At 70.3% G+C, this 114031-nt stretch carries 99 protein-coding genes and 3 pseudogenes (1 of these 102 only partly in view); 67 read left to right on the top strand and 35 right to left on the bottom strand.

Annotation, left to right across the window (positions count from 1 at the left end):
- Positions 1 to 422: the 5' portion of a TetR family transcriptional regulator gene (locus tag Q9G87_RS14005; protein ID WP_371825767.1), read on the bottom strand. It extends 232 nt beyond the left edge of the window; 422 of the gene's 654 nt are visible here — the first part of the coding sequence; it begins with the start codon at positions 420 to 422; the stop codon falls past the left edge of the window.
- Positions 423 to 609: 187 nt separating this feature from the next.
- On the opposite strand from Q9G87_RS14005, the gene Q9G87_RS14000 reads away from it, so the two are divergent.
- From Q9G87_RS14000 to Q9G87_RS60655, 7 genes and pseudogenes are all read left to right on the top strand, one after another.
- Positions 610 to 2223, top strand: coding sequence for an AMP-binding protein (locus Q9G87_RS14000; RefSeq protein WP_305916740.1), 1614 nt, complete (start codon positions 610 to 612; stop codon positions 2221 to 2223).
- Positions 2223 to 3248, top strand: a complete 1026-nt coding sequence (locus Q9G87_RS13995) for an acyl-CoA dehydrogenase family protein (protein WP_305916739.1) — start codon at positions 2223 to 2225, stop codon at positions 3246 to 3248. The genes Q9G87_RS14000 and Q9G87_RS13995 overlap by 1 nt, the downstream gene beginning before the upstream one ends.
- Positions 3248 to 4402 carry an acyl-CoA dehydrogenase family protein gene (locus Q9G87_RS13990; RefSeq protein WP_305916738.1) on the top strand — a complete coding sequence of 385 codons (1155 nt, stop codon included), beginning with the start codon at positions 3248 to 3250 and terminating at the stop codon, positions 4400 to 4402. The genes Q9G87_RS13995 and Q9G87_RS13990 overlap by 1 nt, the downstream gene beginning before the upstream one ends.
- Entirely contained in the window at positions 4399 to 5316 is a 918-nt protein-coding gene (locus Q9G87_RS13985; protein ID WP_305916737.1) for a bifunctional MaoC family dehydratase N-terminal/OB-fold nucleic acid binding domain-containing protein, read from the top strand. Before Q9G87_RS13990 ends, Q9G87_RS13985 begins: the two co-directional genes overlap by 4 nt.
- Positions 5313 to 5714 (top strand): MaoC family dehydratase, encoded by a 402-nt coding sequence (locus tag Q9G87_RS13980; protein ID WP_305916736.1) that lies wholly within the window; start codon positions 5313 to 5315, stop codon positions 5712 to 5714. Before Q9G87_RS13985 ends, Q9G87_RS13980 begins: the two co-directional genes overlap by 4 nt.
- The gene (locus Q9G87_RS13975) at positions 5711 to 6877 is read left to right on the top strand and encodes a lipid-transfer protein (protein ID WP_305916735.1); all 1167 of its coding nucleotides are present in this window, start codon (positions 5711 to 5713) and stop codon (positions 6875 to 6877) included. Before Q9G87_RS13980 ends, Q9G87_RS13975 begins: the two co-directional genes overlap by 4 nt.
- Positions 6878 to 6913: 36 nt before the next feature.
- Positions 6914 to 7039 (top strand): annotated as a pseudogene (locus Q9G87_RS60655) (hypothetical protein); the annotation flags it as partial.
- Here Q9G87_RS60655 and Q9G87_RS13970 read toward each other — a convergent pair.
- Positions 7015 to 7488, bottom strand: coding sequence for a carboxymuconolactone decarboxylase family protein (locus tag Q9G87_RS13970; RefSeq protein WP_305916734.1), 474 nt, complete (start codon positions 7486 to 7488; stop codon positions 7015 to 7017). The pseudogene Q9G87_RS60655 and the gene Q9G87_RS13970 overlap by 25 nt on opposite strands.
- A gap of 116 nt (positions 7489 to 7604) precedes the next feature.
- Here Q9G87_RS13970 and Q9G87_RS13965 point away from each other — a divergent pair, with 116 nt between their 5' ends.
- Positions 7605 to 8492 carry a sigma-70 family RNA polymerase sigma factor gene (locus tag Q9G87_RS13965; RefSeq protein WP_305916733.1) on the top strand — a complete coding sequence of 296 codons (888 nt, stop codon included), beginning with the start codon at positions 7605 to 7607 and terminating at the stop codon, positions 8490 to 8492.
- Here the strand turns inward: Q9G87_RS13965 and Q9G87_RS13960 are convergent.
- A complete protein-coding gene (locus Q9G87_RS13960) occupies positions 8489 to 10036 on the bottom strand; it encodes an RNA polymerase sigma factor (protein ID WP_305916732.1) in 1548 nt (515 codons plus the stop codon). The two genes, Q9G87_RS13965 and Q9G87_RS13960, sit on opposite strands and share 4 nt — an antisense overlap.
- Positions 10037 to 10299: 263 nt before the next feature.
- Between Q9G87_RS13960 and Q9G87_RS13955 the strand changes: the two genes are divergently transcribed.
- From Q9G87_RS13955 to Q9G87_RS13935, 5 genes are read left to right on the top strand one after another with little or no spacing between them, the layout of a single operon-like run.
- Complete coding sequence (locus Q9G87_RS13955) at positions 10300 to 11364, top strand: ABC transporter ATP-binding protein (protein WP_305916731.1); 1065 nt, start codon at positions 10300 to 10302, stop codon at positions 11362 to 11364.
- Positions 11357 to 12037: an ABC transporter permease gene (locus tag Q9G87_RS13950; RefSeq protein ID WP_305916730.1), complete on the top strand. Its 681-nt coding sequence runs from the start codon at positions 11357 to 11359 to the stop codon at positions 12035 to 12037. Before Q9G87_RS13955 ends, Q9G87_RS13950 begins: the two co-directional genes overlap by 8 nt.
- The gene (locus Q9G87_RS13945) at positions 12034 to 12726 is read left to right on the top strand and encodes an ABC transporter permease (protein WP_305916729.1); all 693 of its coding nucleotides are present in this window, start codon (positions 12034 to 12036) and stop codon (positions 12724 to 12726) included. Before Q9G87_RS13950 ends, Q9G87_RS13945 begins: the two co-directional genes overlap by 4 nt.
- 38 nt (positions 12727 to 12764) lie before the next feature.
- Positions 12765 to 13697 carry an ABC transporter substrate-binding protein gene (locus Q9G87_RS13940; RefSeq protein ID WP_305916728.1) on the top strand — a complete coding sequence of 311 codons (933 nt, stop codon included), beginning with the start codon at positions 12765 to 12767 and terminating at the stop codon, positions 13695 to 13697.
- A gap of 19 nt (positions 13698 to 13716) precedes the next feature.
- Positions 13717 to 14199 carry a flavin reductase family protein gene (locus Q9G87_RS13935; protein ID WP_305916727.1) on the top strand — a complete coding sequence of 161 codons (483 nt, stop codon included), beginning with the start codon at positions 13717 to 13719 and terminating at the stop codon, positions 14197 to 14199.
- On the opposite strand, the gene Q9G87_RS13930 is transcribed toward Q9G87_RS13935, so the two are convergent.
- Positions 14178 to 14684, bottom strand: a complete 507-nt coding sequence (locus tag Q9G87_RS13930) for an SDR family NAD(P)-dependent oxidoreductase (RefSeq protein WP_305916726.1) — start codon at positions 14682 to 14684, stop codon at positions 14178 to 14180. The two genes, Q9G87_RS13935 and Q9G87_RS13930, sit on opposite strands and share 22 nt — an antisense overlap.
- Before the next feature lie 156 nt (positions 14685 to 14840).
- Between Q9G87_RS13930 and Q9G87_RS13925 the strand changes: the two genes are divergently transcribed.
- Both Q9G87_RS13925 and Q9G87_RS13920 read left to right on the top strand, forming a co-directional pair.
- Positions 14841 to 17546: an ATP-binding protein gene (locus tag Q9G87_RS13925; RefSeq protein ID WP_305916725.1), complete on the top strand. Its 2706-nt coding sequence runs from the start codon at positions 14841 to 14843 to the stop codon at positions 17544 to 17546.
- Between the two features lie 86 nt (positions 17547 to 17632).
- Positions 17633 to 19453: a DJ-1/PfpI family protein gene (locus Q9G87_RS13920; RefSeq protein ID WP_305916724.1), complete on the top strand. Its 1821-nt coding sequence runs from the start codon at positions 17633 to 17635 to the stop codon at positions 19451 to 19453.
- Positions 19454 to 19505: 52 nt separating this feature from the next.
- Here the strand turns inward: Q9G87_RS13920 and Q9G87_RS13915 are convergent, their stop codons facing one another.
- The gene (locus Q9G87_RS13915; protein WP_305916723.1) at positions 19506 to 20495 is read right to left on the bottom strand and encodes a helix-turn-helix transcriptional regulator; all 990 of its coding nucleotides are present in this window, start codon (positions 20493 to 20495) and stop codon (positions 19506 to 19508) included.
- 85 nt (positions 20496 to 20580) lie between these two features.
- Here Q9G87_RS13915 and Q9G87_RS13910 point away from each other — a divergent pair, with 85 nt between their 5' ends.
- Complete coding sequence (locus Q9G87_RS13910; RefSeq protein WP_305916722.1) at positions 20581 to 21315, top strand: SDR family oxidoreductase; 735 nt, start codon at positions 20581 to 20583, stop codon at positions 21313 to 21315.
- A gap of 109 nt (positions 21316 to 21424) precedes the next feature.
- Here the strand turns inward: Q9G87_RS13910 and sppA are convergent, their stop codons facing one another.
- The 9 genes from sppA to Q9G87_RS13865 form a co-directional block, all read right to left on the bottom strand.
- Positions 21425 to 23122: a signal peptide peptidase SppA gene (gene sppA, locus Q9G87_RS13905; RefSeq protein WP_305916721.1), complete on the bottom strand. Its 1698-nt coding sequence runs from the start codon at positions 23120 to 23122 to the stop codon at positions 21425 to 21427.
- A gap of 202 nt (positions 23123 to 23324) precedes the next feature.
- Entirely contained in the window at positions 23325 to 24683 is a 1359-nt protein-coding gene (locus tag Q9G87_RS13900) for a S8 family peptidase (RefSeq protein ID WP_305916720.1), read from the bottom strand.
- Positions 24684 to 24848: 165 nt separating this feature from the next.
- Positions 24849 to 26351 (bottom strand): S8 family peptidase, encoded by a 1503-nt coding sequence (locus tag Q9G87_RS13895; RefSeq protein ID WP_305916719.1) that lies wholly within the window; start codon positions 26349 to 26351, stop codon positions 24849 to 24851.
- A gap of 211 nt (positions 26352 to 26562) precedes the next feature.
- Positions 26563 to 28476, bottom strand: a complete 1914-nt coding sequence (locus Q9G87_RS13890) for a S8 family peptidase (RefSeq protein ID WP_305916718.1) — start codon at positions 28474 to 28476, stop codon at positions 26563 to 26565.
- Positions 28477 to 28575: 99 nt separating this feature from the next.
- Positions 28576 to 30729: a 1,4-alpha-glucan branching protein GlgB gene (gene glgB, locus Q9G87_RS13885; protein WP_305916818.1), complete on the bottom strand. Its 2154-nt coding sequence runs from the start codon at positions 30727 to 30729 to the stop codon at positions 28576 to 28578.
- Positions 30730 to 30893: 164 nt separating this feature from the next.
- Positions 30894 to 33980 carry a BTAD domain-containing putative transcriptional regulator gene (locus Q9G87_RS13880; protein WP_371825766.1) on the bottom strand — a complete coding sequence of 1029 codons (3087 nt, stop codon included), beginning with the start codon at positions 33978 to 33980 and terminating at the stop codon, positions 30894 to 30896.
- A 117-nt stretch (positions 33981 to 34097) separates the two neighbouring features.
- Positions 34098 to 35423 carry a maltokinase N-terminal cap-like domain-containing protein gene (locus Q9G87_RS13875; protein WP_305916717.1) on the bottom strand — a complete coding sequence of 442 codons (1326 nt, stop codon included), beginning with the start codon at positions 35421 to 35423 and terminating at the stop codon, positions 34098 to 34100.
- A gap of 3 nt (positions 35424 to 35426) precedes the next feature.
- The gene (treS, locus tag Q9G87_RS13870) at positions 35427 to 37130 is read right to left on the bottom strand and encodes a maltose alpha-D-glucosyltransferase (RefSeq protein ID WP_305916716.1); all 1704 of its coding nucleotides are present in this window, start codon (positions 37128 to 37130) and stop codon (positions 35427 to 35429) included.
- A 70-nt stretch (positions 37131 to 37200) separates the two neighbouring features.
- Positions 37201 to 39306, bottom strand: a complete 2106-nt coding sequence (locus tag Q9G87_RS13865) for an alpha-1,4-glucan--maltose-1-phosphate maltosyltransferase (protein WP_305916715.1) — start codon at positions 39304 to 39306, stop codon at positions 37201 to 37203.
- Between the two features lie 243 nt (positions 39307 to 39549).
- Between Q9G87_RS13865 and glgP the strand changes: the two genes are divergently transcribed.
- Both glgP and Q9G87_RS13855 read left to right on the top strand, forming a co-directional pair.
- Complete coding sequence (glgP, locus tag Q9G87_RS13860) at positions 39550 to 42132, top strand: alpha-glucan family phosphorylase (protein ID WP_305916714.1); 2583 nt, start codon at positions 39550 to 39552, stop codon at positions 42130 to 42132.
- Positions 42133 to 42197: 65 nt separating this feature from the next.
- Positions 42198 to 43094: a MurR/RpiR family transcriptional regulator gene (locus Q9G87_RS13855; protein WP_305916713.1), complete on the top strand. Its 897-nt coding sequence runs from the start codon at positions 42198 to 42200 to the stop codon at positions 43092 to 43094.
- On the opposite strand, the gene Q9G87_RS13850 is transcribed toward Q9G87_RS13855, so the two are convergent.
- From Q9G87_RS13850 to Q9G87_RS13835, 4 genes and pseudogenes are all read right to left on the bottom strand, one after another.
- Complete coding sequence (locus tag Q9G87_RS13850; RefSeq protein WP_305916712.1) at positions 43057 to 44970, bottom strand: N-acetylmuramoyl-L-alanine amidase; 1914 nt, start codon at positions 44968 to 44970, stop codon at positions 43057 to 43059. The genes Q9G87_RS13855 and Q9G87_RS13850 overlap by 38 nt on opposite strands.
- A gap of 88 nt (positions 44971 to 45058) precedes the next feature.
- Positions 45059 to 45385 carry a PaaI family thioesterase gene (locus tag Q9G87_RS13845; RefSeq protein ID WP_305916711.1) on the bottom strand — a complete coding sequence of 109 codons (327 nt, stop codon included), beginning with the start codon at positions 45383 to 45385 and terminating at the stop codon, positions 45059 to 45061.
- Positions 45312 to 45835: pseudogene (locus Q9G87_RS13840) on the bottom strand (NAD(P)-dependent oxidoreductase). The gene Q9G87_RS13845 and the pseudogene Q9G87_RS13840 overlap by 74 nt, the downstream one beginning before the upstream one ends.
- A 235-nt stretch (positions 45836 to 46070) precedes the next feature.
- Positions 46071 to 46712, bottom strand: a complete 642-nt coding sequence (locus tag Q9G87_RS13835; RefSeq protein WP_305916710.1) for a DUF4386 family protein — start codon at positions 46710 to 46712, stop codon at positions 46071 to 46073.
- A 58-nt stretch (positions 46713 to 46770) separates the two neighbouring features.
- Between Q9G87_RS13835 and Q9G87_RS13830 the strand changes: the two genes are divergently transcribed.
- Complete coding sequence (locus Q9G87_RS13830) at positions 46771 to 47397, top strand: TetR/AcrR family transcriptional regulator (RefSeq protein ID WP_305916709.1); 627 nt, start codon at positions 46771 to 46773, stop codon at positions 47395 to 47397.
- Between the two features lie 10 nt (positions 47398 to 47407).
- Here Q9G87_RS13830 and Q9G87_RS13825 read toward each other — a convergent pair whose 3' ends face one another.
- On the bottom strand, positions 47408 to 47815 hold the full coding sequence (locus tag Q9G87_RS13825; RefSeq protein WP_305916708.1) for a hypothetical protein: 408 nt from the start codon (positions 47813 to 47815) through the stop codon (positions 47408 to 47410).
- Between the two features lie 86 nt (positions 47816 to 47901).
- On the opposite strand from Q9G87_RS13825, the gene Q9G87_RS13820 reads away from it, so the two are divergent.
- Positions 47902 to 48621, top strand: a complete 720-nt coding sequence (locus tag Q9G87_RS13820) for a helix-turn-helix transcriptional regulator (protein WP_305916707.1) — start codon at positions 47902 to 47904, stop codon at positions 48619 to 48621.
- Here the strand turns inward: Q9G87_RS13820 and Q9G87_RS13815 are convergent.
- Entirely contained in the window at positions 48618 to 50633 is a 2016-nt protein-coding gene (locus Q9G87_RS13815; protein WP_305916706.1) for a CehA/McbA family metallohydrolase, read from the bottom strand. The two genes, Q9G87_RS13820 and Q9G87_RS13815, sit on opposite strands and share 4 nt — an antisense overlap.
- Positions 50634 to 50718: 85 nt before the next feature.
- On the opposite strand from Q9G87_RS13815, the gene Q9G87_RS13810 reads away from it, so the two are divergent.
- Positions 50719 to 51408 carry a rhodanese-like domain-containing protein gene (locus tag Q9G87_RS13810; RefSeq protein WP_305916705.1) on the top strand — a complete coding sequence of 230 codons (690 nt, stop codon included), beginning with the start codon at positions 50719 to 50721 and terminating at the stop codon, positions 51406 to 51408.
- Here Q9G87_RS13810 and Q9G87_RS13805 read toward each other — a convergent pair.
- Positions 51405 to 51689 (bottom strand): Fe-S cluster assembly protein HesB, encoded by a 285-nt coding sequence (locus Q9G87_RS13805; RefSeq protein WP_305916704.1) that lies wholly within the window; start codon positions 51687 to 51689, stop codon positions 51405 to 51407. The genes Q9G87_RS13810 and Q9G87_RS13805 overlap by 4 nt on opposite strands.
- A gap of 96 nt (positions 51690 to 51785) precedes the next feature.
- On the opposite strand from Q9G87_RS13805, the gene Q9G87_RS13800 reads away from it, so the two are divergent.
- The 14 genes from Q9G87_RS13800 (at position 51786) to Q9G87_RS13735 (ending at position 66018) form a co-directional block, all read left to right on the top strand.
- The gene (locus Q9G87_RS13800; RefSeq protein ID WP_305916703.1) at positions 51786 to 52439 is read left to right on the top strand and encodes an endonuclease; all 654 of its coding nucleotides are present in this window, start codon (positions 51786 to 51788) and stop codon (positions 52437 to 52439) included.
- 9 nt (positions 52440 to 52448) lie between these two features.
- Complete coding sequence (locus Q9G87_RS13795; RefSeq protein ID WP_305916702.1) at positions 52449 to 53222, top strand: enoyl-CoA hydratase/isomerase family protein; 774 nt, start codon at positions 52449 to 52451, stop codon at positions 53220 to 53222.
- A gap of 56 nt (positions 53223 to 53278) precedes the next feature.
- Complete coding sequence (locus tag Q9G87_RS13790) at positions 53279 to 53638, top strand: hypothetical protein (RefSeq protein ID WP_305916701.1); 360 nt, start codon at positions 53279 to 53281, stop codon at positions 53636 to 53638.
- 20 nt (positions 53639 to 53658) lie between these two features.
- Complete coding sequence (locus Q9G87_RS13785) at positions 53659 to 54858, top strand: DUF6395 domain-containing protein (RefSeq protein ID WP_305916700.1); 1200 nt, start codon at positions 53659 to 53661, stop codon at positions 54856 to 54858.
- 119 nt (positions 54859 to 54977) lie between these two features.
- A complete protein-coding gene (locus Q9G87_RS13780) occupies positions 54978 to 55820 on the top strand; it encodes a M55 family metallopeptidase (protein ID WP_305916699.1) in 843 nt (280 codons plus the stop codon).
- A 15-nt stretch (positions 55821 to 55835) separates the two neighbouring features.
- Positions 55836 to 57404, top strand: coding sequence for a flavin monoamine oxidase family protein (locus Q9G87_RS13775; RefSeq protein ID WP_305916698.1), 1569 nt, complete (start codon positions 55836 to 55838; stop codon positions 57402 to 57404).
- Between the two features lie 59 nt (positions 57405 to 57463).
- Positions 57464 to 57976, top strand: a complete 513-nt coding sequence (locus tag Q9G87_RS13770) for a YbaK/EbsC family protein (RefSeq protein ID WP_305916697.1) — start codon at positions 57464 to 57466, stop codon at positions 57974 to 57976.
- 121 nt (positions 57977 to 58097) lie between these two features.
- Positions 58098 to 60062 carry a serine/threonine-protein kinase gene (locus tag Q9G87_RS13765; RefSeq protein ID WP_305916696.1) on the top strand — a complete coding sequence of 655 codons (1965 nt, stop codon included), beginning with the start codon at positions 58098 to 58100 and terminating at the stop codon, positions 60060 to 60062.
- On the top strand, positions 60052 to 61866 hold the full coding sequence (locus tag Q9G87_RS13760; RefSeq protein ID WP_305916695.1) for a serine/threonine-protein kinase: 1815 nt from the start codon (positions 60052 to 60054) through the stop codon (positions 61864 to 61866). Before Q9G87_RS13765 ends, Q9G87_RS13760 begins: the two co-directional genes overlap by 11 nt.
- Before the next feature lie 92 nt (positions 61867 to 61958).
- Positions 61959 to 63164 (top strand): serine/threonine-protein kinase, encoded by a 1206-nt coding sequence (locus Q9G87_RS13755; protein WP_305916694.1) that lies wholly within the window; start codon positions 61959 to 61961, stop codon positions 63162 to 63164.
- A gap of 237 nt (positions 63165 to 63401) precedes the next feature.
- Positions 63402 to 64181: an electron transfer flavoprotein subunit beta/FixA family protein gene (locus Q9G87_RS13750; RefSeq protein WP_305916693.1), complete on the top strand. Its 780-nt coding sequence runs from the start codon at positions 63402 to 63404 to the stop codon at positions 64179 to 64181.
- 18 nt (positions 64182 to 64199) lie between these two features.
- Entirely contained in the window at positions 64200 to 65153 is a 954-nt protein-coding gene (locus Q9G87_RS13745) for an electron transfer flavoprotein subunit alpha/FixB family protein (protein ID WP_305916692.1), read from the top strand.
- A 221-nt stretch (positions 65154 to 65374) separates the two neighbouring features.
- Positions 65375 to 65629: a type II toxin-antitoxin system Phd/YefM family antitoxin gene (locus tag Q9G87_RS13740; protein ID WP_305916691.1), complete on the top strand. Its 255-nt coding sequence runs from the start codon at positions 65375 to 65377 to the stop codon at positions 65627 to 65629.
- Complete coding sequence (locus tag Q9G87_RS13735; protein WP_305916690.1) at positions 65623 to 66018, top strand: type II toxin-antitoxin system VapC family toxin; 396 nt, start codon at positions 65623 to 65625, stop codon at positions 66016 to 66018. Before Q9G87_RS13740 ends, Q9G87_RS13735 begins: the two co-directional genes overlap by 7 nt.
- On the opposite strand, the gene Q9G87_RS60650 is transcribed toward Q9G87_RS13735, so the two are convergent.
- From Q9G87_RS60650 to Q9G87_RS13725, 3 genes are all read right to left on the bottom strand, one after another.
- Positions 66008 to 66214, bottom strand: a complete 207-nt coding sequence (locus Q9G87_RS60650) for a GNAT family N-acetyltransferase (RefSeq protein WP_371825772.1) — start codon at positions 66212 to 66214, stop codon at positions 66008 to 66010. The genes Q9G87_RS13735 and Q9G87_RS60650 overlap by 11 nt on opposite strands.
- 234 nt (positions 66215 to 66448) lie before the next feature.
- Positions 66449 to 67642: an MFS transporter gene (locus Q9G87_RS13730; protein ID WP_305916689.1), complete on the bottom strand. Its 1194-nt coding sequence runs from the start codon at positions 67640 to 67642 to the stop codon at positions 66449 to 66451.
- Positions 67643 to 67929: 287 nt separating this feature from the next.
- Positions 67930 to 68451 (bottom strand): TetR/AcrR family transcriptional regulator, encoded by a 522-nt coding sequence (locus tag Q9G87_RS13725; RefSeq protein WP_305916688.1) that lies wholly within the window; start codon positions 68449 to 68451, stop codon positions 67930 to 67932.
- Positions 68452 to 68504: 53 nt separating this feature from the next.
- On the opposite strand from Q9G87_RS13725, the gene Q9G87_RS13720 reads away from it, so the two are divergent.
- Entirely contained in the window at positions 68505 to 69668 is a 1164-nt protein-coding gene (locus Q9G87_RS13720) for a cysteine desulfurase family protein (protein ID WP_305916687.1), read from the top strand.
- Here the strand turns inward: Q9G87_RS13720 and Q9G87_RS13715 are convergent.
- The gene (locus Q9G87_RS13715) at positions 69661 to 70716 is read right to left on the bottom strand and encodes a DUF695 domain-containing protein (protein ID WP_305916686.1); all 1056 of its coding nucleotides are present in this window, start codon (positions 70714 to 70716) and stop codon (positions 69661 to 69663) included. The two genes, Q9G87_RS13720 and Q9G87_RS13715, sit on opposite strands and share 8 nt — an antisense overlap.
- Before the next feature lie 67 nt (positions 70717 to 70783).
- Between Q9G87_RS13715 and mnmA the strand changes: the two genes are divergently transcribed.
- Positions 70784 to 71845: a tRNA 2-thiouridine(34) synthase MnmA gene (mnmA, locus tag Q9G87_RS13710; RefSeq protein WP_305916685.1), complete on the top strand. Its 1062-nt coding sequence runs from the start codon at positions 70784 to 70786 to the stop codon at positions 71843 to 71845.
- Between the two features lie 98 nt (positions 71846 to 71943).
- Here mnmA and Q9G87_RS13705 read toward each other — a convergent pair whose 3' ends face one another.
- Positions 71944 to 72576 (bottom strand): MBL fold metallo-hydrolase, encoded by a 633-nt coding sequence (locus Q9G87_RS13705; protein ID WP_305916684.1) that lies wholly within the window; start codon positions 72574 to 72576, stop codon positions 71944 to 71946.
- A 24-nt stretch (positions 72577 to 72600) separates the two neighbouring features.
- On the opposite strand from Q9G87_RS13705, the gene Q9G87_RS13700 reads away from it, so the two are divergent.
- The 3 genes from Q9G87_RS13700 (at position 72601) to Q9G87_RS13690 (ending at position 78355) form a co-directional block, all read left to right on the top strand.
- Positions 72601 to 73593 carry a methionine synthase gene (locus Q9G87_RS13700; protein ID WP_305916683.1) on the top strand — a complete coding sequence of 331 codons (993 nt, stop codon included), beginning with the start codon at positions 72601 to 72603 and terminating at the stop codon, positions 73591 to 73593.
- 102 nt (positions 73594 to 73695) lie between these two features.
- Entirely contained in the window at positions 73696 to 75885 is a 2190-nt protein-coding gene (ligA, locus tag Q9G87_RS13695; protein ID WP_305916682.1) for an NAD-dependent DNA ligase LigA, read from the top strand.
- Between the two features lie 394 nt (positions 75886 to 76279).
- Positions 76280 to 78355 (top strand): putative bifunctional diguanylate cyclase/phosphodiesterase, encoded by a 2076-nt coding sequence (locus Q9G87_RS13690; protein WP_305916681.1) that lies wholly within the window; start codon positions 76280 to 76282, stop codon positions 78353 to 78355.
- On the opposite strand, the gene Q9G87_RS13685 is transcribed toward Q9G87_RS13690, so the two are convergent.
- The gene (locus Q9G87_RS13685) at positions 78325 to 78846 is read right to left on the bottom strand and encodes a hypothetical protein (RefSeq protein ID WP_305916680.1); all 522 of its coding nucleotides are present in this window, start codon (positions 78844 to 78846) and stop codon (positions 78325 to 78327) included. The genes Q9G87_RS13690 and Q9G87_RS13685 overlap by 31 nt on opposite strands.
- 144 nt (positions 78847 to 78990) lie before the next feature.
- Between Q9G87_RS13685 and gatC the strand changes: the two genes are divergently transcribed.
- The 4 genes from gatC to Q9G87_RS13665 all read left to right on the top strand — a co-directional run bounded on the left by gatC (position 78991) and on the right by Q9G87_RS13665 (position 83772).
- Positions 78991 to 79290, top strand: a complete 300-nt coding sequence (gene gatC / locus Q9G87_RS13680) for an Asp-tRNA(Asn)/Glu-tRNA(Gln) amidotransferase subunit GatC (protein ID WP_305916679.1) — start codon at positions 78991 to 78993, stop codon at positions 79288 to 79290.
- Entirely contained in the window at positions 79287 to 80777 is a 1491-nt protein-coding gene (gene gatA / locus Q9G87_RS13675) for an Asp-tRNA(Asn)/Glu-tRNA(Gln) amidotransferase subunit GatA (RefSeq protein ID WP_305916678.1), read from the top strand. Before gatC ends, gatA begins: the two co-directional genes overlap by 4 nt.
- Positions 80778 to 80779: 2 nt before the next feature.
- Positions 80780 to 82267, top strand: a complete 1488-nt coding sequence (gatB, locus tag Q9G87_RS13670) for an Asp-tRNA(Asn)/Glu-tRNA(Gln) amidotransferase subunit GatB (protein WP_305916816.1) — start codon at positions 80780 to 80782, stop codon at positions 82265 to 82267.
- A gap of 161 nt (positions 82268 to 82428) precedes the next feature.
- Entirely contained in the window at positions 82429 to 83772 is a 1344-nt protein-coding gene (locus Q9G87_RS13665; protein WP_305916677.1) for an MFS transporter, read from the top strand.
- Here the strand turns inward: Q9G87_RS13665 and Q9G87_RS13660 are convergent.
- Genes Q9G87_RS13660 through Q9G87_RS13650 form a run of 3 tightly spaced genes read right to left on the bottom strand, consistent with a single transcriptional unit; the run spans position 83756 to position 86718 of the window.
- On the bottom strand, positions 83756 to 85264 hold the full coding sequence (locus Q9G87_RS13660) for a tripartite tricarboxylate transporter permease (RefSeq protein WP_305916676.1): 1509 nt from the start codon (positions 85262 to 85264) through the stop codon (positions 83756 to 83758). The genes Q9G87_RS13665 and Q9G87_RS13660 overlap by 17 nt on opposite strands.
- On the bottom strand, positions 85265 to 85750 hold the full coding sequence (locus Q9G87_RS13655) for a tripartite tricarboxylate transporter TctB family protein (RefSeq protein WP_305916675.1): 486 nt from the start codon (positions 85748 to 85750) through the stop codon (positions 85265 to 85267).
- On the bottom strand, positions 85750 to 86718 hold the full coding sequence (locus tag Q9G87_RS13650) for a Bug family tripartite tricarboxylate transporter substrate binding protein (protein WP_305916674.1): 969 nt from the start codon (positions 86716 to 86718) through the stop codon (positions 85750 to 85752). Before Q9G87_RS13650 ends, Q9G87_RS13655 begins: the two co-directional genes overlap by 1 nt.
- Positions 86719 to 86874: 156 nt before the next feature.
- Here Q9G87_RS13650 and Q9G87_RS13645 point away from each other — a divergent pair, with 156 nt between their 5' ends.
- The 3 genes from Q9G87_RS13645 (at position 86875) to Q9G87_RS13635 (ending at position 91205) form a co-directional block, all read left to right on the top strand.
- On the top strand, positions 86875 to 88455 hold the full coding sequence (locus Q9G87_RS13645) for an ATP-binding protein (protein WP_305916673.1): 1581 nt from the start codon (positions 86875 to 86877) through the stop codon (positions 88453 to 88455).
- Positions 88452 to 89120 carry a response regulator gene (locus Q9G87_RS13640; protein WP_305916672.1) on the top strand — a complete coding sequence of 223 codons (669 nt, stop codon included), beginning with the start codon at positions 88452 to 88454 and terminating at the stop codon, positions 89118 to 89120. Before Q9G87_RS13645 ends, Q9G87_RS13640 begins: the two co-directional genes overlap by 4 nt.
- 93 nt (positions 89121 to 89213) lie before the next feature.
- Positions 89214 to 91205, top strand: coding sequence for a VanW family protein (locus Q9G87_RS13635; protein ID WP_305916671.1), 1992 nt, complete (start codon positions 89214 to 89216; stop codon positions 91203 to 91205).
- Between the two features lie 43 nt (positions 91206 to 91248).
- On the opposite strand, the gene Q9G87_RS13630 is transcribed toward Q9G87_RS13635, so the two are convergent.
- On the bottom strand, positions 91249 to 92310 hold the full coding sequence (locus Q9G87_RS13630; RefSeq protein WP_305916670.1) for a PQQ-dependent sugar dehydrogenase: 1062 nt from the start codon (positions 92308 to 92310) through the stop codon (positions 91249 to 91251).
- Positions 92311 to 92348: 38 nt separating this feature from the next.
- On the opposite strand from Q9G87_RS13630, the gene Q9G87_RS13625 reads away from it, so the two are divergent.
- The 5 genes from Q9G87_RS13625 (at position 92349) to ilvC (ending at position 99575) form a co-directional block, all read left to right on the top strand.
- On the top strand, positions 92349 to 93257 hold the full coding sequence (locus tag Q9G87_RS13625) for a 2-hydroxyacid dehydrogenase (protein WP_305916669.1): 909 nt from the start codon (positions 92349 to 92351) through the stop codon (positions 93255 to 93257).
- Positions 93258 to 93493: 236 nt separating this feature from the next.
- On the top strand, positions 93494 to 96106 hold the full coding sequence (locus Q9G87_RS13620; protein ID WP_305916668.1) for a putative bifunctional diguanylate cyclase/phosphodiesterase: 2613 nt from the start codon (positions 93494 to 93496) through the stop codon (positions 96104 to 96106).
- Between the two features lie 205 nt (positions 96107 to 96311).
- Positions 96312 to 98051 carry an acetolactate synthase large subunit gene (locus Q9G87_RS13615; RefSeq protein ID WP_305916667.1) on the top strand — a complete coding sequence of 580 codons (1740 nt, stop codon included), beginning with the start codon at positions 96312 to 96314 and terminating at the stop codon, positions 98049 to 98051.
- A complete protein-coding gene (ilvN, locus tag Q9G87_RS13610) occupies positions 98044 to 98568 on the top strand; it encodes an acetolactate synthase small subunit (protein ID WP_127936086.1) in 525 nt (174 codons plus the stop codon). Before Q9G87_RS13615 ends, ilvN begins: the two co-directional genes overlap by 8 nt.
- Before the next feature lie 23 nt (positions 98569 to 98591).
- Entirely contained in the window at positions 98592 to 99575 is a 984-nt protein-coding gene (gene ilvC / locus Q9G87_RS13605; protein WP_305916815.1) for a ketol-acid reductoisomerase, read from the top strand.
- Here the strand turns inward: ilvC and Q9G87_RS13600 are convergent.
- On the bottom strand, positions 99572 to 101185 hold the full coding sequence (locus tag Q9G87_RS13600) for an AfsR/SARP family transcriptional regulator (RefSeq protein ID WP_305916666.1): 1614 nt from the start codon (positions 101183 to 101185) through the stop codon (positions 99572 to 99574). The genes ilvC and Q9G87_RS13600 overlap by 4 nt on opposite strands.
- A 172-nt stretch (positions 101186 to 101357) precedes the next feature.
- Between Q9G87_RS13600 and Q9G87_RS13595 the strand changes: the two genes are divergently transcribed.
- The 7 genes from Q9G87_RS13595 (at position 101358) to Q9G87_RS13565 (ending at position 104710) form a co-directional block, all read left to right on the top strand.
- Complete coding sequence (locus tag Q9G87_RS13595; protein ID WP_305916665.1) at positions 101358 to 101777, top strand: spore-associated protein A; 420 nt, start codon at positions 101358 to 101360, stop codon at positions 101775 to 101777.
- 27 nt (positions 101778 to 101804) lie between these two features.
- Entirely contained in the window at positions 101805 to 102485 is a 681-nt protein-coding gene (locus Q9G87_RS13590; protein WP_305916664.1) for a hypothetical protein, read from the top strand.
- 11 nt (positions 102486 to 102496) lie between these two features.
- Positions 102497 to 102994: a hypothetical protein gene (locus Q9G87_RS13585; protein ID WP_305916663.1), complete on the top strand. Its 498-nt coding sequence runs from the start codon at positions 102497 to 102499 to the stop codon at positions 102992 to 102994.
- 5 nt (positions 102995 to 102999) lie between these two features.
- Positions 103000 to 103491: a hypothetical protein gene (locus Q9G87_RS13580; protein ID WP_305916662.1), complete on the top strand. Its 492-nt coding sequence runs from the start codon at positions 103000 to 103002 to the stop codon at positions 103489 to 103491.
- Positions 103491 to 103649 (top strand): hypothetical protein, encoded by a 159-nt coding sequence (locus tag Q9G87_RS13575; protein WP_305916661.1) that lies wholly within the window; start codon positions 103491 to 103493, stop codon positions 103647 to 103649. Before Q9G87_RS13580 ends, Q9G87_RS13575 begins: the two co-directional genes overlap by 1 nt.
- A gap of 72 nt (positions 103650 to 103721) precedes the next feature.
- Positions 103722 to 104204, top strand: a complete 483-nt coding sequence (locus Q9G87_RS13570; RefSeq protein ID WP_305916660.1) for a hypothetical protein — start codon at positions 103722 to 103724, stop codon at positions 104202 to 104204.
- On the top strand, positions 104201 to 104710 hold the full coding sequence (locus Q9G87_RS13565; protein WP_305916659.1) for a MauE/DoxX family redox-associated membrane protein: 510 nt from the start codon (positions 104201 to 104203) through the stop codon (positions 104708 to 104710). Before Q9G87_RS13570 ends, Q9G87_RS13565 begins: the two co-directional genes overlap by 4 nt.
- 28 nt (positions 104711 to 104738) lie before the next feature.
- Here the strand turns inward: Q9G87_RS13565 and Q9G87_RS13560 are convergent, their stop codons facing one another.
- Positions 104739 to 105110, bottom strand: a complete 372-nt coding sequence (locus Q9G87_RS13560) for an ArsR/SmtB family transcription factor (protein WP_305916658.1) — start codon at positions 105108 to 105110, stop codon at positions 104739 to 104741.
- Positions 105111 to 105161: 51 nt separating this feature from the next.
- Here Q9G87_RS13560 and Q9G87_RS13555 point away from each other — a divergent pair, with 51 nt between their 5' ends.
- A complete protein-coding gene (locus tag Q9G87_RS13555) occupies positions 105162 to 107234 on the top strand; it encodes a heavy metal translocating P-type ATPase (protein WP_371825771.1) in 2073 nt (690 codons plus the stop codon).
- Here the strand turns inward: Q9G87_RS13555 and Q9G87_RS13550 are convergent.
- Positions 107227 to 107856 (bottom strand): class F sortase, encoded by a 630-nt coding sequence (locus tag Q9G87_RS13550; protein ID WP_305916657.1) that lies wholly within the window; start codon positions 107854 to 107856, stop codon positions 107227 to 107229. The genes Q9G87_RS13555 and Q9G87_RS13550 overlap by 8 nt on opposite strands.
- Before the next feature lie 285 nt (positions 107857 to 108141).
- On the opposite strand from Q9G87_RS13550, the gene Q9G87_RS13545 reads away from it, so the two are divergent.
- The 7 genes and pseudogenes from Q9G87_RS13545 (at position 108142) to Q9G87_RS13515 (ending at position 112952) form a co-directional block, all read left to right on the top strand.
- A complete protein-coding gene (locus Q9G87_RS13545; RefSeq protein ID WP_305916656.1) occupies positions 108142 to 109185 on the top strand; it encodes a glycosyltransferase family 2 protein in 1044 nt (347 codons plus the stop codon).
- Positions 109186 to 109187: 2 nt separating this feature from the next.
- Complete coding sequence (locus Q9G87_RS13540) at positions 109188 to 109349, top strand: hypothetical protein (RefSeq protein ID WP_305916655.1); 162 nt, start codon at positions 109188 to 109190, stop codon at positions 109347 to 109349.
- Between the two features lie 333 nt (positions 109350 to 109682).
- A complete protein-coding gene (locus Q9G87_RS13535) occupies positions 109683 to 110522 on the top strand; it encodes a hypothetical protein (protein ID WP_305916654.1) in 840 nt (279 codons plus the stop codon).
- A 35-nt stretch (positions 110523 to 110557) separates the two neighbouring features.
- The gene (locus tag Q9G87_RS13530; RefSeq protein WP_305916653.1) at positions 110558 to 111442 is read left to right on the top strand and encodes an alpha/beta fold hydrolase; all 885 of its coding nucleotides are present in this window, start codon (positions 110558 to 110560) and stop codon (positions 111440 to 111442) included.
- 51 nt (positions 111443 to 111493) lie between these two features.
- Positions 111494 to 111625: pseudogene (locus Q9G87_RS13525) on the top strand (SIP domain-containing protein); the annotation flags it as partial.
- A gap of 66 nt (positions 111626 to 111691) precedes the next feature.
- A complete protein-coding gene (gene map / locus Q9G87_RS13520) occupies positions 111692 to 112459 on the top strand; it encodes a type I methionyl aminopeptidase (RefSeq protein ID WP_305916652.1) in 768 nt (255 codons plus the stop codon).
- A 217-nt stretch (positions 112460 to 112676) separates the two neighbouring features.
- On the top strand, positions 112677 to 112952 hold the full coding sequence (locus Q9G87_RS13515) for a hypothetical protein (protein ID WP_305916651.1): 276 nt from the start codon (positions 112677 to 112679) through the stop codon (positions 112950 to 112952).
- A 237-nt stretch (positions 112953 to 113189) separates the two neighbouring features.
- On the opposite strand, the gene Q9G87_RS13510 is transcribed toward Q9G87_RS13515, so the two are convergent.
- Positions 113190 to 113978, bottom strand: a complete 789-nt coding sequence (locus tag Q9G87_RS13510) for a CAP domain-containing protein (RefSeq protein ID WP_305916650.1) — start codon at positions 113976 to 113978, stop codon at positions 113190 to 113192.
- Between the last annotated feature and the right edge of the window lie 53 nt (positions 113979 to 114031).

Genomic DNA, 114031 nt, shown 5'->3' with positions numbered 1-114031 from the left:
ATCAGGGAGCGGATGAGGGCGTCGGCCAGCTCGGGCTCGCGCATCAGACCGCGGGTGGCCCGCATCAGCACGTCCACCGCGCGGCTCGACGGCGTGGAGGCTCCCGGCGGCCGGCGCTCGATGCTGCTCTCCAGGAGGTCGATCTCCTCGCCGACCACCGCCACGACCAGGTCCATCTTCGAGGGAAAGTATCGATAGAGCGTGCCAAGGGCGACGCCCGCGCGCTCGGCCACCGTGCGCATCTGCATGGCCTCGACCCCGCCGCGCGAGGCCAGGGCGGCCGCGGCCTGGACGATGCGCTTGCGGCGCTGGTGCTGGCTGCGCGTGCGGACGCTGTGCCCGCCCGGCTGGGGCTCACTTTCCATGGTCTCCTCAGTGCCGCTCGAGGAGGGCGTGGCGATGGTGTCATGCGAGGTACGCATAAGAACACGTTATCTGATTTATTGAAACGGCGGCTTGTTACTCGCCAGTCACAAACGAGCCATGTCGGGCCATGTCTACCGCGTTACAGGGAGGTATCCAGAGTTATCGGTATGGACGGCCTCTGGACAGATATTAGAATCTGTTCTAGTTTGCGATTCGGCTGACCGAGCGCTTGGTGGAGGCGGCATGACCGCGAACACCCTCGCGGCCCTGCTTCTCGCACGGGCCGAGGACGATCGACCTGGGCTGATGTACGAGGACGCGGTGTGGTCGTGGCGCGCGCACGTCGCCGCCTGCCGGGCGGCCGGGGCCTGGTTGTCCGGGCGCGGCAGGGGGCTGCACGTGGGCGTGCTGAGTGAGAACGTTCCCGAGCTGGTCTTCCTGCTGGGCGGGGCGGCGCTGGACGGTCACGTGGTCGTGGCGCTGAACCCCACGCGCTCGCCTGACGAGCTGGTCCGCGACGCCCGCACCACCGACGTCGAGCTGCTCCTGTGGGACAGCCCGCATGAGGAGGCGGCCCGGCTGGTGTCCGAGGCGCTGAGCGGCGTGGACGCCGTGCCCCTGGCCGGCATCGGATCGCCGGCAGAGGCCGTCACCGCTGGATCGGGTGAACCGCCGGCGCCTGGGGACCTCGTGATGCTGATCTTCACCTCCGGCACCTCCGGCCGCCCGCGTGCCGTGCGGATCACCCAGCGGAAGATCGCCGTGCCGGGGACGAGCCTCGGGGCGCTGCTCACGGCCGAGGACGTCGTCTACTGCTCGATGCCGCTGTTCCACTCCGGCGCCCTGATGGCCGCCTACGCCCCCGCCGTCGCGTCGGGCGCGGCGCTGGCGCTGCGGCGGCGCTTCTCGGCCTCAGGGCTGCTGCCCGACGTGCGGCGGTACGGGGCCACGTACCTGCACTACGTCGGCAAGGCGCTCTCCTACGTCCTGGCCACCCCCGAGCGCCCGGACGACGCCGACAATCCGCTCAAGATCGCCTTTGGGAACGAGGGGAGCGCGGTCGCGATCAGGCGGTTCGGGGCACGGTTCGGGTGTCAGGTGATCGACGCCTTCGGCTCCACGGAGACGGCGATCTCGCTCAGCCCCGACCCCTCGGGCCCGCCCGGCTGCCTCGGCAGGCTGCCCGAAGGCGTCGCGATCCTCGACCCCTTCACCGGGCGGCCCTGCCCGCCCGGCCGCGTCGAGGACGGCCGCCTGCTCAACCCGGACGAGGCGGTCGGCGAGCTGGTCAATACGACGGGGCTGGGCCTGTTTGAGGGTTACTACAACGACCCGGACGCCGACGCCGAGCGGGTCAGGGACGGCGCGTTCTGGTCGGGCGACCTGGCGTACATGGACGCGGACGGGTACGTGTTCTTCGCCGGGCGCGGCACCGAGCGGCTGCGCGTGGACGGCGAGAACCTGGCCGTAGCGCCTATTGAGGCCGCGTTACGGGAGTTCGCCGGGGTGGTCGAGGCGGCCGTGTACCCGGTGCCTGATGCGGCGGCCGGCGACCAGGTCATGGCGGCGCTCGTGCTGGAGGGGGACTTCGACCCGGAGGCGTTCACCGCGTTCCTCGCCTCCCGGCGGGATCTGGGCGCCAAGTCCTTACCCTGCTATATCCGCGTTTCTGATCACCTGCCCCAGACGCCCTCCCACAAGGCCATCAAGCGGGTTCTCGCCCGGGAGGGCTGGCGTACCGGCGACCCGGTCTGGTGGCGTACGCCTGCCGGGCTGCGTCCGCTGACCGACGCGGACGCCAAGGGCATCGAGGAGGAGTTCGTACGGCACGGCAGGCAACACCTCTTGGAGACGTAGTGGATTTCAACCTGGACGAAACCCAGCAGGACTTGAAGAAGTTGGCCGCCGAGGTCCTCGCCAGGGAAGGCGATGAGGAGCGGCTGTGGCAGGCCGGGCTGATGAGTGTGTGCGTGCCGGAGGAGGCGGGCGGCGCCGGGCTCGGACCGGTGGAGATGGCCGTGGTGCTGCGGGAAGTGGGGGCGCGGGCGGCGGCGGTCCCGGCCCTCTCGACGCTGGCGAGCACGCTGGCGCTGGCCCGATACGGCACCCTCGACCAGCAACGACGCTTCGGCGGCACGAGCGGCGAGGGTGGCGCGGCGGCTGGAGCCCGGGCCGGGCGTGCGGGCCGGATGGCGCTCGCGTTGCGGGAGCCGGGCCGCGCCCTGGCCGAGCCGCCTTCGACGGTCGCGCGGCCGTCCGGTGACGGCTGGGCGTTGACCGGGCGCAAGGTCTCCGTGCTCCACCCCGCGTCCGCAGTGCTGGTCAGCGCCGATGAGGGCCTGTTCCTGATCGAGGAGCCGGCGACGACGGCGGAGTTCACGTCCACCGGCGAGCCCGCCGCGACGGTCGTGCTCGAGGACACCCCCGCGGAGCGGCTGGCGGGACCGGAGGCAGTCACCGGCGTCCGGCAGCTCTTCACCGCCGGGGTCGCCGCACAGGCCAGTGGCGTGCTGGCCGGGGCGCTGGAGTTGACCACCTCCTACATCAGGAGCAGGAAGCAGTTCGGCCGGGCGCTGGCCGAGTTCCAGGCCGTGACCATGCAGATCGCCGACGTCTACATCGCGGGCCGGGCGCTGGACGTGGCGATGTGGTCGGCGGTATGGCGGCTGGGCGAGGGCCTGCCGGCCGAGCAGGACCTGGCGCTGGCCGCGTACCACGTCAGTGCGGCCGTCAAGGCCCTCTACACCTGCCAGCACCTGCACGGCGGCCTCGGGCTCGACGTGACGTACCCGCTGCACCGCTACTTCGCCCAGGCCAAGCACCTGTCCCACCTGCTCGGCGGCGCCGACGCCCAGCTGGACCTGATCGGAGCGCTCGTCTGATGCTGATCGACCTGACCCCCGAGCAACGCAGGCTCCGGGACGAGCTGCGCGAGTACTTCCAGGGTTGTCTCACCGACGAGGACCGCAGAAAGATCGCCGAGGACCCGTTCGGCGGGGCGTACATGGAGCACTGCCGCCGCCTGGGCCGCGACGGCAAACTCGGCCTCGGCTGGCCCGAGCAGTACGGCGGCGGTGGCTATGGCCCGCTCGAGCAGCAGATCTTCGCCAACGAGATCGCCCGGGCAGGCGTCCCGTATCCGATCATCACGGTCCAGACGGTCGGCCCCACGCTCATGCAGTACGGCACCCAGGAGCAGAAGGACCTCTTCCTGCCGCGCATCCTCGCCGGCGAATGCCACTTCGCCATCGGCTACAGCGAGCCCGAGGCGGGCACCGACCTGGCGTCCCTGCGCACCACGGCGGTGCTCGACGGCGACCATTACGTCGTCAACGGCCAGAAGATCTTCACCAGCGGCGCACACTACGCCCAGTACATCTGGCTGGCCGCCCGGACGAACCCCGAGGCCAAGAAGCACAAGGGCATCACCATGATGATCGCCTCCACGGACGACCCCGGCTTCTCGTGGACCCCGATCGTGACCATGGACGGGCGCCACCACACCAACTCCACCTACTACAGCGACGTCCGCGTGCCGGTGAACATGGTGGTCGGCGAGGTGGACCGGGGCTGGGACCTGATCGTCAACCAGCTCAACCACGAACGGGTCACCCTCGGCCCCGCCGGGAACATCGGCCAGACCTACGACCGCTTCCTCGCCTGGGCCAGGCGCACCGGCCTGGTGGACAACCCGGACGTACGGCGGGCGCTGGCCGCGGTGTGGGTGGCGTTACGGACGAACGAGCTGCTCAACTGGCAGGTGGCCGCGAACATGGACCTCGGCTGGCTGGGCGCGCCCGACGCGTCGGCCACCAAGATCTACGGCTCCGAGCGTATGCAGGAGGTCGGCAGGATCATCGCCGACGTCCTGGCCAGGTACGGCGACCCGAGCGACCCGGAGACGGCCGAGCTGCTCGAACGCAACGACCACGGGGTGAAGGGCGCCGTGGTGCTGACGTTCGGCGGCGGGGTCAACGAGGTGCAGCGGGAGCTGATCGCGATGCTCGGCCTGGGCCTGCCGAGGCCGCCGCGATGAGCGAGGCGAAGCCGATGACGGACGAGGAGCTGCACGACCTCGCGGACAAGCAGGCTGCGCTGGGAGAGGTGCGCGGCACGCCGGCGCCCGACCCGGTGAACATCCCCATGATCAGGCACTGGCTGGCCGCCATGGGCGACGAGAATCCGGCCTACCTGGACAAGGGCGTCGCCCCGCCCGCGATGGCCCAGGTGTGGACCATGCAAGGGCTGCGTACTGGGGCCAAGGACCGCTCGCCGGTGGACGACATGATGACGGCGCTCAACGCCGGTGGCTACACGGGCGTGGTGGCGACCAACTGCGAGCAGACCTACCACCGCTACGCCCGCCTGGGCGAGCGCCTCACCCCCGCGACGAGGTTCGCGGGCCTGGCGGGGCCCAAGAAGACCGCTCTGGGTGTGGGGTACTTCGCCACCTGGAACGTCACCTGGTACGCCGAGGACGACGAGCCGGTGGCGGACATGCTCTTCCGCGTCCTGAAATTTCGCCCACCCGCCGCCAAAGCCTCCAAAGAGCCCTATCCGCTCCAACCCGCGATCAACCAGGACACCGCGTTCTTCTGGGAAGGCGTGAAGAAGGGCGAGCTACGCATCCAGAGCTGCGCCGACTGCGGCCTGCTGCGCCACCCGCCGGGCCCGTTGTGCCCCCACTGCCGCTCGGCCGGCCGCTCCTACACGGTCGCGAGCGGCGCGGGGACCCTCTACAGCTACGTCGTGCACCACCATCCACGGGTGCCGGGCCGCGAGACCCCGTTCGTGGTGGGCGTGGTGGAGCTGCCGGAGGGCGTACGAATCGTCGGGAACGTCGTGGACTGCCCCCTGGGGGAGGTGCGGATCGGCATGCCGTTGCGCGTGACGTATCGCCCGATGGACGACGAACTCGTCCTGCCGATGTGGACACCGGGGGAGCCATGACCGAGACAGGAGCCGTGCTGCCGGAGCTGTCCATCGACCTGACGCCTACCGTGGTCGTCTCCACGGCCCTGGCCACCATGGACTTCACGCCCGTGCACCACGACACCCAGCTCGCCCGCGCCCAGGGCTCGAAGGACATTTTCCTCAACATCCTGACCACCATGGGCCTGGTCGAGCGCTACGTCACCGATTGGGCGGGCCCGGAGGCCGTCATCAAGCGGATCAACGTCAAGCTGGGCGTCCCGGCGTACGCGGGCGACCGCCTCAGCTTCAACGGGACGGTCGTGTCGCGCCAGGACGGCCAGGTCACGGTGGAGGTGCGCGGCAAGGTCAGCCTCGGCGACCACGCCACCGGCACGGTGACCCTCATGTTTCCCGAGGAGAACGCACCTTGTTGAGCGGACGCACCGCCATCGCCGGCATCGGCGCCACGGAGTTCAGCAAGAAGTCCGGGCGATCCGAGCTGCGGCTGGCCGCCGAGGCCGTGTTGTCCGCCCTGGACGACGCCGGGCTGTCGCCGGGCGAGGTGGACGGCATGGTGACCTACAGCCAGGACTCCAACCAGGAGATCGCCGTCGCCAGGGAGGTGGGGATCGGCGACCTGACCTTCTTCTCCCGCGTCGAGTACGGCGGCGGCGCCGCCTGCGGCACGGTGGCGCACGCCGCCATGGCCGTGGCCACGGGGATGGCGCGGACGGTGGTCTGCTACCGGGCGTTCAACGAGCGCTCCGGCCGCCGCTTCGGCCAGCCGAACGCCCGCCTGACCGGCGAGCCGACCTCCCAGGGCCTGGAGATGAGCTGGCACGTGCCGTTCGGGCTGATGACCCCGGCGGCCTGGGTGGCCATGTTCGCGCGCCGCTACATGCATGCCTACAACGCGACCTCGGAAGACTTCGGCCGGGTGGCCGTGGCCATGCGCAGGCACGCGGCCACCAACCCGGCCGCCTGGTTCTACCAGCGGCCCATCACGCTGGAGGAGCACCAGGCGTCCAGGTGGATCGTGGAGCCGCTGCACCTGCTCGACTGCTGTCAGGAGAGCGACGGCGCGGTGGCCCTGGTCGTGACCTCGGCCGAGCGGGCCCGGGACCTGCGCAGGTCACCCGCGATGATCACGGCCGCCGCGCAGGGCTCCGGAGCCGGCCAGATGATGATGACCAGCTACTACCGCGATGACATGAGCGGCCTGCCGGAAATGTCCGTCGTCGGCCGCCGGCTCTGGGAGATGTCCGGGTTGTCACCACGGGACATCCACACCGCCATCCTCTACGACCACTTCACCCCGTTCGTCCTGGCTCAGCTGGAGGAGCTGGGGTTCTGCGGCCGGGGCGAGGCGCCGGACTTCCTCCGGGACGGCACCATCGAACTGGACGGCCGCCTGCCCGTCAACCCGCACGGCGGGCAGCTGGGGGAGGCGTACATCCACGGCATGAACGGCATCGCCGAAGCCGTCCGCCAGATCCGCGGCACAGCGGCCAACCAACTCCCAGGCGTGTGGAACGTCCTGGTCACGGCCGGAACCGGTGTACCGACCAGCGGCTTGATCCTCTCCTCCGACTCGTAGACCCGCCGGGCGCCAACAACGGCTCCGCCGAGAGGGACAAATCACTGCTTCGCGAACGCGGGCACGGTGGACGTGGCCATCTTCGGCGTCTATGTCATTGGGGCCCGGGACGGGGCAGGCGCTTCACTTCGCCGCGGTTACCCCCACTGGCCGACTTGGTAGTCCCCGGCGGGCTGCTGGGTGATGACGTTCATGCGGTTGTAGGCGTTGATGACGGCGATGAGGGCCACCAGGGCGGCGAGCTGGTCCTCGTCGTAGTGCTTGGCGGCGTTCGCCCAGGCCTCGTCGGTGACGCCACCGGCGGCGTCGGCGATGCGGGTGCCCTGCTCGGTCAGCTCCAGGGCGGCGCGTTCGGCCTCGGTGAACACCGTGGCCTCCCGCCAGGCCGCGATCAGGTTCAGGCGCACCGAGGTTTCGCCGGCGTGCGCGGCTTCCTTGGTGTGCCCGTCGATGCAGACGGCGCAGCCGTTGATCTGGCTGGCGCGGATCTTCACCAATTCCTGGGTCGCGGCCGGCAGCGTCGAGTCCTGCACGACCTTGCCTGCCGAGCCGAGGTACTTCATGACCTTGGGCGTGACGGAGTTGCCGAAGTAGTTCAAGCGGGCTTCCATGGTCATCTCCTTGCCGTGTTTCGCTGTTACACCGCATTGACGGAACAGCTCGGCAAGAGGTGACAGGAGGCGACTGTGATGTGCGTCTCTCTGCCCGTGCGGGGAGAATGTGACCGATGAACGACAACGATGAGGTGACCGGCGTCTTCGAAGAGCACCGTGATCATTTGCGGGCGGTGGCGTACCGGATGCTCGGCTCGCTGAGCGAGGCCGATGACGCGGTGCAGGAGACGTGGCTCCGGCTCAGCCGCACCGACACCAGCGACGTGGAGAACATGGGCGGCTGGCTCACTACGGTCGTGGGCCGCGTCTGCCTCAACATGCTGCGCTCCCGCCGCACGCGTGGTGAGGAGCCCTTGGAGAGGCGCATGCCGGATCTGGTGGTGAGCACCGTCGACGGCGTCGACCCCGAGCACGAGGCGCTCCTGTCCGACTCGGTGGGCCTGGCGCTGCTCGTGGTGCTCCAGACGCTCGATCCGGCGGAGCGGCTGGCGTTCGTGCTGCACGACATGTTCGCCGTGCCCTTCGACGAGATCGCCCCCATCGTGGACCGCACCCCGGCCGCGACCCGTCAGCTTGCCAGCCGCGCCCGGCGCCGGGTGCGCGGCGCGGCCGCGGAGCCGGACCCGGACCTGTCGCGGCAGCGCAAGGTGGTGGACGCCTTCATGACGGCCGCGCGGGCCGGCGACTTCGACGCCCTGGTCGCGGTGCTGGACCCGGACATCGTCCTGCGCGTGGACCAGGGCGCTCTGCCGAGCGGCCGCTGGCTGGAGCTCCATGGGGCCCTGGCGGTGGCCAAGCAGGCGCTCATGTTCCAGCGGATGGCCCAGATTGCTCAGCCGGTCCTGGTCAACGGCGTACCCGGTCTGATCAACACGGCCGGCGGCAAGGTGATGTCGGTCGGGGCCTTCACCATCGCAGGCGGCAAGGTGGTGGCCTTTGACATCCTCGCCGACGTGGACCGCCTGAGCACGCTCGACCTGACGGCGGTCGAGCGGCCTTAGGGATCGACGAACATCGGCACGGAGAAGAACACGATCATCGCGATCGCCACGCAGATCAGGAAGCCGATCAGCTCCCAGGCCCAGTCGTAGTGGCGTTCCCCGCGGCGGCGTGCCTTCTCCGGCCGGGGTTTGTCCGGACGGCGCTTGGGGACGGGCCTGGCCCGGACCGGACGAGGGGCGAGCAAGGACTCCTTCGGCTCCCCGGCCGGCTCGTCTTCCCAGGGCAGCGGCATCCGGTACACCGGCTCCATGGGCTTGGGACGCGGCTTGAACAGCGGCGCCGTGTCGTCGCTCACCGGGTCCTCGGTCTCCGGCTGGAGCGGGCGTGGAGGGCCCTTGTGGACCAGCACGTCCTCGGCCGGGGACGGCTGCGACCGCCGCGCCGGCCTGGGCCTGCGTAATTCCCTGCGTCCCTCGCCCCTGGACGGCAACGGGTCGCGGCCGGGCGCCGGCAGGTCGGGGCGCGCCTCGCCGCCCGGCGCGAGCAGGTCGCCCGCCTCGAACGGCGGCCGGAGCGGCGTCTCGCTGGGCAGGAGCACGTCGCCCGTCGCGAACGGCTCGGGCGAGTTCTTCGGCAGGAGCACGTCCCCCGTGGCGAACGGCTCCGACTCGTCCGCCGGCGCCGCCATGAAGAACGGCCGCTCCTCGACCGGACGGGAGGAGTCCAGGGCGCCCAGCGGATCCCTGAGCGGGCGGCCGAGGCCGGGCGGCGGGCGCAACGGATCCCTGAGCGGGCGGCCGAGGCTGGGCGGCGGGCGCAACGGGTCGCGGACCTTGGGCATCGGGGCCGTGGTCGCCTCGTGGTGGGAGACCCGGGACGGGGACCGCGGCGTCAGCAGCTCCTTGGGGAAGATCAATGTGCTGGTCGCCGGGTCGGCGTCGGACAGCGGCTGCGGCCACATCGGCGGGCTGGGCCAGCGCGGCTTCACGAACAACGGCGCGGGCGTGGCCGTACGCGAGCCGGCGACGTGGATGCGCAGCGCCCCGGGCGGCTGCGGCCACGGCAGGCGGCCGAGCACGTCACGCAGCGGCGCGACCCCCAGCGCTCCGTAGATGTCGGCGATCGGCTTGGGCACGCGTACCCCGGTGGAGGCCAGCGCCGCCCCGAGAGCCTGCCGGAACCGATGCCCCGCCCCCACGGCCAGCTCCTCTGCCGTGTCGGGCGCGACGTCGAGCACCCAGGCCAGCTCGGCCTTGCTCAGCCCGCAGACCGCGCAGAGCACCAGCACCTCCCGCTGGTGCGGCCGCAACTCCCGCAGGCTGCGCTCGACGAGCGACGTGGCCGGATCGATGAGCGGGTCCACCAGGGGCGGCGCGTAGACGACGTCCCGCCGGTGGATCTGGCGGCGAGCGAAGGCGTAGAGAGCGGCACGGGGCGGCTCCGCGGCGGGCACGCCGGAGAGCACCGACATCAGGACGTCGGACGCGGAGCCGAGGTCGCCGAGCTGGTCAGCGCAGTATGCGAACAGCCCGGCGGCATGACGGTCGTAGAGCTCTGCGATCAGTTCTGCGCGTGGGCGCTGATCGGTGAGCGGCTGGGACACGGGGCCGGATCCTCTTGCTCGGTGCGGACGCTGAGGGTGTGGTGAGGGGTGCGCGTCAGGTGATTGTGGAGGTAATCATGCCAACACAGACCGGTCCGGCGCACTACCACATCCAGATTTAAGTAAATATGCCTGGTCAGTGAAACGCTTAAGCCAGGCCCAAGGGGACAGAGCGGGCCGGATCGCCGTAGTCTGTGGGTCCAATAGATCATGCGGCGGTCGTGGCAGGGGGCCGCGGCCCTGCCCAGAGCGAGAGGTCACGCGTGATCACATTCGACGCTGTCACCAAACGCTACCCGGACGGCACGGTCGCCGTGGATCGCCTCAGCCTGGAGGCGCCCACCGGCGAGATCACGGTGCTCGTCGGCCCCTCCGGCTGTGGGAAGACGACGTCGCTCCGGATGATCAACCGCATGATCGACGCCTCCGAAGGCCGGATCCTCCTCGACGGCGAGCCCGTGCAGGGCATCGACCCGCCGACGCTGCGGCGCGGCATCGGGTACGTCATCCAGCAGGCAGGGCTGTTCCCGCACCGGAAGATCGTCGACAACATCGCCACCGTCCCCTACCTGCTCGGCTGGGACAAGAAGAAGGCCCGCGCGCGGGCCATGGAGCTGCTGGAGCGCGTCGGCCTGGACCCGGCGCTGGCCGGCCGCTACCCGTTCCAGCTGTCCGGCGGGCAGCAGCAGCGCGTGGGCGTGGCCAGGGCGCTGGCCGCCGATCCGCCGGTGCTGCTCATGGACGAGCCGTTCAGCGCCGTGGACCCCATCGTGCGCACGAGCCTGCAGGACGAGTTGCTCAGGCTCCAGGCGGAGCTCAACAAGACCATCGTCTTCGTCACGCACGACATCGACGAGGCGGTCAAGCTCGGCGACCGCGTGGCCGTGTTGCGGGTGGGCGGCACGCTGGCGCAGCTCGCCGATCCCAAGACGCTGTTGTCGGAGCCGGCCGACGATTTCGTGCGCGAGTTCCTCGGGCACGACAGGGGGATCAGGCGGCTGCAGTTCATCTCCACCGAAGGGCTGCGGCAGCGGCTGCGTACCGACCTGACCGTCGAGGAGGGCGCCGAGCGCGGCACCTCCGAGCCCTGGCTGCTGGTGGTGGACGCCGAGGGCCGGCCGGCCGGCTGGGTCTCCGGGGCGCGGCCCGGCGAGCTGGAGCCGTACGGGACGTTCGTGCCGGGCCGTGACTCCATGCGCTCGGCGCTCGACGCGGCGCTGCTGTCGCCGTCCGGCTACGCCGTGGCCGTGGACGAGCAGGGCAAGGTCGTCGGCGTCGCCACCAGGGAGACGCTCGACCAGGCGCTGGCGGAGGCGGCAGATGGGTGACGGTCCTCCCTCGATCTGGGAGTGGATCGCCCGCAACTGGGACACCGGGCGGGTCGACAGCATCAGGAACCTGCTCACCGACCACCTGACCATGTCGCTCGTGCCGATCCTGGTCGCGCTGGTCGTGGCACTGCCGCTCGGCCTGGCCTGCGTGCGCTGGCGCTGGCTCTACCAGCCCACCGCGGGGCTCTTCAACGTCGTGTACGCCCTGCCGTCGCTGCCGGTCTTCATGTTGCTGATCTCGGTGACCGGGCTGTCGCAGACCACAGTGATCATCCCGCTGACCTTCTACGGCATGGCCGTGCTCATCCCGGCTGTGGTGGACGGGCTGGGCTCGGTGCCCGTCCACGTCGGCCAGTCGGCGGTCGCGATGGGGTTCACGCCGCTGCGCCGCCTGCTGCAGGTCGAGCTGCCGATCGCGGTGCCGGTGGTGCTGGCCGGGCTGCGGGTGGTCGCGGTCTCCAGCATCAGCCTGGTCAGCGTGGGCGCGCTGATCGGGCAGGGCGGGCTCGGCGGATTGTTCACGCGGGCGTACCAGAACCCGTTCATGCCGCCGGTCATCGTCGGCATCGTGCTGATCGTGGCGCTGGCGCTGATCGCCGACGGGCTGATCGTGCTGGCGCAGCGACTGCTCACCCCCTGGGTGCGGGTACGGAAGGGGCAGGCGTCGTGAGCTGGTTGACCGCCTTCTTCTCCTGGCTGGGGGAGTTCTTCGGGAACCCGGAGAGCTGGTCCGGGTCCGGCGGCATCCCCATGCGGCTGCTGGAGCACCTGGAGTTCTCGGCTCTAGCCCTCGCCCTGGCGGCGCTGATCGCGGTGCCGATCGGCCTGCTGATCGGCCACACCGGCCGGGGCGAGGTGGTGGTCGTCGTCTCGGCGAACCTGGCCAGGGCGCTGCCCACGCTGGGCCTGCTGGTGATGTTCGTGCTGCTGCTCGGCGCGGCCTCGATCTGGCCGGTGATCATTCCGCTGGTGTTGCTGTCAGTGCCGCCGATCCTGGTGAACACCTTCGAGGGCATCAAGGGGGTCGACCCCGAGCTGCGGGATGCGGCGTATGGGATGGGGCTGCGGGGCGGGCAGGTGCTCCTGCGGGTACTGGTGCCGGTCGCGCTGCCGCTGATCCTGCTGGGCTGCCGGCTCTCGGCGATCCAGGTCGTCGCCACCACCACCGTTGCCGCGTACACGGGGCTGGGCGGCCTCGGGCGGTACGTGATCGACGGGTTCGCGACGAAGGATTACGCGAGCGTCGTCGGCGGTTCAGTACTGATTGTGCTGTTTGCGCTCGTGGTGCAGATCTTGTTCACGCTCGCCCAGAGGGTGACGGTCTCGCCGGGAGTGAGCCAGCGACTTAAGGTCCGATAGTCTCCTATATAACCTCCCGCTTAGAAGGGAAAAGCAAGATGAGACGCAAGTACGGCATCGCGGGGGTGCTGATCTCGGCGATGCTCGCGCTGGCCGCCTGCGGTGGCGGCGGCAGCACCGGCACCGGGGGCAACCCGCTCGACACCACGAGCGCTGCTCCCAGCGGCTCGGCCTCAGGCGGGGGTGGTAAGGTCATCATCGGATCCGCCGACTTCGACGAGAACGTGCTGCTCGCGTCGATCTACGCCCAGGCGCTGCAGGCCAAGGGCGTGCAGGTCGAGGAGAAGCCGCGCATCGGGAGCAGGGAGGTGCTCTACGACCAGGTCAAGAGCGGCGGCCTGACCATCGTGCCCGAGTACAACGGCAACCTGCTGGCCTTCGTCGACCAGCAGACTACGGCGGCCACCACCGAGGAGGTCAACGCCGGGCTGAAGGAGAAGCTGCCTGCCGAGCTGGAGGTGCTGGACTCCTCGCCCGCCGAGGACAAGGACAGCCTGTCCATCACCAAGGACACCCAGACCAAGCAGTCGCTCAACACCATGGAAGACCTCGCCAAGGTCTCCAAGACCATGACCGTCGGCGGCCCGCCCGAGTTCAAGAAGCGGTGGGAGGCGCGGTTCAAGGAGGTCTACGGGATCGAGTTCAAGGCGTGGGAGCCCACGGGACCGACCACCCCTGACGCGATCAAGGACGGCACGATCCAGGTCGGCAACGTCTTCACCACTGACCCCAAGATGACGGCCAACAACCTGGTGCCCCTGCAGGACCCCAAGAACATCTTCCCCGCCCAGAACGTGACGCCGCTGCTCAACAAGGCCGCTGCGACCGACACGATCAGGACCACGCTGAACTCCATCTCGGCCAAGCTGACCACGCAGTCTCTGCTCGACATGATGCAGAAGATCTCCGTGAACAAGGACGAGCCCGCCACGGTGGCCAAGGAATGGCTGACCTCCAACGGCCTCGCCTGAGCCTTTCGGAGCCCTGGCGGTGAGCGAGTTCACGGAGGCAATGGCCCAGCTCGCCGCCGGGGTCTCGGTCGTGACCGTCCGCGACGGACGGGACGACCTCGGGACGACGGTGTCCGCCCTGATGTCCGTCTCCCTCGAACCCCCGCTGGTGCTGGTCAGCCTGGCCAGCCGCAGTTACCTCAACGAGGTCCTGCTCCGCCAGGACCGCTGGGCCGCCTCCCTGCTGTCCTCCCGCCAGGCCGCCATCGCCAGCCGCTTCGCCACTCCCGGTCGGCCCAGCGCCCGGCTCCTGGTGGCCGGCATCCCCCACCACCGCGGGGCGCACACGGAGGCGCTGGTGGTGGAGGGCGGGGTGGCCGCCCTGGAGGCCGAGACCACCAAGGTGGTCGCGGCCGGCGACCACACGCTGTTCATCGCCTCCGTCCTGGCCGTCCCCTACGTCAACCCCGCATTCCAGCCGTTGGTACGGCTCCGCGGCCGCTACCGCCCGATGGGCACCTGACGAGCGACACACCACACGACGGCGGTGGCGACGTCCTCCTCACTGCCCGCGGCCACGGCGTCGATCCGCACGCCGGAGCCGGCGGCGTCCAGCGCCACCCTGCGGGTCAGCTCGGCCACCGCGGCGTGCGTGCCGGCGGTCGCCGCCAGGTTGACGACGCGGCCGCCGTGCCGCATCGCGGGGATCTCGTACTTCATCGCCAGCGCCACCTCACCCACCTCGGCGTGGTTGAAAGCGGCGTCGAGCCGGCCGAACGCGCCGAGCGTCTGCTCGACCAGCCGCCGCACCGACACCGGGTTGGCGAGATCCGCCGGGACGGCGACGGCCTGGCCCCCCGCTGAGCCGATGTCCGCGGCCAGCGCCTCGAGAGGCTGACCGTCGCGGGCGGTGAGAACCACGCTGGCGCCGGCCCTGCTCAGGGCGCGGGACACCGCGGCGCCGATGCCGCTGCCCGCGCCGGTGACCAGGGCGGTGCGACCGCTCAACGCTCCGAGCGTCATGATGGCCTCGCACTCTGTGAATGTTCCTGTGAACGCGATCGACGCTAGGGGCCAGGTCGCGCGGGCCGCATCAGTGAAGTCGCCGGTCTTCCGGGGATCGCGCGCGTTGTCACCGGTGCGGCCGCTTTCTATGCTCGGCGTGTGCTGGGGAGAGACGCCGAGGCGAAGCTGCTCGAGTCGTTACTGCGGCACGCCGCCGAGGGACACGGCGGCGGGGTCGTCCTGCACGGTGAGCCGGGCATCGGCAAGACCGCACTGTTGTCGTACGCCACTGAGCAGGCCGCCGGCTTCCAGGTGCTGCGCGCGGTCGGCGTCGAGCCGGAGGCCGATCTTGCCTACGCGATACTGCACCAGCTCCTGTTCCCCGTGCTCGGGTCGGTCGACGAGCTGCCCGGCCCGCAGGCGCAGGCCCTGCGGATCCTGTTCGGGCGCGCGCACGGCGCACCGCCCGACGCGTTCCTGGTGGCGCTGTCGACCCTGTCGCTGCTGTCCCTGCTGGCCGGCGAGAAGCCGGTGCTGTGCGTGGTCGACGACGCGCACTGGGCCGATCAGCCGACGCTGAAGACCCTGGCGTTCGTCGCCCGCCGGCTGGACAACGAGCCCGTCGTGCTGGCGCTGGCCGCGCGTGCCGACGAGGGCCACGCCACCGACCTGCCCCACCTGCGCCGCGTCCCGCTCATGGGGCTCAACCCGGACGCGGCCAGGGCGCTGCTCGCCGAGCACGCCGGCGGGCGGCGGCTGACCGACGGCGAGCAGACCCACCTGCTGGCCGCCACCGGCGGCAACCCCCTTGCCCTGCTGGAGCTGGCAGGAAAGGAGATGCCACCGGAAGGCACACAGGAGCCGCCCGCCCTGACCGATGAGCTGCGGCGTTCGTTCCTGACCAAGATCCGGGCTGGGCACGCCGCCTCGTTGCCGCTGCTCCAGTTGATCGCCGCCGACGGCTCCGGCAGCGTCGAAACCATCGAGAAGGCGGCCGCGTCGCTGCGGATCGACGCCGACCCGCTGCACCGCGCCGACCTCGACGAGCTGCTGACGTACGACGGAGCCCGGCTGGTGTTCCGGCACCCGCTGATCCGGTCGGCGGTCTACCACAGCGCCTCGGCCGACCGGCGGGCCGCGCTCCATCGTGCCCTCGCCTCGGCCTTCGACACCCCAGCCGACCAGCACCGCCGTGCCTGGCACCTCGGACAGGCCGCCGTCGGCCACGACGAGCAGGCCGCCGAGCACCTCGAGCGCTCCGCCGCGCAGGCGGCCCTGCGCGGCGGCCCCGCCGCGGCCATGGCCGCGTTGTCCCGGGCGGCCGAGCTCACCGCCGACGGTTCGCGCCGGGGGCGGCGGCTGTGGAACGCCGCGCTCGCCGCCATCGGAGGGGGATTCACCGCCGCGGCCGTGGAGCTGCTCGACCGTGCCGAGCGCGAGCCCCACCTGGAGGAGGGGGACCGGATCGCCCTGGCCGCGATCCGCGCCACCGTGGCGGAGTTCGCCGGCTCGCCTGAGGAGGCGATGGACCTCATCAAGCCGTGGATCCCGCGGGCGCTGCGGATCGACCGGCGCCTGTTCACCCCGACCGTCGTGATGTACGCCGACCTCGGTCTGCGCGTCAACCGGCCGCAGGCATGGGCAGACCTCGCCGGCTGGCTCGACGGGATCACGCTCGCGCCGGACGATCCGCGGGACGCCGTGCTGGGGCTGCTGCGCAGCGCCTGCCTGGCCCGCGCCGGCCGCGATCCTGGACCGCGAGACTGGGCCGCGGTCGAGTCGCTCACAGATCCGGTCACGATGACCCTGGCCGGAGGGATCGCTCGCCAGCTCGGCGACTACGAGCTGAGCAGGCGCCTGCATCGCACGGCCGGGCAGCTGGCGCGCGCCAACGGATCACTCGGTGCGCTCGCCTGGAATCTGGAGTATCAGTCCGCCGACGAGATCGCGCGTGGCCGGTTCGGGCTCGCCGAGGCCTACGCGGAGGAGGGTCGCCAGTTCGCCGCCGAGGTCGGCCAGCCGAACACGGCCTGCCGCCACCAAGGGCTGCTGGCCTTGTGCGCGGCCATCCGGGGCCGGCCGGAAGCCGCGCAGCTGGCCACCGATGTGCTGGCCGAGGCGAGCGGCCGCAACCTGGCCGACGCCATGTCCTACGCCAGGCGGGCGCTCGGGCTCATCGACCTGGTCGCGGGCCGGCACCGCGAAGCCGCGCGGCACTTCGAGGCGGTCGGCGTCTGGGACGCCGACGTGCCCTCGGACCTGGCCATGGCCGTCGTTCCCGACCTCGTCGAGGCCCTGGTCAGAGCAGGCGAGCGCGACCGGGCCGCCGCGGCCACGGCCCGCTACGCCCGGTGGGCCCAGCACGCCGCCGCACCGGAGCCGGCCGCCCTCACGGCCCGCTGCCGGGCGCTGGTCGGCGCCGATGGCAGCGCCCACTATGCGGAAAGCCTGCGCCTGCACGCCAGGTCCGACGCTCCGCTGGAGCACGCCCGTACCGAGCTGCTGCTCGGCGAGCAGCTGCGGCGAGACCGGCGGCGCTCCGAGGCGCAGCGGCACCTGCGCGGCGCCGCGGACGACTTCCGCCGCATCGGCGCCCTCGCCTGGGCCGAACGCGCGCTGGGCGAGCTGCGCGCCACAGGGGAGTCGGCGCGCGCACCCGAGGCGGGCGTGCTGAGCACGCTCACCCCGCAGGAGCTACGCATCACGCTGGCCGTCGGCGAAGGGCTGACCAACCGGGAGATCGCCGCGCAGTTGTTCCTCAGCCCGCGGACCGTGGACTACCACCTGCGCAAAGTCTTCCAGAAGGCCGACATCACCTCGCGAGCCGAGCTCATGCGGCTGGTCCTGGCCGAACGCCCCGCCTGAAGGACCGGCGACTTCACTGATTCGGCGGCCACCCCTCGCTTCCTAGCGTTGGCGACGTCACATTCCGCACGTTAGGAGTCCCCGTCATGACGATCCAGCCCAGTAAGAGGCGCATGGCCGGCCGCTTCGTCTGGCACTACATCGAGATGGTCATCGCGATGAGCCTCGGGATGGTGCTGCTCGATCCGGTGTGGGGCGCGGTCCTGCCGGACGCCATCACCCGGGTCGACGTCGGCACCTTGACCATGGCCGCCGACATGTCCATCGGCATGGCCGTCTGGATGCGGGTCCGCCGCCACACCTGGGCCGCCATCGCCGAGATGAGCATGGCGATGGTCGTGCCGTTCCTCGTCCTGCTCGTCCCGTACTGGTTCGGCGTGCTGCCGGGCGACATGGTGATGTCGATCGGGCACGTGCTCATGTTCGTCTTCATGGCCCTGGCCATGCTGCGGCGGCGCCACGAGTACACGCACCATCAGCACCGGTTTCGCATCCCGCGCAAGTGGCTCGGGCGAGGGGCCGTCGTGCTGGTCGCGCTCCTGGTGCCCGGTGCGGTCTCCGCGGTGAACACCGTCGGGAAGTTCGGCGACCAGTACAAGGCACGCTCGGACACGGTGGCGGTCCAGCCTGTGCCGAAGGCCGCCGCCCACGACCCGGCCAAGCCCACGGTGGCCTTCCTGGTCAACGGCAGTGGCACCAACGTGGCCGACCTGCTCGGGCCGTACGAGGTGCTGGCGGGCACCGGGCGGGTGAACACGTACGTCGTCTCGTCCGGCCCTCGGCTGGTGCCCCTGACCGGTGGGCTGGACCTCGTACCGGACCTGACCTTCGACGAGCTGGCACGGCTGCTGGGCGAGCGGCGCGACACGCTCGACGCCGTGGTGATCCCGGCCCTGAACAAGACGGCTCCCGCGGAGGCCGGCTCCATCACCGCGTGGCTGCGTGAGCAGTCGGCGGCCGGCGCGATCACCGTCAGCGTCTGCAACGGGGCCCGTACGCTCGCGGCGACCGGGCTGCTGGACGGCAGGCCGGCGACCTCCCACTGGTGGCGGCTGCCCGGGCTGCGCGCCGACTTCGGCCAGGTCCAGTGGGTGAGCGGCCGGCGGTACGTGGACGACGGAAACGTGATCACCACCGCCGGTGTGCTGTCCGGTATCGAGGGCGCCCTGCGGATCATCGAACGGCTGCTCGACGTGGACACCGCGCGCGAGGCGGCGCGGAAGGTCCACTGGCGCCACTACTCTCCCGGCGTCGCCGCGCGGATCCCCGAGTCCAGCTTCGAGGCCAAGGACGTGGCCGTCGTCTCCCTCACCTCCTCCTACCAGCCCGGGCCGTCGACCATCGGCGTGCGGCTCATCGAGGGAACCGGTGAGCTGGAGCTCGCCTCCGCGTTCATCACCTACACGGAGCAGTCCATGATCGGGCGCACCGTCGCGGTCGGCGACGGCGTGGTCCGCTCCAGGCACGGCCTGACGTTCGTCCCCCGCACGGCGGTCGCGGACGACCTCGACCGCCTGCTCGTTCCCGGCGTGGACGCCGCACGGCGCCAGGCGGCGGGCACCGGGCCGTCGGCGGCCACCGGAGGGCTCCAGCCCGAGTACCTCCACGTCGGCGAGGAGTTCGCGTTCGATCCCGTGCTGCGGGACATCGCCCGCACCTACGACGTGCCGACGGCGCGGTGGGCGGCGAAGACGCTGGAGTACCCGGTGCTCGACGTCAAGCTGACCGGTAGCGCCTGGCCGTGGGCGCCCACCATCGTTCTCGTGGTGCTCGCGCTGCTGGGCGCCGCTGTCGCCATCGCCGCCGGCATGGTGTTCCGCCGGATTCGCGCCAGGTCCCGTGCGGCCCGCCCGGGTCCGGAGCCGCACGACGCGCCGGGTGCCGAGCTCGCGCACTGCGGGTCGTGAGCCTGATGTGGCCGGGAGGTGCGATGCCTCCCGGTCCTTTTCCTGTTGTCCGTCAGCGCTCGGCCGCGGCGGCGTCGCCCGGATACGTGGCGGCGGCGGTGCAGTGCCGCGCTACCTGCCGCAGCGCTTCAAGGAGCTCCGGGGGGCCGTCCACGGTGAAGGGCAGGCCGAGTGCTGCGAGGTAGACGGCCAGCGTCAGTGGGGTGGCGGCGCCGATGTGCAGGAGGCACCGGTCGTCGTCGACGTGCTCCACCCGGGCCACCGGCGGCACCCGCTCGCTGACGGCCGCGGATGGTGCGTGCACGGTCGCCACGGTACGGCAGGGCCCCAGCGTCGAGGCCACGCCCTTGGTGACGAAGTCGATCGCGTCCCCGGGCGGCATCCAGCGGCCGGGGAAGGACGGTCCCATCGGCGTCCGGGGCGTGAGCCGGTCGATCCGGAAGGTGCGCCAGTCGTCGCGGCCGACGTCCCACGCCACCAGGTACCAGCGGCGCCCGGTCGACACCAGCCGGTGCGGCTCGGTGTCGCGCACGGTGGCGTTGCCGTCGTGGTCGCGGTAGTCGAACCGCAGCCGCCTCCGGTCCCGGCAGGCCGAAGCCAGCGTGGCCAGCACATCGGAGTCCACGGCCGGGCCGCTGCCCGCCGGCACGGGCACCGTGTACGCGGTCAGCGCGGCCAGGCGCGGGCGCAGCCGGGCGGGCAGCACCTGTTCGAGCTTGGCCAGAGCGCGCAGCGACGTCTCCTCGATCCCGCCCACCGTCTGGGCCGCCGCCGTACGCAGGCCGACCGCCACCGCCACGGCCTCCTCGTCGTCCAGCAGCAGGGGCGGCAGCCGGGCCCCGGGGCCCAGCCGGTAGCCGCCTGCCGTCCCGGAGGTGGCCGACACCGGGTAGCCGAGGTCGCGGAGGCGTTCGACGTCGGAGCGGATGGTCCTGGTGCTGACGCCGAGCCGGTCCGCCAGCTCGGGGCCCGGCCAGTCGGTGCGTGATTGGAGCAACGACAGCAGGCGCAACAGCCGCGCGGCGGGGTCTCTCGTGGTCACGGAATCCACCCTTTCTCACCTCGCGGAAGTTCTGCTTCCGCGACGGCTGCCATGGTGAGGGCTCCTGGAACAGAAAGGGACTTCCATGCATGCGGCAGCAGTGGTGACTGGTGGATCGCGCGGCATCGGCCGTGCCGTGGTGGAGCGGCTGGCCGGTGACGGCGCCACCGTCGTCTTCAGCTATGTCGCCGACGAGCGGGCGGCTCGGCAGGTGGAGGAGGTGTGCGGAGGGCGGGCGACGGCCGTACGCGCCGACGCGGCCGACCCTGATCAGGTGGAGCGGCTGTTCGCCACGGCGGACCAGGTGTTCGCCGGCCAGGCGGCGGGGCCGCTGTCGGTGCTGGTCAACAACGCGGGCGTGATCGACCACACGCCGATCGAGGAGCTGACCCAGGAGGTGTTCGAGCGGGTGATGGCGGTCAACGTACGCGGCGCGTTCTTCGCGGTGCAGGCGGCCGCCCGCAGGATGGCCGACGGTGGCCGGATCGTGACCGTCTCCTCCACTGGCACCGCCTGGCCCAGCGCGGGGGAGTCGGTCTACGCCGCGAGCAAGGCGGCGATCGAGCAGCTCACCCGGGTCGCCTCCCGCGAGCTGGGGCAGCGCGGGATCACGGTCAACGCGGTCTCGCCCGGACCGACCGACACCGATCTGCTCCGCGCCAACGTCCCGCCGGAGACGGCGGCCACGGTCGCGCACATGACGGCCCTGGGCCGGATGGGCACGCCGGCGGACATCGCGGCTGTCGTGGCGCTGCTGGTGAGCCCAGACGCCGCCTGGCTGACCGGGCAGAACCTCACAGCAGACGGCGGCCTAGTATGACGACGTCAGGTGCCGCGGCCGGCTGAATCCGCTTCCGCCTGCTTCAGCGCCCGGTGGCGGATGTTGTGCCACCCGCCACCGTCAAGCCATGCTCCATCTGGTCACCTGGTCAGCGGATGATGTACCACTCGGGCAGGATCAGCGGGCCCGCGGCCGGGAGTCCCAGTTCGGCGGACAGACGGGCGAGGGGCCCCCAGGCATCCAAACGCACCCTCGCCAGCGCGGCCGACTTGTCCTCGCTGGACTCCGGCCCGCGCAGCCGCTCCAGCGGGTTGAGTCGCGGATACATGCGGACGGGCGCGTCCTCCGCGAGCCCGGCCCGCTTCCTGGCCAGCGCCAGCGCGTCCTCCAGCCCGCCCAGCTCGTCCACCAGCCCGCCAGACTGCGCGTCGGCGCCGGTCCACACCCGGCCACGGGCCAGTTCGTGGGTTCGCTCGCGGGTCAGTTTGCGGCTTTCGGCGACCTTGGCCACGAAGTCGTCGTAGATCCGGTCGAGCCAGGCGTTGATCCGCTCCCACTGCTCGGGGGAGAAGCTGCGGGACGTGGAGAACATCCCCGCGTTGGCCCCCTCAGCCACCATTTCCGAATTTATCCCCATTTTGCCGAGCAATTCGGAAAAAACGGGCTTGCCGCCGTACACGCCGATGGAGCCAGTCAGTGTGCCGGGCTGGGCCACGATCACGTCGGCGGCCATCGACACGAAATAGCCGCCGGAAGCCGCCAGGTCGCCCATGGAGACGATCACCGGCTTCACCTTGCGCGTCAGCGACACCTCACGCCACACCGTGTCGGAGGCCACGTACGAGCCGCCGGGGCTGTCGACCCGGAAGACGACCGCCTTGATGTGCTCGTCGCGCCTGGCCGCCCGGAACGCGGCGCTGATCGTGTCGGAGCCCATCGCGCCGCCCCCGCCGAGCGGGCTCCGGCCGCTGCGCCCAGTCTTGATCATGCCGGTGCCGTGGACGAGCGCGATCCCGTCGGCCAGCGGGTGCGGCAACTTCCGCACGGCCGCGGCCCTGGCGTACCTGGACACGTACTGCAAGTGCGCCTCGCCGCCCGCGGCCTTCTTGACCTCGTCGTACACCTCGTCCCGGTACGCCAGCTCGTCGACCAGCCCGGCGTCCTTCGCCTCCGCGGCCGTGAACGGGCCCCGGTCGATCAGCTCCCGCACCTTGCCCGCGTCCAGCCTGCGGCCGTCGGCGATGCCGGCGATCATCGTCTCGGTGACCGACTCCACGATGCGGCCCATGGACTCGCGGTGCGCCTCGGTCATGTGGTCCTGGGTGAAGGTGTTGGGGGCGGTCTTGTACTCATGCCGCTGCCCGGCCTCGAACCCCACTCCCAGCTTCGTCAGCGCCCCCTTGAGGAAACGCTGCTCCAGCGCCACCCCGGTCAGCCCGACGTCGCCGCTCGGCTGCAGGCAGACGCGCTCGAACGCGCTGGCGAGGTAGTAGGGCACGGTGCCGCCGCCGAACTCGCCGAACGTCTCGGAGAACGCCACCGTCAACTTGCCGGAGGCCCGGAACTGGATCACGGCCTGGCGCAGCTCCTGCACCATGGCCAGGCCCAAAGGGGCGGTCCCGATCTTCACGATCAGCGCCTTGACCCTGGAGTCCTGTCTAGCCTTGCGCAGCCCGGACAGGACGTCGGACAGGCGCGTCTTCCGCATGGACAGCACCGCGGCGAGCGGGTCCGTCGGCGGGCCTTCCGTAATGCCCTCGGTGAGATCGAGCTCCAGCACCAGCGGGGCGGTGCGCCGCTGGCGAAGCTTGTCGACGGTTTCGAAGATCGCCTTGCCTGCGTCCATAGAGCCACCCTAAGCGACACATTTCGAAATGTGCTCGGGTGAGTTAGGCCCGAAGGTGTAGAACCATTGGCCGTGCAGCTCCACGCCAAACCCGCGCATGTCTTCGGCCGCGACGGCGAATGGGCGGACCTGGTCGGGTTCGCCACGTCGCGCCGCATGCGGGGCGGGTGCTCGAGGGCAACCCACCCCGTGCGTTCGTTGGTCAGAGACGGCTGCGGAGTGCGGCGTAGATGTTGATCCTGGGGGTTGTCACCTCAGTGCCTGCGCTTGAGTACGTGATCGGCTTGCCTGTGCTCTTCAGGGCTTCAAGGAGTTGGTCCACTCCTGCGCGGCGGTACTTCTGGTGCAGCAGGGCGAAGGCGCCCGTGACGTGCGGGGTGGCCATCGAGGTGCCGTTCAGGGCCGCGTACGAGTCGTCCACGATTGCCGCCGTGATGGCCACGCCCGGGGCGAAGACGTCCAGGAGCGGGCCGCGGTTGGAGAAGGCGGCCACGGCGTCCTGCTTGTCCGTGGCGCCTACCGCGACCGTGTTGGAGACGCACGCCGGCCAGGACACCGCCGCGTCGTAGCCGTTGTTGCCCGAGGCCACCACCGTGGCCACGCCCTTGGCCAGGAGCTTGTCCACTTCGGCCTTGAAGTCAGCACCGTCGCCCGTGTCGCAGGCCGTGTCGTACTTGCCGCCGCCCAGGCTCAGGTTCACCGAGGCCAGGTTGTGCTGGTCGGCCAGCGTGTCGGCGTAGGCCATGCCGGTCAGGATCGAGGAGTCGTACGCCAGGACGCAGACGGGGCGGCCCGCGCAGTACGGCGAGTTGTCGAAGCGGCTGAAGACCTGGATCGGGATGATCGTGGCCTTCGGGGCGACGCCGTTGGCCGCGAAGCCGCTCGTGGCCTGGCCTGCCGCGATGCCCGCCACGTGCGTGCCGTGGTAGCACAGGCCGTACTGCGGTTGCGGCGCCCCCGTCATGCACGCGTCGGTCTCGGCGTTCGCCGCGCCGTCGCCGATCTGGAACTGGCTGCCGTTCGGGCACAGCGGCTTGGAGCCGTCGACGGGGTCGGTGGCCGAGAAGCAGGCCTGGGCCGCGATGCGGCCGCCGAAGGCGGGGTGGTCCTGGTCGATACCCGTGTCCAGGATGGCGACGGCGGTGCCCTTGCCCGTGAAGCCCTGCTTGTGCGCCTTGTCGGCGCCGATCAGCGGGATGCTCTGCACCAGCGTGGGCTCGTTGAGCTTGTCCTTGCGGATGGAGACGACGTCGGACTGCTCGGCGATCTTCTCGAGTTCGGCACGGGTGCCGCGGTAGACGAAGAAGTCCAGCTTGCCGGCGACCTCGGAGGGCGGTTCCGCGGAGACGTTCTTCTTGCCCTGCTTGACCTGCTCTGCGCTGGCTTGCACGGAGCCGACCTGGGCGGGCTGCTGCACGTGAACGATGGCGCGGTGCTCGCCGGTCGCCGTGATCTCAGGGTCGATCTTGGATTCGGGGTCGGCGAACGCGGGTGTGGCGACGAGTGTTGCCGAGGTTGCGGCTAACACGATCGCGCCGGCCAGCAGAGACGGGAGCCTCAACTGCTCCTCCGGGGGTCAGGGGGCATTTATCCCACGGAAGTGTAGTAATTGGACTGTTGGTGTCAGCGGGACTGGTGGGTTCCGTTACCGGTTCTTGTTCTGGGTGCGCCTTTTCCCGGTATGCGGGAGGGCCGGAATCGCCGACCCGGCTCCGGCCCTGCACATTCACGCAGCGGCGCGTCCGCCGGCGGTGGCGCGCTCGGCGTCGATCCGCGACGTGGTCGCCGAGGTGCCCCCGGCGTCGTACTGGATGGCCCTTCCTGTCGCCTGCAGCCGTTGCAGGTTCTGCGCGACCGAGTTGCCGGGGAAGGCCTGCTTGAGCAGTGCGAACGTGCCCGCCACGTGTGGTGCGGACATCGACGTGCCGCTCGCCTCCCGGTACGTCCCGCTGGGCACCGCCGAGCGAACGCGCACGCCCGGCGCCAACAGGTCGACCAGCGGCCCCCGGTTGGTGAACGAGGCCAGGCCGTCGGCGTCGTCGGTCGCGCCTACCGCGACGGCAGTGGAGATGCAGGCGGGGGCGCTGACGCCGTTCGCGGAGCCGTTGTTGCCCGCCGCCACCACTGGCGCCACCCCGAGCCCCACCAGGGTGTCGAAGTCCGGCTTGACCGCGGCGGCGCTCGGGTTGCCGTCACACGCCGTGGTGTACGGGCCGCCGCCGCCCAGGCTCATGTTCACCGCCGCGATGTTGTGCGTCCTGACCACCCTGGCGACGTACTCGAGCGCCAGCTTCTGATCGGAGGTGTAGCTCAGGAGGCACGGCGACATTCTCCTGCCGCCCCCGCAGAGCTGGGGGTTGTCCACGCGGCTGAAGACCTGGATCGGCAGGATGCCGGCTGCGGGGGCGACCCCGTTGGCCGGGGCGCCGGAGGCCATCCTGCCCGCCGCGATGCCGGCCACGTGGGAGCCGTGGTCGCAGATGCTCCTCCCGCTGACCATGCACTGCGCGGTCTCGGCGTCGGCCGCGCCGGGGCCGGTCTGGCTGGGCTGGTTGTTCGGGCAGAGGGAGACCGTGCGGTCACCGGCGTCGGATGAGGAAAAGCACGCCTCGTCCACCAGCCGGCTGGTGAAGAAGCCGTGGTCGCGGTCGATTCCCGTGTCGAGGACGGCGATCGCCGTGCCCCTGCCGGTCCAGCCTGCGGTGTTCGCCCGGTTCGAGCGGATCACGACGGTGCTGGTGTCGAGGGCGGGCGAGTGGAGCTCGTCCTTGTAGACCGCCTGGACGCGGACGTCCTTCTGGAGCTTGGCGAGCGTCGGCTGGTCCACTTTGGCGACGAAGAAGTTCGGCGATTTCGCGGACTGCAGGACCCGGCTGCCCTGGGAGGTTTGTTCGATGTCGCCGGCGACGGCGTCCACGCTCTGGCCCGGCTTGACCTGGATGATGGAGCGGACCCTGGCCCCCGACTCGATCTCCTCGACGAGCGCGGGGCTGATGGCCGGGCCGGTCATGTCGGCGTTGCCGGGGGTGAGGCGCGAGTTGCCGGATCTCGGCGCGCCTGGCGTGCCCGTGTCGGCCGAGCCCGGCGCGCTGGGCGTGCTGGGCGTGCTGGGCGTTCCAGCGGTGTCGGTGGTGTCGGTGGTGTCGGCGTGGAGTGCCGGGGCCGTGCAGAGCACGGCGGATATGGCGGCCAGCGCGGTGGTGCGGGCGAGCAAGGACCGTAGCCTCACTGTTTCCTCCGAGGACGGCTGTGACGTGGCTGAGGCTGGAGCCGTGAAGCTCTTCAGGCTCCCGGCTTGCGTACAGCCGCATACATCCCCACCTGCGACAACTGTGATGTCGGTGACCTATGTGCCGGAGATAAGCGTTGGAGGTGTTTTTACGTTGTTGAGGCAAAAGAGAAAGGCCGGTCAAGATTGACCGGCCTTCTCTGACAGTGAGCTACTTGACGGTTTTGAGGATGTCCTTCGTCGCCTTCTTCAGCGCCGCCGCGGACGGCTTGCTGCTCAGCCGCACCTTCTCCGCCGCGGTCAGCGTCGTGGTGCCGTTCGTGCCGTGCGCCCAGTTCAGCCAGGCCGTCAGCAGCGCGCTCTCGAGCTTGCCCTTACCGGTCTTGGTGTTCTTCAGCACCCGGTACGCCTTGCCCAGCGACGACGCCTTCGTCAGCTCGGGGAACACCTTGCTCGACTTGCTGATCAGCTTCAGATAGCAGGTGAGCGTGGCGTCGGGGATCGTGCCGCTGCTGCGGTGGATCTCCACGGCCCAGGTCTTGGCCGGCATCTTCGTGGCGGCCGTGCCGCGCGTGCACACCGCCGCCGTGGTGGCCGGCGTCGGCGTGACGGTCACCGTGACCGTGACGGTCGGCAGCGGGACCGGCGAGGTGGACGACGAAGGCTCATCTGAAGGCTCGTCCGACGGCTCGTCCGATGGGGCGTCCGAGGGATTGTCGTCGGAAGGCTCAGGGCTCGGGCCGCTCTCCGTGGGGCCAGGCTCCGGCGGAGCGACCGGGGTCTGCGTGATGGGCGGCTGCGGCGTCGCGCCGGCCAGCGCCGCCGCCAGGTCCAGGCGCGGCGTGGTGACCTGCGTGCCGTTGGCCTGGTACACGTACGGCCGTCCGGTCGTCTTCAACGTGTTGATCAGGTCGGGCATCGCCGTCTGCGGCGCCGCCTGCTTCATCAGCGCCAGCGCCCCGGCCACGTGCGGCGTGGCCATCGACGTGCCGCTGTAGACGGTCGTCACGTTGTCCGGCACCGACGACTCGATGTCCACACCCGGCGCGAACAGGTCCACCAGCGCACCGCGGTTGGAGAAGTCCGCGATGGCGTCGCTTCCGTCGTTCGCCCCGACGGCCACCGCCGAGGTGATGCAGGCCGGGTACGACGCCCCTTCGAAGAACTCGTTCCCCGCGGCCACCACGGTCGCGGTGCCCTTGGCCAGCAGCGCGTCGATCTTCGGCTTGAAGATCGCGCCCTCCTCGCTGGCGTCGCACTCGGTCTCCGACACCATGCCGCCCAGGCTCAGGTTCACCGCGGCGACCGGCTGGGTCAGCCCGGCCACGTAGTCCATGGCCAGCCGCAGCGACGACTCGAACGCCAGCAGGCACGACGGCTCGCCGCAGACGTCCTCGTCGTTGACCCGGCTGAACACCTGGACCGCCACGATTCCGGCGTCCGGCGCCACGCCTCCCGTGCCGGCCGCGATGCCCGCGACGTGGGTGCCGTGATCGCACAGGTTCACGCCGTTGGCCAGGCACTTCGCCGTCATGGCGTCGGCCGCGCCGGCCCCGATCTGCTCCGGCTGCCCGTTCGGGCACAGCGACTCCACGCCGCTCTCCACGGCCGAGAAGCACGCCTCGGCCACGATCCGGTTGCCGAACCACGGATGGTCGCGGTCGATGCCGGTGTCCAGCACGGCCACGGCCTGGCCGGTCCCGGTGAAGCCCTTGGCGTGCGCCTGGTCGGCGCCGATCAGTTTGAGGCTGGGGGAGACGTCGGCAGGCGTGTACGTCCTGTCCCGGTGGATCGAGGTGACCCGCGGATCCTCGGCCAGCTTGGCCAGCTCCTCCGCGGTGCCCTCGACGACCATGAACGACTGGTTCTGCGGCCGCAGCAGCACGTCCACGCTCTCGGCCGCCGCCTGGCTCGCCACGGGCTCGTTCTGGGCGGGCTCGGTCAGCTCGACGATGGCCCGCTCGGCGCCGCCGTCGGCGGCTAAGCCATCCTCGACCTTGTCCTGAGCGATGGTGCTGCTGGGCGCGGGGGTCGGTGTCGGTGTCGGGTCGTCTGCGTAGGCCGGACCCGCTAACGGGAGCACGGCCAGCACGGTCGAGCACACGATCAGATGGCGAAGTCGCACGCGTTCTTCCTCCGAGGGGGATGATCTCGGAGTTTATGGCGATTTGCCCGGCAGGCACAGGCCCCGGGCCCGGTTTCCCACCGAACTTTCAGCGGACGTTCAGCGCGTGCCCTCGTGCGTGAGCCACACCGCGCCCATCGGCGGCACCCGCAGCGTGGTGGAGTACGGCAGCCCGTGGTAGGCCTCCACGGCCGCTTCGACCGACCCCATGTTGCCCACGCCGCTGCCCCAGTAGGCGTAGGCGTCGGTGTTGACCGCCTCCTCCCACCGCCCCGCGTACGGGAGCCCGAGCCGGTAGTTCTCGTGCGGCGCGCCGCTGAAGTTCACCACGCACGCCACCGCCGACCCGTCGTTCGCGTAGCGGACGAACGAGAACGTGTTCCCGGAAGCATCGTCGGCGTCGATCCACCGGAACCCGTCCGGCGAGGAGTCCTGCTGCCAGAGCGCCGGAGTCTCCTTGTAGATCCGGTTCAGGTCCCGGACCAGCCGCTGCACGCCCTGGTGGCCGTCGAACTCCAGCACCCACCAGTCCAGCCCGCGCTCCTCCGACCACTCCGAGCCCTGGCCGAACTCGCCGCCCATGAACAGCAGCTGCTTGCCCGGATGCGCCCACATGAACGCCAGCAGCGCCCGCAGCTGCGCGAAGCGCTGCCACTCGTCGCCGGGCATCTTGCCGAGCAGCGACCCCTTGCCGTGCACGACCTCGTCGTGCGACAGCGGCAGCACGTAGTTCTCGGAGTACGCGTACAGCAGCGAGAACGTCATCTGGTGGTGGTGATACTGGCGGAAGATCGGCTCATGGCGCAGGTATTCGAGCGTGTCGTGCATCCAGCCCATGTTCCACTTGAACCCGAACCCGAGCCCGCCCAGGTGCACCGGCCGCGACACCCCCGGCCAGGCCGTCGACTCCTCCGCCACGGTCGAGATGCCGGGCGTCTCCCGGTAGCAGACGGCGTTCATCTCCTTGAGGAAGTCGACCGCGTCCAGGTTTTCCCTGCCGCCGTAGACGTTCGGCGTCCACTCGCCCTCGCGGCGCGAGTAGTCCAGGTAGAGCATCGACGCCACCGCGTCCACCCGCAGCCCGTCGATGTGGAACTCCTTGAGCCAATAGAGCGCGTTGGCGACCAGGAAGTTACGCACTTCCCTGCGGCCGAAGTCGAAGACGTACGTGCCCCAGTCCGGGTGCTCGCCCCTGGCCGGGTCGGCGTGCTCGTACAGCGGCGTGCCGTCGAAGCGCGCCAGCGCCCAGTCGTCCATCGGGAAGTGCGCCGGCACCCAGTCCAGCAGCACGCCGATGCCCCGCTGGTGCATGCGGTCCACGAAGTGGCGGAACTCGTCGGGGGTGCCGAACCTCGCCGTCGGCGCGTAGTACGACGTCACCTGGTAGCCCCACGACCCGCCGAACGGGTGCTCGGCCACCGGCAACAGCTCCACGTGCGTGAACCCCATGTCGGCGACGTACTCCGACAGCTGGTCGGCCAGCTCCACGTACGTCAGCCCGGGCCGCCACGACCCCAGGTGAACCTCGTAGACGCTCATCGGCTCGGCCTGGGAGTGCTTGTCCGGCCGGTTCGCCATCCACACCTCGTCGTCCCAGCTGTAGGACGACTTGTCCACCACGGAGGCCGTCATCGGCGGCACCTCGGTCCGCCTGGCCATCGGGTCGGCCTTGTCCCGCCAAATGCCGTCCGCGCCGAGGATCTGGAATTTGTATCGCTCGCCCGCCGCCAGCTCGGGGATGAACAGCTCCCACACCCCTGACCGGCCCAGCGACCGCATCGGGTAAGCGGTGCCGTCCCAATGGTTGAAGTCGCCGACGACCCGGATGCCGCGCGCGTTCGGCGCCCAGACGGCGAACGCGGCGCCCTCGACGTCCTCATGCTTCATCACCCGCGCGCCGAGCGCCTCCCACAGCCGCTCGTGCCGCCCCTCGCCGATGAGATGCAGGTCCACCTCGCCCAGCGTGGGCCAGTGCCGGTACGGGTCCCGGAACGTACGGGGCTCCGCGCCGGCGTATTTGACGCTGAGCGTGTAGTCGGGCACCTTGTCCAGGCCGGGGACCGTGACCTCGAACACCCCGTGAGCCTGGTGTTTCATGTCGTGGGCCGTACCGTCCTCCAGCACCACCCTGACCCGCTCGGCAAGCGGGCGCAGCGCGCGGAAGACCACCCCGCCCGCGACGGGGTGCGCTCCCAGCACGGAGTGCGGATCATGGTGCGCCCCGCCCGCCAGGCGGTCGAGCTCTGTCCTCATCGGCATGCTCCCAACCTTGCCCTACGATGACCGTTCATCCCAGGCACTGCCCGCTTTCACCGAGACAATCACAGAAAGTGCAAAATCCCGGCTTCATCACGAGAGCATGCTGGAAGGGATAACTGATCCTTTCCGCGTTCTTGGCCGTCGGGGTCCCCGGCGTCCTAGTCGGACTGGTCGTAGTCGGACAGTAGGTCATCGAGCGGTAGGGCCGCACCACGGGACACCGCCGCCGCGGCCTCCTCCCGGCCCAGGGCCGCCTCCACCGCGGCGCTGATCCGATCCACGTCACCGCGCTCGCCGGCCGGCAGCGGGGCGCCCACGGACGACCTGAGCGCCGCCGCCTGGCCCAGCAGTAACGCCGCCTCCTCGTGCCGTCCGGCGAGCGCCCGTGCGCCTGCCAGGCCCTCCAGCGCCAGCGCCATGGCGCGCGGGTCGCCGACCTTGCGGGCCGCCGCCAGGCCCTGTGACTGCAGCTCCAGCGCGGCCGCCGCGTCGCCCCGCTGCTCGGCGGCGAATCCCAGCTCGGCCAGGATCAGCGCGGCCCCTGACTCGCCCGCCACGTCCCTGACCCAGTCCAGCCACTTACGCAGCCACCGCTCGGCCTCCTCCAGCCGCCCCTGCCGCCGGGCCGACAGCGCGAGCCCCAGCTCGGCGAACTCCTCCGCGGGCCGGTTCGACTGCGCCGCCGCGAGCCGCCTGGCCCGCTCGTGGTAATCGTCGGCCGCCGCGTGGTCGCCCGTCAGCAGAGCGATCCTGCCCAGCCGCGACAGCGCGTCGGACACCGAGCTCCACAGCCCCAGCTCCTCGGCCATGCGCAGACCCTCCATGCGCAGCTCGGCAGCCCGGTCGTAGTCGCCGGTGATCTCGGCGAGCGTTCCGAGGTTCTCCGCGGCCCGCATCTCGCCCCACGGGTCGCCGACCTGTCTGAACAGCGCCAACCCCTGCTCGCCGTCCCGCCGCAGCGCCTCCAGGTCGCCGCGCATGGCGGCATTGCGGGCGAGCACGCTCAGCGCCGCCGCCGTGCCCCACGTGTCGCCCAGCTCCCTGAAGCACTCCAACGCCTCGCGCACCAGGTCCACGCTCGCCGGCAGGTGGTGGTAGCCGTAGAGCGCGAACCCGGCGAACCACCTCGCCCTGGCCCTGGACAGCGGATCCTCGATGGCCTCGAACACCGCGGCGTCCGGCACCTGGGGCTGCCCTGCCAGCGCCCGCAGCCCGGCCAGCCACACCTCGGTCTCGGCCGCGTCGCCGCGGACGACCAGGGCGCTCTCCAGCGCCCGCCGGCCCTCGCCGAGCCTGCCGCGCAGAACCCAATACCAGGCCATCGCGTTCACCAGCCGCACCGCCTCGCTGGCCGCGCCGAGCCGTACGGCCGTCTCCAGGGCCGCTCTCAGGTTGGCGCCCTCGGCGTCGAGCAGCGCGAGCGTGCGCCGCTGCTCGTGCCCTCTCAGGTACGGCTCCGCCCGCTCGGCCAGGGCCGTGTAGTAGCGGACATGCCGCAGTGCGATCAGGTCGTCCTCGCCGGCCTCCCGCAACCGCTCCCGGCAGTAGGCCGCGACCGACTCCAGCAGCCGGAAACGCGGCCCCGCGGCCCGCACCACCAGCGACCGGTCCACCAGTCTGGCCAGCAAGTCGAGCACGTCCACGCCCGGCTCCGCGCACACGTCCTCGGCCGCCTCCAGCGCGCACCCGTCGGCGTGCACGGCCAGCCGCCGTAACACCACCTGCTCGTGCGGGGAAAGCAGCTCCCAGCTCCAGTCCATCATCGCCCGCAACGTCTGCTGCCTGGCCGGGGCGTCGCGCGCACCCGAGGCGAGCAGCCGGAAGCGGTCGTCGAGGCGGTCGGCGAGCTGGCGCGGGGTCAGGGTCCGCATCCTCGTGGCGGCCAGCTCCAGGGCCAGGGGGATGCCGTCCAGCCGCGCGCAGACCTCCACCACGTCGGCGTCCGGCTCGATGCCCGCCCGGGTCGTGAACAGCTCGACGGCCGCCTCGCGTCCGAGCGGCGGCACGCTCCATAGGCTCTCGCCCTCGATCCGCAGCGACTCCTGGCTGGTGGCCATGACGTGCAGTCCCGGGGCGGCGCGCAGCAGCCTGCTCGCCAGCGCGGCCACTTGCTCGACCACGTGCTCGCAGTTGTCCAGCACGAGCAGCGTCCGCTTGGCCCCCAGCGTGGCGGCCAGCCGCTCCAGCATGCAGTGCGGCATGTCGTCCCGCAGGCCGAGCACACCGGCGATCGCCTCCGCCACCTCGACCTCCGGCGCCCCGGCACGGAGCGAGGCCAGCTCGACCAGCCACACCCCGCCGTCGAACCCGCCGCCGCCCGGCGCGCCCGTGAACAGGTCGGCGGCCGCCAGGGCCAGCCGCGTCTTGCCGACGCCTCCCGGCCCCGTGAGCGTGACGAGCCGGTTGGCGCGCAGCAGGGCACGGACCTCGGTCACCGCCTCCTCTCGCCCCACCAGACCGCTCAGGGACGCGGGCAGGTTGGTCGGAGGCCGCGCAGCGGCCACGTCCAGCGCCGGATCCTGGCGCAGGATCGCCCGGTGCAGGCCGGCCAGCTCGGCCGACGGGTCCGCCCCGAACTCCTCCCGCAGCCGGCGCCGCAGATCCTCATACGCCGCCAGCGCCTCGCTCTGCCGCCCGGCCAGATAGAGCGCCCGCACGTGCACGGCCCGCAGCCGCTCCCGCAGCGGATGCCGGGCCACCAGGTCGGCCAGCTCGGCGGCGACCAGCGCGTGCTCGCCCAGCCCGAGCCGGGCCTCGGCCAGCTCCTCCATCGCCACGAGGCGCTGCTCGTCCAGCCGTGCCACGGCGGCCTGCGCGAACGGCTCGTCGGCGAACTCGGCATAGGCGCCGCCGCGCCACAGAGCCAGCGCCTGCCGCAGCAGCGAGGCCCGCTCGCTGGGGTCGTCGGCGTGTTGCGCGCGCCCGAGCAGCGTCTCGAACCGGCCGGCGTCCACCGTGTCCGGCTCCACGCGCAGCACGTATCCAGGAGCCCGGTACGCCACCAGCTTTCGATCCTCGAGCACCCCGCGCAGCTGCGACACCTTCACCCGCAGCGCGGCGGGCGCGTCAGCGGGCGGGCGATCGCCCCACAGGTCCTCGACCAGCCGGTCGGCGGAGACCGTCTGGCCTGCGTGGATCAGCAGGCCGGCGAGGAGCGCCCGGACCTTGGTCTCGACCACCCTGACCGGCTCCCCGTCCGCCGTCCACACGGCGAGCGGCCCCAGCACCCCGAAACGCACATCCACCCCCCGTAGCCCAGTCCGAGCAGACCATAGCCTCGCGCTCCGACACTTTTCGCAGCCGAGGCAGACCGGTTGATCGGCAAGGGCGCCGTCCGAGCGGCGTGACCTCGGGGAGCTCTCCTAGCGCGGCCGGAAGGCGGCCAAGGGGATGGGCAGCCACGTGGGCCGGTTCCTGGCCTCGTAGACCACCTCGTACACCGCCTTCGCCAGCTCGAACGCCCGCAGCAGCGCCGCGTCCCCGCGGTTGATCCCGCCGCCGCCCTCCATGTATCCCTCCATGAAGGCGGTCCGGTTGCGGTCCGCCCACTCCTGGGCCCTGGGCTCCAGCTCGGCCGCCTCCGGGTGGCCGGCCAGCAGGTGCCTGGCGGCGTAGTCGAACGAGCGCAGCATCCCCGCCACGTCACGTAGCGGCGACGACAGCGCCCGGCGCTCGGCCAGCGGCTGCCCGGGCTCGCCCTCGAAGTCCAGCACCACCCAGTCGGTGGGGGTGCGCATGACCTGGCCCAGGTGGTAGTCCCCGTGAACCCGCTGCACGAACACTTCGGTGGTGAGCTTTTCCACCTGGTGATAGGTGTTCTCCAGGACGCCCACGTGCTGCCGCAGCTCGGGCACCTCGGCCACGGCCCGGCCCAGCCGGCGTCTGAAGGCCTCCGCCATGCGTTTGACCTCGTGGGTCTCGACGACGTCCGTGGGGAAGGCGGCGGCCAGCTCGTGGTGCACCTGGGCGGTGGCGACGCCTAGCCGATGCGACTCGGCCGCGAAGTCGCCGCCCGCGTCGGCGGCGGTGACCTCGGGCATGGAGGCATACAGGTCGCGCACGCTGGCCAGCGCCAGGTCCCAGCCGTCGTTGGCGTTGGACAGGAACTCCTGCATGATCGCCAGAGTGGTGTCCGTGCCATCGAGATCGGTCTCGATCCACCCGTACGGCTGCGCGATGTGCGGGGCTTTCCTGGCGGCCAGGGCGGTGATGATCTCCAGCTCCGGGTTGACCCCGGGGATGAGGCGGCGGAAGAGCTTGCAGATGTAGGCGTCGCCGTACACGAGAGAGGTGTTGGACTGCTCGGCCCCGAGCACCAGGCTGCGCGGCGAGGTGTCGATCTCGATGCCGGGGACGTGGCGCATGCGCAGGCCGCTGCGGGTCTCGTCGTGGCCCATGCCCTCGAGCAGCCAGCCGGTGCGGTCGGGGTCGTGCGCGGCGTCGTACAGGTAGATGTCGTCGACCGTGGCGATCAGTGCGTGGGCCAGCCGGTCGGGAAGCTCCGTGCGCTCGCCGAGCAGGAGCTGGTAGCGGTCGCGCGAGCCGTCCTGCCAGATGGCAACGATCAAGTGTCTGAGTCCGGGCGTCAGCTCGACGTCCGAGTCGATCGACAGCTGGTCGATCGGGCGCCCCTTGCCGCCGAACCATCGCTGTCGGCTGATCCATGCGGCAAGGAGCTCAGCAAGCACGTCCTACTCCTCCTGGGTTATGGCCGGCGGGAGTGTGAACCAGTAGAACCCATGCCCAGGTAGCGTCAAAAGATACGGAAGTTCGCCAATTGCCGGAAATGGCACGCCTCCCATGGTTTCCACGGGGGAGACGCCGACGAATCTGCGCAGGTCGAGTTCGACCGGCTGCGGGAAGCGTGACAGGTTGTTCACGCACAGCATCCGGTCATCACCCAGCTCCCGCACGAACGCGAGCACGCTGGGGTTGGACGAATTGAGCTCGATGTACTCGCCGAGACCGAACACGGGGTGCCGCTTGCGGATCTCGATCATGCGTCGGGTCCAGTGGAGCAGCGAACCGGCGTTCTTCTGCATGGCCTCGACGTTGATGGCCTGGTAGCCGTAGATCGGGTCCATGATCACCGGCAGGTAGAGCCGCCCCGGGTCGCAGTCGGAGAAGCCGGCGTTGCGGTCCGGGTCCCACTGCATGGGCGTGCGGACGCCGTCGCGGTCGCCGAGCCAGATGTTGTCGCCCATGCCGATCTCGTCGCCGTAGTACAGCACCGGGGAGCCGGGCAGCGACAGGAGCAGCGCGGTGAACAGCTCGATCTGGTTGCGGTCGTTCTCCAGCAGGGGGGCCAGGCGGCGGCGGATGCCGACGTTCGCCCGCATGCGGGGGTCCTTGGCGTATTCGGTGTACATGTAGTCGCGTTCTTCGTCCGTGACCATCTCGAGCGTCAGCTCGTCGTGGTTGCGGAGGAAGATCCCCCACTGGCAGTGCTCAGGAATCTTCGGCGTCTGGGCCAAGATTTCGGAGATGGGGTAACGGGACTCCCGGCGTACGGCCATGAAGATGCGAGGCATCAGCGGGAAATGGAAGGCCATGTGGCATTCGTCCCCGCCGCCTACCGGGTCGCCGAAGTACTCCACCACGTCCGACGGCCACTGGTTGGCCTCGGCGAGCAGCACCCGGTCCGGGAAGAGCCGGTCCACCTCGGTGCGGATTCGCCTGAGGTATTCGTGCGTCCTCGGGAGGTTCTCGCAGTTGGTGCCCTCCTCCTCGAAGAGGTAGGGCACCGCGTCCAGCCGGAACCCGTCGATGCCCAGGTCCAGCCAGAACCGCAGCACCTCCAGCATGGCCTCCTGCACGTCCGGGTTCTCGTAGTTGAGGTCCGGCTGGTGGTGGAAGAAGCGATGCCAGTAGTACTGGCCGCGCACCGGATCGTAGGTCCAGTTGGACGTCTCGGTGTCGATGAAGATGATCCGGGCGTCCTGGTACTTCTCATCGGTGTCGGACCACACGTAGAAGTCGCCGAACGGCCCCTCGGGATCGTGCCGCGAGGCCTGGAACCACGGGTGCGCGTCGCTGGTGTGGTTCATGACCAGGTCGGCGATGACCCGCATGCCGCGCTTGTGCGCCTCATCGACGAGCCGGACGAAGTCCCCCAGGTCCCCGAACTCGGGCAGGATCTTCATGAAGTCGGCGATGTCGTAGCCGCCGTCCCGCAGCGGCGACTCGTACAGCGGCAGCAGCCAGAGGCAGTCGACGCCCAGCCATTGCAGGTAGTCGAGCTTGCTGATGAGGCCACGGATGTCACCCGTGCCGTCCCCATTGGAGTCGGCGAAGCCTCTGATCAGGACCTCGTAGAAGACCGCCCGCTTGTACCAGTAAGGATCGCGCGGCTTTTCCTCGTCAAAGGTGTTGGGAATGGGTGTGGTGGAGCTCATGAGCGCCCTCGCCGAGTGCTCATGAGGGAGGCGCTTTCACACACGTTGAAGACTCCCCGCTGAATCTGTTCTACCGTGGCGCGGCTCGGACGGTGAGAATGTGGGCTGGCTGGATATGGGGGTCGAGGCGTACATAGTTGCTCTGCCTCCAGCGGTAGGACTCGCCAGAGAGCTCGTCGTCGACGACGAATTCGGCGCCCCAGTCGAGTCCGAGCGCGGGCAGGTCAAGATCAACGGTTGCCTCGTGGGTGTGGTGCGGATCCAGGTTGACGACCGCCAGAACGACGTCGCCCAGCCCGTGCCTTCGTGTGGCCGTGTCATAGGCGCCAGGAAGCCGCTTGGAGAAGCAGACGATGTCCGGTTGGTCGACCCTGTGGAATCGTAGATTACGCAATTCCTGCAGCGCCGGATGCGCTCTTCGGAACAAATTCAGGTGGGTGATGAAAGGAGCCAGGCTGCGCCCTTCGCGTTCGGCCGTAATCCAATCGCGGGGCTTGTACTGATATTTCTCACTATCTAGATATTCCTCGCTGCCTGGGCGAACCGGGATACTTTCGCCGAGTTCGTACCCTGAATACACGCCCCAGGTGGGCGACGTGAGCGCGGCCAGCACCGCCCTGATCTTGAATGCCGGGATCCCGCCGTGCTGCAGGTATTCGTGCAGGATGTCCGGCGTGTTCACGAACAGGTTCGGCCGCAGGTAGGCCGAGGTCTCCTGGGAGAGCTCCGCGAGGTACGTCTCCACGTCGAACTTGGAGTTCTTCCACGTGTAGTACGTGTACGACTGGTGAAAGCCGATCTTGGCCAGCGTGCGCAACATCGCCGGACGGGTGAACGCCTCCGACAGGAAGATCACATCCGGGTCGGTCGTGTGGATGTCGGCCAGCAGCCGCTCCCAGAACCCCACCGGCTTGGTGTGCGGGTTGTCCACCCGGAAGATCCGCACCCCGTGGTCCATCCAGTGCCGCACCACCCGCTTGACCTCGGCGTAGATGCCCTCGGGATCCTTGTCGAAGTTGACCGGATAGATGTCCTGGTATTTCTTCGGCGGGTTCTCGGCGTAGGCGATCGAGCCGTCGGCCCTGATCGTGAACCACTCGGGGTGCTCCTTGACCCACGGGTGGTCGGGCGAGCACTGCAGCGCGAGGTCCAGGGCGACCTCCATGCCCAGCTCGCGCGTGCGCGCCACGAACTCGTCGAAGTCCTCGATCGTGCCCAGGTCCGGGTGCACCGCGTCGTGGCCGCCGTCCTCCGACCCGATCGCCCAGGGGGAACCGGGGTCGTCGGGCTCCGGGCTCAGCGTGTTGTTGCGGCCCTTCCTGAACGTGCTGCCGATGGGGTGGACGGGCGGCAGGTAGACGACGTCGAACCCCATCTTGGCGACCGCGGGGAGTCTCTTCGCGGCTGTCTGGAAGGTTCCGGACTTGGAGATGCCGTTGTCGTTGACGATCGCCCCCTCCGACCGGGGGAAGAACTCGTACCACGAGCCGTAGAGCGCCCGGCGCCGGTCCACTCTGATCTTGTGGGACTTGGACCGGGTCACCAGCTCGCGGTAGGGGTGCGCGTCCAGCAACGCGGCGGTCTCGGGCAACTGCGCGATCGACAACCGGGCTCGGGGGTCCAGGTTCTCATCACGCAGCGTGGCGGAGATCGACAGCAGCGCCGCCCGGTGCCCGCAGGTGCTCTCGCCGTTGCCGTTCCCCTTTTTTTGCCCATTTGTGCCGTTATTGCTGCCCTTGCCGCCGTTGCCGCTCGTGGGTGCGCCGTTGGGGCAGTCCGGCGTGCGCACGGCCTTGGCGGCCCGCTCGAAGAGCCGGGCGCCTTCCTCGCACATGAGATCGACGTCCATGCCGCGCGGGATCTTGATCTCCGCGTCGTGCAGCCACGTGTGGATCGGGTCGCTCCACGCCTCCACGCGGAAGAGCCAGTCGCCCTCCGCGGGCAGGGACACGTTCACGCCCCAGCGATCGGTGCCGGGCGCGAGCTCGCGCATCGGTCTCAGCCGACCACGCTGCCCGTCGGGCGCGGTGAGCACCACGCCCGCGGCCACGGCGTCGTGGCCCTCTCTGAACACGGTCGCCGAGACCTGGAAGGTCTCGCCGGCGACCGCTTTGGCGGGCCACTGCCCGCAGTCGACGACGGGGGAGATGTCCGAGATGGGAATTCGTCCGATCATCGCATTTCAAGGGTTTGCGGCGGCGCACCCGGTGCCGCCGGAGGCTTTCCTCGGCAGGAACGATCCTTGCACGTAAATTGTGGACAGCAGCGGATAGACCTCCCGAGTGTGGTGCGGGAGAGCCCAACAACATGGAAAGTTGCCCCAATGCTCCCTCTTCATGCTTGTTCCCGGAAGGGGTTTGAAGGGCGTTCCTGGGGGTGAAGGACTGACTGGTCCCTCCTAGCCCGTAGGGTGCACATCGTGAGAGCAATCCGCCGGTTCACCGTCCGCACCGTTCTGCCCGCGGAGCTGGCCGCCCTCGGCGAGCTCGTGCACAATCTCCGCTGGTCATGGCACCCGGAGACGATGGATCTCTTCGCCGAGGTCGACGCGGAGCTCTGGGAGCAGGTCGGGCACGATCCCGTGGCTCTGCTCGGCGCCGTCACACCGGCCCGGTTGACCGAGCTGGCCGCCGACCGCCGCTTCCTGCGCCGTCTCGCCGACGCAGCCGACGACCTGCGCGAATACATGACCTCACCGCGCTGGTATCAGACGCTGCCCGACAGCGCCGCCGCCATCGCCTACTTCTCGCCGGAATACGGCATCGCGGCCGCGCTGCCGCAGTATTCAGGCGGCCTCGGCATCCTGGCGGGCGACCACCTCAAAGCGGCCAGCGACCTGGGCGTGCCGATCCTCGCGGTCGGCCTGCTCTACCGGCACGGCTACTTCACGCAGTCACTCTCGCCCGAGGGCTGGCAGCTGGAGCACTACCCGTCGCTCGACGCGGGCGGCCTGCCGCTGTCCCTGCTCAAGGAGCCCGACGGCACCGCCGTCAAGATCCGCCTGGCCCTGCCGGAGGAGCGCGTGCTGCACGCGCAGGTATGGGTGGCGCAGGTGGGCCGGGTGCCGCTGCTGCTGCTCGACTCCGATGTGGCCGACAACGACAACCCCGCCCGCGACATCACCGACCGCCTTTACGGCGGCGGCACCGACCACCGGCTCATGCAGGAGCTGCTGCTGGGCGTCGGCGGCGTGCGCGCCATCAGGGCCTACTGCCGCATCACCGGCCATGCCGAGCCCGAGGTCTTCCACACCAACGAGGGCCACGCCGGCTTCCTCGGCCTGGAGCGCATCCGCGAGCTGACCGAGGCCCGCCTCTCCTTCGACGAGGCGCTGGAGGCCGTACGGGCGGGCACGGTGTTCACCACGCACACGCCCGTGCCCGCGGGCATCGACCGGTTCCCCCGCGACATGATCGAGCGCCACTTCGGCGGCTCGGCCGCCTGGCCCACCGTGCCTGTCGAGCGCATCCTGGCGCTGGGTGCGGAGGCCGACCCCAGCCGGTTCAACATGGCGGTCATGGGCATGCGGCTGGCCCAGCGGGTCAACGGCGTGTCCGAGCTGCACGGCCAGGTCAGCAGGGACATGTTCAAGGCCCTCTGGCCGGGATTCGACGTGGACGAGGTCCCGATCGGGTCCATCACCAACGGTGTGCACGCCCCGACCTGGGTCGGCCGCGAGCTCATGGAGCTGGCCGGCCGCGAGCTTCCCTCGCTGCTGGAGCGGGCCCGCGGCTGGGAGGGCATCCAGAAGATCCCCGACAGCGACATCTGGAAGATCAGGGGCACGCAGCGGCGCCGCCTGGTCGAGGGCGCCAGGATCCGTCTCCGCAAGGCCTGGCGCGAGCGCGGCGCCTCCGACGCCGAGCTGGGGTGGATCGACGACGCGCTCGACCCCGACGTGCTGACGATCGGCTTCGCCCGGCGCGTGCCGTCGTACAAACGGCTCACGCTCATGCTGCGCGACCCCCAGCGGCTGGCCGAGCTCCTGCTCGACCCGCACAAGCCGGTCCAGATCGTGATCGCCGGCAAGGCCCACCCCGCCGACGAGGGCGGCAAGAAGCTGATCCAGCAGATCGTCAAGTTCGCCGACCAGCAGCACGTCAGGCACCGGATCGTGTTCCTGCCCGACTACGACATGGCGCTGGGCCAGCTCATGGTCCAGGGCTGCGACGTGTGGCTGAACAACCCGCTGCGGCCCCTGGAGGCGTCCGGCACCTCCGGCATGAAGTCAGCGCTGAACGGCGGGCTCAACCTGTCCATCCGCGACGGCTGGTGGGACGAGTGGTACGACGGCACCAACGGCTGGGCCATCCCCACCGCCGACGGCGTGAGCGACCCGGAGCGGCGGGACGAGCTGGAGGCCTCCGCCCTGTACGACCTGATCGAGCACGAGGTGTCCGACCGGTTCTACGACCGTCCCATGGACGGACTGCCGCGGCGCTGGATGGAGATGGTCAAGCACACCCTGGCCTCGCTCGGGCCCAAGGTGCTCGCGGGGCGCATGCTCAGGGACTACGTGGTGGGCCTCTACATCCCGGCCGCGAAGGCCGCCAGGGCGCTGTCGGCGGACTCGCACGCGCCGGCGAAGGCGTTCGCCGCCTGGCGGGTCCGGGTCACCCGGGCCTGGCCCGGCGTCCGGGTGGAGCACGTCGAAGCGTTGGGCGTGGGGGACACGCCTGAGGTCGGCGCCACCGTGGAGTTGCACGCCACCATCGCGCTCGGCGACCTGGAGGCCGCTGACGTGCTGGTCGAGGCGGCCTATGGGAAGGTCGGGCCGCACGACGAGCTGATGCATCCCTCCTACGCGAAGCTGACCGTGGGGTCGGTGGACGACGACGGGAGGGCGCACTACACGGGCACGGTGCCGCTCGACCGCACGGGTGCCTACGGGTACACCGTCCGGGTGGTCCCCTACCACCCGCTCCTCGCGACCCCCGCGGAACTGGGGCTGATCGCCGTGCCCGAGGAACCCGCGGGCATGACGAACGGCACGTTGCGCTAACCGCGACCTATCACGGCACTTCTGGCCCTGCTCGGGCATTGGCGGCAGGGGGCATAATCGGGACCGTGGACGACAGCGGCAACGGCCTGCGGGCCGACACTCTGGTGGCCACGGTTCGCGGTGTGCTGCCGTCCCTGACGCCGGCCGCCCAGACCGTCGCACGCCTCATCCTGGAAGACCCCGCCACGGTGGCCAGGAGCACCATCACGGAGCTCTCCGCCGCCTCGGGCACCAGCGAGGCCACGATCGTGCGGACGGCCCGGCTCCTCGGGTTCGCCGGCTATCCGCAGCTGCGCCTGGCCCTGGCGGCCGCCGCCGCGCAGCCGGACCGGCTGGTGCCCGGCGACCTGGCCCCCGACGACCCGCTGTCGGAGGTGATCCAGAAGGTCGCGCGGGCCGAGTCCGAGGCGATCAACGACACGGTGGCCCAGCTGACCTCGGAGCGGCTCGGCCTGGTCGTCGACGCCATCGTGGCAGCCCGGCGGATCGACGCCTACGGGGTCGGCGCCTCCGGGCTCGTGGCCGAGGACGTCGCGCAGAAGCTGCTGCGCATCGGCCTGTCCAGCCACGCCTTTCAGGACGCGCACCTGGCGCTGACCAGCGCGGTCCTGCTCAGGGCCGGGGACGTGGCGATCGGGATCAGCACCTCGGGGGAGACCCCCGACGTGATCGAGCCCCTGTTGCGGGCGAAGGAGGCGGGCGCGACCACGGTCGCGATCACCAACAACCCGCGCTCGTCGATCGCGGAGCTGGCCGAGCACGTGCTGATCTCCGCCGGGCGTGAGACGGAGTTCCGTCCCGGCGCCCTGGCCAGCAGGATCAGCCAGCTCCTCGTCGTCGACTGCTTGTTCGTCGGCGTCGCCCAGCGCACGTACGACTCCTCTCAGGAGGCGCTCGCGAGCACCAGGCGCGCCGTCAAGGAGTTCACCCGGAGAAACTCACCTGCACGTCGTCAGCTTTGACGAACATCACGCGGTGGCCGAACTGGATCTCCAGATACTTGGTCTTCCCGCGGACCACCTTGTGGTCCTCCAGGTTGAAGGTGACCGCCCGGTAGTATTCCGTGGCCGCCGGACCGGCGAGGGTGTACTTCTCGCCTGCCGAGAACGTGTACTGCAGCGGCGTCACGGCCTGGTAGGGGATGCCCGCCGGGTACGCCTCCTGCTCCGGGTACGCCCTGCCGTACACCGGGACGGTCGCCTTGCCCGGCTTCGGGGTCACGACCAGGCCCATGGACGGGATGGCGGTCGGCGCGCCGGCCGGGTTGTGGAACCACGCCTTCTGGCCGAGATACCAGATCGCTGTCCAGTCGCCCTGGCGGTCGGCCACCGCGAAGCGCTGGCCGGTGCTGGCGCGGGCGCTGTGGTCATAGACGCTGTAGAGGGACTCGCCCGTGGGGTGCTTGCCGATGTCCTTGACCAGCGGCGCGTCAGCGCGCGGCTCGGTACGCAGCCAGACGGTGCCGGCGGGCAGCGGCGGGCAGGCGGCTGACGGGTTCTTACGGTCGCAGCCGTAGAAGTACGGCTTGTTGGTGGCGAAGTCCGGGTTGATCATGATCGACCCGGCCTGCGGTCCGCCGAACTGGTGCAGTGGCGCGCCCATCAGCCGGAAGTAGTGCGCCCAGTCCCAGAACGGTCCCGGGTCCTCGTGCATCTGCCGGACCGTGGTCGGCAGCGTGCCGGGCACGTTGTCGTGGCCCAGGATGTGGGCGCGGTCCAGCGGCACGCCGTGCCTGAGCGCCAGGTAGCGGACCAGGCGGGCGGACGAGCGGTACATCGCCTCGGTGTACCAGGTGCTGCCCTCGGCCAGGAAGCCCTCGTGCTCGATGCCGATGGACTTGGCGTTGATGTACCAGTTGCCGGCCTGCCAGGCGACGTCCTTGCTCTTGATGTGCTGGGCGATGTGGCCGTCGGCGGAGCGGATGGAGTATTGCCAGCTCGCGCGGTAGTTCGGGTCCTGGTTGAGGCGGATGGAGGGCAGGAAATATCCCTCCATGTCGTGAATGATGATGTAGTCGATCTTCTGGCTGACCGGCCGGTTCGCCAGGTCGTAGTGCCCGTAATTGCCATTGGGCAACTGCTGGTAAGCCGAGGGGATCCACTCGCAGGAGACCGAGGCGGGGCACTCGACGCCGTCGGCCCGCGGCGGGCGCAGGCCGAGCTTCTCCAGCCACTTCTCGATCCTCACGAGGCCGGGCACGGCCGGCAGCCGGACCCGCTCCCCGTCGTCGGTGGTCCGCTCGGCGCCTTCCTCGATCGTGGTGAAGACCTCGTCGGCGAAGAACTTGGCGGCGCCGGCCTCCTCGGCGCCCGAGTATTTGGCCACGGCGCCGTACCACTCGCCCGGGTCGTCGCTCAGCGGCGCCCCGAGCGCCTTCTGGTAGTCGGCCAGCAGCGCCGCGCCGCCCCGGATGTTGGCGGCGTCGTCCGTACGCAGCCGCTCGTGGCTCTCGCCGGTCAGCTCGGCCGCCCGCTCCATGGTGCGCAGGGAGGCGGGGATCTCGGTGGGCTCAGGCTGCTCTTCGGGTGCCGGCAGCGGCCGGCTCTCGTCGCCGCGGGCGTCCTCCTCACCCTCGTGGTGATGGTTGGACCCGGTGTACGCGGCCGCGTCGGTCAGGTGCATGGGCCCGAACCCGGCGTCGCTGGAAGGCTGGCCGGCGTGGGCGTCCCAGCGGGACTCAAGGTAGGAGACGCCGAGCAGAACGCTCTGCGGGACCTGGAACTCCTCGGCGGCGGCGGCGAAGGCCTGCTGGCGGTCGGCGGGCTCCTGGGCGCGGGCGGCGGTGACGTTCGTTAAGGGCAGGATGGCGACCACGGCGATCGCCAGTAATCTGCGCATGAACCACTCCTCAGGGCTGGGGGCGCTGTGGTGGAGTTCAGCGTCTCAACATTTTCCTTCGCTGACGAGATCTTTGCGAAGATATTTTTCACTCGTTAACACTCTGTCGGGACTGCGGGTCGAGGGACTGGATGTGGGCGGTGGCAGTGGCCACGGCCACGGGCTCGCCATCCGGGCATAGGAGCTCGCCGGCCATGAAGCACACCTGCCTGCCTCGCCGTACGACCCGACCGTGGCCCACGAGCCGACCGGGGCGGGCCGGGCGCAGGAACTGGATTGGTGAACCGATCACTCGCCTCCGCCGATTGAACCCGACCCCACCGACAGTTTCCGGCCGTTCGTTACGAGGTGCCCGAGAGGCGTTCGACGCCGCGGAGCAGGGCCGAGTGGTCGAGCCCGCCGTCGCCGTTGGCATTCGCCGCCGCCACGAGCTGGGCCATAAGCGCTCCCAGGGGCAGCACGACGCCGGCCTCGCGGGCCGCGGACGTCACGATGTTGGCGGCCACAATGAGCTGGTTGGCCGCCTTGACCGTCTGGCCCGCGCCGCTCGGTCCCACGTGGACCACGGTCTTGCCGACCGCGTCGAAGACCGGCTTGGCAGCCTCGAAGGCGTCGCCCTCGCCGCCCACCATGATTGACAGAGCGGCATTCCGAGCACCGGCCTCGCCGCCCGAGACCGGCGCGTCCAGGTAGCGCAGGCCGCGGCGGCCTGCCTCCTCGGCCAGCTCGCGGGTGACGTCGGGGCGGATCGAGGAGAAGTCGATGATCAGCGTGCCGGGGGCGGCGTGCGCGAACACGCCGTCGTCGCCGGTGAGCGGTTGTAGCCGGCCAGGCTGTGCCCGGCCCTGACCAGGTGCACCGCCATGGGGCTGCCCATGATGCCGAGGCCGATGAAGGCAATGGTGCTCGCGCCCCTGCCCGGGGTGTCGGCGACGATATTCGATCAGCCCTGCAACCGCGGTTGATCGCGGTCAGGAACCACGACGAGCCCCGCGTGTACGTCTCCATCAAGAAGGGCAGCCTGCTCGCCTCCGGCGTCGTCGACCGGCCGGGCCGGCGGCCCTGACCTGGTCCGTCGAGCAGCCCTGCCGCGGTTCGCGTCAGGCGTGCACCTGCTGCGGCAGGAGGCGGTCACGCAGGACGGCCAGCACCAGGGCCCACACGCTCCACACCACGTACCCAGCGAAGTTGACCAGGTCCGCACCCGGCACGGCGAGCGGCGTGAGCACGCCGGCGGCTATGGCCACGGCCGAGACCACACCGGCCACCGCGAACCAGCGCGGCCGCCGTGGCAGTGCGGCCAGCACCAGCGCCGTCCAGGCGGCGGTGAGCAGGTAGCCGAGGGTCTCGCCGATCCCTGTCCCGAGGTAGCCGTGCAGGGCGGCGAACGTCGTCTCAGCGGCGCCCGGATCGGCCGCGTGGGCCAGCACCGGCACCGCGTACGGCCAGCGCAGCAGCCCCAGCGCCTGCACCAGGCCGGCGAGCACACCGACCGGCACGGACAGAGCGGCGGCAGGCCCCGGGGGCAGCAGTCGGCCCAGTAAGACCGCCGCGGGCACGAGCGCCAGGGCGCTCACCGCCAGCAGCAGGAACCAGGCGGACACCACCGCCTGATGAGCGGCGAACGCGGCCAGGATCCGCCCGGGAGGCTCGGCGAGCACGCCGGGGTAGTCGAAGGTGGCGGCGAGGCCGGCGAAGGCGAGGTTCGCGGCGACGACGGCGGCGATCAGGGTCCATCTCATGGCACAGGCTCCTAACTCTGAACGGTGTTTAACATTAAACGCCGTTTAGAGTTGCCTTGTGAAGAGAGGACCTCAACGTTCGGTGGACCAGAAGGCGGTGCTCGACGCCGCCCTGGAATTGATCGACGCCGGCGGGCTCACCATGCGGGCGCTGGCCACTCGCGTGGGCCTGACGCCCGGTGCGCTGTACACCTACTTCCCGGACCGGGCCGCGATCGTGACCGCGCTGACCGACCGCCTGCTCGGTGAGGCCGACCTCGGACTGCTGGAGGACGAGGGCCGCCCGCCGGGCGAGCGCATCGCCGCCTTCGCGCTCAACCTGCGCGAGGTCCTGATGCGTCACCCCGCCGCGGTCCCGTCGATACTCGGCGCCGCCTTCAGCGGCCCGGTCGCGCTACGGGTGGGCGAGTCGTTGCTGGCCGCGCTGCCCGACCCGCGCGCCGCCTACACGGTCATGGTGTACGTCCTGGGCTCGATAGCCTTGGAGGCGGCGGAGGTACGCGGGCCCGGCCCCGTCCCGCCGGAGGCCGAGCGGATCGCCGCCCGCCAGGTGGCGTTCGACATCGAACCCGAGTCCTTCCCGCGTACCCACGCCGCCGCGGACGCCATCGCGGCGTATATCTCGACCGGCCAGTTCCGCTGGGGTCTAGAGCGGGTGCTGGCCGGATTGGCGGCCGGGAAGTAGTGCGCCAGGACTAGCTGCCTGCGTCCCTGGCATGCGCCTGCGCGAGCCTGGCCAGCGCCAGTGCCCCGATCATGAGGCCGAAGTCGCGCAACGCGACGTCGTAGAACCCGGAGAACGTCAGCAGGTTGACGATGATCCCGGCGAGCCAGAGGGCGACGACGTACGCCCCGATCCTCGGCGCGAACCCGACCAGTAGGCCCGCCAGGATCTCGATCACACCGACGATCCTCATGGCCATCACGGCGTCGCCGGGGACGAGGTTGTCGATCCACGGCGCCAGGTAGGCCGTCCACTCGGTCAGGATGTTGGTGAACTTGTCGAGCCCGAACAGGATCGGCGCGACCGTGAATCCGGTGCGCAGCAGTGCGAATGCCTGATAAGAGGGATTCTTCAGGCGAGTCGATAAATCAGTACTCATGGGCGAGCTCCTAACGGATGCTATTTTGTACGTTAGAAGGCCACTCATGTAACGTCAATGGCTTTCTCCGTTAGAAAGGCCGGCCGGTGCGCGGAGTCGATCAGAACATCACGGGCATCGGCACTCTCGCCGACCCCGTACGCCAGGAGTTGTACCTGTTCGTGTGCGCGCAGCCAGGACCCGTGAGCCGCGACCAGGCCGCCGAGGCCATCGGGATCGCCCGCCACAAGGCCAAGTTCCATCTCGACAGGCTCGAGTCCGAAGGGCTGCTCGAGGCCGTCTACGCCCGGCTCACCGGAAGGACGGGGCCGGGCGCGGGACGCAGCTCGAAGTTGTACCGCCGGGCGGCCCGCGAGTTCGCCGTCTCGTTGCCCAGCCGCGACTACCTGCTCGCCGGCCGGCTCATGGCCGACGCGATCGCCGAGTCGGCCGGGACTGGCGCGCCCGTCCTGGAAGTGCTCCGGCGGGTGGCGGCCGAGCACGGCGCCGCGATCGGCGGAGGGGCGGTGTCCGCCGAAGGCCGGCCCACCACCCCGCAGGCGGCGCTGGATCTCGCGGTCGGGGCGCTCAGCGAGCACGGGTACGAGCCGCGGCGCGAGAGCACCCGCGTCATCATGGCCAACTGCCCTTTCCACGCTCTCGCAGAGGCACAGCGGGAGCTGGTCTGCCACATGAACCACGCTCTGATCACGGGCCTGGTGGAGAGCGTCGCGCCGCCCAAGGTGGAGGCCAGGTTGGAACCCGGCGACAACCGCTGCTGCGTGAGCTTGGCCATGGAAGGACAGATGGGCGGCCGGTCCGGCTAGGGGAGCCGCCCCCGGTAGACGGCCCGCGCCCGCTCGTACAGCTCCAGGTGGTCCCCCAGCTGATCGTCGGTCTCGAACGTGCCGAACTCGCGGACCACCGCCTCCAGCCGGTCCAGCCACGCCAGGCACCATCGCACGTCGGCCTCCCTGGCCACGTGCTCGCCCGCGACGTCCAGGTACACCGGGCTGCTGTGCGCGTACGCGCCGCGCCGATGGAAGGCCCGCGGATGCGGCCCGCCCGAGGCCACGGCCACCACGTACGTCGGCTCGCTCACCTCCATCGACGTGACCAGGCGCCCGGGCCGCCCCCGCGCCAGCATGCCCGCCGCGGTGTGGATCTCCAGGTGCTCGACCTCGGGCCCGATCGAGGCGGCCACGATCTCCACCCGCTGCCCGGGTGCCAGCTCCAGAGTCTCCCCAGGCCCGTGCCCGTTCACCGTGATCTCCAGCCACGGCCCGGTGGTCGCGAACGTGCGGCCGAGCAGGATCGCCTCGGCGAAGGACTCCGCGGTGAGCGGGCCGGCCACGTTGGCGTAGACCCGCTCCCAGCCCGGGGGACCGGAGGCGGTGCCGCGGCGGCAGAAGGACAGCACGGCGTCGGTGCCCGCGGTGACCGTGAGCCGGTTGCCCGCGCCGATCAGGCGGCGGTAGACGGCGGCGGTGGCCGTGATGGAGGAGTGGTTGAGCACGTCCAAGGTGTCGATCAGACCCAGGGCGGCGTCGGCGACGATCTCCCTGGCCGAGCAGTTGCGCCCGCGGGCGAGCACCACATCAGGCGGGTCCTCGTCGTCGAAGGGGACGTGGAACGGATGCCCGTACCCGGTGATCGCGCCCAGCGCGCGCAGCTCTTCGAGCGCGACCGCGTTGGGCGGCCAGTCCACCGTGCCGAGGAAGCCCGTGTGGTAACGCTTGGGCAGGTCACGCAGGCCGAATGCGCTGAAGTGGCCGACCAGGTCGTTGCGGTATTCCACCCCGATCCTGGCCAGGTGCCGCTCGTCCGACCACGGCAGGTCCTCACCCACCCAGTGCTCCAGCGCCTCCACGTCGTAGACCCGCTCGCTCGCGACGTTGCCCGCCACGAGGCTGAGCACGTGCAGGTCCTCGCCGTGCTGCGCGGCCGCGGCCAGCGCGGGCGCGGCGGGCTCCTCGCCCATCCAGTTGAGGTGCACGTGCAGGTCGCCGCCGTACCAGCCGCGGGCGGCGGCGTCGTACAACCGCTCGGGCGTCAGCTCCACCAGCGTCTCCCGGCCCGCGTCAGGGGTCACCACGACCTCGGCGGAGGTGTATTCCATGCCCCTGGTCACCGTCACCGTGATCGGCTCGGCGGGCACAGTGATCACGAGGTCGTCGCCGTGGAAGTACGGCGTGCGATGGGCGTCCAGCTTGGGCGGCGCACCCTCGGGATACCAGCCTTGCCCGTTCGCGCTCGTCACACTCCACCGGCAGGGGAACCCGGCCCGCACCCGGATCGTGGCCGCGGCGGACCGCCTGGCCAGTGGCGACAGGTCCACGGGGCGACCGCCGACGGCGATCTCCCGCACGAGCTCGACCACCTTGGCCCCGCGGGGCGGCACCACGTGCGCCGTGCCGTCCACGACAACCTCGACCGGCTCGTCCGAGCTGGAGTCCAGCAACAACGCCGTGGGGATGGGGCCGTCGTCCAGCACCACCCGCGTCTCGGCGGCCAGCGTGGCCCCCGCGGGCGACAGGCGCAGCGCCGGCAGGTTGTCCGGCACTTCGCCGCCGAGGGTGTCGCGGAGCAGCCGGTCCAGGTCCACCTCGCCCAAGCGGTCGTTGAGCTCGGCGGGAGGGACCTCGGGGTAGCGCTCGGCCAACTGGCCGACGGCCGCACCCCAGTAGTTGTGGCGGGCGTCGAGGAAGACGGTGGCCCACGCCTCGTCGACATATGAGATGGGCGGCTCGCCCCAGCAGGGCCCGTGGGCGTCACGCAGGGAACGGTAGTCGGCCAGCGCGCGGGCGACGGAGTCGGGTAGCAGCGGATTGTCACACATCGGACACTCCCTGAATAGGCCGCGCCGTCATCGTGACACGGAGGACGAGCCCATGCGAGCGATATCTGGGGGTACGTGAATCCTCATGACGCACATCATCGATCGCGAAGCCGTACAGGACCTGGTCGCCGCCCGCCAGGCCCAGCTGGTCGAGGTGCTTCCGGAAGAGGAGTACGCGTGGGCGCACCTGCCCAGGGCCGTGAACCTGCCGCTCGGCGCCCTCGAGAAGGGCTCCTCGGCGCTGGATCGCGCGCGGCCGGTGGTCGTCTACTGCCACGACGCGCTGTGCGACCTGAGCCCGCGCGCCGCCCACCGGCTCGAACGCCTGGGATTCGGCGAGGTGCACGACTATGGGGCGGGCAAGATGGACTGGCTGGCGGCCGGGCTGCCGTACGAGGGGGAGGCCCACCTGGTGTCGGAGAACGTCCGCCGCGACCCCGTCACGGCCGGCCTCGACGACCCGCTGGAGGAGCTCACCGAACGGATCATCGGCGACCCGGCGGGACTCGCGGTGGTGGTCGACCAGGACGACGTGGTCCAGGGCGTTGTCGGGTCGAGCGAGCTCAAGGGCGCCGACATGAGCGGCACCGCCGAGCAGGCCATGCGCGTCGGGGTGACCACGGTGCGCCCGAGCGAGCAGCTCGAGCCGCTGATCCAGCGGATGGACCGGGCGAAAGTAGATCATGTCGTCGTCACGAAGGCGGACGGCACGCTGGTGGGGTTGTTCGGGCTCGGCGACGTCCGCCCGCAGGCATCGGAGTCCGACCTCGGCTAGGGCCGCCGGTCCAGCCGGAACGTCGGCTGGCCCGGGGTGCCCGGTTGGGCGTCGAGTGACTTGTCGTCCAGGATCGCCACGGTGTCCTCGGCCACGAAGACGCGTATGTCCTCCGCCTCGATGATCTGGTCGCCGGCCTGCGGCTGGCTGGCCAGGGCGAGTTCGAGCGCACCGGCCTCGTCGGCCTTCGCGGAGATGCGCAGGCCCGCGTCGGCGGGCACGTCGACACCGGCCATCACGTCGCGGATCGCGACGACGGCGTTGTGAGTCAAGGTCAGCACTGCAAGCTCCTTCACACCATCGAGAACCTCCGCCTCCCCAGCAGCGATCTGCCCAAACGCGGCATGGCGGGTCCGCCGCCGGGTAGCGGGATGGGCATGACCAAGACCGACAAAGCGGTTCTCGACGTCCTGCTCGACCGCTACGGCAGCACGTTCGCGGGCGAGGCCGGCATCAAGCTGTCCGACCAGCCGAGGCCTCTGTACCAACTGCTCGTCCTGGCCACCCTGCTCAGCGCTCGGATCTCGTCCGGCGTCGCGGTCGCGGCCGCGAAAGAGCTGTTCAAGGCCGGGTACGGCACGCCCAAGGGCATGCGGGAGGCGAGCTGGCAGGACCGGGTGGACGCGCTGGGCCGCGGCCACTACCGCCGCTACGACGAACGTACCGCCACCATGCTCGGCGACGGCGCCGAGCTGCTCCTCGACCGCTGGAAGGGGGACCTGCGGAAGCTGCGCGACGAGGCCAAGGGCGACGACCGGCGGATCGCGTCGCTGCTGATGGAGTTCCCCGGCATCGGGCCGACCGGGGCGGACATCTTCCTGCGGGAGGTCCAGGCCGTGTGGCCGCAGGTCGCGCCGCACCTGGACAAGCGGGTGCTGGACGGCGCGGGCAAGCTGGGGCTGCCGAAGCAGGCCGGCCCGCTGGCCGAGCTGACCCACTCCGGTGAGGAGCTGGCCCGCCTGTCGGCCGCACTCGTCCGGGTGTCGCGGAGCAAGAGGACGGTTGATGAGGTGAAGTCCGCGGCAGGATAGGTTCGGACCATGGGTGAGTTTGTGAGCGTCGAAGTAGCCGACCAGATCGCCACGATCCGTCTTGACCGTCCCAAGATGAACGCGCTCAACGGCCAGGTCCAGCTGGAGATCGCCGAAGCGGCGCGCATCGTGGACGCCGACCCGCAGGTGCAGGCGGTCATCCTCTACGGCGGCGCGAAGGTCTTCGCGGCGGGCGCCGACATCAAGGAGATGGCCGACATGTCCTACGCGGACATGGTCGCTCATTCCCGCACGCTCCAGGAGTGCTTCACGGCGGTCGCCCGGATCGGCAAGCCGGTCATCGCCGCGATCACCGGTTACGCCCTGGGCGGCGGCTGCGAGCTGTCCCTGTGCGCCGACTTCCGGGTCGCCGGCGAGTCGGCCAAGCTGGGGCAGCCGGAGATCCTGCTGGGCATCATCCCTGGCGCGGGCGGCACCCAGCGCCTGCCCCGCCTCATCGGCCCGGCTCGCGCCAAGGACCTGATCTTCACCGGCCGCCACGTTCCCGCCGCCGAGGCCCAGGAGATCGGGCTGGTGGACCGGGTGGTGCCGGACGAGCAGGTCTACACGGCCGCGCTGGAATGGGCCGCCACGTTCGTGGGCGGTCCCGCGGTCGCGTTGCGCGCCGCCAAGCAGGCCGTCGACCAAGGTCTGGAGGTGGACCTGGACACGGGCCTTGAGGTTGAGCGGCTGCAGTTCTCCGGGCTCTTCGCCACGGACGACTCCAAGATCGGTATGCAGGCGTTCACCGAGAAGACCAAGCCCAAGTTCACGGGCCGGTAGGCCCGTTCGTTCAGGCCGTCCATCTGGCTCCGGGTTTGCCAGTATGGTGGCGTTTCATGATGCGCGTCCTGGTCCCTGCCCGGCTCCGCGCGGCCGTGCGCACGTGGTTCGACTCCCGCTACATCTCGATCGCCGACCACCGGCAGGACATCAAGGACGCGCTCTGGGAAGTCCAGACGCTGCGGCGGGAAGTGGTCACCCTCCAGGACGAGGTGGCACGCCTCAGGAATGCCAAGCCGCCGGTGGCAGCGGACCAGGCGACGATCGACGACACGCGCCGGCTCGCCCAGGAGACGGCGAAGGCGCTGGACGGGGTGCTCCAGAACGAGGTCCTCGTCTGGCAGGCCATCGACGAGCTGCGGCACGCCGGAGCTCGCCGGAGCTCGGCCGAGCCGGGGGAGCGGCCGTGCGTGTGACGTGGGCTGTGACCTCGGCTGTGACATCGACTGGCGGGGACCTGAGCTTCCGCCTCGACCCCGAGGACGAGATCACCGGGCGAGCCTCCGACGACTACCCCGTCAAACTGGCCACCAACTCCTGCTCCATCGGCGGCGTCCCCGCCGACGCCCACCCCGACCTGTTCGCGGTCGCGGCCTGGACCGTCGTCGCGCCGTGGACCCGGCGGCGGATCTCCTTCGACCGGGCCATCTCGGCCGAGCTCGCCGCCGCGTTCCACGACGGCTGGGGCATCGAGGCCGGGCCGGTGGGGGCGCAGGCGCGGCAGGCGGGCCGTACGCTCGCGATCTCGTACAGCGGCGGCGCGGACTCCGTGGCCGCGGCCACGATCTACCCTGACGCGCCTTTCGTGCACTTCCGGCGGGTGGCGCATCGGCGCGTGCCCAACCGGTGGCCGCACTACCGGTCCGACGTGCTGGCGGGGCTCGCCGCGACGACCGGACGGACGGTGTCCACGGTCACGTCCGACCTGGAATATACGCTCGCCGAGCCGCGTCCCGGCTACCCGGAGCACCACGCGGTCGCGGCGGGTGCGCTGCTGCTCGCCGACGAGCTGGACCTCGGTGGGCTGGGCTTCGGCTATGAGCTCGGCTCACGCTGGCTGGGTGGTGGGCGCTATCTGCACCGGTTCACGCCCGACAATCCCATATGGTCGCCGCATGGCCGGTGGGGGAAGTTGTTCGCCGCGGCCGGGGTGCACATCGTGCTGCCCGTCGGCGGCGTGAGCGAGGCGATCACCATGCGGGTGGCCCTGAGCTCCGACCTCAAGGGTCAGGTGCGCTGGTGCCTGCGCGGCACCGACGGCCCGTGCCGCACGTGCGGGAAATGCCTGTACAAGGAGCTCATCCAGGCCGCCGTCGAGCGGCGGCCGCTGGACACGCCGCTCACCGCCGACCGTCCTGTCGTGCGCAAGTGGCTGAGGAAGCCGCCGTACGGCGGGCAAGAGATGATCGAGTACGGGCTGGCGCGGGTGCCCGGGATCGAGAACACCGTCTTCGCCCGGGCGCTGGACTACTTCGAGGCGAGCGAGGAGTCGACGAGCTGGCTCGACCACTGCTACCCGCCGGCCATCGACGAGATTCCGGCGCAGTGGCGTGATCAGGCGGCCGCGTTCATGGGGGCCCACGTCGGGTTCATGACCGAGGCCGAGGCCCGCCGGGTGGAAACATGGGGCTCCTGACGGACATCGTCGACCGGGGCGAGGGCGTGCGGTCGGTGGTGCGGTTTACGGTCGGCACGGGCCGGAGAAGATGCGGCGGGTTCGCCGTGCGGGTGTGAGCTAGGCGAGGAGCTGGGTGCGTGAAGGTTTATCTGTCGGTGGACATGGAGGGCGTGACGGGGCTGACCGACCCCGAGGAGATGCACGCCGGTCGGCGCGGCTACGAGCGCGGGTGCGAGCTGATGACCGCCGACGCCAACGCCGCCGTCGCGGGCGCGTACCAGGCGGGGGCGGCGAGCGTGCTGGTCAACGACGCCCACGGCTCCACCAAGAACCTCAGGATCGACCTGCTGGACGAGCGGGCCAGTCTCATCCGGGGACCGGGCAAGGCGCAGCGCATGGCCCAGGGGCTCGACGGCTCGTTCCAGGCGGCCGGGTTCGTCGGCTACCACGCCCGCGCAGGCGTGGCGGACGGCGTGCTCAACCACACCTGGATGGGCAAGGAAATCCAGAACGTCTACCTCAACGGCGAGCTGTGCGGCGAGACCCGCCTCGTGGCCGCTTGCGCCGGGTTCCACGGCGTGCCGGTGGTGCTGGTCACCGGGGACGAGGCGGTCGGTGAGGAGGCACGCGAGCTGCTCGGCGACGTCGAGACGGTCGCGGTGAAGAAGGGCATCGACAAGTTCTCGGCCGAGTTGCTGCCGCCGGGCGTCGCCCAGGCTCGCATCCGTGAGGCCATGGCTCGCGCGCTCGGCCGGTTGAGCGACTTCACGCCTTACCGGCTGGCGGCGCCGTACACGCTCGCGGTGGAGTGGAACTCCACCGCCATCGCCGCGGCCGTCGCGCTGATTCCCGGCGTGAAGACCGCCGGATCGCGGCAGATCGAGTTCACCACCGACGACTTCACCCAGATCATGGCGCTGTTCGGCATCTTCGCCACCATCGGTGGTCAGGTCGCCTGTGGCAGCGGCCCCTACGGCTGAGGAAGGGGAGCGGGCGTGGAAGGTGCCGGAGCTCGGAGCTCCGCGGCGCTGACCCGGAGGGGGCTGCTCGTCGGGATCGGGGCGGTGGGCGGCGCGGGCGCCATGTACGCCGCCATGGGCGCCCTGGGCCTGGCTCCTTCCGGGCAGGACAAGCAGTTCGCCGCCCCCAGGCCGGGCGACTTCGCGCTGCGCGGGAAGGCCTCCGCCAAGGTGGTGATCCTGGGCGCGGGCGTCGCCGGCCTGACCGCCGCGTACGAGCTCGGCAAGAGCGGGTACGACTGCACCCTCCTCGAGGCCAGGGAGAAGGCGGGCGGCAGGAACCTGACGCTCCGCGGCGGCGACCGGCTGGCGGAGCTGAACGGCCCGGCCCAGGAGGTGACGTTCGGCGAGGGCGTTTACTTCAACGCGGGCCCCGGCCGCATCGCGCCCTGGATGGTGACCCTCGACTACTGCCGCGAACTGGGCATCCCCATCGAGACGTTCGTCAACAACAACGCCTCCGCCTACGTGCACACCAACGGCCAGACGGTACGGGCCCGCACGGCCCGAGCCGACATGTACGGATATATGGCGGAATTACTTGCCAAGGCCACCAACCTCGGCGCCCTCGACAAGGCCATCACCCAGGACGACCAGGAACGTCTGCTCGACTTCCTCAGAAGGTTCGGCGACCTCGGCCCCAAGCTCGAGTACGAGGGTTCCCCCCGTCGCGGTTTCGTGAAATATCCGGCAATCGACCTCGGCGCCCCCCTCGACGCCCCCGGCACCCTCCGCCAGGTCCTCGCCGCCGGCACCGGCCGCGCGATCACCAACGACTTCGGCCACGACCAGGCCACCCCGATGTTCCAGCCGGTCGGCGGCATGGACGCGATCGTCACCAAGCTCACCGAGGCGGTAGGCCAGGACCGCATCACCACCGGCGCCAAGGTCACCAAGATCACCACGCTGGACGATGGCGTGGAGGTCGTCTACGAGGGCGGCGCCATCAAGGCCGACTACTGCATCGCCACCCTCCCGCCCCACCTCCTCGCCAAGATCCCGCACAACCTCGGCGCCGAGGTCACCGCCGCGCTCAGGACGCCGGTCCCGATCGCCGCCGGCAAGATCGGCCTGGAGTACGGCACGCGCTGGTGGGAGCTGGAGGACCGCATCTACGGCGGCGTGACCGAGACCGACCTGGACATCACCCACATCTGGTATCCGTCGCACGGCTACCACGCGGAGCGCGGCCTCATCGTCGGCTACTACAACACCGAGCGCCAGGCCGAGCTCTACGGCGCCCTCACCCCGGAGGACAGAAGGCGCAGGGCGCTCACCCAGGGCAAGAAGATCCACGGCGACAAATACCGCCAGAACCTGCTGTCCAGCGTCTCCATCGCCTGGGAACGCCAGGCCCACATCCAGGGCGGCTGGGTACGCTGGCCCGCCTTTGATTCGTCCTTCACTCTTCTGCAACGCCCTGCCGGAAGGGTCTACTTCGCGGGCGACTGGCTCACCCACTTGATCGCTTGGCAGGCGGGGGCCATGGAGTCCGCCCGCGGCGCCGTCACTCAGCTGCACCAGCGCGTGTTGCAGTCGCCGTGACGGCACGCTGCTCCACGGACCGGCATAGGGTCCGAGGAGAAGCGAATCGAGGAGATGGGATGACGCTGCACTGGGTCCCCGCGACCGAACGAACCGACCTCCTGGCCGATCCCGTGGCTCATGCCGTGGCCGGCATGGAGGGCGTCGAGGTGGCCGAGATCGACCCCGATCTCGCCGACACCGCGGCCTTCTGCGAGCGCTATGGCGTACGGCTCGACGAGTCGGCCAACTGCGTGGTCGTGGCGGCCAAACGGGGCGGCGAGACGCGCTACGCCGCCTGCATGGTGCTCGCGACCATGCGCGTCGACGTGAACGGCGTCGTACGCAGGCATCTCGACGCCCGTAAAGCGAGCTTCGCGCCGATGGACGACGCGGTCGAGCTGACCGGGATGGAATATGGCGGCATCACGCCGCTCGGCCTGCCCGACGACTGGCCGATCCTGGTGGACGCGCACGTCGCCGAGCATCCGAGGGTGGTGATCGGCAGCGGCCTGCGCAGATCGAAGCTCGCCGTCTCCGGCGCCGCGCTGTCCGGGCTCAAGCGGGCCGAGGTCCTGGCCCTAGCAAACTGAAGCCGATTCGAGACCGTTGGATGGGAAACCCATGGGGCCATTGCGGACGTTGTACGAGTGGGAATGTGGCCTCATGGTTCATCTCGTGGGCGGGGATTAAGCCGGTATGGTGCTTCATGCCATGAACGATGACCGACTTGGCCCTTACCGGCTGCTCAGGCGGCTCGGTGAAGGCGGGATGGGCGTTGTCCACCTCGCTGCCGACCCGCAGGGGCGGCAGGTGGCGGTCAAGGTCCTGCGCGGAGAGGTCGCCGGCGACGAGGTCGCCAGGCGGCGGCTTTCGCGCGAGGTCGAGACCATGCGCCGGGTCCGCAGCAAATACATCGCCGAGGTCGTCGACGCCGACGTCACCGGTCATCGGCCTTATATCGTCACCCGTTTCGTGCCGGGCCGCCCGCTCGACGAGATCGTCAAGGACGACGGCCCCCTCGACCTGCCCGCGCTGACCAGGGTCGCGCACGGGGTGGCGTCGGCGCTGGCCGCCGTGCATTCGGTCGGCGTGATCCACCGTGATCTCAAGCCCGGCAACGTCATGATCCTGGACGGTGAGCCCGTCCTGATCGACTTCGGCATCGCCCAGGCGGTCGACGCGACCCGGCTGACGCAGACCGGCATGTTCATCGGCACGCCCGGCTACCTCGCGCCCGAGATCATCGAGGGCCAGGAGGCGGGCCCCGAGGTCGACGTCCATGCGTGGGCGGGCACGCTGCTGTTCGCGGCGACCGGCCAGCCGCCCTTCGGCAAGGGCACGCTGGAGATGATCTTCTACAACATCACCGCGGGCAAGGCCGACGTCAGCGCCGCCCCGGCGACGCTGCAGCCGCTGCTCAAGGCGGCCTTCCAGCGCAACCCCAACAAGCGTCCCAAGGCGGCCGACCTGGCCGAGCAGACCGCCAGGATGTTGCCGCAGCAGCCGCCGCCGGGCGGCATGCCCGACGAGATCTCCACCGCGCCACGCGCGACGGACACACCGCCGCCTCGTGTGACGGACAAGCCGGCCTATGACATCTCCACGCCGCCGGTCACGCCCAGACGGCTGCTCGAAGGCCAGGACCAGCCCGCCGCGCCGCCGCAGGAGCAGCCATACGTCTCGCTGCTGCCCAACCAGGCCGACCCGTGGCCGACCCGCCGGGTCACGCCCGAGGAGCTGCGGCAGATCCAGCGCGAGGGCGCTCCGGTTCCGCCGAGCCAGCCGTGGCCGCAGCCGCAGGCCAACAACCACCCGGTCCCGCCGGGCGAGACCGACGTGCCGACCAGGCGCGTACGCCCCGACTCGCCGGACTACGGCAGGCTCAGCACCGGCCCTGACGCCGGCAGGCCCGGCCCCGACATGGGCAGGGTGGGTCACGGCCCCGACATGCCCGACTACGGCAGGCCGAGCCCGACGCCGGCCCAGCCGCCTCCTTACATCCCGGCGCAGCCGCAATATCCGCCGGATCGGATGACCAAGCGGGAGCCTTACATCCCGGCGGCCGCGCCTGGCAGGGCACTGCAGCGTTCCAGGGCGTACGGCGTGGCGAGCGCCATGCTGCTCGTCCTCATGACCGTGGCGGCCGTGCTGGCGCCCGTGCTCGTGGCCGTCGCGGCCATCCCGATCGCGGTGCTGCTGCGCGCGGCCGACCTGGCGCAGCCCCAGCTCACCGCCCGGCGGGCCGCCGGCGCCGCCGCGCTCGACGTGATCAGGGTGCTGGCCTACCCCAAGGCACTCGCCAAATCGGTGGGCATCACGCTCGCCCTGGTGCTCTACGCGCTCATCCTGGGGCTGCCGGTTACACTGTTGCTATCGGTAGTGGCCGGGATGGATTCGTACAACGCCCTCGCCTGGGGCGCCGCGGTCGCGCTGTGGACCGTGTGCGCCGGCCCCGGGGTCGAGGGTCCCGGCAAACAAATGCGCAGAACGCTCTCATCGCTCGTACCCTCGAGAACAGCGGCGATGGTGATAGCGGGAATCCTCGCGGCGGGTGCCGCGCTCTCGCTGATCCTCGCTTACGGCACGTTCGGGGACAACGCAAGGGGGGCCGTATGGACTCCGCTGAACGTCGATCCAGTGGTGGAGCTGCTCAAGGACCTGAAGGATGGGGGATGATCCGGGGAAGGCGGCGATGAACACCCAGGCACCAGAGCGGCTCGGCCCTTATCGGCTCGTCAGGAAGATCGGCGAAGGCGGCATGGGTGTCGTCCATCTCGGTCTCGACGGCGAGGGCCGCGAGGTCGCCATCAAGGTGCTCCACCCGCACGTGGCCGCCGACCTCAAGGCGCGCGACCGGCTGACCCGCGAGGTCGAGACCATGCGCCGGGTGCGCAGCCCGTTCGTCGCCGAGGTCATCGACGCCGAGCTCGTGGGCGGCCAGCCCTACGTCGTGACCCGCTTCGCCCCGGGCCGCACGCTGGAGGACACTGTCCTGACCGACGGCGCCCTCACGGCGCGCGAGGTCATCAAGCTCGCCCAGGGGCTCTGCCGGGCGCTGGTGGCCATTCACGCGGCCGAGGTGATCCACCGCGACTTCAAGCCGTCCAACGTCATGCTCGTCGACGGCGAGCCGCTGGTCATCGACTTCGGCATCGCCCACCTGGTCAACGCCACCAGGCTGACGCAGACCGGCATGTTCGTCGGCACGCCCGGCTACCTGGCGCCGGAGATCATCCGCGATACGGACATCACCCAGGCGGCCGACGTGCATGCCCTGGCCTCGACGGTGTTCTTCGCCGCGACCGGCGCGCCGCCGTTCGGCACGGGCACGTTCGAGGCGGTCTGCTTCAACATCATGGAAGGGCGGGCGCAGCTCGACAAGGCGCCCGCGTGGCTGCGCCACTGGCTCAGCCGGGCCCTGCAGGTCGACCCTGCGGCGCGGCCCGGCGCGCAGGAGTTGCTGCGGATGGCCAGGGCGCTGGATCCGTCGGTGACCACGTTCAACGAGACGCCCTCCTTCGATGGGCCGACGGGGACCAAGCGCATGGGCAGCGGGACGCGGGTCATGGACTCCTACTCCGACCTGCTGCCTCCGGTCCAATACGCCAAGCCTGCGCCGCCGCCCCCGGCTCCGCCGCGGGAGAAGAAGCGGCGTGAGGAGAAGCCGCCGCCCTACGTGCCCGCGCCCGTCTCCGCCCGGCCGCCGATGGCCGACCAGCGGGTGGCCGGCTACCCGGCGCCGCAGCCGCGCACGGCCCCGCCGCCACCGGCGTCTCGTTACGTTCCGCCGCCTCAATACACTCCGCCGGCCGAGCGGAAGAAATATCTGTTCGGCAGCCAGTTCACCGGGTTGCTGCTGCTGGTCACGCTGGTCGCGCTGACGGTCATGATGCCGGTCATGGTGGGCGCGGTGGCGCTCGTGCTGGCGCTGGTGTTGCGGCTCGGCGAATACCTGTTCGGCGACCTGGTCAAGCGGCGGCAGATCCGCGGCAGCAGCGGGTCCGACCCGCTGCTCGTAGTGGTCGGCACGCCGTGGGCGCTCGTGAAGTCGGCGCTCGTGACAGCCGTGCACGGGCCGCTGGCGCTGCTGTTCGGCGTGTGTGTGTGGGGCGTGCTCTACTGGGCGGGCAGGATGAGCGTCAATGAGGCGGCCGCCTACGGGGCCGGAGCGTTCACCGCCGGCCTGTTCGTGCTGCCCGGCGGCGGTGCGCCGCGTAAGGCCGTGACCCGCTCGCTCACCAGCGTCCTGCGTACGCCGGGCGCGGCGCTGGTCGCGGTCGTGCTGGTGGGCACGGCGGCGCTGTTCGCGGTGATGTTCGCGCTGGGCCAGCAGCCGGTGTGGTCGCCGTGGCAGGCGCCGGAGACGGTCATCGACCAGCTGGCCAGCGAGGCCAGGCAGAGCACGATGGGGCTGATCAGCGGGCTGATCGGCAGCCTGCTGGACGATCTCGGGCTGGGCTTCCTGACCAACTGGTCCTGAGGCGTCCCGGCAGGGCGCCTGAGTCTGCCGGGTGGGCGTCAGGAGGATGGCGCCCGAGTGTCCCGGCGAGCCGTCAGGGGGAGAGTAGAGGTATGAGCGAGCGTCTCGGCCCCTATGAGCTACTTTCCCGGCTCGGGGCAGGCGGGTTCGGCGAGGTGCATCTCGCGCTCGACGCCGAGGGACGCACGGTCGCGGTCAAGGTGCTGCACCCGCACATCGCGGCCGACGGCGCGAGCTCCGGCGCGCTCGCCCGGCTGGCGCGCGAGGTGGAGACCATGCGCAGGGTCGGCGGGCCGCACGTGGCGGAGGTGCTCGACGCCTCGCTAGAGGGCGCCCGACCCTATCTCGTGACCCGTTATGTCCAGGGCCGACCGCTCAGCGCCCTGCCCGCGCCCGTGGACGATCTGCACAGGCTGGCCTCCGGGCTGGCCGACGCGTTGCTGGCCATGCACGAGGCCGGAGTGATCCACCGCGATCTCAAGCCGGCGAACGTGATGATGGCCGAAGGCGATCCCGTCGTCATCGACTTCGGCATCGCCAGCGCGCTCGACTCGCTGTCGGTCACCGCCTCGGGCGCGGTGGTGGGCACGCCCGGCTACCTGGCCCCCGAGGTGCTGGAGGGCAAGCAGGCGGGCATGGAGGCCGACGTGTTCTCGTTCGGGGCGACGCTGGCGTACGCGGCGACCGGGCGGCAGCCGTACGGGCAGGGTCCGGCCTCCGCGGTCGCCTACCGGGTCGTGCACCATCCGCCCGATCTGGAAGGCGTGCCCGAGTGGCTGGCGCCGCTGTTACGGGCGTGCCTGTCCGTCGATCCGGCCGCGCGGCCGACGGCCACGGAGATCTGCGCCAAGCTGGGCGTCGCCCACGTGCCTGCTCCGCCACCCCGCACCTCCCGTGCAGCCGACCACGCGATGACCGTGGAGTGGCGGCCGGGCAAGGAACGGCATCGGCGGACGGTGGAGGAGTCCAAGGCCCGGCATCGGGAGAAGGTACGCAGGCGCTGGCTGATCGGCTCGGGGCTGTTCGTGTCGTTACTGGCGGCGGCGGCGTGGGAGCCGCTGTCGGAGGTCGCGCTCTTCCTGCTGGCGGCGTACGCGCTGGCCGTGGTGGCGGACGCGGGGGTGGCGCTGTTCTCGCGCGGCCCTTACCGGCGCAGTCGCATGATCACGGATATGGTGAGCGTGGCGGGGGTCGTCGGGCTGTGTTTCGGGCTGGCGGCGCTCTTCAGCACGTTCACGCTGGCGCTGTTCGCGGGCACGGCGCTGGTGGTCGGGATCGTGTTCCTGCTGTCGGCATGACGGTTCGTGGCGGGGCGGGGCCTGGTGGGCGTCAACAGAATTTAGTTCGGTATGGTGGCTGTCGTGTCGTCCGCATCCGCGGCGGTTTGCGCGTAAGCTACCCATGGGTAACATGACCGCGACAAGCCACCCTCTGCCGGGAGCCCGGAGGACACCTGGCAGTCTGGACAGCATTGCATCCGGCGCCCACCGCAGCGACGCGGTGGCGCACGCGAAACGGGAGGTCGGCCACCGGCCATGAACATCGTCGTCTGCGTGAAGCAGGTCCCCGACACGGCGACCGAGCGCAAGCTGCGGTCCGATGACAAGACGCTCGACCGCGACGCCGCCGACGGCGTGGTCAACGAGCTTGACGAGTACGCGGTCGAGGAGGCGCTGAAGCTCAAGGAAGCCCACGGTGGCGAGGTCACCGTGCTCACCATGGGCCCAGGCAAGGCCACCGAGACCATCCGCAAGGCCCTGGCCATGGGCGCCGACAAGGCCGTGCACCTGAGCGACGAGGCCCTGCACGGCTCGGACGCGCTGTCGACCTCGTACGCGATGGCGCAGGTGCTCAAGAAGATCGGCTTCGACCTGGTCGTCCTGGGCTCGGAGTCCACCGACGCACGCACCGGCGTGCTGGCCGCGATGCTGGCCGAGCGCCTCGGTGCGCCACAGCTCACGCTGGCCAACAAGGTCGAGATCGAGGGCTCCTCGATCACCATCCAGCGCCTCACCGACTACGGCTTCGACAAGGTCTCGGCCACGCTGCCGGCCGTCGTCTCCGTGGTGGAGAAGATCAACGAGCCGCGTTACCCCTCGTTCAAGGGCATCATGGCGGCCAAGAAGAAGCCGGTCGAGACGCTCGCCATCGGCGACGCCTCCATCGACGCCGCCCAGGTCGGCCTGGCCGCGGCCTGGTCCGAGGTCGTCGACTTCGCCGCGGCCCCGCCGCGCGCGGCCGGCACGGTCGTCAAGGACGAGGGCGACGGTGGCGAGAAGGCCGCCGACTTCCTCGCGTCCAAGAAGTTCATCTGAGAACGGGGGATTACTGAAATGTCGGAGATTCTCGTTCTCGTCGAGCAGGTCGACGGCGAGGTCAAGAAGGTCACGCTGGAGCTGCTCACGCTGGCCCGCTCCCTCGGCACGCCGGCCGCCGTCTGGGCCGGCCCCGGCATCACGCCGGACGCCAAGGCCAGGCTGGCCGAGTACGGCGCCGAGAAGATCTATGTCGCTCCCGCGAGCGACATCGTCGACCACGTCGTCGCGCCCAAGGCCGAGCTGCTGGCCCAGCTGGTGGCCGACAAGTCGCCGTCGGCCGTGCTGGTCGCCGCCACGCCCGAGGGCAAGGAAGTCGCCGGCCGCCTCGCGGTCAAGACCGACTCCGGCGTCATCACGGACGCCGTGGGCCTCGGCGAGGGCTTCGTGGCCGACCAGTCGATCTTCGGCGGCGGCATCAACGTGCAGTCGAAGGTCCGCAAGGGCACCCCGATCGTCGCCGTACGCCCCAACTCCACGGCCCCCGCGCCCGCCGCGGGCGCCGGAGCGGAGGAGGAGATCTCGGTGGCGCTGTCCGACGCGGCCAAGGCGGCCCGCATCGTGGAGCGCGTCAAGCAGGAGAAGGGCGCCCGCCCCGAGCTGACCGAGGCCGCGATCGTGGTCTCCGGCGGCCGCGGCGTCGGCTCGGCCGAAAACTTCTCCATCATCGAGGAGCTCGCGGACGCGCTCGGCGCGGCCGTCGGCGCCTCGCGCGCCGCGACGGACGCGGGCTGGTATCCGCACCAGTTCCAGGTGGGCCAGACGGGCAAGACGGTGTCGCCGCAGCTCTACATCGCGGCCGGCATTTCTGGGGCGATCCAGCACCGGGCCGGCATGCAGACCGCCAAGACGATCGTCGCCATCAACAAGGACCCTGAGGCGCCGATCTTCGAGCTGGCCGACTACGGCGTGGTGGGCGACCTTCACCAGGTCGTGCCCCAGCTCACGGAGGAAGTCAAGAAGCGCAAGTAGGGTGTGCGGGGGGTCAGAGCACGGTCTTCGCTCGGTGGCGCTTCGCGCATATAGAGCTCAGGTTGTGACATTGGGGGGCGCGGCCCCCCAAACCCCCCGCTCAAAGCCGCTTCGCCGATTCGTCGGCTCGACCGCGTGGCCGAGGGCGTGGGCGGGAGGACTCCACAATCGAGGCCGCGGAGGCGTTGCTACGCTTGTAGCGCGTTACCTACGCTCGTGGTATGACAGCTATTCCTGCCCGAGAATTGCGAAATAACACTGCCGATGTGCTGCGGCGTGTTGAATCCGGCGAGGAGATCGAGGTTCTCCGAGACAATCGCCCGGTCGCGAAGATCATCCCGGTCTCTCGTCGCCGCCAATGGATTTCCGCTGTCGAAATCGGTACCGAACTGACCCGTCTCGGTGCGGACACCACAGGCCTTGCGGACGAACTGCGGGAGACCCTCACCGAGACGACGGACGATCTCCCGTGGTAGAGCGCAAACGCGCGCTGGCTGACACGTCGATCTTCATCGGGCTAGAGGCGGAGCGCTTCGATGCCAGCCGGTTCGTGGACTATGAGTGGGGTGTCTCTGTGGTGACCCTCGGTCAGCTGAGGCTCGGCGTACTTCAGGCTCGTGATCCTGACACATCTGCCCGACGACTCTCCACGTATCAGCTCGCCGAACGTTTCGAGCCCATCGCCATCGACGAGGCCGTCTCCGACGCTCGGGCCTTGCTGGTTTCTCGTCTACGTGCCGCCGGGCGGAAGGCGCCCATAAACGATAGCTGGATCGCCGCGACGGCCATAGCGCACAACGTTCCCGTCGTCACACAGGATGCGGACTATGACGAAATGCCTGGTGTCGATGTCATCAAGCTGTGAGATCTGCGTCACTCTGGCGTCGATTACCGCAGCTCAAGCGGACGGAGCGGAGATTGGCCGCCTGGGTGATGGCGACGATCCGGTCGGTGTCTGGGATGTTGGCGAAGCCCCAGTCCAGGACCGCCCCGCATGCCTCGCGAGCGTAGACGTGTCCCCAGTGTTCGGGCAGGAAGCTGTAGGACCGCCGTTCCAGCATCTCGGGGGCGATCGGACCGCCCGATAGCGGCGGATGTCCAGGTCCAGCCATGTACGTTCCAACGCGGGCAGGTCGTCACGTGTGGTCGCCCTCACGTGCAGGCGCTGCGTTGAGATCCCGGTCGGATCCAGCCACTCCTCCATGATCGAGCCAAGATAGCGCCTCGCCGCGCCGCCCGGCGGGTGAGCGCGGGGCGGCGGACGGCGATCCATAGGAAACTCCCAGATCGGGTCGTCAGGCGGCGATCTCGGCCGGTTGCCGGTCCGGGAGCGGGAGCCGGTTGACGGGGGCCGGTTCGCTACGGGGGAGGAGGCGGGCGGCCAGGGCGATCAGCAGGCCCAGGACGACGCCGATGCCGAGTGCGGTACGCAGGCTGGTGGCGTCCGACAGGAAGCCGATCACCACGGGGCCGAGCAGGAGGCCCGTGTACCCCATCGCGCCCGCCTGCGCGATCGCCGGACCGGGGGTGTCGGTGGCGGTCCCGGCGAGCGACAGCGTGAGCGGCGAGATCGTCGCCACGCCGAGCCCGACGAAGAACATCGCGAACACCGCCACCAGCGCCGCGGGAGCCAGCAGCACCACCGCGAAGAACCCGGCCGTGGCAACCCCGGAGACGGTCAGCATGCCGCGCACGCCGAACCTGGTCCGCAGCCGGTCGCCGGTGAGCCTGGCGATCAGCATGCCCGCCTCGAAGACCGGGTAGCCGAGCGCCGCCAGGGCCTCGGGGGCGCCGAGCTCGTTGCGCATGTACAGGCCGTTCCAGTCGGCGACCGTGCCCTCCACCATGAACGCGAAGAACATGATCGCGCCGAGCAGGTAGACGATCGGCGGCATGCGGCGGCGTCCGCTCGCGGCTGCCTTGGCGGCCGGCGCCTCGGGCAGGTACGTGCGGCCGAGCACGATCATGACCGGTAGCGCGGCCAGGCCGATCAGCGCCACGTTGGCGGTGAACGACAGTCCCAGGGCGATCGACAGGCTGCCGAGGGCGCCTGCCGCGATCGCGCCGACGCACCAGCCCGCGTGCATGCCGTTCATCAGCGGACGACCGTACGCCTGCTCGACGGTGGACCCCTGGGCGTTCATGGCGATGTCGACCATGCCGAACCCCATGCCGAACACCGCCACGGCGGCCATGAGCCACAGGAGATCCGGGGCGAAGGCCACGGCCACGAGGCTGAGCGCGGTGAGTGGGCCGCCGACCCGCAGGACCGCCCTGCTTCCTGCGCGGGTCATGATCCTGCGCATGGACTGCATGGTCACCAGGGCACCCAGACCCCAGACCAGCAGGATGGCGCCGACCGTGGACTCGGACAGGCCGAGTTTGTCGGTCAGCGCCGGGATACGCACGGTCATCGTGCCCACCATCAGGCCGCCAAGGACGAAGGTGAGGACCGCCCCGTAGCGGGCGCTCCTCAGGTTGCGGGTCATTCGGCAACACCTCACAAGATCGTTAATCATTTTGGACATCAGTGGCGTGGGGTGACGCATGTGGCACGCCGCTCGGTTGGAGCGTCGTGCGGGTGGGGCGTCGTGTGGCTAGGCGCCGTACTGGTCGCGCCGGCCTCCGCCGCACGCCGTCTCGCCGACCCGGCGCCGGGTTGGCGGACGGAGCGGGGGCGTGGCGGTAGGCGTCGGGTCCTCGCGGACGGCGGACCCGGCGGGGTCGGCCGAAGTCCCTCGGCGGCGCTAGGTGCGGGTCGTTGGGACGGGCCGGGTCAGGGCGCTTTGGGCGGAGTTTTCAGCAGGGCTCGCAGGCGGCCCTCGAGGGCCTGCAGGTCGTCCTCGGTGTTCAGCTCCGGGTCGTGGCTGGCCACGTCCCAGAGCCCCTCACACGCGAGCCGTACGATCTGCGATGCCCGCGGATCCGGCTCCTCGCTCAACCCCTCGCGATGCCATCGGGCCATCGCGTCACGGAGCGGCGCGAGCAGGAAAAGGTTGCCCGACGCACCCGTGACGACGGCCCATCGTCGCAGCCGGCCCGATCGCACGGCGGCCAGCGTCGCGCCCACGTAGCGCTCGGTGTAGGTCTCATCTGACTGAGCGGCCATGAGTTCGTCGAAGTCCTCGATCAACCGCTCCACCATGCCCTTGATCAAGGCTTCTTTGGAGCCGTAGTGATAGAGGAGGCCACCCTTGCTCACACCCGCCCGCTCGGCGACGGCCGCCAGCGTGAGCGCGGCCGAGCCCTGGTCGCAGAGGAGCTCCTCCGCCGCGTCCAAAAGCTCGTCTCGTCTCATGTCTTTACTGTACCGTCCGGACGGTACAGTCGCAAACGAGATACCCTGAGCACGTGACCAGACCGTCGGCCTATCTTGATCATGCAGCGACCACGCCCATGCTGCCCGAGGCGATCGAGGCCATGACGGAGCAACTCAAACGGGTGGGAAACCCTTCCTCGCTGCATGCGGCGGGCCGTCAGGTACGCAGGGTGGTCGAGGAGTCGCGGGAGACGATCGCCGACGCGCTCAGCGCCCGGCCCAGCGAGGTCGTGTTCACCTCGGGCGGCACTGAAGCGGACAACCTCGCGATCAAGGGGCTCTACTGGGCGCGGCAGCCGCGGCGGCGCGTGCTGCTCAGCTCCGTGGAGCACCACGCCGCGCTCGACCCGGCCCATTGGCTGGCCGGCAGCCAGGGCGCGGAGGTCGAGCTGCTGGACGTCGACGCCTACGGCCGGGTGCACCCCGACACGCTTCGGGAAGCGATCGAGCGCGATCCCGGCGGCGTGGCGATGATCAGTATCATGTGGGCCAACAACGAGGTCGGCACCGTCCAGCCGGTGCGCGTGCTGGCCGCCATCGCCCGCGACCACGGCATTCCGTTCCACACCGACGCGGTCCAGGCGATCGGGCAGCTGCCGGTCTCGTTCGCCGGGTCGGGGGCCGACGCCCTCACGCTGACCGGCCACAAGGTCGGCGGCCCGATGGGGGTCGGCGCGTTGTTGCTGGCCAGAGGGCTGACCCCGGTGTCCGTGCAGCATGGCGGTGGCCAGGAGCGCGACGTGCGCTCCGGCACGCTGGACGCACCCGCCATCGCCGGGCTCGCGGCCGCCGTCAGCACCGCCGTCAAGCATCAGGAGGCCCTGAGCAGCCGTCTGACGGCGCTGCGCGACGAGCTCATCGAACGCGTCCGTCAGGCCGTGCCCGACGTGCTGCTCAACGGCGATCCGGACAACCGGCTGCCCGGCAACGCCCACTTCTCCTTCCCCGGCTGCGAGGGCGACGCGCTGCTCATGCTGCTCGATGCCAAGGGCGTGGAGTGTTCGACGGGCTCGGCGTGCTCGGCGGGCGTGGCGCAGCCGTCACACGTGCTGCTGGCCATGGGAGCCGACGCGGCCGCGGCTCGGGGCTCGCTCAGGTTCACCCTGGGCCACACCTCGACCCGCGAGGACGTCGACCGGCTGATCGAGGTGCTCCCTGCCGTCGTAGAACGCGCCCGCCGCGCCGGCCTCAGCTGAGGAAGGGGGCCACCGCGGTCCATCCGGCGTCGGTGCCGACGTCCACCCGGGGCTCGCCCTCCTCCCAGCCCACGATGAGCTCCTTGGCGTGGATGGCGGCCTCGCCGGTCGGGTCGGCGTAGACGTGGATGGTGCGCAGCCCTTCGGTGCTCAGGTGCGCGGCGAGCACCGCGTCATCACGCAGTTTGAGCATGCGGGCGGCCAGCCGCTCCTCGAAGTCGCGCAGCGCGGTCAGCGACTCGCCGATCGGCAGGCCGGCCTCGTCGCGGTGCGCGTACGGCAGCGTGATCGCGATGTGCTGGTCGAACAGCGGATAGTCGACCGGGCGTAGCGGATAGCGGGCCGTGGCGACGAGCGGCGCGCCGCCCGCCGTCTGCCCTTCGAGCAACACCCACTGCTCCTCGTCGAAGCCGGCGGCCACGTCGGCGACCACGGCGGGCAGATGCACGGCGGGCACCGCGTCGATCGGCTCGAACGTGACGGCCGTGATCTCGCCCACCCACCTGGCCACGTCGTCCTCGCCGAGTAGCCAATCCAGGGCCAGCAGCGCGGTCTCCATCCTGGTGTCCTCGTCGAGCTCGCCGAAGATCGGATGGTAGGCGGCCACGTCGACCCGCGGCGTGTCCCGCGGCGCCCGCAGGCCCAGCATCAGCTTGTCGAGCGCGAACTCGAAGCCGCCCACGTCCAGGGTGAGCTCCACCGCCTGCGGGTTCGCCTGCCGCGACGGGTGGAACTCCCACAGCAGATCGGCCGGCGGCGCGCCCTTGGCCCAGCGGTGCGCGAGCGGGCGCAGCTCGGCGTCGCCCGCCGAGGTCACCACCAGGGTGTGCATGGCGTTCCTGCCGGGCGCCACCTCCCAGACCAGGTCGGGATGCAGCGCGGCGACGGCCGGGGCGAGCAGGTCCTCCAGCCCTCCGGTGTCGCCCGCGGCCACGAGCGAGTCGAGCCGCGGCCTGGCCTCCTGCCACCACGTCCAGAACTCGGCGATCCCGTCTCCGCGCGGCTCGTCGTCCTCGTCGTCTGCGTCCTTGCGCCCGAACAGTCGCATGGGCTGAATACTCCCAGATCCCCGTCATGGTCGCGCACTCCCCGCCGGACAGTACGCTGGAATGGTCATGGGAATGCGTGTGCTTGCCGCCATGTCGGGCGGCGTCGACTCCGCCGTGGCCGCCGCTCGGATCGCCGAGGCGGGCCACGATGTCACTGGTGTCCACCTTGCCCTGTCCGCCAACCCCCAATCTCACCGCACGGGCGCCCGGGGGTGCTGCACGATCGAGGACTCGCGGGACGCGCGCCGCGCCGCCGACGTGATCGGCATCCCGTTCTACATCTGGGACATGGCCGAGCGTTTCCAGCGTGACGTGGTCGAGGATTTCGTGGCCGAATACGCGGCGGGCCGCACGCCCAACCCGTGCCTGCGCTGCAACGAGAAGATCAAGTTCGCGGCCGTGCTCGACCGGGCGCTGGCCCTGGGCTTCGACGCGGTCGCCACCGGTCACCACGCCAGGCTGGTCGACGGGGTCCTGTCCAGGAGCGTCGACGAGGGCAAGGACCAGTCCTACGTGCTGGGCGTGCTCACCCGCGAGCAGCTCGGCCACGCGATCTTCCCGCTGGGTGACTCGACCAAGGCGGAGGTGCGCGCGGAGGCCGCCAGGCGCGGCCTGACCGTCGCGGACAAGCCCGACAGCCACGACATCTGCTTCATCGCCGACGGCGACACGCGGGGCTTCCTGTCCAAGCGGCTCGGGTCGGCGGAAGGGCCCATCGTGGACCAGAGCGGCGCGGTGGTCGGGAGCCACCAGGGCGCGCACGGCTACACGATCGGCCAGCGCAAGGGCCTGCACATCGACCGCCCGGCCACGGACGGCAGGCCGCGCTATGTGCTGTCGATCGAGCCGGTGTCCAACACGGTCACGGTCGGGCCGCGTTCGGCGCTGGAGGTCACGTCGATCACCTGCGGTCCGCCGGTGTGGAACGGGCCGTCCGAGGTCTCCGGCGAGCTCGCCGTGCAGCTGCGGGCGCACGGTGAGGTCTATGGGTGCGGCTTCGAGGAGATCGACGGCGGGCTGCGCATCGAGCTCGACCGCCCGGCCACGGGCGTCGCGGCGGGCCAGGCGGCCGTCCTCTACCGCGGGGACACCGTCGTGGGGTCCGCCACCATCGCCGGCGCCTCGTAGCGCTCGCGTCCGAGGGCGTCGTCACGGCCTCGTAGCGCTCGTCGCGTCCGAGGTCGTGACGACGCCGGCCGAACGGTGGACGCCGACCTGACCTGACGTCAGCCCAGGGTGACCGACTCGCCGATCCGGAGACGGCGGATGTCGGCGCCGAGCTTGTCGGATTCCACCCTCAGCCAGTTGTCCACGAGGCCGAGGCCGTTGTCGTTGAGCAGGCCGTCGTGGGTGGAGTACGCCCGCGCGGGGCGTACCGTCCGCAGATACTCCACCATCTCCGCCATCTTCAGCCACGGCGCGTTGGTGGGCACCAGCAGCGTGGGCACCTCCGCCTCGGGGACGGTGAGCGCGTCACCAGGGTAGAAGACCTCGTCGTCCACCAGGAAGCCGACATTTTGCACGATCGGCCAATCGGGGTGATTCTTTGCATGCCACTCGCCGAACACCTTCACCCCGAAACCGGCCGTCTCAAAGCCGTCGCCGTGCCGGACCACGTTCACCTTGACCGGCACGTCGGACAATTCGCCGGCGACGCCCTCGCACGTCCAGATCTCCACGCCCGGCGGGGCGGTCGCGAGCTTGCCAGGATCGACGTGGTCGAAGTGCTGGTGGGTGATTAGGACCGCGTCGGCGCCGTCGAGCACCGGGTCCTCGGTGAACGCCCCCGGGTCGATGACGAGGACCTTGCCGTCCTTCTCCAGGCGTACGCACGCGTGACCGTACTTGGTGAGCTCCATTCGCCAGAGCCTACGCTTGTACCCATGTCTACGTGGGAAGCCACCGGGGTCGGCTCGCATCCTGGAGATGATCATCTTGAAGCGGTCCGGGTCGTGTTCGGTGAGGTGCCGGGGCTGCCGTACCTGCCCGAGCTGCCGGCCAGGGGCGTCGGCGCCGACATGGTCGGCAGGACGGCCGCGCTGCTGATCGAACTGCCCGTCGAGGTGCAGCCGTCCGGGTGGCGGCTGACCGACCGGCCCGGGCGTGATCATCAGCGAGCCGTCGATCATCTGCGACGGGACCTGGACGCGCTGGAGGAGATCGGGCACGACTACGCCGGGCCGTTGAAGCTCCAGGTCTGCGGGCCGTGGACGCTGGCCGGGACGATCGAGCTCAGGCACGGGGACAAGGTGCTCTCCGACGCCGGGGCCGTACGCGACCTGACCGCCTCGCTCGCCCAGGGAGTCGCTGACCACTGCGCCGAGGTGCGGCGCCGGCTGCCCGGGGTGACGGAGATCGTGCTGCAGCTCGACGAGCCGGGGCTGCCTGGGGTGCTGGCCGGGACCGTGCCGACGGCCTCCGGGTTCGGCCGGCTCGCCGCCGTGGAGGAATGGCGGGTCGAAGAGTCGCTGCGGCTGTTCGACGATCCGGTCGTGCACTGCTGCGCCCGCTCCGTGCCGTTCGACGTGCTGCGGCGGGGCGGGGTACGCGGGGTTTCCGTGGACGCCTCGCTGCTGCGGCGGCGGAACCAGGACGCGCTGGGGGAGCTCGCCGAGGCCGGGGCGATGGTCTTGCTCGGCGTCGTGCCGGGCAGGGACGTGCGGTTGCCGGATGTGGGAGTGATCGCCAAGCCGGCGGTGGAGCTGTGGCGGCGGCTCGGGTTCCCGCCGGACAAGCTCGCCGGGCAGGTCGTGCTGACCCCGGCGTGCGGGCTGGCCGGGGCGTCCCCCGCCTACGCCAAGGCGGCGCTGGCGGCGTGCAGGAAGGCCGCCCAGGTGCTCAAGGAGGATCCTGCGGGCGGCAGGCAAGAGGGCTGAGCGCGGATACGCGCTGGGCACTCTTGGATGCCCGGGCCATTCGCGTTGTCGGTGCTCGGCGGTAGCGTTTGCTCAAGCCGTCGGACGAGAGGAGAGGGTGCCGTGACCAGCGAGTCGAGCGTCGGGGGCGTGCCTGTGGCCGCGCTCAAGCGGCATGCCGAGCTGAGCGAGCTGGTCGAGGACGCCCGCTGGCGTTACTACGTGCTCGACCAGCCCACGGTCAGCGACGCCCAGTTCGACGAGTGGTTCAAGGAGCTGCTCGCGCTGGAGGAGGCCCATCCGTCGCTGCAGACGCCGGACTCGCCGACGCAGAAGGTCGGCGCGCCGGTCGCGGGCGACTTCGCCAAGGTCGAGCACCTGGCCAGGATGGAGAGCCTGGACAACGCCTTCAACGCCGAGGACATGACGGGGTGGGCGACGCGCGCCGAGCGGCTGGCCGAAGGCGACCCCGGGCCTTACCTGTGCGAGCTGAAGATCGACGGGCTGGCGATCGCGCTGGTCTACCGGGACGGCAGGCTGGAGCGCGCCGCCACCCGGGGCGACGGGCGCACCGGCGACGACGTCACGGCCAACGTCCGCACGATCAAGGGGATCCCGCACCGGCTCAAGGGTGACGACGTGCCGAGCCTGGTCGAGGTGCGCGGCGAGGTCTACATCCCGGTCGAGGACTTCAAGAAGCTCAACGAGCAGCTCGTGGAGCAGGGCAAGCCGCCGTTCGCCAACCCGCGCAACTCGGCGGCGGGCACGCTGCGGCAGAAGGACCCGCGCATCACGGCCCAGCGGCCGCTGCGGATGCTGGTGCACGGCATCGGCGTCTGGGAGGGCGCGAAGGAGCCACGGGCGCAGTCGGACGTCTACGACCGGCTGCGCGAGTTCGGGCTGCCGGTGAGCGATCTCTACAAGGTGGTGCCGGACTTCGACGGGGTCAACGGCTACATCGAGCACTACCGCGAGCACCGGCACGATCCCGCGTACGAGATCGACGGGGTCGTGGTCAAGATCGACGCCTTCCGCACGCAGCGGGAGCTCGGCTCCACCTCGCGGGCGCCGCGCTGGGCGATCGCGTACAAATACCCGCCGGAGGAGGTCAACACCAAGCTGGTGGACATCCAGGTGGGGGTGGGCAGGACCGGGCGGGTCACGCCATACGCGGTGATGGAGCCGGTCGTCGTGTCCGGTTCGACCGTCGAGCGGGCCACGCTGCACAACGCGGCCATCGTGGTCAAGAAGGGCGTGCTCATCGGCGACACCGTCGTGCTGCGCAAGGCGGGCGACGTCATCCCCGAGATCGTCGGTCCGGTCGCGGCGCTGCGTGACGGGTCCGAGCGCGAGTTCGTCATGCCGACGCACTGCCCGGAGTGCGGGACGCAGCTGGCATACGAGAAGGAGGGCGACGCCGACCTGCGCTGCCCCAACGCCCGCAGCTGCCCTGGGCAGATCCGCGAGCGCATCTACTTCGCGGCCGGGCGCTACGCGCTCGACATCGACGGGCTCGGCTACGTCGCGGCGACCGCCCTCACACAGCCGCTGCCGCCGCAGGAGCCCGTGGTGCGCACCGAGGCCGACCTGTTCGACCTGAAGATGGAGCAGCTCACCCCGATCAAGTCGGTCGTCCGCGACCAGGACACCGGCCTGCCCAAGATCGACCCCAAGACGGGTGAGCAGAAGATCGTCTCGTTCTTCTCCAACATCAACGGCGAGCCCAGCCAGAACGCTCGCCTGATCCTGTCGGAGCTGGAGGAGGCCAAGCAGGTGCCGCTGTGGCGGGTGCTGGTCGCCTTGTCCATCCGGCACGTCGGGCCGCCCACCGCGCGCAAGCTCGCCGACGCCATGCGGTCGATCGACGCCATCATGAAGGCCTCGCAGGAGGAGCTGGCCGCGGTCGAAGACGTCGGGCCACGGATGGCGGCCACCATCAAGGAGTGGTTCGCGGTCGACTGGCATCGGGAGATCATCGAACGGTGGCGGGCCGCCGGGGTGCGGATGGAAGACGAGCCGGCGCCGGAGAAGGGGCCGCAGATCCTCGAGGGATTGACGTTCGTGGTCACGGGGACCCTGGAGGGTTACACCCGGGACTCGGCTTCCGAAGCGCTGGCCGGGCGGGGCGGGAAGGTCGCCTCGTCGGTGTCGAAGAAGACGTCGTTCCTGGTGGCGGGGGAGAACGCGGGGTCGAAGTACGACAAGGCGGTGAGCCTGGGGGTGCCGATCCTGGACGGGGCCGGGTTCGAGGTCCTGCTGAACGACGGGCCGGAGGCGGCGGCACAGGTGGCGGTCAAGCCCGAGGAGGCTTAACGACGCTCGGCCCGGCCATGGCGCCCGGCCGCCCGGCCCGGCCATGGCGCCCGGCCGCACATGGCTCGCTCGGGTGGGCGGACATGGGCGGTGTGAGGAGGGGCGGGGCGACGGCTGCATGCGACCGGCCGATGTGCGGGGGTTGGGAGCTTACGCGCATGGGGCGGTGATGTGCGTGCATTGTGCGGAGGGGTCGCGGGTCGGCGGTCTCCCGGTGCGGTGGGAGGGCAGGACCGTGCCCCGCGCGCACATACGGATGGCTGCACGTTTGCTACGCACGGTGGTTTTTGGGTATATGTCGGAAAGGAGAACTACGGACCGTACGCGCTTGGTTTCGCGAAGTGGGGTGAAGGTCGTACCCTCCCATAGTGACCTAATGGGGGTTCTGTTACCGATGACTGACCCAACCGACACCCGCGACACCGGACCACGCGTCGGCACGCCGCTGTGGGCGTTCCTCGCCGGCGTCACCATGATCGGCTTCACCGCCCTCGTCGTGGCGATGCTCAGGCTGGACTGGGTGGCGCTCGTGGAGCTGGCCCGCACGGCACTGTTCTGGGTGCTGGCGGTGCTCGTGATCCTGGGCGAGCTCAGGCCCGTGATGGTGTCATCCGCCAGCCTGGTGGGCGGCACTTACCCGTCCACCATGTTCACCTTCGCCGTGCTGCTGCACTTCGGGCTGCCGGTCGCGGTGTTGATGCAGGCTGTCGCCGTCGCCATCAACGGGGTGGTGACCCGCAAGTCGTGGCATCGGGTCATGTTCAACATCGCTCAGTCGACGTTGGCGCTCACCGCGGCGGCCGTGGTGCTGGGGGCGTTCGGGATCGCACCGAGCCCGGCCGCGCCGTGGGAGCCGAGCGGCGGCCACCTGCCGGCGATCGCGCTGGCCGGGGTGGCCTATTTCGCCTCCAGGGCGACGCTGGTCAGCGGGGCGGTCGCGCTGCACGAACGGCGCTCGATCGTGCGGGTGCTGAAGGTCACCGTGGGGCCGCAGAGCCTCGTCTACGCCGCGCTGCTCGGCCTGGCGCCCCTGGTCGTCGTGGTCATGAACCATTCGCCCGGCCTCGTGCCGCTCTTCGTCGCCCCCCTGGCCGCCGTCTACTTCACCGCCACGCTGTCCATGCGCCGCGACCACCAGGCCCTGCACGACGAGCTGACCGGCCTGCCCAATCGCAAGATGCTCATCGTGAGCACTGAGGAGGCGCTCGCCGAGGCCCGTCAGGACGAGCGGGTCGGCCTGTTCCTGCTCGACCTCGACCGGTTCAAGGAGGTCAACGACACGATGGGCCATCCGGTGGGCGACCGGCTGCTGCAGATGGTCGCGCACCGGCTCACCCATTCCGTACGCCCCAAGGACGTCGTGGCCCGGCTGGGCGGCGACGAGTTCGCCGTGCTGCTGCCCTCGATCAGGGACGCCCACGCGGCCAGGGAGGTGGCGGCCAGGTTGCGCGCGGCGCTGACCGAGCCGGTGCGGCTGGAAGGCATGACCTTCGACGTGGACGCCTCGGTCGGGATCGCGCTCTATCCCGATCACGCGCCCGATTTCGAGCTGCTGCTGCAGCGGGCCGACGTGGCGATGTACCTGGCCAAGGAGGGACGCACCGGCGTCGAGCTCTATCAGCCGGACAAGGACCGCAACTCGCCCGAGCGGCTCACCTTACTCGGTGATCTCCGCCGCGCCATCGACAACCGGGAGCTCCGGCTGCACTACCAGCCCAAGGTGAGCCTCGGCAGCGGCGCCGTCCACGGGGTGGAGGCCCTGCTGCGCTGGCGGCACCCGGTGCACGGGGCGATCGCGCCCTCCGAATACGTTCCTTTGGCCGAGCAGTCCTACCTGATGCGGCAGCTGACGGCATACGTGATCGAAGAGGCTCTCGAGCAGGCCGCCTGCTGGTGGCACACCGGGCTCAGGGTGCAGATCTCCGTCAACATCTCCGCCCGCGACCTGCTCGACTCGGCCCTGCCCGAGCAGCTGGAGGTGGGTCTGGCCAAGTACGGGCTGCCGCCGTCGGCCATCCAGCTGGAGGTGACCGAGCGCATCCTGACCGGCGACCAGGCCTATACGCAGGAGACCATCAAGGCGCTGGCCACGCTGGGCGTGCCGCTGGCCCTGGACGACTTCGGCACCGGTTACTCCTCGCTGATCAGGCTGCAGCGGCTGGCGGTGTCCGAGGTGAAGATCGACGCCTCGTTCGTGCGCAGGATGGCCGGTTCCGAGGACGACGAGCGGATCGTGCGCTCGATCGTGGACCTGGTGCGCTCGCTCGGGCTGCGTTCGGTGGCCGAGGGCGTCGAGTCGGACGAGGTCGCCATGCGGCTGGCCGAGATGGGCTGCGACGTGGGGCAGGGCTGGCTTTTCTGCAAGCCCATGCCCGCCGCCGATGCCACGGTCTGGATCCGCGAGCGCTCCGAGGCCGCGGCCGCCCAGGTCAAGTTCGGTTACCGGCCCGAGGTCAGCCGCTCCGCCTGACTAAGTCGATGGCCTTTCCACGTCGGCCGCTCCGGCGTCCACTTGGGCGGGCTCTTCCAGAGCGCGCGCCGGAACAGGTACACCGGCAGGAGCAGGGTCGCCAGCGAGAAGCCCGCCAGCAGCAGCACGCCGGGCAGGTCGTAGTGACCCGGACGGAAGACCTTGACGTCGTGCCCGGCATCGAGCGCCGCCACCCGGTCGCCCGCGGCAAGCTCATCCGACCCGTATCCGAAGATCCAGGCGTCCGGCTTGGTCAGCGAGCCGTCGCCTGACACGTAGACGCCGTTCCAGTTGCACGGGCCGCGGCCCGAGCAGTCCAGCTCCCGCGCGGTGAAGTGCCCCATCGTGCCCTGCTGCCGCGCGGCTCGGAACTCCAGCTGGGCGGCGTCCACGGTGACGACGGTCAGCAGCACACCGGCCAGCAGGACCAGCGGCGTGGTCAGGGCCACCAGGACAATCAGGCATCCCGCGCCGCACCCGTTACGCTCCATGGCCCGCCTCCTGGAGGGGCAACGAGCGGGCGACCGGGATCGTTCGGCGTGTTGCGGGCCGGTTAATGGTTCAGGGGCGCTGCGTCAAGCCCCCTAGGATGGCAGTGTCCAAAGACTCCATCCACGAAACGGGTTAAACGACTCATGTCCGCCATAACCCGCGACGAGGTCGCACACCTGGCCCGGTTGTCCAGGCTGGCGCTCACCGACGACGAGCTCGAACACTACGCCACCCAGCTCGATGCCATCATCGAGGCGGTCGCGAAGGTCTCCGAGGTCGCCGCCGAGGACGTGCCGCCGTCGTCGCACGCGCTTCCGCTGACCAATGTCTTCCGTGCCGACGAGGTGCGACAGTCGCTGACCCCCGAGCAGGCGCTCGCCGGCGCGCCCGCCGTCGAGGGCGACCGCTTCCAGGTGCCGCGCATCCTCGGGGAGGAGGCATGAGTCTCATACGTAAGACCGCCGCCGAGCTGGGGGCGATGATCGCCGCAGGCGAGGTTGCGGCCGCCGAGGTGGCCGAGGCTCACCTGGACCGCATGGCCGAGGTGGAGCCCAAGATCAGGGCGTTCCTGCACATCGATCGCGAGGTCACGCTGGAGCAGGCGCGGGCCGTCGACGCCAGGCTCAAGGCGGGCGAGAAGCTCGGCCCGCTGGCAGGGGTGCCGATCGCGCACAAGGACATCTTCTCCACGCACGACATGCCCACGACGGCCGCGTCCAAGATCCTCGAGGGCTGGCGGCCACCTTACGACGCGACCGTCACCAAGCGGCTGCGCGAGGCCGGGCTGGTCTTCCTGGGCAAGACGAACCTCGACGAGTTCGCCATGGGGTCCTCGACGGAAAACTCCGCCTACCACCCGACGCACAACCCGTGGGACCTGACGAAGGTGCCGGGCGGCTCGTCCGGCGGTTCGAGCGCCGCCGTGGCCGCGTACGAGGCGCCGCTGTCCACCGGCACCGACACGGGCGGCTCGATCCGGCAGCCCGCGGCCGTGACCGGCATCGTGGGCATGAAGCCGACATATGGCGGCTCCTCCCGTTACGGGATCATCGCGTTCGCGAGCTCGCTCGACACGCCCGGCCCGTTCGCCCGCAACGTGCTCGACGCGGCGCTGCTGCACGAGGCGTTCTCCGGGCACGACCCGATGGACTCCACCTCGATCGACGCCCCGGTCCCCAGCGTGGTCGAGGCCGCGAAGAACCCCGACATCGCCGGCATGCGGATCGGCGTCGTCAAGGAGTTCTCCGGCGAGGGCTACCAGGCCGGCGTGCTGGCCCGCTACCACGAGGTCGTCAAGCTGCTGGAGTCGCTCGGCGCCACGGTCGTCGAGGTCTCCTGCCCGTCGTTCACGACCGCCCTGCCGGCCTACTACCTGATCGCGCCGTCGGAGTGCTCGTCCAACCTGGCCCGCTTCGACGCCATGCGCTACGGCCTGCGCGTCGGCGACGACGGCACCCGCAGCGCCGAGGAGGTCATGGCGCTGACCCGCGCCGCCGGCTTCGGCCCCGAGGTCAAGCGGCGCATCATGCTCGGCACCTACGCGCTGTCGAGCGGCTACTACGACGCCTACTACGGCCAGGCGCAGAAGGTCCGCACGCTCATCGCCCGCGACTTCGAGGCCGCCTACCAGCAGGTCGACGTGCTCGTGTCGCCGACCACGCCGACGACGGCGTTCCCGATCGGCGAGCGCACCGACGACCCGATGGCGATGTATCTCGCCGACCTGTGCACCATCCCGTCCAACCTGGCCGGCAACGCCGCCATGTCGGTGCCATGCGGCCTGGCCGACGAGGACGGCCTGCCCGTCGGCCTGCAGATCATGGCGCCGGTCCTGGCCGACGACCGCTGCTACCGCGTCGGCGCCGCCGTGGAGAAGGCCCTGGAGAGCCGCTGGGGCGGCCCGCTGCTGAAGGAGGCCCCGTCGCTATGACCATGGTCTATGACGAAGCGCTCGACCGGTTCGAGCCGGTGCTCGGCCTGGAGACCCACGTCGAGCTGGGCACCAAGTCGAAGATGTTCTGCGGTTGCAAGACCACCTTCGGTGCCCCGCCCAACACCCAGGTCTGCCCGACCTGTCTGGCGTTGCCCGGCGCGCTGCCGGTGGCCAACGAAATGGCCATCGAGTCGACGATCCGCATCGGCCTCGCGCTGAACTGCTCGATCGCCGAGTGGTGCCGCTTCGCCCGGAAGAACTACTTCTATCCGGACATGCCGAAGAACTACCAGATCTCGCAGTACGACGAGCCGCTCTGCTTCGACGGCTACGTCGACGTCGAGGTGGGCGGCGAGACCGTGCGGATCGAGATCGAGCGGGTGCACCTGGAGGAGGACACCGGCAAGTCCACGCACGTGGGCGGCGCGACCGGGCGCATCCACGGGGCCGACTACTCGATCGTCGACTACAACCGGGCCGGCATCCCGCTGGTGGAGATCGTCACCAAGCCCATCCCGGGCACCGACCGGTTCGCGCCCGAGGTGGCCAAGGCATACGTCACCGAGCTGCGCGAGATCATGCGCTCGCTCGGCGTGTCCGACGTGCGCATGGAGGAGGGCTCGCTGCGCTGCGACGTCAACGTCTCGCTCATGCCGCGCGGCTCCTCCGAGTGGGGCACCCGCACGGAGACCAAAAACGTCAACTCGCTGCGCAGCGTCGAGCGCGCCGTGCGGAGCGAGATCGAGCGGCAGGCGGGCGTCCTCGCCCACGGCGGGAAGATCATCCAGGAGACCCGGCACTTCCACGAGGACACCGGCACGACCACGTCCGGCCGGTCCAAGGAGGAAGCGCAGGACTACCGCTACTTCCCCGAGCCCGACCTGGTGCCGATCGCGCCGGATGCGGCGTGGGTCTCCGAGCTGAAGGCGGCCCTGCCCGAGCTGCCCTCGGTCCGGCGCAAGCGGCTGCAGGCCGAGTGGGGGCTGTCCGACCTCGACATGCAGGCCATGCACAACGCCGACGCGTTCGACCTGGTCGAGGCCACGGTCGCGGCGGGTGCGCCGGCGGCGGACGCGCGCAAGTGGTGGATGGGCGAGCTGGCGCGGCGCGCCAACGAGAGCGCCGTCCCGCTGGCGGACCTGCCCATCACGCCGGCCCAGATCGCCCGGGTGACCGAGCTGGTGGCCTCGGGGGCGCTCAACGACAAGCTGGCGCGCGAGGTGCTCGAAGGCGTGCTGGCCGGTGAGGGCACGCCCGATGAGGTGGTCGAGAAGCGCGGGCTGCAGATCGTCAGCGACGAGGGCGAGCTGCTGGCGATCATCGACCAGGTGCTGGCGGACAACGCCGACGCGGCCGAGAAGGTGCGGTCCGGGAAGATCGCGGCGGCCGGTGCGCTGGTGGGTGGCGTCATGCGGGCCAGCAGGGGCAAGGCAGACGCGGCCCGGGCCCGGCAGCTGATCCTGGAGAAGCTCGGGGTCTCGGAGTAGACCGCCGTCTCGTGAGGGCCCTGCCGCTTCGGTGGCGGGGCTCTTCGGCGTGATGGCGGCAGCCGTGGAATGGAAGGGCGCCGGTCCTAGGCCCAATGGCCCGGGTGGACTAGGGCCCCCGCTGGAGGTGCGGTGCCGCAGGTCATCGTAGGTTCGTCGGCATGACGAGGAAAGCGTTGACGGCGGGCCTGGTGGCGATGGTGTCGCTGGTGGCCTTCGAGTACATGGCGGTCGCGATCGCCATGCCGGTCGTGGCCAAGGAGCTCGGCGGGCTGGAGCTGTACGGGCTGGCGTTCAGCGGCGCGATGGCCGCGAGCGTGGTCGGCACGGTGCTCGGCGGCCGATGGGCGGACGTCCACGGCCCTCAGGCGCCGCTGTGGACAGGGGCGGTGGGGTTCGCCGCGGGGCTGACCGTCGCGGGACTGGCGCCCAGCATGGAGGTGCTGATCGCGGGCCGGTTCCTGCAGGGCTTCGGCGGGGCGCTGGTCAGCGTGGCGTTGTACGTCGTGGTGGCCAGGGTCTACCCCGAGAGCCTGCACCCCAGGATCTTCTCGTTGTTCGCGACCGCGTGGGTGGTGCCCTCTATGGTGGGGCCGGCGATCGTGGGAGTGGTGACCGACACGCTGGGATGGCGCTGGGTGTTCCTGCTGGTCCCGATCCTGACCGTGCTCTCCGGCCTGGTGCTGGTGCGTGGCCTGGCTGGGCAGCCGGTCAGCGGCGGGCAGGGCGAGCCCGCCCCCGGATTGATGGGCAAGATCGCCTGGGCGGCCGTGACCGCCGTCGGCGCCGGCCTCATGCAGTACGGCAGCAGCGGGGGCCGCTTCCCCCTGCTGATCGCCGGCATGGTGGTCCTGGCTGTCGCGCTCCCGAGGTTGCTTCCCCGCGGCACGCTCCGCGCCGCCCGCGGGCTGCCTGCCGTCGTGGGCCTGCGCGGCCTGTCGGCCGGGGCGTTCTTCGCGGCCGAGGTGATGGTGTCGCTCATGCTGATCGACCACCGCGGCCTGCCCACGTGGGCGTCCGGGCTCGCGCTCATGGGCGGTTCGCTGACCTGGTCGTTCGCCTCCTGGGTGCAGGGGCGGGAGTTCTTCAGCAAGAAGACGAACCTGCGGCTCGGCTCGGCCATGATGGCGCTGGGCATCCTGATCATGGGCACGGTGGCGTTCACCACGGTGCCGGTGGCGCTGGCGTACCCGTCGTGGATCATCACCGGGTTCGGGATCGGGCTGGTGTACCCGACGCTGTCGGTGCTCACGCTGGAGTTGTCGGCGCCCGGCGAGCAGGGCAAGAACAGCTCGGCGCTGCAGGTGGGCGAATCGGTGTTCTCGGTGGTCGCGGTGGCCGTCACGGCCGCGCTGTTCACGCCCACCGAGTCGGGTTACTGGACGGTGTTCGCGGCCACGCTGGTCATGGCGCTGGCCGGGCTGGCCATCGCCGGGCGCTCGATCAAGGACGGTTCCGCCACGGTGGCGGAACCGTCCCAGGAGTCGCTCAGCCGACCGGCGTGACGTCGGTCTTCCGGGCGAAGAGCTTCCTGAACAGCGGCGTGAGCAGAGCCAAGAGCGAAAGTCCCAGAAGCACCGCCGCCACCGGGCTGCGGACCAGGACGGTCACGTCGCCCGCGCCGATCGCCAGGGCCCGGCGCAGCTGGATCTCCGCCATCGGGCCCAGGATCATGCCGATCACGGCGGGGGCGACCGGGAGTCCGAAGCGGCGCATGGCGTACCCGAGCAGGCCGAGCAGGAACAGCACGAACAGGTCCACCACGGTGCCGTTCAGCGCGTAGACGCCGAGGGCGGCGAAGAGCACGATCCCGGCATACAGGTACGGACGCGGGATCCGCAGCACCTTCGCCCACGCCGGCGCCAGCGGCAGGTTCAGCACCAGCAGCATCGCGTTGCCGATGAAGAGCGACGCGATCATGCTCCACACCAGCGCGGGGTTGTGGTCGAACAGCTGGGGCCCGGGCTGCAGGCCGTACTGCTGGAAGGCGGCCAGCATGATCGCCGCAGTCGCCGACGTCGGCAGGCCCAGGGTGAGCAGCGGGACCAGGGTGCCGGCCGCGGAGGCGTTGTTGGCCGCCTCCGGGCCCGCGACGCCTTCGATGGCGCCCTTGCCGTATTCCTCCTTGGCCACGCCCTTGGCCAGGCGCTTCTCGGCCGCGTACGACAGGAACGTGGGGATCTCGGCCCCGCCGCCGGGCAGCGCGCCGAACGGGAAGCCCAGCGCCGTGCCGCGCAGCCAGGGCCGCCAGGAGCGCCGCCAGTCTGCCCGGCCCATCCACGCCCGGCCGACGGGCACCACATCGGGCGTCGCGTGGCGCAGCCGCGAGGCCACGTACAGGGCCTCGCCGAGGGCGAACAGGCCGACCGCGACGATCACCACGTCGATGCCGTCCAGCAGTTGCGGGATGCCCAGCGTGAGCCGCGCCTGCCCGGTCTGCTGGTCGATGCCGACCAATCCGATCGTCAGGCCGAGCCCCAGGGAGGCCAGGCCGCGCACGATCGAGCGGGACAACACCGACGACACGGCGGTGAACGCCAGGATCGCCAGCGCGAAGTAGTCCTCAGGGCCGAACGAGATCGCGAACGCCACCACGGCCGGCGCCGCCACCACCAGCAACGCGGTCGCGATGGTGCCCGCCACGAACGAGCCGATGGCCGCCGTGGCCAGCGCCTGGGCGGCCCGCCCGCGCCTGGCCATCTTGTTGCCCTCCAACGCCGTGATCATCGACGAGGACTCGCCGGGCGTGTTGAGGAGGATGGACGTGGTCGAGCCGCCGTACATGCCGCCGTAGTAGATGCCGGCGAACATGATGAACGCGCTGGCCGCCGGCACCGTGAACGTGATCGGCAGCAGCAGCGCCACCGTCATCGCGGGCCCGATGCCGGGCAGCACTCCGACCAGGGTGCCGAGCGTGACGCCGATCAGCGCGTACATGAGGTTGACCGGGGTGAGCGCGGCGGCGAATCCGTCGAGCAGGAGCTGCAGCGACTCCACCTAGATCACCCCCTGCAGCGGGCCGCCCGGCAGCGTGACGCCGAGGCCCTTGACGAACAGCAGGTAAGTGGCGATCCCCATGACGACCGCGACCACCGCCGCGCGCACCTTGTGCTCGGCGCCGAGCGCCAGCGACAGCCCGAAGAACAGCAGGCTCGCGCCGATGATCCAGCCGAGCACGTTCAGCAACGCCGCGAACGCCAGGAAGATCCCGCTGACCAGCCCCACGCTGCGCCAGTCCGCCGGCGCGTCCACGTCCACGTCCTCGCTCTCCTCGGGGTCGCCGTGCCCGCCCCGCAGCACGTCGATCACGTAGAACAGGCCGACGAGCACCATGGCCCCGCCGACCAGCATCGGGAAGAAACGCGGCCCGATGCCGAGCTGGGAGGCCGCCGCCGAGACGTCCAGCGTCCCGGCGATCACGAACACTCCCAGCCCGAGCACCACGACCGCCAGCCCGAGCTCGGGCCGCCGCCAGCGAGCCATCAGGAGACGAGCCCCATCTCGGCGATGATGGCCTTGACCCGGGTCTGCTCGGAGTTCAGGTAGTCGGCGAACTGCTGACCGGTCTGGAAGGAGTCGATCCAGCCGTTCTTGGCCACCGCGTCCTTCCACGCCTGCGAGTCGTGCATCTTGGTGACCAGGTCGGTCAGGGTCTTCTTGTCGGCGTCGGAGAGCCCGCCGGGGGCCACGAAGCCGCGCCAGTTGGCCAGCTCCACATCGAGGCCGCCCTCCTTCAGCGTGGGCGCGTCCAGGCCCTCGATCCGCTCGCCCGAGGTCACGCCGAGCGCGCGCAGCTTGCCGGACTTCACGTGCTCGGCGAACTCGCCGACGCCCGAGATGCCCGCGCTGACCTTGTTGCCGAGCAGCTGGTTGAGCGCCTCGCCGCCGCCCGAGTTGGCGATGTAGTTGACTTGCTTGGGGTCCACGCCCGCGGCCTTGGCCATCAGCCCCGCCACGATGTGGTCGGTGCCACCCGCGGACCCGCCGGAGATCGACACCTTGCTGGGGTCGGCTTTCCACGCGGCGACCAGGTCGGCCACCGTCTTGAACGGGGACTCGGCCGGGACCACGATGATCTCGTACTCCTCGGTCAGCTTGGCGATGGGCGTCGTCTCGGCCAGCGTGACCTTCGACTTGTTCTGCTCGATGGCGCCCACCATGACCAGGCCCATGGTCATCAGCAGGTTGCCGTTGCCCTTCTCGCCGGCGAGCTGCGCCAGGCCGATCGTGCCGCCCGCGCCGGGCACGTTGAACACCTCCACCTTGCGGTCGGGAGCGGCGCTCTTGAGCGCCTGCTCGGCCGTGCGGGAGGTCTGGTCCCAGCCGCCACCGGGCGAGGCCGGCGCCATGATGCGGAGCGTGCCGGAGGCGGTGGTGCCGCTCTGACCGCCGCAGCCGGCCAGGGCGCCGATCGAGAGCGCCGCGAGTGCGGCGAGTATGCGCAGGCGCATTGTTAACTCCAACGAGGGGGGAATTTCACGGCTAGGAAACACTGGTTATGAGACTGGGATGGTGAATCCCCATGCCGCCCCTCGTCGAGGCTTTGGAACCTTGCCGTCATAGTGGTCGTATTGGTCGCGACCTGGCTGTGACCTGCGTTTGTTTCCATGTGCCTCGTGAGAAGGGTACGCGACGCGTCCCTAGGGACCCAGCTCTTCGTGCTCCAGATGGTGATCGTGCTGCTCGCCGTCGGGGGCACGGCCGGCGTGTGGGCCGGGCACACCCGCAACCAGCTCGCCGGGCTCCACCAGCAGCGGGCCCTCGCGATCGCCCAGTCGGTGGCCGCGCTCCCGCAGGTCCGCGAGGCCTTCAAACGGCCGGACCCCTCGGCGGTGCTGCAGCCGCTGGCCATGAGCGTCCAGCAGGAGACCGGCGCGGACTACGTCGTGATCGCCAACGCCGAGCAGAGGCGCTACGCCCACCCCAACGCCGCCCTGATCGGCGAGAAGCTGTCCACCGACGGCACCGAGGTGCTCAGGACGGGAAAGGGCTGGGTGGGCACCCAGACTGGCACGATCGGCACCACGGTCAGGGGCAAGTACCCGATCCGCGACGAGTACGGCAACGTGATCGGCCTCGTCTCCGTGGGCGTGCTGGAGACAACGGTCATGGGCCAGCTCGGCGCCGCGCTGCCGCCGCTGATCTGGACCGCGCTCGCGGTCATGCTGGCCGGCCTCGCGCTGGCCGCAATGATCACCGCGCGGGTGCGCAGGCAGACCTTCGGCCTGGAGCCCAAGGAGATCGCCGCGCTGCTGGAGCAGCGCGAGGGCGTCCTGCACGGCGTCAAGGAAGGCGTGCTCGCGCTCGACCTCGCAGGCCGCGTGACGCTGGTCAACGACGCGGCCCGCGAGCTGCTGGGCGCGGTGGTCGAAGGGGAGGACCTGAGCCGGATGCCGGTCTCCGACCGCATGCGCGACGTGCTCGGCGGCGCCGACCAGGGGGAGGACCGCGTCGTGCTGCACGGCGAGCGGGTGCTGGTGCTCAACCGCACCCCGGTCTCCGTACGGGGGCAGCACCGTGGCTGGGTGGTCACCCTCAGGGACCGCACCGAGCTGGTCCGCCTGGCCCGCGAGCTCGACGACACCAGCAGCGCGACGGAGGCGCTGCGGGCCCAGGCGCACGAGTTCGCCAACCGCATGCACACCGTCGTCGGCCTGCTCGAGCTGGGCGAGCACGAGTCCGCCATCGGCTTCATCACCCGCACCACCCGCGGCGCCTACGCGACCGACCTGCGCGAACGCGTCCAGGATCCCACGCTGGCCGCCCTCCTGCTGGCCAAGTCCGCCGAGGCGGCCGAGCGCGGCGCCACGCTGGTGTTGTCGGAGGACTCCTCAGTCCCCGAGGGCATCATCGGTGACCCGCAGGACGCGGTCCTGGTGGTCGGCAACCTGGTCGCCAATGCCATCGACGCGCTCGACGGCGCGGCGGGCACGATCGAGGTGTCGGTGCAGGCGGACTCCGACGGGCTGCGGGTGCGGGTCGGCGACTCCGGGCCCGGCATCGCCCCCGACCTGGTGGACGAGGTCTTCAGGGAAGGCTTCACCACCAAGGCCGCCCACTCGGGACCGCGCGGCCTCGGCCTGGCGCTGACCAGGCAGGCGTGCTTGCGCAGAGGCGGCTGGGTTCGGGTAGTCAACTCCGGGGGAGCGGTCTTCACCGCCCTGCTCCCGGCGGAGGCGGGGACATGAGCGACATTCGCGTGCTTGTCGTGGACGACGATTTCATGGTCGCACGCATCCACAGCGGCTACGTGTCCCGCGTGCCCGGCTTCCGGGTCGTCTCCATGGTGCACAACGGTGCCGACGCGCTCAACGCGGTGGCCGAGCTCAGCCCCGATCTCGTGCTGCTCGACATCTACCTGCCCGACATGTCGGGCCTGGAGGTGCTCAAGGCGCTCCACGACGTGGACGTCATCATGATCAGTGCCGCCCGCGACGTGCCCACGGTCAGGGAGGCCATGCGCGGCGGCGCGCTCAACTACCTGATCAAGCCCTTCACCGCCGCCGCCCTGACCGAACGCCTCCAGCAGTACGCCGACACCCGCAACCGCCTGACCGCCATCGGCCCCGAGGCCCGCCAGGACGACGTGGACCGCCTCTTCGGCAGGCACACGTCGGCCACCCCCATGCCCATGCCGAAAGGGTTGTCCTCGGCCACCTGCGCGCTGGTCGCCGATACCCTGCGAGAGGTGGGTCGCGACCTGTCGGCGGCCGAAGCGGCCGAGCTCACGGGCTTGTCGCGGGTCAGCGCCCGCCGCTATCTCGAACACCTGTGCGCGGCGGGCCAAGCGGAGTTGCGGCCACGGTACGGCACGGCCGGACGTCCGGAACATCGCTACCGGTGGCTAGGTTGACACATTTCCGTAGCCATTTCCCGTGACATATGCGGATCCGCGTGCCTTACTGTTGCCTGAGACTTGGCTGCGGACGCGGGAGGAGATTGAGGCGTGCGAAACGGCGCCGGACCGATCGAATCACCGACCGACCCGTTCGCCTCGGTGCCACTGCCCTCGTCGGCAGTCTCCAAGAAGCCGCGGATCGAAGGGTTACCCCCAGGGGTCTCCCGGGACATCTTCGGCCCGCCGGCCAGGCAGGAGCCCCGGCCGGCACCAGGCCCGAGCGCGCCGGGCGGTTCACCGGGAGGCGCGCTGCCACCGGTGCCGCCGCCGGCGCAGCCGTGGCCCATGAAGGACGCGCAGTCGTCCGCCCCGCCCACTTTCGGGGTGGCCGAACGGCCCGCCACCTTCGACCCCGACCCGCCAAAGCGGCGCCGGCTCCTGCCGGGCCTGGCGTTGTTCGTCGTGGTGCTCGCGGCGCTCGCGTACGTGGTGCCCGCTGTGCTCATGTCAGGGTCGGTGTTGCGCGGCACCCGGGTGGCCGGGGTCGACATCGGCGGGCTGACCGTGACCCAGGCCGCCGACAAGTTGCGTAACGAACTGGGCACCAAGCTCAGCAAGCCTGTCGTGGTCGACGTCGGCGGCCAGAAGGACACCGTCCAGGCCGACGAGGCCGGGCTCGAGCTGGACGTGGTCGGCACGATCGGGCAGGCGCCGAGCGGGTTCCCCAGCCCGCAGGAGGTGTGGCAGGGCCTGACCGGCATCACCGAGCTCCAGCCGAAGGTCAGCATCGACTCCTCCCAGCTCGCCAGGACCGTCGAGGGCCTGGCGGAGGGCGTGGACAAGCCCGCGGTCGAAGGCCGCGTGGTCTTCACCGGGCTGCAGCCGAAGGGACGCGAGCCCGCCGACGGCGTGTTGCTCGACCGGGACGACGCGGTACGCCAGATCGGCGACGCCTTCCTGCGCGGCGGCGGCACGGTAGTGCTGACGCTGCGGCCGGCCAAGCCGGACACGACCAGCGAGGCCGTCCAGAGGGCCCTGGTCAAGGCGCGCAGTGCTGTCGCCGGGCCCATCACGCTGACCCTCGGCGACAAGCAGGTGCAGATTCCCCCTGCGGTGATCGCGGCGAACCTGACGTTCAACCCCGACGGCGACGGCTCGCTGGTGCCGGAGTTCGACGCCAAGGCGGTGCTGGCGAACGTGGAGAGCACGCTCGTCGACGCCGCTCAGCAGCCGCGCGACGCGACGTACCAGATCGTGGACGGCAAGCCGGTCCTGGTGCCCGCCCGCACGGGGCGGGGCGTGAACGACAAGCTGCTGGCCAGGGATGCGGAGAAGGTGTTCGACGCCGGCGGTGAGCGGACGATCCCCGTGCGGCTGGGGGTGGTCGAGCCGGCCGTCAGCACGCAGCAGGTCCGCGGGCTCGGCATCGAGGAGATCGTGGGCTCATTCAGCACGACGTTCGACTGCTGCCTGCCGCGGGTGAAGAACATCCAGCGCATGGCGCAGCAGCTCGACGGGCATCTGGTGAGGCCGGGGCAGACGTTCTCGATCAACGAGGTCATAGGGGAGCCGACCGTCGAGGACGGCTACGTCGAAGCCGGGCAGATCGTCGGCGGGCGCATGGTGAACGTCGTCGGCGGCGGCGTGTCGCAGTTCGCCACGACCATGTACAACGCGGTCTTCTTCGGTGGATTCGACGACGTGGAGCACCAGCCGATGGACTACTACGCGCAGCGTTATCCCGCTGGGCGGGATGTCGCGCTGCTCTACCCGGACACCGACCTGAAGTGGCGCAACGACTCCGAGCACGGCGTGCTGATCAAGACCGCCTTCACCGACACGTCGATCACGGTCACGCTGTGGAGCACCAAGCGGTACGACAAGATCGAGCCGGTCACGTCGGAGCGGCGGGACGTCAAGCCGTTCCGGAGCGAGGTCAGCTCCGAGCTCGACTGTCTGCCGACGGTGGGTGAGCCGGGGTTCACCATCGACGTCGCCCGCGTGTTCTACAAGGGCGGCAAGGTGGTCAAGAAGGACAGGAAGCTGACCACGGAGTACCGGCCTCAGGCCCAGATCACCTGCGCCGGCTCGGGCCAGTAACACCGCCTGCCCGGCCCTGCGCGGGCCGGGCGCCGCGGTGGCGTTACGAAGACGCCGTGACCGACAGGATGCGGTCGTCGCCCTCCTGGGGCGAGCCTCGGCCGTCCTTGTTGCTGGTGCCAATCCACAAGGCGCCGCCGGGGGCGGTGGTGACGGCGCGGATGCGGCCGTACCGGTCGGTGAAGTGGGCGACCGGTTTGCCGGCCGAGCCGTCCTCGCCCAGCGGGACCTGCCACAGGCGGGCTCCTTGCAGCGCGCCGACCCAGAGGGAGCCGTTCGCGTACGCCATCCCGGACGGTGACGCCTCGTCGGTGGTCCAGGTGAGGATGGGGTTGACGAAGCGCTGGTCGTCCCCACGCCCCTCGACCTCGGGCCACCCATAATTGGCGCCCGGCTTGATCAGGTTGACCTCGTCGTAGGCGTTGGCGCCGAACTCGGAGGCGTACAGCCGCCCCTGCTCATCCCACGCCAGCCCCTGGACGTTGCGGTGACCGTAGCTGTAGACGAGCGTGCCGAACGGGTTGCCGGGGGCGGGCTTGCCGTCCACGGTCATGCGCAGGATCTTGCCGCCGAGCGAGTCGCGCTGCTGCGCCAGCTCGCCATCGCCGACCTCGCCTGTGGTGGCGTACAGGTAGCCGTCGGGGCCGAACGCGAGCCGGCCGCCGTTGTGGATGCCGCCCTTGGGGATGCCCTCGACGAGGAGTTGCCGCTCCCCGAGGCGGTTGCCGTCGAAGGCGTAGCGGACGATCCGGTTGTCCGTTGCCGCGGTGAAGTAAAGGAATATTTGCTGATCCTTGACGGCCACGCCCATCAGGCCGCCCTCGCCGTCCGGCCGCACCCCCTCGATCGTCCCCAGCTCCGTCACCTGCCCGGCCTGGCTGACCCGCAGCAGCCTGGCCGAGTCCCGCTCGGTCACGAGAGCGTCGCCGCTGGGCAGGAACGCCACCGCCCACGGCACGGAAAGGCCCGTCACCACGTCCTTCGGCTGGCCAGGGGCGGCGGCGTCACCCAAAGCGGCGGTCGGGAGCACCGCACCGCCTGTTCCGCCACCGCCGGAGCAGGCGGTGAGCGCGGCCACGACTAGGATCGTCCAGAGCTTCCTCATATCCCCCATACTTACCGGCGAGACATAAAGTTCTGCGCATGAAGACCTGGGTTCCCTCCGACGCGGTGGCCGAAGTTCTGTCCGATCTGCCGGGAGTCGAATGTGCCGTCTATGACGGCACGTCCTCGATGCCGCAAGGGATCGAGGAGGTGGAGGTCTGGATCCCGCCGCTCGTCACGGTGCCCGATGTGCCCGGCACGCTGGCCAGGATGAGCTCGCTGCGGCTGGTGCAGACCGTCACCGCGGGAGTGGAGCCGTACCGGCCGCACATGCCTGAGGGCGCGGTGCTGTGCAACGCCCGTGGCGTGCACGACGCGGGGACCGCGGAGTGGGCGGTCGGCGCGATGATCGCGGTGCTCAGGGAGTTTCCCGAGTTCGTGGACGCGCAGCGCAGGGGCGAGTGGACCTACCACCACACCGGCGTGCTGGCCGACTCGACCGTCCTGATCGTCGGCTACGGCTCCATCGGCGCCGCGCTCGAACGCCGCCTGGAGGGCTTCGAGGTCGAGATCGTACGGGTGGCCAGGAGCGCCCGGGAGGACGTGCACGGCATGGCCGAACTGCCCAGGCTGCTGCCCCAGGCGGACGTCGTGGTGCTGCTGGTCCCCGCCACGCCCGACACCGCCGGCATGGTGGACGCCACGTTCCTGGCCCGGATGAAGGACGGCGCCGTCCTCGTGAACGCCGCCAGAGGAGGTGTCGTCGACACCGACGCTCTGATCTTGGAACTCAAGAACGGCAGGCTGCGCGCCGCGCTGGACGTGACCGCGCCCGAGCCGCTGCCCGAGGGTCACCCTCTGTGGAGCGCGCCGGGCGTGCTGATCACCCCGCACGTCGCGGGCAGCACCCCCGCGTCGGGGCGCCGGATGCTCCGCCTGATCAAGGCCCAGCTCTCGCGTTATCTCGCGGGCGAGCAGTTGATCAACGTCATCACGGAGTCATACTGAGAGGATCCCGGAACGTGGCTGGTCCGTGACCTTCGGTGCGTACCGTTACGTTTGCGGGGAGTTCCTGACTGACTGTCAAGGAGCTTTTGGCGGCAATTGGTCTGTGTGGTTATCAGATCGGTGACGACATCGCCGTTGTCACTACCCGCGTGCCCGTGACCGCTCACACTGGCGAAAGTGATCGCCGGACTTCGGCGGTCACAGGTGCAGTGCTCGAGACGGGATGGGCAACGACTGTGATCCGCTGGCGTGATCCACGTGCGCCGCTGACCGCCGCGGTTGCGGCAGGCGCGGTGGTGCTCGCTGCCGCGTTCGTCAAGGACGAACAGGTCCTGATCGCCGGAGCGATCGCCGGAGGCCTCGCGGTGCTGGTCGCCGCCGCCTCCCTGCTGGCCCTCTCGCTGAGGTCGGCCGGCCACCGCCCGACGGCGATGGGGGCGCGCTGGATGGGCGGCGGCGCCGTCATCTGGGGCGCCGGCATGGCGCTGCGTCCGTTCTCCGAGAGCGTGGTCGCCGGGGTCGCCGACATGTTCGTGCTGGTAGGCGTTGTGGTCACCGCGGGCGGCGCACTGGTGGCCGCCGATCGCAAGCTCCCGGCCAAGACTGTTCTGCGGCATATCAGCGACGCCTACCTGTGCGCCGCTTCTCTCTTCCTCATCGGATGGGTGGTGCAGCTGCGCCACGTGTACGCGGCGGCCGATCCGCCGGCGTTCACGCTCGTCATGCTGCCGCCGATGGTGGCGTTGCTGGTGACGTGCGCCGTGATCCCGTCCGTGCTGACCAGCAGGTCCCCTTCCTGGCTGCTCGGCCTGGCGGGCACCGGGGTGCTCGCCACCATGACCGCGGCGGCCCTGGCCGCCGGGGTCGCGCGCCTGGACGGCGGCACGCCGCCGACCTGGACCGTCATGCTGGCGCCCGTGGCGCTCCTGCTGCTCGCCGCCGTCCCGTGGACGCCGCGGGTCAGAGAGGCGGGGGTGCCCGTCGCCAGGAACGTCGTGGCGATGGTCCCCCTGGCGCTGGTCGCCGTGGCGGCCTGCACGCTGCTGGCCCACTTGGCCGGGGCGCGTGCCGAGCAGCCCGTCACCGGCGTCGTGGTGGTCGCGGCCTCCGTGGTGCTGCTCCTGCTGGCGCGCCTGTTCGTGGCCTCGGCGGCCAACATGCGCCTGCGCGGGCTGGTCAGGCTCGGCGAGCGCCAGCTCAGAGAGCTGGCCGAGAGCTCGGGCGACGTGGTGTTCCTGTGCGACTACGAGGGCGTCCTCCGCGAGATCGGCCCCGGCGTCGAGGTCACCTACGGCTACCGCCCAGACGAGCTGGTCGGCGGGTCGATCTTCGACTACATCCACCCCGAGGACGTGCCCGGCATCCAGGTCGCCCTGCGTGCCATGCACCTCGACGAGGACAACGCCGCCCCTGGCTCCTGCCTGATCGCCTGCCGGGTACGCGCGGCCGACGGCACCTGGCGTCCCACCGAGTCGGTCGCCACCCGCCACGTCGGCGGCGACGAGCTCATGCTGGTCACCACCAGGGACGTCAGCGACGAGGAGGCCCTGCGCAACCAGGTCGCCCACCTGACCTTCCACGACGGCATCACCGGCCTGCCCAACCGCGCCTACTTCGAGGAGCGCACCCGCGAGGTGCTGACCGGGCGCGCCTCCGGGCACGTCGCGGTGATCTTCCTCGACCTCGACGGGTTCACCTCGGTCAACGACTCGGTGGGGCACGCCAGCGGCGACTACCTGCTCGGGCAGGCGGCCCGGCGGTTGCGTGGCGCCGTGCGCGTCGACGACACGCTCGCCCGGTGGGGCGGCGATGAGTTCGCGGTGCTGGTGGAGACCGGCGGCGAGGCGCAGGTCGCGGTGGACCTGGCCGAGCGGCTCGTCCGGGCGGTTTCCCAGGAGCCGTTCCGGGTGGCCGACCGGGACGTGGCGCTGACCGCGAGCGTGGGCGTGGCGTTCACCGAGGACGACACACCGGCCGGTGATCTCCTGCGTAACGCGGATGTCGCCATGGCGCGCTCCAAAGAGCTGGGCGGGCGGCGGGTGGAGGTGTTCGCCGCGCACATGCACGCGGACGTCGTACGCCGCCTGGAGCTGGCCGCCGATCTGCAGCGGGCGTTGATCGAGCAGCAGTTCGCGATCGAATACCAGCCCGTGGTCGACCTCGCCACGTCGCGGGTGACCGCGGTCGAGGCGCTCGTACGCTGGTGGCGCGGGTCGGTGTTCGTGCCGCCCGAGCAGTTCCTGGGGCCGGCCGAGGACACCGGACTGATCGTGCCGCTGAGCGAGTGGATCCTGCGCGAGGCGTGCAGGGAGGTCGCCGCCTGGCGGGCCTCGTCGTGGGACATCGGGTTGTCGCTCAACCTGTCGGCCCGTCAGATCACCGCGCCCCGCTTCGTCGAGACGGTCGAGGAGGCGCTGGCCGAGAGCGGCCTGCCGGCCTCCGCCCTCACCCTCGAGGTGATCGAGGAGATGCTCGTCGAGGACGCCGAGGAGACGATCAGGCGGCTGTCGGAGCTGCGTGCGCTCGGGGTGCGGCTGGCGATCGACGACTTCGGCACCGGCTACGCCTCGCTGGCGTTCCTCAGGCAACTGCCGGTCGACATGATCAAGATCGATCCGTCGTTCGTGGCGGGGCTCGGCAGGGACGACACGCTGACGCTGCTCACGCGGACGATCGTGCGGCTCGGCCACGATCTCGGGCTGACTGTGGTGGCTGAGGGAATCGAGCGTCCAGAACAGCTGGAGCTGCTGCGGAAAATGGGCTGCACCAGCGGCCAGGGCTTCCTCGTGGCCCGCCCCATGGCGGCGCGCGGGGTCGACTCTCTGATGCGGACGAGTCTCACGGTTTGAGACTTGTGTCCACGAAGTTGGCATCAGGGCGTTCGAAGCGGCTATCGTGGACGACATGCTTCGCAGTGAGATTCTCGTAGTACTTCGCCGGCGCGCAGGCCGTTAGCGAAGCACCGCGACCTGCGCGCCGCCCCAGACCCACCGCCCCCGGTGGGAAGGGGCATTTTTTATGTCCTAAGCGAGTAGCCACGCAAGGAACGAGCCGATGACCGAACGCATGACAGGTGCACAAGCCCTGGTGAGGGCGTTGGAGCACGTGGGAGTCGACACCGTGTTCGGGATCCCTGGCGGCGCCATCCTGCCCGCCTACGATCCTCTCTACGACTCGACCAAGGTCCGGCACGTGCTTGTACGGCACGAGCAGGGCGCAGGCCACGCGGCCGAGGGTTATGCGCAGGCCACCGGCAAGGTCGGGGTGTGCATGGCGACCAGCGGTCCCGGCGCCACCAACCTGGTGACGCCGATCGCGGACGCCTACATGGACTCGGTGCCGATCGTGGCGATCACCGGGCAGGTGGCCAGCGGCGCGATCGGCACGGACGCCTTCCAGGAAGCGGACATCTCCGGCATCACGATGCCGATCACCAAGCACAACTTCCTGGTCACCGATCCCGCGGACATCCCGCGCACGATCGCGGAGGCGTTCCACATCGCCTCGACCGGCCGTCCCGGGCCGGTGCTGGTGGACATTTCCAAGGACGCGTTGCAGGCCGAGACCACCTTCTCCTGGCCGCCGGTGATGCAGCTGCCGGGCTACCGCCCGGTCACGCGGCCGCACTCCAAGCAGATCCGCGAGGCGGCCAAGCTGATCGCCGAGTCCAGGCGGCCGGTCCTGTACGTCGGCGGCGGCGTGCACAAGGCCCGCGCCTCGGCCGAGCTGCTGCAGCTGGCCGAGCTGACGAACATCCCGGTCATCACCACCCTGATGGCGCGCGGCACGTTCCCCGACAGCCACCCGCAGCACATGGGCATGCCCGGCATGCACGGCAGCGTGTCGGCCGTCGGCGCGCTGCAGCAGTCCGACCTGCTCATCGGCCTGGGGGTGCGCTTCGACGACCGGGTGACCGGCCACCTGCCGTCGTTCGCGCCGCATGCGAAGGTCGTGCACGCCGACATCGACCCGGCCGAGATCTCCAAGAACCGCCACGCCGACGTGCCGATCGTGGGCGACTGCAAGGAGGTCATCACCGACCTCATCGCCGCGATCCAGGCGTCCGGCCAGAAGGGCGACTACGCCGACTGGTGGACGCTGCTCAACGGCTACAAGCAGACCTACCCGCTGGGCTACGAGGAGTTCGAGGACGGCTCGCTGGCCCCTCAGTACGTGATGCAGCGGCTGAGCGCGATCGCCGGACCGGACACCTACTACGTGGCCGGGGTCGGCCAGCACCAGATGTGGGCCTCTCAGTTCATCGACTACGAGAACCCGGGCACGTTCATCAACTCCGGCGGCCTCGGCACCATGGGCTTCGCCGTGCCGGCCGCGATGGGCGCCAAGATGGGCCGCCCGGACGCCACGGTGTGGGCCATCGACGGCGACGGCTGTTTCCAGATGACCAACCAGGAGCTGGCCACCTGCGCGCTGGAGGGCGTCCCGGTCAAGATCGCCGTCATCAACAACGGTAATCTCGGCATGGTCCGCCAGTGGCAGACGCTCTTCTACGACCAGCGATACTCCAATACGGACCTGCAGACGACGCGCCGGATCCCGGACTTCGTGAAGCTCGCCGAGGCCTATGGTTGTGTGGGTCTGCGGTGCGAGCGTCCCGAGGACGTGGACGCCGTCATCAAGAAGGCCATGGAGATCAACGACGTGCCCGTCGTGGTCGACTTCGTCGTCCACCAGGACGCGATGGTCTGGCCCATGGTCGCGGCAGGCACCAGCAACGACGACATCAAGATCGCCCGCGACATGGCGCCGAAGTGGGAGAACGAGGATGAGTAGGCACACTCTGTCGGTGCTTGTCGAGAACAAGCCGGGCGTGCTGGCGCGCGTGTCGGCGCTGTTCAGCCGGCGAGGCTTCAACATCGACTCGCTGGCCGTCGGGCCGACCGAGCACGACGACATCTCGCGCATGACGATCGTCGTCAGCGTCGAGGACCTGCCGCTCGAGCAGGTCACCAAGCAGCTCAACAAGCTGGTGAACGTGCTCAAGATCGTCGAGCTCGACCCGTCGCAGTCGGTGCAGCGCGAGCTGATGCTGATCAAGGTCAAGGCCGACGCCGAGAGCCGCTCGCACGTGCTGGAGCTCGTCCAGCTCTTCCGCGCCCGCTGCGTCGACGTGGCGGCCGACGCCGTGACCATCGAGGTCACCGGCACTCCCGACAAGCTCGACGCGTTCATCAAGGTCCTCGAGCCGTTCGGGATCAAAGAACTCGTCCAATCGGGCATGGTGGCCATCGGCCGCGGCGCCCGTTCCATCACTGACCGGTCCCTCAGGGCACTGGACCGTACCGCCTGAAAGGTTTTGAGCAAGTGACCGAGATTTACTACGACGACCAGGCCGACCTGTCGATCATCCAGGGACGCCACGTGGCCGTGCTGGGGTACGGCAGCCAGGGCCACGCCCACGCGCTTTCGCTGCGCGACTCCGGCGTGGACGTGCGGGTCGGCCTGCCCGAGGGCTCCAAGAGCCGCGAGAAGGCGGAGAACGACGGCCTGCGGGTCGTCACGCCGGCGGAGGCCGTCGAGGAGGCCAACGTCACGATGATCCTCGCGCCGGACCACATCCAGCGCCACCTGTACGCCGAGCACGTCGCCCCCAACCTCGTCGAGGGCGACGCCCTGTTCTTCGGCCACGGCCTGAACATCCGCTACGGCCTCATCGAGGCGCCCGAGGGCGTGGACGTGTGCATGGTCGCCCCGAAGGGCCCCGGGCACCTCGTCCGCCGCCAGTTCGAGGCCGGGCGCGGCGTGCCGTGCCTCGTGGCCGTCGAGAAGGACGCCTCCGGCAAGGCGCTGGACCTGGCGCTGTCGTACGCCAAGGGCATCGGCGGCACCCGCGCCGGCGCGCTGCGCACCACGTTCAAGGAGGAGACGGAGACCGACCTGTTCGGCGAGCAGGCCGTGCTCTGCGGCGGCGTGTCCGAGCTCATCAAGGCGGGCTTCGACACGCTGATCGAGGCCGGCTACCAGCCGGAGGTCGCCTACTTCGAGTGCCTGCACGAGATGAAGCTCATCGTCGACCTGATGTACGAGGGCGGCATCTCCAAGATGTACTGGTCGGTCTCCGACACGGCCGAGTACGGCGGCTACACCCGCGGCCCGCGCGTGATCGGCGACGAGGCCCGGCAGGAGATGCGCCGCATCCTGGGCGAGATCCAGGACGGGTCGTTCGCGCGGGAGCTCGTCGAGGAGTTCGACAGCGGCCAGAAGAAGTTCTCGCAATACCGCGAGGAGCTGGCCGAGGACCCGATCGAGAAGACGGGCGCCAAGCTGCGCCCGATGATGAGCTGGCTGAAGGCCTAGTTCACCGGGCGATCCGGGTGGGCGTTCGCGCGCCCACCCGGCGCCCGATCGGCGTACGTGGCCAGCATCAAGGTCCGGATGGGCGCGAGAAGGCGGTACCGGCGTCCGGCCGGCGTCTCTTCCGAGAGCACCAGCCCGCGATCGACGAGGGCGGCCAGGGCGTTGAGTGGCTGAGCGGTCAGGCTCTCGAGGCTGAACTGCCGACCCAGCGCAGCCGCCTGGAGCAGCAGGGTCTGCTCGGGCTCCGTCAGCTCGTCCCACGCCGCGTCGAGGCTCTTCGCGAACGGAGCCGTCGCGTCCATCAGCGAGCTCAGGTCTGACGCGGCCAGCGTGGCGAGCGGGAGGGCGCGCAGCAACGAGGCGAGGAACTCCACGACGGCCGGGATGCCGTCCGCTTGGCCACAGAGGCTGCGTACGTACGACTGGTCGTCGGAGGAGAAGGACAGTCCGGGCACGGCCTGCGTCGCGCGAAGCCGGAACAGTTTCTCGCACGACGCCTTGTCCAGCGGCCGGGTCACCCAAGTGGCCTCGCCGGACAGCCCGAGCGGCCGATTGGCCGCAATGAGGACCGCGGTCGAGTCGTTGCCGGCGAGAAACGGTTGTGTCAGCTGCGCTACCAGATCGAGCCGGTCGTCGCAGCCGTCGATCGCGAGGAGCGTGGCGCCGGCGTCGGCGTGCTTGGCCACGATCCGCCTGGCCGCGTCGTCGCCGGCGAAATCGCTCAGCCGCACGTACCGGCCACCGGGGTGAGTGAGCGCGATCTCCGCCGTCAGCCTGGTCTTGCCGACGCCCGGTGGCCCGATGACCGTCACCAGCCGATGTTCGGCCAGCAGCGCGCCTATCTGTTCGCACTCGATCGCCCGGCCCAGCAGCCGGGTGCGCGGGCGCGACTGTCTGCGGCCGAGGGAATCCGTGTGGGCCTGCTGGAGCTGGGTTCCGGGGCCGATGCCGAGTTCGGTGGCCAGCCGCCTCCTGATGGTGTCGAACACCTGGATGGCCGAGCCCTGCTGGCCGAGCGTGGTCAGACCCGTCATCAATATGGCGTGCGCCGCCTCGTCCAGGGACTCGGAGTGGCAGAGTGGCTGGATGAGCTTGATCGCCAGGGCGGGGCGTCCCTCGTCGAGCGCGACCTGCGCGGAGCGCCGGATCACGGCGTCGCGCTCGGTGAGGAGCACCTTGACGAGGCGGGTGTCGACGCGCCTGGCGGGCACGTTGGTGAAGGGGCGGCCACGCCAGAGTCCGAGGGCCTGGGACAGTGATTGGAACGTGGCATCGCTTCTGGCCGCCTCCCGGCGGAACAGGCCGAGATCGGAGGCGCTCTCGCCGAGGTCGAGGTAGTAGCCGTTGGCGTCGGTGACGATCTGGAGGTCGGTATCGGACTCGCGAAGCCAGGCGCGTAAGCGGCAGGCGGCGAGATAGAGAGCCCCCTTGGGGTCGCGCGGCGGATCGTGCCGCCAGACGACGTCGATCAGCGCCTGAGCGGCGATGGGCGTCGAGGCGGAGGCGAGCAGGCCGAGCAGCGCCCGCAGGACCGGCGCGGGTGGGGCATGGAGGGCGCCGTCTCTGACCAGCCCGACTGGACCGAGCACCCCAACGACGACGTTGCGCAACCGTCACCTCCCCGATCTTGACGACGATCATACGGATCGGTCGATCTTTGCGGTAGGGGCCCTTTCCGGAATCCTTCCGGAGCCTTTCCGCGCACCATATGTGGTCGATCATCCGATTTTTCCGCGCGGAATCCTCTTGATCGTTGATTGATCTGGCTTGATCGTCGGTCCCATGCGCTCGCTATCGCTCGCTGCTTCGGTGGCCCTGGCCGCCTCCGTCCTGCTGACGGCCTCTCCCGCCAACGCGGCAACCCCACAAGGTGTCTGCGGGTCCGGCTACTCCGTCGTCGACTCGCTGCCCATCTCCACCGGGAAGCTCTGGGCCACGGTGTACCTGCTGTACAACAGCGGCAACGGCTACAACTGCGTGGTCACGATGAAGAAGACCGACCTCTCCGTGGCCACGTTCACCGAGGCGCGGCTGCAGGTCAGCGGATCGTCCACGATTCACCGAAACAACGGCTATTTCTACGAGTACGCGGGTCCGGTCCGGGCCTACGCCCGAGGCAAGTGCGTCCAGTTCGGCGGCACGGCCTCCGACCGGGGAGGGCAGAGGTTCTCGAGCCTGAGCCCGTGGGGCCACTGCGGATGAGCACCAACCACACAGAGGAGCGATGAGGTGAAAGATCGTACGCCGGACGGCCGCACCCTCGTGGTCGACGGAAATTCGCTGCCCTTCCTTAACTCCTGGGCCTACGTCTTCTGGATGCACGGTCCCGACGGCGCCTTCCGCGCCCAGGTCGTGCCCGCCGGCTCGGCGGAGATCCTGGGCAAGCAGCTCGGCGACTGGCCGCGCTACAAGGTTCGCGAGATCGCCCACAACGGCGGAAGGATCCTCTCACTCGAGGACGCTTCCATCGGCGGGACCACGTTCGTATGGGTGGGCCCGCAGCACGAGATCGCCACCTACATCGGCGGGACGAACGTCCCCCTGGAGATCTTCATGGACTGGCTCGCCCAGTTCGACATCCAGGACTCGCCCACCGGCCTGACCATGCTTCCCCGTCCGGGATCGCGGGTGCGATATGGGCGGATGCTCGCGTTCAACACGATCGACCAGGTGTGCTCCGTGCAGATCAAGCCGAAGGGCGATGTCACGGACGCACTGCCGCGCAGTACGGGCAAGCGCGTGCGCGGTGGGTCGATGTGGCGCTCCGACGAGTACGACGAGCAAGGAAACCTGAAGGTGCGCTCGGCCATCGTGGTCAACGACACCACCGCCACGACGATCGTGGCCGCCAAGCCGGACGACCCGGCGTTCGTCGGCGTGGTCGAATCGGTGAGCTGCGGGCTGAGCTGATGCAGAACATCATGAACACCATCGCGGTCCTGGCCCTGCTTGGCACCGTGATCTCGCTCTTCGCCCTGTCCGCGCTCCTCAAGATGGTGCGCGATCTGCAGAACGAGGTCCGCGGCATGGCTTCGGTCGCGCCCGTTCCGACCATGCAAAGGTCGGTGCCCCGCTTCGCCTCGGCCGACGGGCTGCCGACCTTCGTGCTGGTGGTGCGGGAAGAGTGTTACCTCTGCGCCGAGCGGGCGCAGCGGCTGGCGCTCGCCCCCGGCTCCGCCGTGCAGGGGCACTTGGTCCTGCTCGCCGCGACTCCGGGATGCGCCGACTGGGTGGCGAGCACGGACGTGACGGCGATCATCGACGCCGACCTGCTCGGTACAGTCGCGGTCGGTGCCACGCCATCGCTGGTGAAGTACGCCGCCGACGGCACGGAGGAGTGGCGGCGAGCGGTCGGCTCCGACGAAGACCTGGACACCTACCTCGGCGTGTCCGCACAAGAACCCATCGAAGTGAGGTGAGCTGGATGACCGACGTCGCACGTTACTGGGATGGCGTCCCGTCAGTGGACGATGAGCCTGCCAAGCGGGCCGGGCTCGGCACGCTCGTCCCGTCGCGCAGGACGATGATGAAGTCCATCGTGGCGCTGGGCGGCGCCCTCGCCCTCAACGTCGTCAGCGCGCTCCCGCCGGTCCGGCCGAAGAGCGCGAGCGCGGCAGTGGGCACCGAGCATCTCAACTGCGCCGGCTACAACAACTATTCCGGTTACAACAACAACACCAAAGCCTGCGTCGGCTTCCCCTACAGCAGGAGTTACTGCGGCTCCGACGGCTGGTTCATCAGGTCGAGCGGCACCTGCTACAACAGCTACCCGATCTCCATCTGCGGTGAGGGCAGCTACAGCAACAGGAACGCGTGGCGCTGGACCCACAGCGGCACGCCGTACCGGTGCGCCGACGGCAAGGTCGCGACCTGCGGTGGTACCAGCACCTACATCTGCTCCTGGTCGAATCCCTGATGAAGCGCGCGCTCCAGGCGTCCCCGATCGCGCTCGGCCTGGCGGTTTGCGCGATCGCCCTGGCGGCGAGCCACCTCACGTGGAGCCTCTCGCTCGACGTGCTGGCGTGGACCCTGCTCGGGGTCACCGCCGGGTACTCGCTGTCCGGGTCGGTTTGAAGCCTCAACTCAGCGGATCTGCTGACCTCGTCGGTCTGGCGAGGCAAGCTGGGCGCGTTCGTCATCGGGCTGATGCTCGGCGCGCTGGTCTCCGGTCTCGTCGTGGGGATCGTCGGCGGTCTGGCCGCCGTGCTGCCCCTGACGGTGCGCCTCTGGGTGCTCGTTCCGGTCGCTGCTGTGATCCTGGCCTTCGAACTGGCCGGGAGGCCGCTCTCGTTGCCGCAGAACCGGCGGCTCGTGCCGCAGGAGGTCGTCAACCACGGTAGCTTCGACGGTCCTCTGCAGTTCGGCTTCGAGATGGGCACCGGTGTGCGGACCTTCACCCCGACCGCCCTGCCTCACCTGCTGGTCCTGGTCACCGTCCTCGTGGGCGGGATCGGTCAGGGGCTGCTGGTCGGGATCGGCTTCGGGCTGGGGCGCGCCCTCATGCCGACCGCTCGCGCGCTGAGCGACGATCCCCGGCAATGGGACAACGCAATGTTGCGCTCGATCGTGTGGGTGGGTCGCCTGTGCGCGGTCGGCTTCCTGTTGTCGCTGCTCATTGTGGTGATGTGACAGTGGCCGTGCTCAACGCTCTGTGTGCCGGGCTGGCGCTGGCGGGTGCGATGCTGCTGCTCTACGCCTCGCTGCGCCGCCTGACCGGCGGCGGGAGCCTGACTCGTACGGTCGCCGCGCACGGCATCCTGCCGCCCGCGTCGGCCCGGCTCGCCGAGCCCATCGAGCTGGTCGTGGGCCTGTCCATGTGCGTTTCGTGGCTTGCGGGATGGCTGCCGCCCTTCCTGGCCGGGGCGGTCTGGTACGCGTTCCTGGCCGGATATCTGGCGCTGGTGCTCCGCAAGAAGGGCAGGGTGCCGTGCGGCTGCCTGGATGAGGAGAGCCCGGTGACGCCGGCGAAGATCGGGCGGGCCGCCGTGATCGCGGTGGCGTGCGTCGCCGTGGCCGGGAGCGCACCGCCTCCCGACCTAGGGCTGCGGCTGGTCCACCTGCCGGTGGCACTCTTCGTCGCGGCGCTCCTGGTCCTTCTCGATCGAGTGCTGGCTCTTCGCGAAGCACATCCATAAAGGTCCACCGCGTAGCGGCGGCCCGCCGCTACGCGGTGCGGCCCGGCTCGGCGACAGCATGCTGATCGCTTTCAAGGGCGGGCCGGTCGATGTGATCGGCGTGGTAGAGGCCCTCGGTCAGGAGGCGGCGTACGTGCTCGTCCGCCGCGCTGTAATACACGAACGTCCCCTCGCGCCGACCCTTGACCAGCCCGGCCAGGCGAAGCTTGGCCAGGTGCTGGCTGACGGCGGTGGGGGCGGCGTCGGCGAGCTCGGCCAGGCAGGCGACGGACGACTCGCCCTGTAGCAGCGCCCACAGGATCTTGATGCGGGTCGGGTCGGAGAGCAGCCGGAACGACTCCGCCGCCAGGTGCACCTGTTCCTCGTTCGGCATGTCGAAGTCGGGCAGCGACGTGTGCATGCCGCCAGCATAGCCGCCGACCCCCTTATTTGCGTACCTGCGTGAATGCGCATGTACGATGCCACGGTGACTACAGAGCTGAGAACGCGCCCTGCTGAGGTCGCGCCGCCGGCCGGGGCCGTGACGTGGTGGCGGACCGGGGCGGGATCGTTGCCCGAGGTCCGCTGGGCGGTGGCCGCCACCGCGCTGTTCGCGGCCGGAGGCGCCGCGCACCTGGCCGGGGCGCCGTCGTGGAGCTGGTGGGCGCTCTATCTCGCCTGCTACGCCGCCGGAGGCTGGGAGCCCGGGCTGGCCGGACTGCGGGCGCTGCGGGACAAGACGCTGGACGTCGATCTGCTGATGGTGGTGGCGGCGATCGGGGCCGCCGCGATCGGGCAGGTCTTCGACGGCGCGCTGCTCATCGTCATCTTCGCCACCTCCGGCGCGCTGGAGGCCGTCGCCACCAAACGCACCGAGGACTCGGTACGCGGGCTCCTGAACCTGGCCCCCGAGCAGGCCACCCGCGTGACGGAGACCGGCGCCGAGGAGCTCGTCGACACCGCCGGCCTGCAGATCGGCGAGATCATCCTGGTGCGCCCGGGAGAGCGGATCGGCGCCGACGGCGAGGTCGTGGCCGGCGCCAGTGACGTCGACCAGGCCACCATCACCGGCGAGAGCCTGCCGGTGGACAAGCGACCCGGCGACGAGGTGTTCGCCGGCACCCTCAACGGCGTGGGCGTCCTGCGGGTACGGGTGACGCGGCCGGCGGCGGGGACGGTGATCGCCCGGATCGTGGCCATGGTGGAGCAGGCCGGCGCCACGAAAGCACGGGCTCAGCTGTTCATCGAGAAGGTCGAGCAGCGCTACTCCGTCGCCATGGTCGCCGCGACCATCGCGTTGTTCACCGTGCCGCTGTTGTGGGGCGTGCCGCTCCAGGAGAGCCTGCTGCGGGCGATGACCTTCATGATCGTGGCCTCGCCCTGCGCCGTGGTGCTGGCGACCATGCCGCCGCTGCTGGCCGCCATCGCCACCGCGGGGCGCAACGGCGTGCTGGTCAAGTCCGCCGTGGTCATGGAGCAGCTGGCCGCGGTCACCCAGGTCGCCTTCGACAAGACCGGCACGCTGACCGAGGGGCGGCCGTACCTGGCCGAGGTCCGCGTACTGTCCGGCACGCGAGAGGGCGTCCTCGCGCTGGCCGCGGCGGCGGAGGAGGGCTCGGAGCACCCGCTCGGCCGCGCCGTCGTCCAGGCGGCTCGCGAGGCGGGTCTGGCCTGGCCCGCGGCGGAGTCGTTCGAGGCGGTGCCGGGGACCGGCGTACGGGCGCGCGTCGACGGGAAGCTGGTCGAGATCGGCAGCCCTGCCGCGCTCCTGCCGCCTGCCCCTCCTGGGAACCGGCAGTGCAGCGAGGTGGCCGGCGAGCTGGAGGACGGCCTTGGCGGGTGGAGCTCGGTGGTCGGTGAGCTGGAGGACGGCCTTGGCGGGTGGAGCTCGGTGGTCGGTGAGCTGGAGGACGGTGGGCACAGTGCCGTGGTGATGCGTGTGGACGGTGTGCCCGTCGCCGTGCTGGCCCTCGCCGACCGCACGCGGCCCGGCGCGGGCGCCGCCGTCGCCCACCTGAAGGCCGTGACCGAGGCCCCGCCGGTGCTGCTGACCGGCGACAACCCGCGCGCGGCCGGCCGGGTGGCCGCCCACGTCGGGATCGGCGACGTGTACGCCGGCCTGCTCCCCGAGCACAAGGTGACCGCGGTGCGTGAGCTCCAGGAACAGGGCGCACGGGTGGCGCTCGTGGGCGACGGCGTCAACGACGCCCCCGCGCTGGCCTCGGCCCACACCGGCATCGCAATGGGCCGGGCCGGCGCCGATCTCGCCCTGGACACGGCCGACGCGGTCATCACGCGGGACGAGCTGGCCGCCGTACCGGCCGTGCTCTCCCTGGCCCGGCGCGCCCGCCGCCTGGTCATCGCCAACCTCGCCATTGCGGGGACCTTCATCGCCGTGCTGGTGGGCTGGGACCTGTTCGGTGAGCTGCCGCTGCCGCTCGGCGTGGCCGGGCACGAGGGCTCCACCGTCATCGTCGGCCTCAACGGCCTGCGCCTGCTTCGCGACGCGGCCTGGCGCCGCGCTGCGACGGCGGGCCTCAGGTGATCGAGACGAGGTGGCCGTAGGCGATGGTGTTGTTCCGATAGTGGCCGCTCGTGCGGTCGAAGTCGCCGCCGCAGGTGATCAGCCGGATGGCCGGGTACGCCACGTCGCCGTAGACGCGCTGGGTGGGGAAGGCGTCCTTGCGTACCGACTCCAGGGCGTCGAGCTGGAACGTGGCGACCTTGCCGTCGGCACGCGTCACCCGTACGCGATCGCCCGGGCGCAGATCGCCGAGCCGGTAGAAGACGGCGGGGCCGTCGGCGGTGTCCACGTGGCCGACGATCACGGTGGGGCCGGCGGTTCCCGGGGCCGCGCCCCGCTCGTACCAGCCCGTCTGCTCGGCCTTCGACAGGGGCGGGACCTCCAGCGTGCCGTCGGAGCCGAGGCCCAGTTTCATGACCTTCGCCCGTACGCCGATCCCGGGGATCTCCACGTGCACCGGGGGCGAGGCCGGGACCCGCGGAGCCGCGGCCACCGGAACGGTGGCGGCGGTGGCGGGCGCGGGAGCCGGGACGGCGGGCGCCGCGGACCGGGGCCACGACGACATCGCGATCAGAGCGGCGGCGCCGAGCCCGGCGGCGAGGGCGGGCAGCACGACGCCACGGCGGGCACAAGGTTTGGACAAAGGGCACCTAGCCCGGATCAAGAGGGAGGCAAGCGGCATTCGTGAGATGCAACTGTATACGAGCCGATAGGGCCTCTTGAGGTGCTAAAGCAGGGTAAATGGTGTGGTAGATTGCCTTTTGCTAGCTGACCTGGGCATTTGCTCCATCAGGCGATAGCTCCGTCTCATCACCCCACTTCGCCTGAAAGCGCCCACGTGACCCCTCAGCGGGCCGTCGCGCGACCGCGACCGACGTCGCACCGTGACGATGGCAAGACAAGTCTGCCCTGGACGCCGATCGACCGGATGCGTGTCACGGCGCTGATCCCCGCCCACAACGAGGCCGAGCAGATCGCCGAGAGCATCGACTCGCTGCGCTTGCAGACCCGGCCGCCGGATCGCGTCATCGTGATCGCCGACAACTGCTTCGACGCCACCGCCCACATCGCCCGTGGTCGTGGCGCCGAGGTGTACGAGAGCGTGGGCAACGCGCACAAGAAGGCAGGCGCGCTCAACCAGGTGCTCGACCGGCTGCTGCACTTCCTCGGTCCGGACGACGCGATCCTCGTCATGGACGCCGACTCGGCGCTGGACCGGGACTTCGTCCAGGCCGGGCTCGAATACCTGAGCGGTGGCCGCTACGCCGCCGTCGGCGGCACCTTCACCGGTAAGGACGGCGGCGGATTCGTCGGCACGCTCCAGCGCAACGAGTACGTCCGCTACGCTCGCGACGTCCGCCGACTCCAGGGCAAGGCGCTCGTGCTGACCGGGACCGCCACCCTCTTCCGTGCGCTCACGTTGCAACAGGTCGTCGCCGCGCGGCGCGCCGGTCGCCTGCCCGGCGCGGGCCACGTGTACGACGTGCGCGTCCTCACCGAGGACAACGAGCTGACGCTGGCCATCCTTCACCTGCGCCTGCGCATCCTGGCGCCCAGGGAATGCACGCTGACCACCGAGGTCATGCCCACCTGGCGCGAGCTGTTCCGCCAGCGGTTGCGCTGGAAGCGCGGCGCGCTGGAGAACCTGACCGACTACGGGTGGACGAAGGTGACCCGGCCCTACTGGGGACGGCAGGTGCTCTCGCTCATCGGTGTCGTGGTCGTCTTCCTCTACCTGGGGACCGTTGTGTGGTCCATCGCGGTGACGGGTGGCCTGCTGATCCAGCCCGTGTGGGCCGCCATCACCGTGGTCTTCATGGTCGAACGCGTCGTGACCGTACGCGCCCGCGGTCCCCGGCAGATGCTCCTGGCCGGATTGCTGTTCGTGGAGATGGTCTTCGACGTGTTCCTGCAGATCGTCCAGGCGAAGGCCTTTTGGGAGGCGGCCTGGCACAGAGAAAGGAAATGGTGAGCATGTACAACAATGTGCCGATCGGGGGTGTGGCGGCCGGTTTCGGGGGTCTCGTGTCCGCTCCATTCGCCGGGTTCAACGCGATCTGGATCGGGCTGGCGATCTTCACGGTCGTCTCCGCGGGTCTCGCCGTCAAGCGGATCATTCCCAAGCGCGAGTCCTGAAGCCCTTGAGCGCCTCTCTCCCCGAGGGGCGCTCACTCGTATCGGGTTGAGCCGCGTTCGGGCGGGCGACGCGATGTACGAAGATGACCACACCGTCGCAGGCGGCGCACGTCATGCGGGCCGCCGTAGAGGTGACCGGACGGCTCACACGTGCGTTGCAGGCGCCGGGGATCAACCTGTGGCACGCGAGCGTCCGATCGCGTCACTGCGCGGACTGGCGGAAGAAATCCGCGACAACGCCTAGCAATATCGCTTTGCTCGAACAAGTTGACTAACGATCTTAGATGCACAAGATTGTTCGCGTCCCTCTGGACCGTCCCAAGGAAAACGCAGATGAAGCGAACAATCGTCGGTGCCGCCGTGGTAGCGGGCCTGGCCTTAGCGGCCGCCCCCGCGCAGGCAGCGCCCAAGATCGACCCGGTGAAGGTGCTCAAGGCCGAGCTGGCGCCAGGCAAGGCCGTCAATGTGCTGGCCACGGCGAAGGTGACGTACTCGCCGGGCCAGGTCGCCACGTCCGAGCTCGATGGCACGATCGGGTTCGGCACGCGTGGCGTGGTCGCCTCCGATGTGGCCCACACCCTGCGCTACAGCGCGGATTTGCTGCGCAGGATGATGAAGGCGGAGCCGGAGGAGACCGAGGCGCTGCAGCAGTCGTCCACCAGGATGATCTCGGCTGGGGACGTGAGCTACGTCTCCGGGCCGGTGGTGGAGACGGCGTTGCGGCGGGCCGACGCGAGCTGGGTGCGCTATGGAGCGGTGGGGGCGCCGGCCAGCAATCTGCTGATCGAGGTGTTGGAGCCGGCCACGCTCAAGACGCTGCTGGCCGAGCGCACCTCCGCGCGTGACGGGGTGGTGAAGGGGTCGATCACGACCAAGAAGCTCGCCTCGGTGTCCGACGCTTTTGCCGAGCGGTTCGGGACGCCCTCGAAGAAGGGCCGGGTCGGCAAGATCTCCTACACGATCCGGGTCGGTGGCGACGGCCTGGTCGAGCGGGTGTCCGCCAAGGGCGTGCTGCCTGTGGGCGACAAGGGCTCGGTGCAGGTCGAGTCGGAGACCAGGTTCATGGACTGGGGGCGTCAGGTCACCGTTCTGCTTCCTCTGCAGGGGGACGTGATCGACCAGAGTGAAGTCAAGGATGAGGTTCCCGCCGGTGTTCCGGGGGTCTGGAACTAGATAGCTCCCGGTCATGGTGGGCAGGTGCGTACGCCATGACCACAAGCACCATGGCACCGGTCGCGCACAGGACGATCGACGTCGACGGGATCGAGATCTTCTACCGCGCGGCCGGGCCGCCGGACGCGCCGGTTTTCCTGCTGCCGCACGGTTACCCCTGCTCTTCGTACGAATTCCGCAACCTCTTGCCCGCACTCGGCGACCGCTGGCGGCTGATCGCACCCGACCTGCCGGGCTTCGGCTACAGCGGAACGCCCGACCGCACCGCCTTCTCCTACACCTTCGACGGCTACGCCGACTTCCTGGACCGTTTCACGCGGACCATGGGACTGTCCCGATACGCCATCTACCTGCATGACTACGGCTCCCAGTTCGGGCTCCGCCTGGCCATGCGCGCCCCCGAGCGGGTCACCGCGCTCGTCATCCAGAACGGCGACATCTATGAGGACGAGCTGGGGCCGAAGTATGGGTGGCTGAAGGAGTTCTGGGCGCGCCCGACGCCGGAGGGCCGGGCGAAGCTGGCCGCCAACGTCACGGAAGACGGCTTCCGTGACGAGTTCGCCGGCGAGCTGCCCGAGCACCTGGCCGTCCGGGTGAGCCCGGACCTGTGGAAACTGCACTGGGCGCTGATGGACACGCCGCAGCGTCGCGAGAACGTCGTCGGGCTCTTCGAAGACCAGGCGACCACGATCGGATGGTTCCCGAAACAGCAGGCGTACCTGCGTGAGCACCGTCCCCCGACGTTGATCGTGTGGGGCCCGCACGACGGCTACATGCCCGAGGGCGCCGCGAGGGCGTACCTGCGCGACCTGCCGGACGCCGAGCTGCATGTGCTCGACGCCGGCCACTGGGCGCTGGAGACCAACCTCGGCGAGATCCTCCCCCTCATCCGCGACTTCCTGGTCCGCGTCCTCACGTGACCAGGCCGCGCCAGTCGAACGGCACGTCCGGCGTGCGGCCCACGACCCGGCCACGCGTATCTCGCCGGCGAGGCACGCACGATCCAGGCCGTCCGCGGCCACCTCGTCAACGAGCGCGGCTGGTCGCCCAGGGATGTGCGGACGAAGCCCTTCTGGACCCCGGGCAGGCGAGGACTCGACTGAATGGACACGGCCACGGTCTGGCGATAATAATACCGGTATAGTTATCGCCGGATAAGGGGAGGGGCCGTGATCGAGCTGAAGAGTGCGGGGGAGATCGCCGCGATGCGTGAGGCGGGGCGGGTGGTCGCGGCCGTCCATGCCGCGGTGCGGGAGCAGGCCGCCGTCGGGGTGTCGCTGGCGCGGCTCGACGAGGTGGCGCGGACGGTCATCGAGGAGGCGCGGGCGGGGGCGTCGTTCCTGGGGTACCACCCGGCGTTCGGCGCCACCCCGTACCCGGGCGTGATCTGCACCTCCGTTAACGGGGTCATGCTGCACGGCCTGCCGACGCCGTACCGGCTGCGCGACGGCGACCTGCTCAGCGTGGACTGCGGCGCGTACGTGGACGGGTGGCACGCCGACGGCACGGTGAGTTTCACGGTCGGCCGGCCGCACGCGGAGGACCTGAAGCTGATCAAGGTGGCCGAGGAGACGCTCGCCGCCGGCATCGAGGCGGCCGTGCCCGGCGGCAGGATGGGCGACATCGGCCACGCCATGTCCATGGTCGGTCGCGGCGCCGGCTACGGCATGCAGAACGACTTCGGCGGCCACGGCATCGGGCGGGCCATGCACGAGTCGCCGTTCGTGCCCAACGAGGCCCGCGGGGGACGGGGCCTGCTGCTGCGACCCGGCCTGGTGATCGCGATCGAGCCGAGCCTGATGGCCGGGGGCGGCGACGACTACTACATGGCCGATGACGGCTGGTCGGTGTGCTCGGCGGACGGCAGCAGGAGTGTGCATGTTGAGCACACGGTCGCCGTCACCGCCGACGGTCCGGTGGTTCTCACCCTGCCCTAGCGATCGGAGGTCATCCGGCGGTCATGAAAGCGGGGGATCTTCCTCATTCGAGCGCATGTATGCGCCAAGAAGGATGATCTTTGGCACCTCTTCCCCTAGCTGGGGTATTTTCGCAGGTCAAGACAGGAATGCGGGTGGTTTGTTGAACGAGGACGTCGGGCAGATCTTCTCGCGATGGCTACGGAGAGTAGTCGAGAGGTATCAAGGAGATTCGACCATGTATAGACAAGGGCTCGTCCTGCTCGGTCTCGCCGGCGGGATGGTCATGTTCGGCGGCTCCGCGCTGGCTGCGACACCCGCCGTCACCGTCGAGTCGGTCCAGGCAAACATCCTGCCTGACCTGGACGGCGCCGGACTCGACACCAACGGGAACGGGGAGAGGCTGTCCTACATCGGCGACCGGAACAACTTCGGTACCTACAACGCGCTCGTCGGGCTGGACCTCTTGAACGATCTCGGGGGTATCCTGCCCATCAACATCCTGAGCCGCTGACCTAACCGCGTACGAAGGGGGCCGCCCGTTGGGGCTTGGCCCCCTTCGCCGTGCTCAGGGCTCATACCCGGGATCGTCGGACCGGACCCCAAGCGGTGAGGTGGACGTGCGGGCCCGGCCGCGGTCCTGTGTGCGGGGGGAGGCGCGGCCGGGCCCGCTGGAAGGGGAGCGCTGTGGGCGTGCGGTGGGAAACCGGCTAGGGGTGTGGCCGGTGAAAGCCCTGCGCTCCCGTGGCTCTCAGGGGGTTCCGAAGTCCTGGGTCCAGGTCGGGCCCTTGGTGTTGTGCCCGACGCCGATGTGGGTGAAGGCACAGTTCATGATGTTGGCCCGGTGTCCGGGGCTGTTGAGCCAGGCCCGGACCACCGCTGCGGCGGTGGGCTGGCCCTTGGCGATGTTCTCGCCCGCCCTGGTGAAGGCGAAGCCCGCCGCCCTGATGCGCCGGTCGAACGTGCGGCCGTCGCGCGAGTCGTGGTCGAAGTAGTTGTTGGCGGCCATGTCCGCCGAGTGGCGTTCGGCGGCCAGGTGGAGCTTGCGGTCGTGGATCAGCGGGCGGCAGCCGTTCTTGGCGCGAGCGTCGTTGGTGAGCTTGACGACCGCGGTCTCGGCCGAGGCGAAACTCCGGCTCGCGGCCGGGCGCCCGCACGACAGCTTCACGGAGCCGGACGTGTCGACCCGGCCCTGCGCGTCGAGCGCGACGACGTAGTAACGGCGGGCGGTGGCGGTGCAGGTGGCGCCGGCGGTGATCCGGCCGTTGCCGATGATCTGGGAGCCGCTCTTGACGATGCGGTCGGGGCCGGTGACGGCCACCGTGATGCGTACCCGGAGGCGGGCCTGGTCGGCGCAGCCGGTCCGGACGGCCGTGCCCCGCACCTTGCCCTTGGAGACGACCGGTTTGACCGCGACGACCCGGCATGCCTGCTGGGTGGCCTGGGGTTGAGCGGCCGCCGCGCGAGCTTCGGCGGGTCCAGGGAAGCTCAATGCCGCCAGACTCCCGGCACAGGCCAAGGCCTGGAGCGGTCTGCGCATTTTGTCCTCCGACTACGGGCTCGACATTGCGTCGAATCCGCATTCTGGTCCTC

The sequence above is a fragment of the Nonomuraea turcica genome (assembly GCF_030718205.1).
Taxonomy (GTDB): Bacteria; Actinomycetota; Actinomycetes; order Streptosporangiales; family Streptosporangiaceae; genus Nonomuraea.
The sequence above is the reverse complement of the archived record's forward strand: the minus strand, read 5'-3'. Positions and strand labels throughout refer to the sequence as shown.

What these genes read in the sequence shown, in the direction of transcription:
- Q9G87_RS14000 (WP_305916740.1), top strand. Translation starts at nt 610, where the DNA reads ATGACCGCGAACACCCTCGCGGCCCTGCTTCTCGCACGGGCCGAGGAC.
- Q9G87_RS13990 (WP_305916738.1), top strand. Translation starts at nt 3,248, where the DNA reads ATGCTGATCGACCTGACCCCCGAGCAACGCAGGCTCCGGGACGAGCTG.
- Q9G87_RS13985 (WP_305916737.1), top strand. Translation starts at nt 4,399, where the DNA reads ATGAGCGAGGCGAAGCCGATGACGGACGAGGAGCTGCACGACCTCGCG.
- Q9G87_RS13980 (WP_305916736.1), top strand. Translation starts at nt 5,313, where the DNA reads ATGACCGAGACAGGAGCCGTGCTGCCGGAGCTGTCCATCGACCTGACG.
- Q9G87_RS13970 (WP_305916734.1), bottom strand. Translation starts at nt 7,488, where the DNA reads ATGGAAGCCCGCTTGAACTACTTCGGCAACTCCGTCACGCCCAAGGTC.
- Q9G87_RS13965 (WP_305916733.1), top strand. Translation starts at nt 7,605, where the DNA reads ATGAACGACAACGATGAGGTGACCGGCGTCTTCGAAGAGCACCGTGAT.
- Q9G87_RS13950 (WP_305916730.1), top strand. Translation starts at nt 11,357, where the DNA reads ATGGGTGACGGTCCTCCCTCGATCTGGGAGTGGATCGCCCGCAACTGG.
- Q9G87_RS13940 (WP_305916728.1), top strand. Translation starts at nt 12,765, where the DNA reads ATGAGACGCAAGTACGGCATCGCGGGGGTGCTGATCTCGGCGATGCTC.
- Q9G87_RS13920 (WP_305916724.1), top strand. Translation starts at nt 17,633, where the DNA reads ATGACGATCCAGCCCAGTAAGAGGCGCATGGCCGGCCGCTTCGTCTGG.
- Q9G87_RS13910 (WP_305916722.1), top strand. Translation starts at nt 20,581, where the DNA reads ATGCATGCGGCAGCAGTGGTGACTGGTGGATCGCGCGGCATCGGCCGT.
- sppA (WP_305916721.1), bottom strand. Translation starts at nt 23,122, where the DNA reads ATGGACGCAGGCAAGGCGATCTTCGAAACCGTCGACAAGCTTCGCCAG.
- glgB (WP_305916818.1), bottom strand. Translation starts at nt 30,729, where the DNA reads ATGAGGACAGAGCTCGACCGCCTGGCGGGCGGGGCGCACCATGATCCG.
- treS (WP_305916716.1), bottom strand. Translation starts at nt 37,130, where the DNA reads ATGAGCTCCACCACACCCATTCCCAACACCTTTGACGAGGAAAAGCCG.
- Q9G87_RS13865 (WP_305916715.1), bottom strand. Translation starts at nt 39,306, where the DNA reads ATGATCGGACGAATTCCCATCTCGGACATCTCCCCCGTCGTCGACTGC.
- Q9G87_RS13850 (WP_305916712.1), bottom strand. Translation starts at nt 44,970, where the DNA reads ATGCGCAGATTACTGGCGATCGCCGTGGTCGCCATCCTGCCCTTAACG.
- Q9G87_RS13845 (WP_305916711.1), bottom strand. Translation starts at nt 45,385, where the DNA reads ATGCCAACGGCGACGGCGGGCTCGACCACTCGGCCCTGCTCCGCGGCG.
- Q9G87_RS13835 (WP_305916710.1), bottom strand. Translation starts at nt 46,712, where the DNA reads ATGAGATGGACCCTGATCGCCGCCGTCGTCGCCGCGAACCTCGCCTTC.
- Q9G87_RS13825 (WP_305916708.1), bottom strand. Translation starts at nt 47,815, where the DNA reads ATGAGTACTGATTTATCGACTCGCCTGAAGAATCCCTCTTATCAGGCA.
- Q9G87_RS13815 (WP_305916706.1), bottom strand. Translation starts at nt 50,633, where the DNA reads ATGTGTGACAATCCGCTGCTACCCGACTCCGTCGCCCGCGCGCTGGCC.
- Q9G87_RS13810 (WP_305916705.1), top strand. Translation starts at nt 50,719, where the DNA reads ATGACGCACATCATCGATCGCGAAGCCGTACAGGACCTGGTCGCCGCC.
- Q9G87_RS13800 (WP_305916703.1), top strand. Translation starts at nt 51,786, where the DNA reads ATGACCAAGACCGACAAAGCGGTTCTCGACGTCCTGCTCGACCGCTAC.
- Q9G87_RS13795 (WP_305916702.1), top strand. Translation starts at nt 52,449, where the DNA reads ATGGGTGAGTTTGTGAGCGTCGAAGTAGCCGACCAGATCGCCACGATC.
- Q9G87_RS13790 (WP_305916701.1), top strand. Translation starts at nt 53,279, where the DNA reads ATGATGCGCGTCCTGGTCCCTGCCCGGCTCCGCGCGGCCGTGCGCACG.
- Q9G87_RS13770 (WP_305916697.1), top strand. Translation starts at nt 57,464, where the DNA reads ATGACGCTGCACTGGGTCCCCGCGACCGAACGAACCGACCTCCTGGCC.
- Q9G87_RS13765 (WP_305916696.1), top strand. Translation starts at nt 58,098, where the DNA reads ATGAACGATGACCGACTTGGCCCTTACCGGCTGCTCAGGCGGCTCGGT.
- Q9G87_RS13760 (WP_305916695.1), top strand. Translation starts at nt 60,052, where the DNA reads ATGGGGGATGATCCGGGGAAGGCGGCGATGAACACCCAGGCACCAGAG.
- Q9G87_RS13755 (WP_305916694.1), top strand. Translation starts at nt 61,959, where the DNA reads ATGAGCGAGCGTCTCGGCCCCTATGAGCTACTTTCCCGGCTCGGGGCA.
- Q9G87_RS13750 (WP_305916693.1), top strand. Translation starts at nt 63,402, where the DNA reads ATGAACATCGTCGTCTGCGTGAAGCAGGTCCCCGACACGGCGACCGAG.
- Q9G87_RS13745 (WP_305916692.1), top strand. Translation starts at nt 64,200, where the DNA reads ATGTCGGAGATTCTCGTTCTCGTCGAGCAGGTCGACGGCGAGGTCAAG.
- Q9G87_RS13740 (WP_305916691.1), top strand. Translation starts at nt 65,375, where the DNA reads ATGACAGCTATTCCTGCCCGAGAATTGCGAAATAACACTGCCGATGTG.
- Q9G87_RS60650 (WP_371825772.1), bottom strand. Translation starts at nt 66,214, where the DNA reads ATGCTGGAACGGCGGTCCTACAGCTTCCTGCCCGAACACTGGGGACAC.
- Q9G87_RS13730 (WP_305916689.1), bottom strand. Translation starts at nt 67,642, where the DNA reads ATGACCCGCAACCTGAGGAGCGCCCGCTACGGGGCGGTCCTCACCTTC.
- Q9G87_RS13725 (WP_305916688.1), bottom strand. Translation starts at nt 68,451, where the DNA reads ATGAGACGAGACGAGCTTTTGGACGCGGCGGAGGAGCTCCTCTGCGAC.
- Q9G87_RS13715 (WP_305916686.1), bottom strand. Translation starts at nt 70,716, where the DNA reads ATGCGACTGTTCGGGCGCAAGGACGCAGACGACGAGGACGACGAGCCG.
- mnmA (WP_305916685.1), top strand. Translation starts at nt 70,784, where the DNA reads ATGGGAATGCGTGTGCTTGCCGCCATGTCGGGCGGCGTCGACTCCGCC.
- Q9G87_RS13705 (WP_305916684.1), bottom strand. Translation starts at nt 72,576, where the DNA reads ATGGAGCTCACCAAGTACGGTCACGCGTGCGTACGCCTGGAGAAGGAC.
- Q9G87_RS13700 (WP_305916683.1), top strand. Translation starts at nt 72,601, where the DNA reads ATGTCTACGTGGGAAGCCACCGGGGTCGGCTCGCATCCTGGAGATGAT.
- Q9G87_RS13690 (WP_305916681.1), top strand. Translation starts at nt 76,280, where the DNA reads ATGACTGACCCAACCGACACCCGCGACACCGGACCACGCGTCGGCACG.
- Q9G87_RS13685 (WP_305916680.1), bottom strand. Translation starts at nt 78,846, where the DNA reads ATGGAGCGTAACGGGTGCGGCGCGGGATGCCTGATTGTCCTGGTGGCC.
- gatC (WP_305916679.1), top strand. Translation starts at nt 78,991, where the DNA reads ATGTCCGCCATAACCCGCGACGAGGTCGCACACCTGGCCCGGTTGTCC.
- gatA (WP_305916678.1), top strand. Translation starts at nt 79,287, where the DNA reads ATGAGTCTCATACGTAAGACCGCCGCCGAGCTGGGGGCGATGATCGCC.
- gatB (WP_305916816.1), top strand. Translation starts at nt 80,780, where the DNA reads ATGGTCTATGACGAAGCGCTCGACCGGTTCGAGCCGGTGCTCGGCCTG.
- Q9G87_RS13665 (WP_305916677.1), top strand. Translation starts at nt 82,429, where the DNA reads ATGACGAGGAAAGCGTTGACGGCGGGCCTGGTGGCGATGGTGTCGCTG.
- Q9G87_RS13655 (WP_305916675.1), bottom strand. Translation starts at nt 85,750, where the DNA reads ATGGCTCGCTGGCGGCGGCCCGAGCTCGGGCTGGCGGTCGTGGTGCTC.
- Q9G87_RS13650 (WP_305916674.1), bottom strand. Translation starts at nt 86,718, where the DNA reads ATGCGCCTGCGCATACTCGCCGCACTCGCGGCGCTCTCGATCGGCGCC.
- Q9G87_RS13645 (WP_305916673.1), top strand. Translation starts at nt 86,875, where the DNA reads ATGTGCCTCGTGAGAAGGGTACGCGACGCGTCCCTAGGGACCCAGCTC.
- Q9G87_RS13640 (WP_305916672.1), top strand. Translation starts at nt 88,452, where the DNA reads ATGAGCGACATTCGCGTGCTTGTCGTGGACGACGATTTCATGGTCGCA.
- Q9G87_RS13630 (WP_305916670.1), bottom strand. Translation starts at nt 92,310, where the DNA reads ATGAGGAAGCTCTGGACGATCCTAGTCGTGGCCGCGCTCACCGCCTGC.
- Q9G87_RS13625 (WP_305916669.1), top strand. Translation starts at nt 92,349, where the DNA reads ATGAAGACCTGGGTTCCCTCCGACGCGGTGGCCGAAGTTCTGTCCGAT.
- Q9G87_RS13615 (WP_305916667.1), top strand. Translation starts at nt 96,312, where the DNA reads ATGACCGAACGCATGACAGGTGCACAAGCCCTGGTGAGGGCGTTGGAG.
- ilvN (WP_127936086.1), top strand. Translation starts at nt 98,044, where the DNA reads ATGAGTAGGCACACTCTGTCGGTGCTTGTCGAGAACAAGCCGGGCGTG.
- Q9G87_RS13595 (WP_305916665.1), top strand. Translation starts at nt 101,358, where the DNA reads ATGCGCTCGCTATCGCTCGCTGCTTCGGTGGCCCTGGCCGCCTCCGTC.
- Q9G87_RS13585 (WP_305916663.1), top strand. Translation starts at nt 102,497, where the DNA reads ATGAACACCATCGCGGTCCTGGCCCTGCTTGGCACCGTGATCTCGCTC.
- Q9G87_RS13580 (WP_305916662.1), top strand. Translation starts at nt 103,000, where the DNA reads ATGACCGACGTCGCACGTTACTGGGATGGCGTCCCGTCAGTGGACGAT.
- Q9G87_RS13575 (WP_305916661.1), top strand. Translation starts at nt 103,491, where the DNA reads ATGAAGCGCGCGCTCCAGGCGTCCCCGATCGCGCTCGGCCTGGCGGTT.
- Q9G87_RS13570 (WP_305916660.1), top strand. Translation starts at nt 103,722, where the DNA reads ATGCTCGGCGCGCTGGTCTCCGGTCTCGTCGTGGGGATCGTCGGCGGT.
- Q9G87_RS13560 (WP_305916658.1), bottom strand. Translation starts at nt 105,110, where the DNA reads ATGCACACGTCGCTGCCCGACTTCGACATGCCGAACGAGGAACAGGTG.
- Q9G87_RS13555 (WP_371825771.1), top strand. Translation starts at nt 105,162, where the DNA reads ATGTACGATGCCACGGTGACTACAGAGCTGAGAACGCGCCCTGCTGAG.
- Q9G87_RS13545 (WP_305916656.1), top strand. Translation starts at nt 108,142, where the DNA reads ATGCGTGTCACGGCGCTGATCCCCGCCCACAACGAGGCCGAGCAGATC.
- Q9G87_RS13540 (WP_305916655.1), top strand. Translation starts at nt 109,188, where the DNA reads ATGTACAACAATGTGCCGATCGGGGGTGTGGCGGCCGGTTTCGGGGGT.
- Q9G87_RS13535 (WP_305916654.1), top strand. Translation starts at nt 109,683, where the DNA reads ATGAAGCGAACAATCGTCGGTGCCGCCGTGGTAGCGGGCCTGGCCTTA.
- Q9G87_RS13530 (WP_305916653.1), top strand. Translation starts at nt 110,558, where the DNA reads ATGACCACAAGCACCATGGCACCGGTCGCGCACAGGACGATCGACGTC.
- Q9G87_RS13515 (WP_305916651.1), top strand. Translation starts at nt 112,677, where the DNA reads ATGTATAGACAAGGGCTCGTCCTGCTCGGTCTCGCCGGCGGGATGGTC.
- Q9G87_RS13510 (WP_305916650.1), bottom strand. Translation starts at nt 113,978, where the DNA reads ATGCGCAGACCGCTCCAGGCCTTGGCCTGTGCCGGGAGTCTGGCGGCA.